Raw genomic sequence first — 112,323 nt, 5'->3', positions numbered from 1 at the left:
AGCCATTGCTGGGGCTGGCGCTCGCACCCGCGCCGGCTCCGGCGCCCACGCTGCCGTAATCGCCCGCCGCGGCAGTGGCGCCCACGTTCTGGCTGCCCACCGAGGACGTGCCGCTTTCCTGACCGCACGCCGTCGTCAGCGCCAGTACGGCCGCAGCGCTTGCCACGAGTGAGGCGCTCCGCCAGGAGGTCTTCATCGTCAACTCCCCATAATCGCAAAGGTGTTGCAGCGCCCTACTGCGTCGCCGCACGAGCATGGGTACGAATGGGACCCACGGTTGTGTTCAACCGCCTCACAAATTTCTTTTCGGAACCTGTGGCACCGGTGCGGCAGATCGCACGTGCGTGCGCTTCCTTGTGCGCCGCGGTGCACGGCGATCAAACCGCCGTACGGGGCTCGTCCCCCGTTCGAGCCAATCGGGGCGCGATACGGCGTGCCCCCGGCGCACCAGGGCTCATGATCTTCGGCGTGTATGGACCCGAACCGACCCAAAATTCCTTCGCTGCAAGGGCGTTGGCGCTTCACGCTCCGCGGGGTGTGGAGCGATTGGGCATCCTTCGTCTGCGGCGCCGTCGTGGCTGGTCGCGCAGTTCCCCGCGCCCCTTTGGGGCGCGTCTGGCCTGGGTGGTGTCGCTGACCTGGATCCTGGTGGGGGCGCCGGCCGGCGTCGCGGCTGCCGATGCCTGTGCGTATGCCTCGGTCGGGCCGGACGGCACTCGGGCGGTGGCGGTTGCCGGAGACCTCGCCTGGCCGACTCCGCCGATCTGCCCCCAGCCCACGCCGACACCCACGCCGACGCCGACTCCGACTCCGACGCCCAGGCCCGCGCCGCCCGAGCCGAAGCCGCCGCCTCCGGCGCCCGCCCCCACACCGAAGCCGACGCCGAAGCCGGAACCGCCGTTGCCTGCCCCGCCCGCTCCGAAGCCCGCGGCACCGCGCCCGCACGTCACTCCCCCGGCCGCGCCGCCCCCTGCCCCCGCCCCGAAGCCGTCGGCCAAGCCCACCCGCCGTCCGTTCGTGGCCCCGGTGGCCTATCCGCGCTACCGGGCGCCGGCGCCCAAGCGGTCGCCGCGCGGCGGTCCTTCACCCGTCACCTTTGTCCTGCTCATCACGGTCCCGGCCCTGATCGCCGTCGCCGCGCTGCGGCCGCGCTGATTCCTGGAGGCATCTCTTGTCGGAATGGCTTGTTCTCACCCTCGCGATGCTGGCCGCCTGCGCCGTGGTGGTCATCGTCACCTTCGTACGGCACCGGGCCGCACCCGTGGACGAGGACCCCAGCGAGACCCCGGACGTCATCGAGTACATGACGATGTGGATCGGCGTGGTGTACGCCATCGTCCTGGGCCTGGCCATCGCCGGGGTGTGGGAGGGCCGCAGTGCCGCCCAGGACCATGTGCAGTCGGAGGCCGTCGCGCTGCACGAGATCTCCGAGCGGGTGCGGGTCTATCCGGCCGACATCCGTGACCGTATTCGGGACGATGTCAACGCCTATGTCGGACACGTCGTGAACACGGAGTGGAAGACGATGGCCGACGACGGGCATGTCACCGCGCGCGGCGACGAACTCTTCGGCAGCATCCGCCAGGACGTCACCGACTACCAGCCGAAGTCCGACTTCGAGGCCCAGGCCTACCAGCCGCTGCTGGACCAGGTCACCGCGGCGGACCAGGCCCGCAGCGCCCGGGCCGACGCCATGGGGGCGACCATGCCGGGCGTGGTGTGGTTCGGGCTGCTCGCCGGGGCCGTGGTGACCATCGGCATGGTCTTCGCTCTGCAGATCCGACGCACCATGCGCGAACTGGTCCTCGCCGGGCTGTTCTCCGCCCTGATCGCGTTCCTGCTCTTCCTCATCTGGGACTTCGACGCGCCCTACACCCGGGGCATCACAGCGTCGGCGGCACCCTTCCTCAACCTCTTCCCGCACATCCGGGCCTGACCGGCAGGCCGTCACACGACGGGCCACCCGGGGAAGCGCGCCACGCCGATGCCGTCCCCTGGGTGGCCCATACGTTTGCCCCATTCGCTCTACAGCGATCGCGCGATCGGACACCCGTTCCTAGCGTTTCGGTTATCGAGGTGCATTCAGCGCCACCGCGGAACGGGTCCGCAGCTGCTCCTCGGGGACCGGAGGAACCACCATGCGCGCGATACGCATTGCTTCGGCCGCTCTGCTGGGCGTCAGCGCCCTCGCCCTGTCCGCACCCGTCGCCGTCGCACGGGACGACGGCCACAACATGACGCCGTTCGGCTTCAGTGTGCTGCCGTCGACCGTCGCGGCGGGCAGCGAGGTCAAGCTGCATGTGAACCGGGACGGCGACTGCAAGGGGCCTGCGAGGGTCACATCGGTGGTGTTCGACACGGTCGTCATTCCGCCGGGACGGTCCTGGGCGACGGCGGTGGTGGACCGGGACGCGAAGCCGGGTGCGGTGTATCAGGTGACATTCTCCTGCGACGGCGCGAGCGGATCCACGGATCTGACCATCGTGGGCGGCCGCCCGCACCACCCGAGACCGGTGCCGGTCGACCCCGTCCCGATCCCGGACCACCCCCACCGGGGTGTGCACGCCGGCGTGGGCGGCAGCATCGCCGGGTTCGACCTCAGGGAGATCGGCATGGGCCTCGCCCTCATCACGGGCTCGGTCGGCGCCGCGTACCACCTCTCGCGCCGCCGCAGCGGCGAGGAAGGTGCCTGACAAAGGGCCATCGCCCCGACTCCTCTTGGGGAATCGGGGCGAAGGCCCTTCAACGTGCGATCTGCTGAACGGACTTGATGTGCGATCCGCTCTGGGAATTCGTTGTGCGGTCTGCTCTCCGAAGGCGGAAGGGTCAGATCCGCTTCTCGGACCTCCGGCGCAGCCAGAACGCTCCGCCGGCGATGACGGCCGCGGCCACGAGCCCGCCGCCGATGGCCACGTCGGTCGGCGTCGCCCCGGTGGAGCTGCCGCCGCCGAACCCGCCCTGGACACCGCCGATGACGGTGAAGGCGGCGGGGTTGGTCAGGGACTTGCCGCCACAGGTGACGGTGATGGGGTGCGAACCGTTTCTCGCGTCCCTGTTCACCGTCGCGGTGCCCCTCGCCGTGTTGCTGCCTGCGACCGTCATCAGTTGGGTGCTCGGGAACGCGTCCGAGGTCGCAGTGGCTCCGCCCGGGCAGCCGTCGACGGTGATGGTCAACTGCCCGCCACGGGCGATGACACTGGGCAGCGCGACGATGTTGCTCGGGTTGAAGTTCATGCCGTCCCGCGCGACGGCCGCCGGTGCGGCAAGGCCGAGGGCGGCGACCGCGGCGGCTGAGACCGCCAGGGCACGATGACTACTCATGTGATCCTCCGCGGAAGACGCCCCGGGTCCCGTCCCCGGCAATGTCGGCGAGAAAGCGCCTCCCAGAAAGACAGTCAGATGCAGTGGACGCGCCCGCATTTCGGCGATGGTCCGTCCTGGTGAGAGGACACGCCGAGCAATAAGCAGATAATCAGATATATCCGCAGGTCACGGACCGTCAGAAATTTCCTGTGCGCGGCAACTCGGATGGCGCACCGCCGTCGGGCAGGCCACCCGTTCGCATCCGCCCCGTCGCCGGTTTCACACAGGCCATCTAGCGTTGCGTCATGCGCGAATTGACGCGGCTACGGCCTCGTCGAGAGGGGAAACGAATGTCTGCGTCCGAACTGGCCGAACTGGCCGAAGAGGAGGAGCGACGGAAGAAGCGCGCCCCCTGGGGCGTCATAGCGCTTGTTCTGCTGACCGGCATCGCGCTCATTCGGAACGGTTCGGGGGAGTTCGACGTGGGCCCGCCGCAGCCGGCCAGTGCGGCAGCAGCGGACAGGCACGTCCCCGCCGCCGTGGGCGCCGCCGACGCCGTTCAGCCGCTGCCGTACTCCCCGCCCGACCGGGTCAGGATCCCCACGATCCGGGTCGACGCACCGGTGTTGCCGGTCGGCCTGGCCGCGGACGGCTGGGTCGGCGCACCGCCCCCCGAGGACCCGAACCTGGCCGGCTGGTTCACCGGTGCCGTCACCCCCGGCGAGAAGGGCACCGCGGTGGTGGTCGGCCACGTCGACAACAAACAGGGCCCCGCGGTGTTCTACAACCTCGGGGCGCTGAAGAAGGGAAATCGCGTCGAGATCGCCCGCAAGGACGGAAAGACGGCCGTGTTCGAGATCTACGGCATCGAGGTCTTCGAGAAGAACAACTTCCCGGGCGACCGCGTCTACGCCTCCAAGGGCGCCGCTGAATTGCGGGTCATCACCTGCGGCGGCGGTTTCTCCAAGAAGCGCGGTTACGACGGGAACGTCGTCGCCTTCGCCCGCCTGGTCGAGGTCCGCTGAGCGTGCCCCGGCCGGGCGGGCGGAGTCCGGCTATGCGTGCCGCCGTCTGGGCACGGTGATGTGGTAGCCGGAATCCAGCAGGTACGGCAGATAGTGGCGCAGGGCCCGGACACTCTGGGAGCGGTTGCCCCCGGCGTCGTGCGAGAGCACCACGACGCCGGGGGCTGCGCCGTCCTCGACCCGGTCGACGATGGTGCGAGTGCCCGGGGTGGACCAGTCGAGGGTGTCGACCGTCCAGGCGAGGGGCTCCATGCCCATCTCGGCGCCGAGTTGGAAGGCCGCACGGTTCCAGGCACCGTAGGGCGCGCGGAACCACAGGGGCCGCTCGCCGTAGGCGTCCTCGATGACGTCGCTGGTGCGCTTCATCTCGGAGCGGATCTCGGACCGCTTCAGGCGGGTCAGCAGGGGATGGGTCCAGGTGTGGTTGCCGACGATGTGGCCCTCGTCGGCCATCCGGGCCAACAGGTCCTGGTTGTCGACGGCCATCTCCCCGCACACGAAGAACATGGCGCGGACGTCGTGCTCGGCCAAGGTGTCCAGGATGTGCGGGGTGTAGCGGGGGTCGGGCCCGTCGTCGAAGGTCAGCACCATGGTGCGACCGCGGCCGTACACGCGCAGGAACGGGTGATGCCGCACGCGGGTCCTGCGGGGTGCCGGGCGCACCTGCCCGTATCCGGTCAGCGGCTGGAGGCGGTAGTCGGAGGGCTCGAGCGCAGAGCTCTCCTGGGGTGCGGGATCGGGGGCGGGGGCGGGAGCGGGAGCGACGGGCCGAGCCGTCTCGTCGCCCCCTCCCGACGCGAGCACCCCGGCGGCGCCGGCCGCGCCCAGAGCGGCGGCACCGGCGATCAACGCCCGGCGTCTCGTGAGCAACTGATCCTTCTTCATGACTCATCAGTCGCCCGAACCAGGTCCGACGGTCCCCCACGACACCGCAGCGGCGGCAGGAAAACACACGCCCGGCCCAAGCCGCCTGGCGTGTCTGCGACGGGCGGGGTAGCCCGCGGCCCACGCGCCGAATTCGCTTTCCTTCATACCGACGTTGCGGATACCGTCGGGTCCGTGCAGTGATCTCCCGCGCGGCGTCCCGGATGCCGCAGAAGCGAACCGGTCCGTCTTCGTATCCGCGGCCGTCGTCTTTCGGCCGTACACGTTTCCGCTCGGAGAGATCACCGACATGCCTGCGCTTCCTCCTGCTCCCGGCGACACCCCCGAGGCCACCTTGGCGGCCTTCGTCGCCCGGGCCGGCGCCGACCCCTCGGTCGCCGGACTGGTCCTCAGCGGCTCCCAGGTGCACGACGGGATGCCGACCGTCCATTCCGACCACGACCTGCACGTCGTGCTGCGCGACCGCGACGCCACGCCGCTCAGCGAGCTCGACCGGTTCCGCTCGGCCCATCTGGACCTGGTGGTCATCACGCTCGCCGAGTTCCGCCGGCGCGGACTGCCCGGCGACCCGGCGGCCTTCAGCCGGTACTCGTACGTGCACGCCCGCGTGCTCCTGGACCGGCTGGACGGAGAGATCGCCGCCGTCCTCGACCGCAAGCGGACCCTGCACCCCGACGAGGCGCGCACCGCCGCGGCCGGATACCTCGACGCCTACGTCAACCAGACCTACCGCTCCCTGAAGAGCTACCGCGACGGCCGCGACGCCATGGGCCACCTGGATGCCGCCGAGAGCGTGCCGTACGCGCTGGAGGTGCTCTTCGCGCTGCACCGGCGGGTACGGCCGTACAACAAGTACCTGCAGTGGGAGCTCGAGCGGCAGCCCCTCGGCGAGGACCGGTGGAGCGCCGGGCGGCTGCTGCCGGTGCTGCGCCGCCTGCTGGCCGACGGCGATCCGCACACCCAGCGCGCCTTGTTCGGCGACCTCGCACGGGCCGCGCGGGAGGCCGGGCACGGCGACGTCCTCGACTCCTGGGGAGACGATCTGCACCTGCTGCACTGAGTGGTCAGCGGCGGCGCACCAGCGGGAACGGCAGCGTCTCACGGATCGTCAGGCCGGTGAGGAACATGACCAGCCGGTCGACGCCGATGCCCAGACCCCCGGTGGGCGGCATGGCGTATTCGAGGGCGTCGAGGAAATCCTCGTCCAGTTCCATCGCCTCGGGGTCTCCACCGGCGGCCAGCAGGGACTGGGCGGTGAGGCGGCGGCGCTGCTCGACCGGGTCGGTCAACTCGGAGTAGGCGGTGCCGAGTTCGGTGCCGAAGGCGACCAGGTCCCAGCGCTCGGCCAGCCGTGGGTCGGTGCGGTGCTGGCGGGTCAGCGGGGAGACGTCGGTCGGGAAGTCCTTGTAGAAGGTGGGGAGCCGGGTCTTCTCCTCCACCAGGCGTTCGTACATTTCGAGTACGACGTCGCCGCGGCCGTCGTCCGGCGTGTACGGCACGCCGGCGCGGTCGCACAGCCGGTGCAGCGCCGGCAGCTCCGTGTCCGCGTCGACCTCCTCCCCCAGCGCCTCCGAGATCGCGCCGTGCACCGTCTTGACCGGCCATGCGCCCGAGATGTCGTACTCCTGGCCGTCCTTGCGGGCGACCGGCGCGCCGAAGGCAGCACTCGCCGCGCCCTGGATCAGTTCGCGGGTGAGGTCGAGCATCACGTCGTAGTCGGCGAAGGCCTGGTAGGCCTCCAGCATCGTGAACTCGGGGTTGTGCTTGTAGGAGACGCCCTCGTTGCGGAAGGTGCGGCCCATCTCGAAGACCTTCTCCAGGCCGCCGACGCACAGCCGTTTCAGGTACAGCTCGGGCGCGATGCGCAGGTAGAGGTCGAGGTCGTAGGCGTTGATGTGGGTGGTGAAGGGGCGCGCGTTGGCGCCGCCGTGGATCTGCTGCAGCATCGGGGTCTCGACCTCGAGGTAGCCGCGGCTCAACAGGCCCTGGCGCAGGGCCTGTACGGCGGTGGAGCGGGCCCGGATCACCTGGCGGGCGTCGGAACTGGAGACCAGGTCGAGGTAGCGCATGCGGACCTTGGCCTCGGGGTCGGCCAGGCCGCGGCGCTTGTCGGGCAGCGGGCGCAGGCACTTGCCGATCAACTGCCAGGAGGTGACGAAGACGGTCGGTTCGCCCTTGTCGCTCACACCGGCCCGGCCGGTGGCACTGATGTGGTCGCCGATGTCCGAGTCGGCGGTGAAGCGGTCGAGGGCGGGGCCCAAGTCCTCGCGGGTGAAGGCGAGTTGGTGGTCACCCGACCAGTCGCGCAGTGTCACGAAGACGATGCCGCCGAAGTCGCGCACCAGCATGACGCGGCCCGCGACGGTGACCTGCTGGCCCTCGCGTACGTCGGCGAGGGCGTGGGTGCGCTGCGGGATGCCGACGGGGTAGGGGTCGGTGCCGTCGGCGCGCAGCCGGTCGAGGGTGCGGTGCCGGATGCGGACCTGTTCGGGCAGGCCGGCATGGGGATCGCCGGGCCCGGCCTCGCCCCCTCCGTCGAGGCCGAGCGCCGACAGCGACGGCAGGCCCTCGGTGGTCGCGGGCCGCGGCGCGCCCTTCGGGTGCCCCTTTCCCCAGAGTTTGCGCAAGGACGGTACCGAAACGAAACCTTCGGCGATGCCGGACGCCAGACCGATGCGGGCGAGGGAGCCGGCGTCGCCGTAGCAGATGAAGCGCGGGTACCACTCCGGCTGGTACTTGGCGTTGGAGCGGTACAGCGCCTCAAGCTGCCACCATCTGGAGAAGAACAGCAGCAGGCGCCGCCACAGGCGCAGCACCGGTCCGGCGCCGATGCGGGCGCCCTCCTCGAAGGCCGAGCGGAAGACCGCGAAGTTCAGCGAGATCCTGCGGATCCCCAGCTTCGGTGCCGTCGCGCACAGTTCGGCGACCATGAACTCCATGACGCCGTTGGGGGCGCTGCGGTCACGGCGCATCAGGTCGAGGGAGACGCCGTCGCGGCCCCAGGGCACGAAAGAGAGCAGGGCAAGGAGGCGGCCGTCCTCGCTGAGGGCCTCCACGAGGAGGCAGTCGCCGTCGGCCGGGTCGCCGAGGCGGTCCAGGGCCATGGAGAAGCCGCGTTCGGTCTCGGTGTCGCGCCAGGCGTCCGCCTTGTCGATCACCTCCTCCATCTCCTCGTCGGTGAGGGTGGCGTGGCGGCGGACGCGGCAGTGGGCACCGGTGCGGCGCACCCGGTGCACGGCCTGCCGGGTGACCCGCATGTCGCGGCCGTCGAGGTCGAAGTCGGACACGTGCAGGATCGCCTCGTCGCCGAGTTGGAGCGCGCCGAGGCCCGCGCGGGCGAAGGCCTTGGCGCCGTCCTCGGAGGCGCCCATGGCGGCGGGCGCCCAGGCGTGCCGGCGGGCCACATCCAGCCAGGCGGCGATGGCGTGCGGCCAGGCCTCGCGGTCGCCGACGGGGTCGCCGCTGGCGAGGCAGACGCCGGCCTCGACGCGGTAGGTGACGGCGGCCTTGCCGCTGGGCGAGAAGACGACGGCCTTGTCGCGGCGGGTGGCGAAGTAGCCGAGGGAGTCCTGCTCGCCGTAGGCCTTCAACAGGGCGCGGATACGGGGTTCCTCGTCGCCGTGCAGGGCGCCTTCCAGGCGTTGCGAACGGAACAGGGTGGCGGCGGCGTTGAGCAGGGCGAGCGCGCCGAACAGGCCGAGCAGGAAGAACAGGGCGCGGGGCGGGCGGCCGTCGAAGGAACGGCCCGACACCAGGCCGCCGCAGACCCGGTTGGCGGCCCACAGCAGGTGCTGGCTCTCGGGCAGGGTGCCGGGGAAGAGGGCCACCAGGCCCCAGCCGACGAGGATGCCGACGGCGATCCCGGCCAGCAGCACCACCAGCGCCCGGCGCACGGCGGCACGGCGGGAGGCGGCGTAGAACTCCTTGCGGGCGACGATCAGCAGGGTCAGTGCGAGACCGCAGAGGACGAGGGACGGGATCGACTCGACATACAGGCCCAGCGCCACGCCGAGGATGTCGTCCAGGACCAGCAGGCCGAGGTAGACGACCACCAGCCACCAGGCGATCTTCTTGCGGGCGGCGGTCGCGGCGGCGAGCAGGAAGAGGAAGACGGCGTAGGCGAGGTTGGCGCTGACCGGGACGATGAGGACGTCGAGGAAGCGGACCACCGGGCGCAGCAGGATGCGCACCGGAGGGATGAGGGCCAGCAGGCCGCAGAGCAGGCCGAGGGCGCCGAAGAAGGCCGCGAAGACCTCGGGCACCTTGCTCATCGGACCGCTTCCGGGCGGCCGTATCGGGCCCGTGGTGTCCCTGGGCGGGGAGGCCTCCGCTGTGGCACTCATGGTTCCGACTGTAGGAAGGGCTCGGCCGCCTCGCCCGTCGAGGCCCCGCACGGCGGCGGGACCTGCGGCTTCCGATAGCCTCACAGCCGTGACGGAACAGCACTCGCACCAGTTCGAGCGGGGCACGGACGGGCCCAAGGTCATCGTGGTCGGGGTGGACGGCTCGGACACCTCGATGCGCGCCGCGGCATATGCCGCCGGCCTGGCCAGGCGCCAGCACGCGCTGCTCGCCGTGGTCTATGTGCAGCCGGTGATGGCCGCGGGCGCGGCGATGGGCGCGCCGGTCGCCGAGACGACGGACGAGATCGCCGAGGACCTCAAGACCTACATCCGGGACGCCACCGAGCGGCTCAGGGGGATATTCGAGGTCCGCTGGGAGTTCCACACCTTCCGCGGCGACCCCTACAGCGGCCTGGTCAAGGCGGCGGACGAGCTGAAGGCGGACGCGGTCGTGGTGGGCGCCTCCGAGCAGGCCGGGCACCGGATCGTGGGGTCGGTGGCCGTGCGGCTGGTGAAGGCGGGGCGGTGGCCGGTGACCGTCGTTCCGTAGCCGAAGGCCGGCGGGAGCGGGGCCCGTCGGGCCGGTACCTGCCGGAACCGTGCTCACACCGTTTCTGACGTCCTGCGTACCGGGCCGACGCGGAATCTCGCCCGGTATTCACTCGGCGTCGTGGCGAGGCGGCGGCGGAACGCACGGATCAGGGTGTCGACGGTGCCGAACCCGCAGACGGAGGCGACGCGTTCCAGGGTGTCGTCGGTGGTCTCCAGCAGGTTGCGGGCCATCTCGACCCGGGCCGACTCGATGTAGGCGTGCGGCGTCGTGCCGAGTTCGGTCTTGAAGATCCGGGTGAGCTGGCGGTCGCTGACATGCGCGTACGCGGCCAGGTCCGGGACGGTGAGGCGCTGGTCGAGGTTGCTGAGGATGTGATGCCGGAGGTCCTCGATGCGACGCGTCGTGGACACCTGCTCCAACGGCACGCTGAACTGGGACTGTCCGCCGGGCCGTTTCAGGTACATCACGAGCTCACGGGCGACGCGCAGCGCGACCGGCTCACCGAAGTCCTCCGCGACCAGCGCGAGGGACAGGTCCAGGCAGGCGCTGATCCCCGCGCCGGTCCAGACCTCGCCCTCCTCGCGAATGAAGATCGGATCCGGGTCGACCCGCACCGCGGGATGGTCGGCGGCGAGCCGCTGCGCGGTCGACCAGTGGGTCGTGGCGCGCTTGCCGTCGAGGAGCCCCGCGGCGGCGAGGATGTGCGCACCGACGCACACCGAGGCCACGCGCCGGGTGCGATGGGCCAACGCCTTCACCCAGGCCACCGTGCCGGGCTCGACGACGGGCTGGACGAGCTGCTCGCCGTCGACCTCGACGGACTCCACGGAGCCGGGCACCAGCAGGGTGTCGATCGCCCGTGCGCCGACCTCGTCGAAGGTGGCGTCGGGCAGGATCCGCACGCCGGCCGCCGTGGTCACCGGTTCCAGGGTCTCGGCAGCCAGGACCACCTCGTAGCCGGCTCCGTCCGTGGTCTCGTGCCGGACGAGGGAGAACACCTCCGGCGGGCCGGTGACGTCGAGGAGGTCGACGCCTTCGAAGAGCACGATCACGATCAGCCGATTCACGGTCCCCATCCTGCAACCCCGCTTTCGCACCCGGCCGCGGGCGTCGTTTTCTGCAAGTAGCGCGTCATTGCCGACACCACGGTTCGCGCCATAGCGTCGCACAGTGTTCAACAGGTCGTTGAACAACCCGCTCAAGTCCCCGGAAGAACCCAGGAGAAGACCTGTGGCAAGCAAGACGCTGCGCGAACTCGACAACGCCGATCAGACCCCCGCCGCCCTCGCGTCCTCGACGCTCATCCTCGTCGACTACCAGAACACCTACACCCGCGGGGTGATGGAGCTCGACGGCTGGAAGGCCGCCCTGGACGCCGCCTCGGACCTGCTCGCCCGTGCCCGCAGGGCCGGAGCCGGCATCATCCACGTCCAGCACGACGACGGCGAGGGCTCGCCCTACGACATCCGCACGGAGATCGGCCGCATCCACCCCAGTGTGGCGCCGGTCGAAGGGGAGCCCGTGGTCGTCAAGCACGCTCCCGACGCCTTCCACGGAACCGACCTCGGCACGCTCGTGGACGAGGCCGGGAACGAGAGCGTCGTCGTCGCCGGTTTCATGACCCACATGTGCGTCGCGTACACGACTGCGTCCGCGGCCCTGCGCGGCAACAAGCCCACCGTGCCGGCGGACACGTGCGCCACCCGGTCGATCGTGGACGTGTCCGCGGACGAGCTGCACCGCAGCGCGCTGGCGGCCATCGCCGACGCGTACGGCGTCGTCGTCGCCTCCGGAAAACAGCTGGCCTGACGACTGCGGCCGAGTTCCACAACCGGGCGGAGGATGGAACAAGGACCTAGGTCTCGGGTCGGTGTACACGCCGCTTCAAGGGCCCGATGATACTGCCGTGACTTCTCGCCCCTTCGACGTGGACTCCTTCCTGCGCCAACCGCTGACCGCGCGGATCGCGACCAACGGGCCCACGGTGCGGCCGGTCTGGTTCCTGTGGGAGGACGGCGCCTTCTGGGGGGCCATGGACGCGGCTGTTCGACCGGGTCACGGCCGACCCGCAGGTGGCGCTCGTGGTCGACGAATGCGACGTGACGAAAGGGCTCGTCCGGCAGGTGATCGCCCGCGGGAAGGCCGAGTTGGTGCCGTTCGACGTTGCGCGGGGCCGCCGCAAGCTCGTCCGCTACCTCGGGTCGGACGAAACCCGGTGGGACGAGCGCTTCGTGGGCTATCTGTACGACGATCCGGCGCGCCGCGGGACGGTGTGGCTGCGGCTGCGGCCGCAGTCCGTGACGGCGCAGGACCTGAGTTACGCCGCCGCTCCGTGACGGTTCAGGCGGTGTGCAGTGCCTCTTCGCGGAGCCGGTCGAGGACCTTCAGGCGGCCCTCCGCGTCCATCCTGCGGGTCGTGACGCGGTCGGCGTAGCACCTCCGGAACATCGAGGTGAAGTGGGTGCCGTAGTGGATGTACTCGCCGGAGTCCGGGGCGGCTGTCGGCCGGGCCACGGCGTTGAAGTTCGGCTCGTGGAAATAGGCGAGGGTTTGACTTGCTCCTTGGGCTGAAGTCCGAGGATTCTGGCCTTCTCGATCGTTGCTGTGCCGCTACGCGGCACGGGGTTGGGTCGGGAATCCGTGGCTTCCTGTTTCTTCGCGCTGTGCCGGGATCGCTCCCGGTCTTACCGGCGCTCCGCAGGCCGATACCGCCAGTCCGGCGGCCGTCTTCACGTTGATCGCGGCATTGGTGTCCCGGTCGTGGACGGTGCCGCAGGCGGTACACGTCCATTCCCGGACGTTCAGGGGTTTGGGTCCATCCTTGACGCCACATGTGGAGCAGGTCTGGGAGGTCGGCTCGTATCGGCCGATCTTGACCAGGGTGCGGCCGTACCGTTCTGCTTTGTACTCCAGCATGCTGAGGAACGATGACCATCCGGCGTCGTGCACGGACTTGGCCAGCTTCGTGCGGGCCAGTCCCGCCACCGACAGGTCCTCCACGGCGATCCCTTGGTTCTCGGAGATCAGCTTCGTGGAGAATTGGTGGTGGAACTCGCGGCGTGCGTCGGCGACTTCGGCGTGGGCGCGGGCGACCTTGAGGCGGGCCTTGGTCCGGTTCTTTGATCCCTTCTGCTTGCGGGACAGTTCCTTTTGAGCCTTCTTCAGTTTCTTCTCCGCACGCCGCAAAAAGCGCGGGGAGTCGATCTTCGTGCCGTCGGAGAGGACCGCGAAGTGGGTGAGGCCGAGATCGATGCCGATGGTGCGGTCGGTCTCCGGCATCCGCATCGCGTCGGCGGCGGGGTCTGCGTCGAGGACGAAGGAGGCGAAATACCTGCCGGCTGCGTCCTTGATGACGGTGACGGAAGTGGAGGTGGCGGGCAGGGTCCGGGACCACTTCACCTTCACCGCGCCGATCTTCGGCAGGTTCAGCCGGCCGCTGCCGGTGATGGACCAGCGGGCGTTGGCGGTGAACCGGATCGACTGCCGCGTGTCCTTACGGGACTTCAACCGCGGTGCTCCCACCTTCGGTCCCTTGCGCTCGCCCTTGAGGCAGGCGAAGAAGTTGCGGTACGCCTTCTCGGCATCGCGCAGGGACTGCTGCAGGACGACGGCGGACACCTCGCCCAGCCAGGACCGGTCCTTCGTCTGCTTGGCCTCGGTGATCAGCTTCCGGGACAGCTGACCGGCCGTCGGGAACGGCTGCTCGGCCTTTCGGGCGTCTTCACGGGTGCGGACCGCGTCGTTGAACACGACACGGGCGCACCCGAACGCCTTCGCCAACGCCGTCTGCTGACCAGTGTCCGGGTACAGGCTGAAGCTGTACCTGAGCTGCATGACCACCACCGTAGATCTTGGACTGTGGGTGAGATGCAGGAGATCAGAACTGGTCGGCGCTGCACTTTCGTGATGCACGTGCACTGGTCTTCGTGACCAAGTTCCGGCACAAGGTGTTCACCGATGCCCACTTGAGGCGGATGGGGGAGATCATGCCGTCGATGAGTACGGTTTCGACTGCGACCTGGTGGAGTTCAACGGCGAGGGCAACAGGACTGTTCGATGACGCGCGGGTCGTCGGCGGGGATGTCGGGGCAGACGGTGAAGATCTCCGAGCCGTCCCGCTCACCCGCGGTCTCCTCCTCGCCCGAGGCGACATAGCCGCTGTAGGTGAGGTCGGAGACGTGCGCGGCCTTCTCGCGCAGCGGGCGGGCGCAGAAGGCGCGGGAGGCGGCCAACGCCCGTTCGGTGACGGCCTGCTGGGCCGGGGTGGCGCGGATCTGGAAGATGCCGTCCGCCTGCCAGGCTGCGATCATCGCCCGGCCGAGCGTCCGGTCGGTGTCCGAGCTGTCGACGACGGGCGGTGGCCCGAAGGTCCGAAGAGGCGTCAGGGGCTGTTTGTCGCTGCTCATTCGAGGTACTCCGCGAGCGATGCGAGTGGTTGCGCGCCAAACTACTGCGGCCCCTCCTTCCTGAACAGCCGTTCAGTTCAGTTGGTACGGCCAGGTAGCTGCGCGGTGTCTTCCCTCCCGGGCGCCGCTGGGCCATCATGATCGGCCGTCAGCCGTTGCCGAACGTGAAGAGGTGAGGCGCATGGCCCGGCTCCGGATGGGCGAGGGGATTCTCCGCCGCAAACCGATCGAGCACATCGAGGAGACGGAAGTCGGCGAAGGCACCCGTCTGGACCGGTCGTTGGGGCTGTGGCAGCTGACCGCGATCGGCGTAGGCGGCATCATCGGCGCGGGCATCTTCACTCTGGCCGGCACGGTGGCCAACGGTACGGCGGGGCCCGCAGTCCTCGTCTCCTTCCTGATCGCCGGCGTCGCGAGCGCCGCGGCCGCGCTGTCGTACGCGGAGTTCGCGGGGCTGATCCCGAAGGCCGGTTCTGCCTACACGTACGGCTATGCGGTGCTCGGCGAGTTCGCGGGCTGGTTCATCGGCTGGGATCTGCTGCTCGAGTACACGGCGATCGTGGCGGTGGTCGCGATCGGTATCTCCGGCTACTTCAGCTTCCTGGTCGAGGACATGGGTGCCGAGCTGCCGAAGTGGATGCTGGGCGCACCGAGCACTGGCGGCGGGCACAAGGTCGACCTGTTCGCGGCCGTGCTGTGCCTGCTGATCGCGTATCTGCTGAACCTGGGCATCAGGAACGCGGCCCGCTTCGAGACCGCCGTGGTGGTGCTCAAGGTCCTGGTCGTGCTGCTGGTGATCGCCGTCGGTTTCTTCCACATCGACACCGGCAACTACCACCCCTTCTTCCCGTACGGGATCGGCGGGGCGTTCACCGGTGCGGCGACGGTGTTCTTCGCGGTGTTCGGCTACGACGCGATGTCGACGGCGGCCGAGGAGTCGAAGGACGCGCAGCGGCACATGCCGAAGGCGATCGTCTACTCCCTGGTCATCTCGATGATCCTGTACGTGGCCGCCTGTCTGGTGCTGACCGGCATGCAGGACTACAAGGACATCGACAAGGAGAGCGGCTTCTCCACGGCGTTCAAGTCGGTGGGACTGAGCGGGCTTGCGGATGTGATCGCGGTGGGCGCGATCATCGGCATCCTCACCGTGATGTTCACCTTCATGCTGGGCGTGACCCGCGTGTGGTTCTCCATGTCCCGGGACGGGCTGCTGCCCAAGTGGTTCGCCAAGACCCACCCGACGCGGCACGTGCCGACGCGCGTGACCTGGATCGTCGGGGTGGCCTCGGCGATCATCGCCGGGTTCCTGCCGATCGCCGAGGCGGCCGAACTGACCAACATCGGCATCCTGTTGGCGTTCGTGGTGGTGTGCACGGCGGTGATCGTGCTGCGCTACCGGCGTCCGGAACTGCCGCGCACCTTCCGGACGCCGTGGATGCCGTTCGTGCCGGCGTTGGGTGTCGTCGCCTCGATCTGGCTGATCACGTATCTGCAGTGGCAGACCTGGGTGCGGTTCGCGGTGTGGTTCGTGATCGGGACCGGGATCTACTTCGGGTACTCGTACCGGCGGTCGGAGCTGGCCGGTCGCTAGGGCAGTGGGGCCAGTGCAGCAGGTGGCACCGCGTCGGCCGCGGCCGAGCCCAGCAGCAGTTCGGCCAGGTCGTGTGGGTGCGCCTGCTCACCGGTGGGAGCTGCACTTGCGATCCGGTCCAGCCGGAAGCCGCGGCCGGCCCGCCGGGTGCGGCACCAGGCGATGAGGTACCAGCGGCCTGCGGCGGTGAGCAGTCCGGCCGGTTCCACGTCGCGCTCGCTCTCGCGTCCGGCCGCGTCGACGTAGGACAGGCGCAGCACCGAGGTGTCGGCGAGGGCCTGTTCGACTGCGGCGCGGACCGCGGGGTCGGTCCGCGCCGGCAGCGCGACGATCCGTGCGGCGAGCTCCCGGGCCGCCGCCGAGCCGGGACCGGTCATCGAGGCCACGATCTTCTGGTACGCCGTGCGGGCCGCCCCGGCATAGGGGGCGCAGGAGTCGGCCGCGGCCAGCGCGGCGGCCAACGCCGCTGCCTCGTCGGTGGTGAAGTGCATCGGAGGCAGCGTCGTCGCCGGGTCGATCGTCCAGCCCCCGCCGCGCCCAGGTGTGGTACGCACCGGGACACCGGACTCCATCAGCGTCTGCAGATCACGCTGGACGGTGCGGGTGCTGACCTCGAACCGTGCGGCGAGTGCGGCGATCCTCAGCGGCCGTGGTGCCGCCGCGCGCAGCTCTTCCACCAGCGCATAGAGCCGGGCAGTGCGGTTCATGGCGCTGACGCTACCTTCCCTCAGCGGTCAGGAACTCCCGCTCACGTGCCTGTTCCCGCTCGGTGATGGTCAGCGGGAACAGGGTGAAGCCGTGCATCGCGCCGGCGACGACGCCGAGTTGCACGGGTGCACCCGCCGCCTGCCACCGCTGGGCCAGAAACAGTGAGTCGTCCAGCAGCGGATCCTCGGTACCTACGACCATCCGGGCGGGCGGCAGTCCGGTCAGGTCGGCGAAGAGCGGCGAGACCTCCGGGTCGCGGCGCTGCTCCGCCCGCATCCCCGGTGTGAACAGTTCATAACTGCCGTGCAGCGAGTCGGTGTTGCTGAGCAGCCGCCTGGGGCCGAACGACCGCTGGCTCGGTGTCATCGACAGGTCGTACGGGCCGAAGAGCAGCTGGGCCGCCCGGAACGCGCCGGTGATGTGGTGCCGGTCGCGCAGGCGCAGCAGGGTCAGGGCGCTCAGGTGGGCACCGGCAGATTCGCCGCCGATCAGCAGCCGCCCGGTGCCGAACTCGGCTGCGGCGTGGTCCACCAGCCATCTCGCGGCCGCCTCGCAGTCGTCGGGCCCGGCGGGGAACGGGTGCTCCGGCGCCAGGCGGTATTCCACGCTCACCACGGCCAGCCGCGCCTGGACGGCAAGCCGCCACAGCCTCTCGTCCTGCCCGCCCGCGGAGCCGAATGCCCAGCCGCCCCCGTGCAGGTGCAGATATACGCCGTCGACCTCGTCCGGCAGGAACATCCGGACTCCGACCCCGCCCGCAACGACCCGGTCCTGGCCCTGCGGCAGGCGCACCGGTGGTGTGTGGCCGCCCAGCCGGTTGCGCCGCAGCAACGCCAGCATGGTTGCGTCCGGCGCCCGCCCGCGGGCCGGGCGGTTTGCGGCAGTGGCCTCGAACTGCTCGTTGAATGCCATGGTCTCGGCGAGGCAGTCCTCGTCTGTGATCGTCATGACGTCGACGGTCGCAGCTGTCCGCGACAACGTCCTGTCACCCTTTTCCGGTGAACTGCGTCACGGCACTAGAGTTCTGCGTCGGCCCGGGCAACACCGGTGCGACACGGGGGGATTGAGAACCGATGGGATCAGCTGGAAGACGTGACAGGCGCGGGGTGTTCGTGGCCGCCGCGCTCGGTGTGGTGGCCGTGCTGCTGCTCGGCGGGTGCGGGACGCAGGTGGCCGGCCGGCAAGCGTCGCCGTCGGCGACCGGGCCGATTCCGTGGACGATTTTCGAGCCCTCGGAGGTCACCGGGGCCCGTCTCGCCGACGGCGGCCGTACGCTGCTGCTCGAAGCGCAGGTGCCCAGCGGTGCGCGCGCGTGTGTGCGGGATTTCAAGGCGTTGCTCACCGACCCCGTGCAGAAGGACCTCGTGCGGGTCCAGCTCACCTTCTCCTCCCCGTCGGGGGACCGGAGCTCCGGCTGCACCAAGGAGCGGTCGGCCACGGCGCGGGTCCGGCTGCCCGTCCCCCTGGGCAGCCGGAAGGTGGTCGTCGACCACTATGTGCAGTTCACCGCCGAGGGGGCCGAGCCGCCCGCGTTGCGGCTGTGCGGGAAGCTGGGCTGCACCCCGCCGGCGACCGGCTGTACGGACGCCTCCTACGACCAGGCGCTGATGGCGGTCGACGCGCCCGAGCACACCTACCGGGACTCTCAGGAGTGCGACGGCAAGTGGCTGGTGATGGACTTCTCCTGGCGGACCGGACCGGCCTGCGGCGACGACTCGGCGCCCGGCTGCTCGTCCCGGCTCGGTGACCGCTGGTTCTTCCGGGCCGAGAAGTCCGGGTGGGTGCCGATCGTCGAGGGGGCGGCGGGAGGCTGCCGGGTCGTGCAGCGCAGGGCGCCGGCCTTTCCGGCCTCGCTGTGCAGGGACCTGGCTCCCCTTTCTTCCTCCCTGCACCCGAGTTATCCGCCCGCGTCTGCCTCTCCGAGCCCGTCCCCCTCGCCGAGCCGCCCCTCCTAGAGAGCGCGGAGGAACTCCAGCAGGATCTTGCTGAAGACCTCCGGCTTCTCCAGGTTCAGGTAGTGGGCGGTGTCTTCGACGGTCCGCGCACGCCCGTCGGGGACGGTACGTGCCAGGCGCTCGGCCGCGTCCAGCAACTCGGGGGGCTCCAGAGTGCCGTTGACGGTGAGCACGGGGACGTCGATCTTCGGCAGGCGGGACCAGGAGTCGGTCACACGCACGAGCCAGTCCTTCTCGCCGGGCGTGTGCTTGGAGATCGAGTTGAAGGCCATCTCCCGCAACCGGCGTGAGATGTCCGGGTCGACGTCGTCGGCGCTGCGGTACGGGCCGGGCACGACACGCACGAACACATCGAGCCAGCCCTCGATGTCGCCGGCGCCCAGGGTGCGGGCGTACTCGGCCTGGATCTGACGGGTCCAGTCGTCCGTGTACTGGAAGTCGCCGGTCGCCGCACCGCAGGTGACCACCGCGCGCACCAGCTCGGGGTACTCCAGCACGGTGTCGGTGGCGATCACGCCGCCCATCGACACGCCGACGAGGACCGCGGGGCCCGCGTCGAGGTGGCGGAGCAGGGCGGCGAGGTCGTCGGCCCAGCGGAAGGGCTTGGTGGCGTTGGCGGAGGAGCCGTGGCCGCGTACGTCCGGGGCGATCACGCGGTACTCGGCGGCCAGGGCGGGGATCTGGTCGTTCCACACGCGGTGGTCGACGTATCCGGAGTGGAGCAGGACCACGAGGTCGCCCTGTCCGGTGTCGCGGTAGGCGAGATCGCCGTCGGTGGACGTGAAGCAGCTCAGTTCCGAAGCAACTGTCATGACAACCAAGGTGTCATCTTCGGGCGACTTTGGCAACCAAGGTGTCATGATGGCCGGGTGAACGACATCGACGCACCGCTGCCACCCGACGACCTCGGCCATCGCATCAGCGAGGTGTTCGACCTGATCGGCGCGCTCTACCGGCGCGGCCTGCGCAAGCTCGAGCAGGGCGAAGAGGTCGAGGGGGTGTCCGTCGGCGTGCGCTCCGTCCTGGCGCTGCTGCACAGGTACGGGCCCATGACGGTGCCTCAGATGGGCCGGGTCATGACGCTGACCCGGCAGTTCGTGCAGCGCATGGTCAACGACGCGACGGACCGCGGCTGGGCGGAGGCCATACCCAACCCCGCGCACCAGCGGTCCTCGCTGATCCGGATCACGGACGAGGGCGTGGCCGTCATCACCGCGATCCTCGCACGTGAGCACGCGCTGAACCGGCAGGTCGGGGGCGATCTGACCGACGCCGAGCTCCGGGCGTGCGTTCGTGTGCTGAAGGAGATGCTGCGCACCTTCGACCACGTGGACGTGGACTGACCTACTGCCCCATGGTCAGCCCGTCCTTGGCCGCGCCCCGGCTGAGCACCACGTTGCGGATCGCGTCGCGCACCGCCTTCACCTCGGCGCCCTGGGCGATGGCCTGGTTGAGGTTCACCGCGCGCCCGGCGTCGACGTCGAACATCAGCGGAACGAATTCCGCCTTGGTGACCTCCCAGCGGCCACCCTCCCGAGCGGGCCGGGTGAAGGTGAAGCGGCCGAGCGTGGACTGGTTGCCGCGCGGGTCCTGGGCGCCCGACCTGTTGGACATCTCGCCGGCGATCTGGTCGCCCAGGCCGTAGACGACCCAGGTGCCATTGACCTTCTCGTACGCCTGCGGGACATGGGCGCGGGTGCCCAGGACGAGGTCGACGTCGGGGCGGCCGCCGGTGCGGGAGGCCGTGAGCTGCTGGGCCAGGGCGAGTTGCTGCTGGTCGGGCGCGTCCTGCCATTCGGTGCCACAGTGCACGGAGACGACGACCACGTCGGCGCCCGCCCGCCGGGCCGCCCGGGCGTCCTCGGTGATCCGGTTCTCGTTCAGGAGGCTGACGGCCCACGGCGCGCCCTGGGGCAGCGGGACGCCGTTGGTGTCGAAGGTGTAGGCGAGGTGGGCGACCTTGGCGGGGCCCGCGCGCAGGATCGTGACGGTGTGCGCCTCGGCCTCGGTGCGGGCCGAACCGGCATGCCGTACGCCCGCGCCGTCCAGGGCGTCGAGGGTGCGGCGGACGCCGTCGGCACCGTCGTCGAGGCTGTGGTCGGAGGCGGTGGAACAGCCGTCGTAACCGGTGGCGGCCAGGCCCTGGGCGATCTCGGGCGGGGACTTGAACAGGGAGCGGCCCGTGTAGTGGCCGTTCGCCCCGTAGACGGTGTCCATGTGACACAGCGCCAGATCGGCACGTGAGACGACGGGCTTGATGCCGGAGAACATCGGCCGGAAGTCGTAGCCGGCGCCACCGCCGTCGAAACGGGCACGGTCGATGATCGAGCTGTGCGGGATGATGTCGCCGGAGGCGACCAGCGTGAAGGCGCGATCCGCGGACGCAGCCGGGGCCCCCGGCTCTCCGACCCGAGTGGACGCCTGCCGATGCTGGGCCTGGCAGGCCGCGCCCGCGGTCAGAACGGCCATCAGGGCCAGGGCAACCTGTCGTCTCCGTGCAATCATCAGCTCACCCCACTGTTGTCACATTTACGCATAAATAGGTACGAACCTGGACGCGCGGCCAAACAACCGCGCCACCCCGATTAGCCCGTCCGGTGCCCGCGAACAGACCCTCCGGACCGCTCGCGGGGCGCACGCGGGACCGTTCGTCGTACCGTTCGTCGACGCGATCGACCGTCCGCCGCAGATCCCGGTACGGACCCTGTCCCGAGGCGGCACCCTGCGATGCCATACGGCCATGACGGCCGGAACCACCCTCACGAACGCGACGACCGCCGAGCACGAGCTCGCCGCGCTGCAGCGCGAGCACGGCCGCCCCCTCTTTGCGCTCCTGCTGCGGCTCTGCGACGGCGACCGGCAGCGCGCCGAGGACCTGGTGCAGGAGACGCTGGTGCGCGCCTGGCAGCATCCCGAGGCGCTGCGCGCCGACGACTTCGACTCCGTACGGCCGTGGCTCATGACCGTGGGACGGCGGCTCGCCATCGACGCGCGGCGGGCCCGGCAGGCGCGGCCGCCCGAGGTCGGGGACGCGGTCCTGGAGAACGCGCGGGTGATCGGCGACCACGCCGAGCGGGCCGCCGCCGCCCTCGACGTCCGCGAGGCTGTGAAGACACTCACTCCGGAGCACCGTGAAGTCCTGGTGCTCGTGTATTTCCAGGGGGCGAGTGTGGCGGAAGCCGCCGAAACCCTGGGAATTCCGCCCGGTACGGTGAAGTCCCGCGCGTACTACGCGCTGCGCGCCCTGCGCCGGGTGCTTCCGGGTTACGCAGCCGACCTGCGGTGAAACCGACGGCTGAGTCAAACCTCCGTAAAGCGCCTTGCTGAGGACCCCGGTTGAGCAATCAGCTGTCCTCATCCGTGTTCCGGACTGGGGGCTCGGGGCCCCGCGACCGGGGCCCGGAGTCGGGCGACGCGCACGCACCGGAGGAAGGCAGGAAGGGATGCTGCACAGAGGTCAAGAGAGCACGGACGGCACCGGCGGCGGTGAACTGGTCGTCCCGATGGCCTGGCTGTACGCCGAGTACATCGCCGACGAGCTGCTGCGGACGGGCGACCTGATGCCACCGACGTCCTTCGAGTTCCGCGCCGGGCGGGACGCCCTGGCGCTGACCGTCTTCCTCTCGGACACGGACGGCGAACTCCCGGGGATCCGGGTCGTCTCCCAGCTGGAGACCTGGCTGTCGCTGACGGCGTACGACCAGCCGTGGCAGGACTGGGTGCGCGAACGGATGGCGAAGCTGGTCGCCCAGGCGGCCGAATCCGGCGGCCCCGCACCCGATGTGGAACTGGCCCGGGCGGCCTGGCGCTGGCTGGAGGAGACCGAGCTGCTCGCACCCGATCTGAACGCGGTGCCGGGCGGCGCTGCGGTGGTCGGCGAGGACGAGGGTCCGAAGGTGTGGACGAAGGCGTGGCAACTGGGCCTGCCCCTGGGCCACCTCGCCATCCACCTTTTTTAGACTCGTTTTGATTTGGACCAATCCGCGGGCCTGGCCGCTCCGAATCCCTTGGTTGCGATTCTGTGGGCGCCTTGAGTGATTCGACTGTCTGGTGCGTACCGGTGGGAGCAAGGAGTAACCCCACCCGCACCCAACGGCACGAGGATTCGGCATGAGGTCCCAGGAGAGGCATCGCGACGTCGCCGCGTACGCGCTCGGCGTGCTGGACGAGGCGGACGCCTTCCGCTTCGAGGACCACCTCATGGAGTGCGCGCGCTGCGCCGCTCACGTGACCGAATTCGGGCCCATCACCCGGCAGATGATGCTGTACCGCCGGGCGACGCCACGGTTCGTGAGCCCCATGACCAGTCCCGGCCCGCAGCTGCTCGACCGGCTGCTCGGCGCGGTGGCGGCCCGGCACCGGGCCGGCCGGCGGCGCTTCCTGTACGCCGTGGCCGCGTCCCTGGCGATCGGGGTGGCCGGGCCGGGAATCGCGATGACGATGGCCGGCGGCGGCACCGCCGACACGGTGCGGATCGCGGCGACCGACGCGAAGTCGGGCGTGTGGGCGCAGGTGACCACCCAGGACGAGTATTCGGGCAGCCAGGTCAAGCTCGAGGTGAAGGACGGTGCGGGCCCGCGCGCCTGTCGTCTGATCGCCGTCGGCCGCGACGGCTCCGAGCAGATCCTGACCAGCTGGACCGTCCCCAGCCACGACGCCCGCCCGATCACGATGCAGGGCAGTTCCTCCATGCACACCGGCGAGATCGCCCGCTACGAGCTCCGCGCCTCGGACGGGGAGCATCTCGTCACGCTCCAGTCCCGCTAGCACCACCGCCGCAGTGCCTCACCGCCCGGTGTGACACCCCCGTCCGACGCTGCGCTGTAGACAGTGGCGATGTCGGAATTCGGGATGGGTGTGCACGTGCTGCTGGCGGACCGCTATCAGCTGGAGGAACTGCTGGGAAGCGGCGCGATGGGCGAGGTGTGGCGCGCGGCCGACCAGGTCCTGGGCCGTCCGGTGGCGATCAAGCTGCTGAAGGCGGAGGACACCACCGACATCGAGCGGTTCCGCATGGAGGCGCAGACCACGGCCCGCCTCAACCATCCGCATGTGGTGGGCGTGTACGACTTCGGCTCCGATCACGGCCGGCTCCATCTGGTGATGGAACTCGTGGAGGGCTGGACCCTGGCCCGGGAGAGGTCCCGGCGCGGAACCCTGGCAGCACAGGAAGCGGCCGCCATCGCCGCGCAGGTGGCGCAGGGGCTGTCCGCCGCGCACCGCCAGGGTGTGATCCACCGGGACATCAAGCCCGCCAACGTCATGCTGACCACCGGCCGCACCGTGAAGATCACTGACTTCGGCATCGCCCGCTTCACCGACGACAGCGCCGGCACCGCGACCGCCACCGGAAAGATCCTCGGCACCGCCGACTATCTTGCTCCCGAGCGGGCCCTGGGGCGGTCCGCGCAGCCCGCCTCCGACGTCTACTCGCTCGGCTGCGTGCTGTACGAACTGCTCACCGGCCGCCCGCCGTTCACAGGCACGACCTCGCTCGCCGTGGTGCAGCAGCACGTCGACGCCGCCCCGCCGCCGCCCCACCGGTTGAGCGCGGGCATACCCCGGCAGCTCTCCGACTACGTGCTGCGCCTGCTGGCCAAGGACCCCGCGCAGCGGCCGACCGCGGAGGAGGCGGCCGAGTGGCTGGGCGCGCAGGATTGGGAAGCGAACCCGACAGAACCGACGGAGCCGCTGGACCCGGTGATCCCCGCGGAACCGGACAGCAGGACTCTCAGCCCCACGCCGTCGGCCGCCACGTCTGCACCGCCGCCCCGAACCGGCTCACCCGCAACGCATTCCCGCCGCCGCAACCGGCGAAGGCAGGCGTCCAAGGCCCTGCTGGGTGGCGCGGCCGTCGCCCTGTTCGCCGCGGCCACGGCCCTCGGGGCCGCGCTGAACTCCGGCGGCGACAACCCAGCCTCGACCGTCTCGCCCGGTCCGGCGCCGACTCGGACACCGTCCTCGACACCTACGGCCGTCACCTCGCGACCCGCGAACGGAACCGCCACCGCCCCCGCCACGCCGCCCTCTGCCGTCCCGTCCACGAGGCCCACTCCTCCGAAGCCGAAGGACCACAAGGACGAGCAGCACGGCGGGAAGGACAAGCACGGCAAGGACAGGACGAAGGGCCGGAAGGGGCCGGGCGGCTGAGCCGGGCGGCTACTTCAGCAGCCGCGACATCCTCCGGTCCGCGAGCGGTTTGCCGCCCGTCTGGCAGGTCGGGCAGTACTGGAGCGAGGAGTCGCTGAAGGAGACCTCGCGGATCGTGTCGCCGCACACCGGGCAAGCCTCGCCGGTGCGGCCGTGGACGCGCAGGCCGCTCTTCTTCTCCGCCTTCAGACGGCCGGCCGCCACCCCCCGGGAGCGCTCGACCGCCTCGGTGAGCGTGCTGCGCAAAGCCTCGTAGAGGCGGGCGGTGTCCTCGGGGGTGAGGGTCGCGGCCAGTTTGAACGGGGACATCTTCGCGGCGTGCAGGATCTCGTCGCTGTAGGCGTTGCCCACGCCGGCGATCAGGCTCTGGTCCCGCAGTGCGCCCTTGAGCTGGCGGCGCTCGGGGCTGAGAAGTGCGGCGAGCCGGCTTTCGTCGAAGTCGTCCGCCAGCGGGTCGGGGCCGAGGCGGGCGACGCCCGGGATCTCCTGGGGATCGTGGACGAAATAGACGGCGAGTCGTTTCTGGGTGCCCGCCTCGGTGAGGTCGAAGCCCTCGCCCGTCTCCAGGGCCACGCGCAGGGCGAGGGGGCCCTTGCCGGGGCGGGGCGGGCCGTCCGGGAGCCGGTCCTTCCAGTGCAGCCAGCCCGCACGGGCCAGATGGGTGACGAAGTGCGGGCCGCCGTCCGTCTCCAGGTCGAGGAACTTGCCGTGCCGGTGCACGGCGGTGACCTCGCGGCCCTCGACGGCAGTCAGCGGGGGGTCGTACGTCTTGAGGACGCTGATCGCGACGGGCAGCACCCGCACGATCTCGTGACCGACCAGGTGCTCGGTGAGGAAGTCCTTGAGCGCTTCGACCTCGGGGAGTTCCGGCATACGTCCAGAGTGCCACCCGGCACCGACAGTGGCGGGCGGGACCGGTGGCAGCGGATTCAGTCGCCTTCGGGGACCACGAACTCGCACCACACGCACTTGCCGCCGCCGCGCGCCTCCACGCCCCACACGTCCGTCAGCAGGTCGACCAGGAGCAGGCCCCGCCCGGACACCCCCGACTCCCCCGCCTCGCGGCGGCGCGGCAGGGCGCTGGAGGAGTCCTCCACCTCGACGCGCAGCCGCCGCTCGCTGCCGGCGAGGACCCGGAGGGTGACGATGGCGGATCCCTCGGTGTGCATCAGCGCATTGGTGATCATTTCATCGGCGACCAGCTCGATCTCGTCGGCGCGCTCCTTGGCGCCCCAGGCGCGCACAGCGGCCCGGATCATGTGCCGGGCCTCGGTGAGGGCCTCGGGGTCGCCGGGGGCCACGTGCTGCTGGAGCCGGCCGCCGGACCGCTGGGCGTCCAGTCCGCGGCGGCGCAGCAGGAGCAGGGCCACGTCGTCGTCGCCGCCGCGTTCCTCGGCCACGGAGATGAGACAGTCCGCGAGATCCCTTACGTCGTCCGGGCCACCGGTGATGAGGGCGGTGAGGGCGCGCATGCCGTCGTCGAGGTCGGCGCCGGGCTGCTCGACCAGGCCGTCGGTGCACAGCAGGAGGGTGTGGCCGGGGTCGAGTTCGAGAGTGCCGACCGGGTACTCCAGGCGCCCGAACTCGGCGGACAGACCCAGCGGCAGTCCGCCCGGCAGGGAGATACGGCGGCAGCTGCCGTCGGCATCCCGGATCAGCGGGTCGATGTGGCCGGCCCGGACCACCTGGACCACTCCGGTGGCCAGGTCGGCCTCCGCGTACAGGCAGGTCGCGAAGCGGTCGGTGTCGAGCTCGTGGAGGAAGACGGAGGCACGGGCCATCACGGTGGCGGGCGTGTGGCCCTCGGCGGCGTAGGCGCGCAGCACGATGCGCAGCTGGCCCATGACGGCGGCCGCGTGGGTGTCGTGGCCCTGGACGTCGCCGATGACGGCGCCGACCCGGCCGCCGGGCAGCGGGATCAGGTCGTACCAGTCACCTCCGATGTCCCGGCCCAGGGAGCCCGCTGCGGAACCGGAGCGGTAGCGGACGGCGACGTCGGCGCCGCGGACGCTGGGGATGGTGCGCGGCAGCATCGCCTGCTGGAGGCCGGTGGCGAGGTCCTTCTCCTGCTCGTAGAACATGGCGCGCTGCATGCTCTGCGCGATGCTGCTGCCGAGGGCGAGCAGGACGTTGCGCTCCTCGGGCGAGAAGCCGCGCCGGTCGCTGTAGAGCAGGCCCATGGCGCCGATCGGCCGGGCCTGGACGATCAGCGGCAGATAGGCGGCCGCCGTGATGTTCAGGCCGGTGAGGTGCGGCCACAGCAGGGGGTAGCTCTTGGCGAACTCCTCCGGCGACTCGATGAAGCGGGGCGTGAGGGTCCGTACCACCTCGCTCATCGGGTACGGCTCGTCGATGCGGGTGACGTCGGTGCCGGGGACGAAGCTGCCCGCGGGGCCCTCGGCTATCAGCCGGATGCGGCCGGCCTCGACCCGGCCCATGACCAGGCTGGTGGCGCCGAGGTGGGTGAGGCCGTGGGTGTCCTTGAGGACGTCGATGACGTCCTGGACGGTGCGGGCGTGCGCGAGGGCGGCCGTGGTGAGCTGGACGACGTTGGTCTGCTCGCGCCGCGCCGCGTCCTCGGCGGCCTCCTCGCGGCGGTCCTGGCTCTCGCTCAGCTCCTGGGTCGCGTCCCGGACGATGCCGATGATCCGGCGCGGGCGGCCCGTCTCGTCGCGCCGGATGTAGCCCTGGGTGTGGGTCCAGCGCAGGGTGCCGTCGCGGCGGCGGATGCGGAAGTAGGCGCCGTAGTTCTCGCTGCCGTCCTTCAGGGCCTGGGCGACCAGGCCGTCGAGCCGGTAGGCCTCGGGTCTGGGGACCCGGACGGCGAGTGTCTCGGGGTGGTCGTCGTATTCGTCGGGGCGCAGGTCGAAGACCTCGTGGGCCTGGGCGTCCATGTGGAACAGACCGGTGTCCAGGTCCCAGTCGAAGCTGCCCATGCGGTTGAGCGCCAGGATCGGATCCGGGTGGGCGGGCCAGTCGTCCGGGAGAGACAGGGCGCTCACGCCCCGATCAACCATGGGCCCACCTTGCCAGGGTTCACGCGATTCTTCGACCGGGATGCGACGAGGAATTCCCGCCTGCGTCTGGGTCGCGCAGCCGTTGGCCGACTCGTACGGGGAGGACGTCTTGTCGCCCCCCGACCTCCGTCATCACTTGGAGTAATTCCTCCCCATTGTCTGCGTTACAGCCGTTTGGCCTGGGACTCGAGGGAGAGGCGTCATGATGGAAGCAAGGAATACCGCAGCCATCCCTTGCGGAACGACGACGGCGAGCAGCCCCGTCCGCGAGAGCGGCGGCGGTTCAGCCGCAAAGAGGGGCGCGCACGGCCGTGGAGTGGTTCATCGCACCCGAGTACTGGTGGAGCCGGCTGGTCTTCCAGCGGGCTCTGGCCGGGCTGTACCTCGTGGCGTTCCTGACGGCAGCCCTGCAGTTCCGTGCGCTGATCGGCGAGCGGGGCATGCTGCCGGTCCCCCGCTTCGTCGGCCGGGTGCGCTTCAGGCAGGCACCCAGCCTGTTCCAACTCCACTACTCGGACCGCTTCTTCGCAGCCTGCGCCTGGACGGGCTGTGCGGTCTCGGCGGCACTGATCGCCGGACTGGACTCCCAACTCCCGCTCTGGGCAGGGATGTTGCTGTGGCTCATCCCTTGGGTGCTGTACCTGTCGATCGTCAACGTCGGCCAGACCTGGTACGCCTTCGGCTGGGAGTCGCTGCTGCTGGAGGTGGGCTTCCTTGCGGTCTTCCTCGGCAACGACGAGGTAGCCCCGCCGATCATGGTCCTCTTCCTGCTGCGCTGGATCCTGTTCCGGGTGGAGTTCGGCGCGGGCCTGATCAAGATGCGCGGCGACGCGTGCTGGCGGAAGCTGACCTGCCTGTACTACCACCATGAGACACAGCCGATGCCGGGCCCACTGAGCTGGTTCTTCCACCATCTTCCCCGGCCCCTGCACCGCATCGAGGTGGCCGCCAACCACGTCACCCAACTCATCGTCCCCGTGCTGTTGTTCACCCCTCAGCCGGTCGCCACGGCCGCCGCCTCACTGATGATCGTCACCCAGTTGTGGCTGGTCCTGTCGGGCAACTTCGCCTGGCTGAACTGGATCACCATCGTGCTCGCCGTCTCCGCGCTCGAGCTCCCGGCCGGCGCGCCTTCCCCCGTGCCCGGCGCCCCGCTCTGGTACGAGGTCGTGGTCCTCGCAGTCGCCGCGCTGCTCCTCGGGCTCAGCTACCACCCGGTCACGAACATGATCTCCCGCCGTCAGATCATGAACCGCTCCTTCGACCCCCTTCATCTGGTCAACACCTACGGCGCGTTCGGCAGCGTCAGCCGGATCCGCTACGAGGTGGTCGTCGAGGGCACGGACGACGCCGTACCGCACGAGGACTCGGACTGGCGGGAGTACGAGTTCAAGGGCAAGCCGGGCGATCCACGACGCTGGCCCCGCCAGTTCGCGCCCTACCATCTGCGCCTCGACTGGCTGATGTGGTTCGCCGCGCTCTCGCCCTCGTATGCCGGCGCATGGTTCGGCGCCCTGGTGGAACGGCTGCTGGAGAACGACCGCGACACGCTGCGCCTGTTGCGCCGCTCCCCGTTCCCGCCCGACGCCCCGCCGCGCTACGTCCGGGCCCGCCTCTTCCGCTACGAGTACACGAGCTGGCGGGAGCTGCGGGAGACGGGAGCGTGCTGGGAGCGGACGTATGTGCGGGAGTATCTGCCGCCCACGCGGCTGGCGGGGGTGGCTCAGAGGTCCTGAGCGGGGGGATTGCGCCGCCCGGGTTCACCCGGATGGCCTGCGCGGGCTGCCGCCGCCGACAGCTCCTCCTGGCGTCGGGGCGGGGTCGTCCGGAGACCGCCGAGGAGCACTGCCATGAGCCACCACCTCAAGAACGAGTTCAAGTTCGTCGTCACCGGGGTCGAGCTCACGGAGGACCAGCAGCAGCTTGTCGGCCGGGCGATCGCCCAGGCCGCTGCGCCGGCACTCGGCGAGCTCGCTCCCCGCGCCGCCCTCCCGGTGGCCGTGAACCCGAAGGTCTGGTGGTACGGCGACCCCGCGAAGGAGGTGCTTGCCCCGGTGCAGGACTACGCCGCAGGTCAGGTGGGCATGCGGTGACCCATCCCGAAGGTTCCTCGACGTCGCCGGGCAGGCCTTCGGGGCATCGGCCACCGGCCTGTCCCAGCCCCTCTTGCGCGGAGGGCACTTCGCTGCCGGGTGTGGCGACGGCGTCTGGCCGCCTGGCCTATCTGCCCGATCCGGTGGTCGTCGACCGCGCTCTCGCCGATCGTCTGAAGGCATCCGGGCGGCCCGAGAGCCGCTACCGGTTCACCGGGCCGTGCACGGAGGAGGGATGCGCACAGTGGACCGGCAGGCGGTGCGGTGTCGTCGGCCACGTCCTTGACGATCCACCGGACCCGGGCCGCGGTCCGCGGCACCCGGAGAACCCGGCCGGCGGGCCCCTGCCCGTCTGCGGAATCCGGGCGGACTGCCGCTGGTTCGCGCAGCGTGGCGCGGCCGCATGCCGGGTCTGTCCCACGGTCGTCGCCGATGTCGGCGGCAGCGCCACCTACCGTTCCGCCCGTCCTGATCAGAGTCCGTAGACGCGGGTGGCCGTTCCCTCGAGGATCGCGACGCGATCCTTCTCGGCAAGGTGGGCGGTCAACTCGCCTGCGGCGGACAGGACTTCGCCGTAGGTCGCCTTTTCCGTGCAGACCGGCCAGTCCGAGCCGAACATCAGGCGGGCGGGGCCGAAGGCCTCCAGGGCGGTGTCGGTGTACGGACGGAGGTCGTCGACGGTCCATGCGTCGGGGGCGGCCTCGGTGACCAGGCCGGAGAGTTTGGCGACCGTGTTGGGCAGGGCGGCGAGGGCGTGGAGGTCGGCCGCCCAGGGTTTCAGGGCGCCGGAGGCGATGGGCGGCTTGCCCAAGTGGTCGAGCACGAAGGTGAGTTGGGGGAGGGCGGCGGCCGCCTTGGTGCAGGCCGGCAGTTGGTGCGGGAGGACGACGAGGTCGTAGACCAGGCCCGCTTCGGCCACGGCCGCCAAGCCCCTGCGTACCTCCGGGCGCAGCAGCCACTCGGGGTCGGGTTCGCCCTGGACCTGGTGGCGGATGCCCTTGAGGTAGTGGCCGCCGGGGAGTTCGCGCAGGCGGGAGAGTTCGTCGGTGATGTCCGGGCGGGTGAGGTCGGTCCAGCCGACGACCGCGGCGATCAGGTCGTGGGCTGCGGCGAGTTGCAGGAACTCCGGGGTCTCCTCCGGCACGGTGATCGTCTGTACCAGCACGGTGCGGTCGACTCCGGCCGCGTGCGCCTCGGGGGTGAGGTCGTCGAGGGTGAAGTTGCGGCGGAGCGGACTGTGTTCGGGGATCCAGTCCTGGTCCCGGACGGAGAGGTCCCACACGTGGTGGTGGGCGTCCACCGTCATGGCAGCTCCCAGACCGCGGGCAGGCCCGCGGCCGCGCCCTCGTCGGAGTAGTCGTGCACGACGTCCAGCAGTTCGGCCATACGGGCCTGCCAGGCGATGTTGACCGGGAGTTTCTCCAGTTCGGCGAGGAGTCGGGCGTAGTCCTCGCACTCCAGGACGTGGAAGAGGTCGGTGCCGCTGCGCCAGATCGTCCAGGAGGTGGCTCCGGCTGCGCGGATCGCGTCCGTGAGTTCCCCGGGGACCTCGCGGTGGGCGGCCTCGTACTCGGCGATGCGGTCCGCGCGGACCTTGGTGTGCAGGGCGACTCTCATGACGGTTCCTCGGCGGGTACGGGAGCTTCGGTCGGCAGGAGCCCTTCCGCGCGCAGCTGCTGCCAGAAGGCGGCGGGAGGGGGTGCCGCGAACTGCTCGGCGCAGTCGCGTACTTCCGCAGCGGAGCGAGCTCCTACGAGGACGCTTGCGACTGCCGGATGGGCGGCGCAGAAGGCGAGGGCGGCGGCGCGCAGCGTGGTGCCGTGCCGGTCCGCGACCGCCTTCAGATGCAGGGCGCGGTCCAGCAACTCCGCCGGAGCGGCCGCGTAGTTGTACGTCGCGCCGGGCTTGGGGTCGGCGAGCAGACCGGAGTTGAAGGCGCCGCCGATGACCACCGATGCGCCGCGTTCCTGTGCCGCGGGCAGGAGTTCGGTGAGCGCCGGCTGATCGAGGAGCGTGTAGCGGCCGGCGCACAGGACGACGTCGACGTCGGTGTCGCGGACGAAACGGGTGAGCATCTCGGCCTGGTTCATGCCCGCGCCGATGGCGCCCACGACGCCTTCCGAGCGCAGCTTCTCCAGCGCCGGGTAGCCCTCGTGGAAGGCCTGTTCGGCGTGGTCGTCGGGGTCGTGGAGATAGACGACGTCGACGCGGTCGAGGCCGAGCCGCTCCAGGCTGGCTTCGATGCTGCGGCGTACGCCGTCGGCGCTGAAGTCCCACACGCGGCGGTGGGTGGCAGGCACGGCGAAGCCGTTCGAGAGGTCGTCGCCGCCCTCGCCGGAGGGCTCCAGGACGCGGCCGACCTTGGTGGAGATCGTGTAGGCGGTACGGGGGTGTTCGCGCAGGGCGGCGCCGAGGCGGCGTTCGGACAGGCCGAGGCCGTAGTGCGGGGCGGTGTCGAAGTAGCGGATGCCCTGCTGCCAGGCGGTGGCCACGGCCTCGTGCGCCTGTTCCTCGCTCACCTCGGTGTAGAGGTTGCCGATGACCGCGCCCCCGAAGGCCAGGGCGCTGACCTCGACGCCGCTGCTGCCGAGCCGGTTCACTGGCCCACCGGCCTCAGGCGCAGGCCCTGCATGCCGCCGTCCACGGCGAGCGAGGTGCCGGTGGTGGCGCCGGACAGGGGGCTGGCCAAGTAGGCGATGGCGCCCGCGACTTCGGCCGCGCTGACGAGCCGGCCGGTGGGCTGGCGGGCCTCCAGCGCGGCACGCTCGGCGGCGGGGTCGTCGGCCGCGTCCAGCAGGCGGCCGATCCACGGGGTGTCCGCCGTACCCGGGTTGACGCAGTTGACGCGGATGCCCTCGCGGACGTGGTCGGCGGCCATGGCAAGGGTCAGCGAATACACCGCGCCCTTGCTCGCGCAGTACAGGGCTCGCTGCGGCAGACCCGCGGTGGCGCCGATGGAGCAGGTGTTGACGATCGCCGCGTGCTGCGACCGGCGCAGGTGGGGCAGGGCGGCGCGGGCGACCCGGACCATGCCGACGACGTTGACGTCGAGGACGCGGTGCCACTCGGCGTCGTCGTTGTCCTCGATGGTGCCCTGTGCGCCGACGCCCGCGTTGTTGATCACGATGTCGAGGCCGCCGAGCTCGGCGACCGCGGCGGCCACCGCCTCCCGAACGGACGTGTCGTCGGTGACGTCGGCCCGGTGGGCCAGCAGCGGTTTGCCGACCGAGACGGGGTCGCGGTCGAGGACGGCGACCTGGGCGCCGCGAGCGGCGAGGAGTTCGGCCGTGGCCCGTCCGATACCGGAGGCTCCGCCTGTGACAAGGGCCCTCAGACCCTCGAAGTCGGTCATGCCGCCCGTCCTTTCTTCTCTTCGAGGTCGGCGACCCAGAAGTCGCCGTCGGGGAAGGTGTACCGCGCGATCGACTCCGGACGCATGGCGGCCGAGAAACCGGGCGCGATCGGTGCCGTGTAGTGACCCTCGCGGATCACCACCGGATCGAGGAAGTGGTCGTGCAGGTGATCGACGTACTCGATCACCCGGTCCTCGGTGGTACCGGAGACTGCCACATAGTCGAACATCGACAGGTGCTGGACGAGTTCGCACAGGCCGACGCCGCCCGCGTGGGGGCACACCGGCACCCCGAACTTGGCTGCGAGCAGCAGGATCGCGAGGTTCTCGTTGACGCCGCCGACGCGAGCCGCGTCGATCTGGAGGACGTCGAGCGCACCCGCCTGCAGAAGCTGTTTGAAGACGATCCGGTTCTGGACGTGCTCGCCGGTCGCCACCTTCACCGGAGCCACCGCCGTGCGGATGGCCGCGTGGCCGAGGACGTCGTCGGGGCTGGTGGGCTCCTCGATCCAGTACGGGTCGAACTCGGCGAGGGCCTTGGTCCAGCGGATCGCCTCGTCGACGTTCCAGCGCTGGTTGGCGTCGATGGCCATGCGGATGCCGGGGCCGACGACCGCGCGGGCGACCCGGCAGCGCCGGACGTCGTCGTCGAGGTCCGCACCCACCTTGAGCTTGATCAGAGTGAACCCGTCGGCGACCGCCTGGGCGGCCAGCCGGGTGAGCTTCTCGTCGCTGTAGCCGAGCCACCCGGCGGAGGTGGTGTAGCCGGGATAGCCGCGCTCCAGCAGCCGTGCCGTGCGCTCTTCGGAGCCGGCGCGGCCCCGGCGCAGGATCTCCAGCGCCTCCTCGGGGGTGAGCGCGTCCGTGAGGTACCGGAAGTCGATCTGCCCGACCAGCCACTCGGGTTCGGCCTCGGCAAGCAGCCGCCACAGCGGCTTGTCGGCACGCTTGGCCGCCAGGTCCCACACGGCGTTGACGACCGCGCCGATCGCCATGTGCATCACGCCCTTCTCGGGCCCCAGCCAGCGCAGCTGGCTGTCCCCGATCAGGTCGCGGTAGACGACTCCCGGGTCGGCACACACCTCGTCGACGGACCGTCCCACCACGTGGTGACGCAGCGCGTGGATCGCGGCGACCTGGACATCGTTGCCACGCCCGATGGTGAAGGTGAATCCGTGCCCCTCCTGCCCGTCCTCGCCGTCGGTGCGCAGCACGACGTACGCGGCCGAGTAGTCGGGGTCCGGGTTCATCGCGTCGGAGCCGTCGAGCTCGCGCGAGGTCGGGAACCGGATGTCGTAGGTGTCGACCGCGGTGATGCGGCAGAAGGAGCCGGGCGTCGAGGACACGGAGGGCCTTTCGGTCGGGGGCAGGGGGCGGGGGTCAGTCCTGGGCGCGGCCCGTGGTCAGGCGGGCGAGGATGAGCGCGAGCAGGATGATTCCGCCGTAGATGGCGTCGATCCAGAACGACGGCACCTGGGCCATGGTGAGCATGGTCTTGACCACACCCAGCAGGAGTACGCCGGTCAGGGCGCCGAACATGGTGCCCTTGCCGCCGTCGAGGCTGATCCCTCCGATCACGGCGGCGGCGAACACCGTGAAGATCATGTTCTGGCCCTGATTGGCACCGATGGCGCCGACGTAACCGGTGTACATCAGGCCGCCGATCGAGGCGAGGACGCCGGCGACGACATAGACGCCCAGCCGGACGCGGTCGACACGGATACCAGCGGCGCGGGCCGCCTCGAGGTTGCCGCCGATCGCGTACAACGAACGCCCCACACGGTGGTACTTGAGCACCAGCCCGGCGATCGCGAAGGCCGCGGCGGCCACCCACACGGAGATCGGTATGCGCAGGAACGTGGTGGTGGCCAGCGAGAAGAACGCGTCGGGCATGCCGAACAACGTCTTGCCCTTCGTGGCACCGACCAGCAGCCCGCGCAGGATGATCAGCATCGCGAGGGTGACGATGAACGCGTTGAGCTTCACCTTCACGACGAGGATGCCGTTGAAGGCACCGATGGCCGCACCCACCAGGGGGATGGCCAGAAGGGCGAGCCCGGCGGGGAGTTCCGTGCCCCAGCCGGCCTGGGCGGCCGGCAGCACCAGGAGCGCCGCCACCGCCGGCGCGATGCCGACCACCGACTCGAGTGACAGGTCGAACTTGCCGGTGATGAGGACCAGCGACTCGGCCAGCACCACCATCGCCAGCGACGTCGACGAGGCCAGGATGGAGATCAGGGTGGCCTCGGTGAAGAAGGAGTCGTTCAGGACCGCGCCGAGCAGAAGCAGCAGCAACAGCGCGGGTACGAGTGCGAGTTCGCGGGCGCGGCGCAGCAGGACCGCCCTCGCCGCCCGGGCGTCGGGCATGCTCACCGCCTTCACCGGCGGAGCCTTGGTGTCAGCCATGGTGGTCCACTCCTTCGATGGAGGCGATCAGCTCGTGGTCGCGCCAGCCCGCCGGGTGCTCGGCGACGACGCGGCCGTGGAAGAGGACGAGGACGCGGTCGCAGCGCCGCAGGTCGTCGAGTTCGTCGGAGACGACCAGGACCGCGGTGCCGTCCTCACGGGCGCTGTCCACGCGGGCCAGTAGTGACTCCTTGGATTTCACGTCGACACCCGCGGTGGGGTTGATCAGGACGAGCAGCCGCGGGTCGGAGGCGAGGGCGCGGGCCATGACGACCTTCTGCGCATTGCCGCCGGACAGGTCGGAGACGGGCTGCTCGGGGCCCTCGGTGTGGATGTCGAGGCGGTCGATCAGCTCGGTGGCGAAGCCGCGTCTGCGGTCGGTGCCGATGAATCCGAAGCGGCCCAGCCGGTCCAGGACGCTCATGGTGGCGTTGTCGCCGATGGTCATCCCGGCGACCAGGCCCTGGTCGTGCCGGTCGCGCGGGACGCAGCCGATGCCGGCCTTCAGGGCGGCCTGCACCGACCCGAACTGCAGCCGCTCACCGTCCAGTTGAGCGGTTCCGCGGGTGGGTGTGCGCAGGCCGGCGATGGCCTCCGCCAGCTCGGTCTTGCCGCTGGCGCTGGATCCGGCGAGGCCGACGACCTCACCCCGCCGCACAGTCAGGTCGACGTCCTCGTACGCGTCCGAGGTGAGCCCGCGGGCGTCGAGCAGAACGGGCGCATGATCGTCGACGAGCCTTTCCTGTACGGCCTGTTCCGCGATCACCTCGATGGACTCCCCCGCCATGGCCTCCACCAGTGCCGCCCTCGGCAGGTCGGCGACGGGGGCGGTGGTGATCCACCGGGCGTCGCGCAGCACGGTGACGGCCTGGCAGACCTCGTACACCTCCTGGAGGTGGTGGGAGATGAACAGGAAGGTGACACCGGAGTCCTGGAGCGCGCGCATACGGCTGAAGAGCCGCTCGATCTCCCGCTTGTCCAGCTGGGCGGTCGGCTCGTCGAGGACGATGAAGCGGGCGCCGAAGCTGAGCGCCCGGGCGATCTCCACCATCTGGCGGTCCTCGACCTTGAGGTCGGCCGTGCGCGCCTCCGGGTCGACGTGCACGTCCCAGGTGTCGAGGAGCCGGGCCGCCTCCGCCTTGAGGCGGCGCCAGCTGATGAAGCCGCGTTGCAGGGGCTGCCGGTTGATGAAGAGGTTCTCGGCGACCGTCAACTCGGGTACGACCGTGGGGTGTTGATAGACACAGGCGACCTTGCGGCGCCAGGCGTCGCGGTCGGCGAGCGGGGGCGCGGGTTCGCCGTCGAAGCGGACCGTGCCCTCGTCCGGCGCCTGGAGTCCGGTGAGGACGTTGACCAGGGTCGACTTGCCGGCGCCGTTGCGGCCGACGAGGGCATGGGACTCGCCGGCCAGCACGGTGAGCCGGCCGTCCGCGAGGGCGGTGGTGGGGCCGTAGCGCTTGACGATGCCCCGCGCCTCGACGAGGGGCACGGGCGGGCTGTCCTGGACGCTCACTTGACCGTGTTCCCCCACAGCTTGGGGTCGTCCACGTTGTCCTTCGTCACCAGCGGGGCGGGCAGCTGGTCCTCGAGGATGCCGCTGGGCAGCTTGACGATGGTCGAGTCGTGGTCGGTCGGGCCCGGCTTGAAGGTCTTCCCTTCCATCGCCGCCTTGATGTAGTACATGCCGTACTTGGCGTAGGCGTCGGCGGGCTGGGAGACGGTCGCGTCGATCTCGCCCTTGCGGATGGCGTCGAACTCCTGCGGGATGCCGTCGTTGGAGACGATGGCGATGTGGCCCGCGGCGCCGGCCTTCTTCAGCATGCCCTTGGACTTGAGGGTCTGCAGGGTCGGCGCGAGGTAGACGCCGCCGGCCTGCATGTAGATGCCCTTGATGTCGGGGTTGGCGTTGAGGAGGGTGTCGAGCTTGGAGGCCGCGGCGTCGGATTCCCACTTGGCGGGGATCTCCAGCACCTTCAGCTTGGGGTACTTCTGCTTCACACAGGAGCGGAAGGCCTCGGAGCGGTCGCGGCCGTTGACCGAGGCGAGGTCGCCCATGATCTGCACGACCTTGCCGCTGGTGATGTGCGCTCCGAGGTAGTCGCAGGCCTTGGTGCCGTAGGCGACGTTGTCGGCGCGTACGACCATGGCGACCTTGCCCTTGTCGGGCGCCACGTCGACCGCGACGACCGGCACGCCCTTGCGGTCGGCCTGGTCGAGGCCGGCCTCGATGGCGGCGCTGTCCAGAGGGGCGACGACCAGTCCCTTCACGCCTTGGTTGAGCTGGTTGTTGATGTCGGTGATCTGCTGGGAGGGATCGCTGTTGGAGTTGACCGTCTTGAGCGCGTCGACGCCTTCGGACTTCGCCATCTTCGGCACGTAGTCGTTGTACGACTGCCAGAACGGCGAGGTCAGCAGGGGCAGGATCACCCCGACCTTGCCGGTGCCGCCGCCTCCGGCGCTGCCGGAGCCGCCGGTGTCCTTGGTGCTGCCGCACGCGGCGAGCGCGAGCGAGGCGCTCGCGGCCACGGCCAGCACACCGACCATTCGAAAACTGTTCCGCTTCCCCACTGTCCTGCCGGGCATCTGGCGGCTCCTCGTTGAGCGTGTTCGAGCAGATGCCCGCATATTTATCAGACCACTTCCCCGGAACAACACCCTCCGACGGCAGATTTTCGCCGTTCCTGACAGTATTGGTAGGACCACCCCCGCGGTTAGACTGCGGCGCACCGGGTGACAGGAGGAACGGCGTGGACGAGACCGCCCCGCAGAAGGGCACGGTGACGCAGCGCGCCATCGAACGGATCAAGGCGATGATCGCGGAGGGCCGTCTGGAGCCCGGCCAGCGGCTGCCCACCGAACGCGACCTCGCCGCCCAGCTGGGCATCTCCCGCAGCTCCATGCGCGAGGCGATCCGCGCGCTCACGGTGCTCGGTGTCGTGGAGGCCCGGCACGGCTCCGGCATCTACGTCACCCAACTGGAGGCCGGGGACCTGCTGGAGACGTTCGGCGTGGTCGCCGACCTGTCCCGGGGCCCGCGTCTGGTGGAGCTCCTGGAGGTGCGGCGCATCCTGGAGTCGACGGCGACCGCACTGGCGGCGGCCCGCATCACACCCGACCAGCTCGCCGAGGTCGAGAAACACCTCACGGCGATGAACGCCACCGACGACCCGGAGGAGATCCTCGCCCACGACCTCGCCTTCCACCGCGAGATCGCGGTGGCCGCCGGCAACGACACCATGGCCGCCATCCTGGAAGGCCTGTCCTCCCGCACCTTCCGCGCCCGCGTGTGGCGCGGCTACCAGGAGGAGGGCGCCTTCGCCCGCACCCGCCGCGAGCATGCGGCGATCCACCGGGCCCTGGTGGCCCACGACCCGGAGGCGGCACGGGCGGCGGCGGCCGCACATGTGGGCGAGGTGGAGGAGTGGTTGCGGGCGCAGCTCGGAAGGTGACCGCTGTTCGGCCAGTCGCCGGCGTCAGCCCCGGGCTGACGCCGGCGACCGTCGTCCAACGGAATCAGGGAGACAGTCGGCACTTTGGTACAGCGCAGGTCGCAAGGTGTACCAACGCCGGCGCGGCCCGAGGCACTGAGCACCACGACACACCGTGTGCGGCAGCAGTACGCAGCCGAGTCACCGAATGACGTCACTGAAGGACGCGCTCGCCCGGCGTACCGCCAGGAGCGCGACGCGGATGTCCGCCGCCGCCCGTGGATCGGACAGCGAGCGGGCCGTGAGCTCCTCGACACGTCGCAGCCGGTAGCGGACGGTGTTGGGGTGGACGAACAGGCTGCGCGCCGCGTCGGTGGCGGAGCCTGCGGCGGCGTACCAGTGCTCCATGGTCTCCAGGAGGCGGGCACGTTCCGCGGCCGGGAGGTCGAGCAGGGGCTGGAGGACCACCTCCACTAGGTGCGCCGCCTCGGCCGGGGCCGCGGCGACGATCATGGCCAGCGGGTCGTCGTCGAACCGCGCGACGCCGGGGCCGGTGCCCGGGAGGCCGGCCAGAGCAAGACGGGCGAAGCGCAGGGCCCGTGGGGTGTCCCGCAGCGAGTGGAAGCACGGGCTGATGCCTACGCGGGCACCCGCCCGGCGCAGAATGCGCAGACAGGTGCTCTCCGCGGTCGCCGTGGGCACGGCGGCCAGGCCGATCTGCTGGTCCGGCAGCAACCGCCAGGCGAAGTGGATCTGGGCCTGACGCAGCGCCGCTTCCGCCCCGGCCAGCGGCTCCTCGCCGGGAGCGTCGGCTGCGGCAGCGGCGACGACGTAGGGGCCCCGGTCGGGCAGGCCCAGCTCACGGGCGGCCTCCCACAGCGTGTGGTCGGCGATGACGCCGGTGAACAGCGCCTCCACCAGTGCCGAGCGGCGCGCCTGACGCCGAGAGGTCAGCTCTGCGGTCGTCTCCCGGTAGGCCGCCGCCACCGCCTCCGCGTAGCGGCCGAACAGCGCCCAGATCTCGGCCGACTGGGACACCAGTTGGGCGTCGGCGACCTCGGGACGGCTGCGTGCCTCGGCGAGGATCTCCGTCCACAGGAGTTCGAATCCGACCCGGTACGCGTGCAGGGTGTCCGCCAGTGGCACGCCCTGCTCTGCGCGGAGGCGGCCGGTCTCCCGTGCCGGGCTCGGGTCCTGCTCGCCCGCGCGGCCGAGCTGCTTCAGGAGCAGGTCCGCGTTGGCGGTGCACGAGCGGCGCAGCGAGTCGAAAGGGATCAGCGACTCGTCCTTGTAGGCATCGACGCCCGAGCGGATGCGCTGCGCCATCCGCTCGCCCAGTTCAGGCAGCCTCGCCTGAAGCGCGGAAACCACCCCTGAGAGGTTCATTCCCGCAGCGTAACGCGCCTGTTTTGTCCCCGGAAACAATCCAGGAGGCCGGACGCTGTCGCAGCCCATATAGGTCGCCGCCACGGACATCTGCACGATGTCGTGAGCGTGAACAACGGATTTCGACGGCGACATTCGTGGAGGCGGCCATGGCCAATCTGGCGGAATTCCTGGTGGAGACGGCACGGCGACAGCCGGAACGCCCCGCGCTACGGCTGGGGTGCCAGGTCATCAGCTATGCGGAGCTCGACGAGCGCAGCGCCCGCGCCGCCGCACTGTTGCGGGCCGAGGGGCTACGACCGGGAGACCGGGTCGCTCTGATGCTGCCCAACGTTCCCGAGTTCGTCGTCCTGTACTACGGCTTGCTGCGCGCGGGAGCGGTCGTCGTCCCGATGAACCCGCTGCTCAAGACCCGGGAAACCGAGTACCACCTGCGCGACTCGGGCGCGGAGATGGTCTTCGAGTGGCACCAGGCGCCGGGCGAGGGCGCGCAGGGCGCGGCCGCCGCCGGAGTACGGCACATGGCCGTCGAGCCCCTCACCTTCGCGGACCTGCTGGCCGGTCACGAGCCGCTGCCGGAGGTGAGCGAGCCGGACGGTGAGGACGTGGCCGTGCTGCTGTACACCTCGGGCACCACCGGCCGTCCCAAGGGCGCCACGCTCACCCACGCCGGGCTGCGGCACAACACCGAGGTCAACGCGGTCCATGTGCAGCGGATGACGGCCGACGACGTGGTCGTGGGCTGCCTGCCGCTGTTCCACATCTTCGGCCAGATCTGCACGATGAGCGTGACCATCCGCGCCGGCGCCTCTCTCACCCTGATCCCCCGCTTCGACCCGCAGACCGTGCTGGACGCCATCGCCCGCGACCGGGCGACGATCTTCGAGGGCGTACCGACCATGTACGCCGCACTGCTCCAGCACCCGTCGCAGGCAGACGTGTCCACGCTGCGGATGTGCGTCTCCGGCGGAGCCTCGCTGCCGGTGGAGATCCTGCACGGCTTCGAGCGGCGCTTCGGGTGCATGGTGCTGGAGGGCTTCGGCATGTCCGAGACCAGTCCGGTCGTCACCTTCAACCACCCCGACCGGCCGCGCAAGGCCGGATCCATCGGCACCCCGATCAAGGACGTTCAGGTGCGGCTCCTCGACGACAAGGGCCAGGACGTGGCTCCCGGCGAGATCGGCGAACTGGCCGTCCGCGGGCCGAACGTGATGAAGGGTTACTGGAACCGCCCCGAGGAGACGGCGGCCACCATCCCCGATGGCTGGCTGCGCAGCGGAGACCTCGCACGCCAGGACGACGACGGCTACCTCTACATCGTCGACCGCAAGAAGGACATGATCATCCGCGGCGGCTACAACGTCTACCCGCGCGAGATCGAGGAAGTGCTCCACGAACACCCGGCCGTCGCGCTGGCCGCCGTGGTGGGCGTGGCCGACGCGCATCTGGGCGAGGAGATCGCGGCCGCGGTTGTGCTGCGTCCGAAGGCCCAGGTCACGCCCGCCGAGCTCCAGGAGTTCGTCAAGGAGCGGGTGGCGGCGTACAAGTACCCACGCCAGGTGTGGCTCGTGGACACGCTGCCGACCGGCCCCAGCGGCAAGATCCTCAAAAGGGAGATCACCGCGCCTACGCACCGGACGGGCTCCGTCACGTTGACCGACCCCGTGGGATGATCTCCTGGTTGATCGAGGTGGGAAGGCGCCGCGCCTCTGACGACCGCCGAGTCAGCCCTTGTCGGCGCCGAGCGTCAGGCCGCTGACGAACTACCGCTGGAGCACGAAGTAGACGATCAGCGTGGGGATCGCGGGCACCCAGCCCCCGCGACAGCGCGCGGCGGTCGGGGCCGGAGAGGAAAGACCGGAGGAAGAAAGTTGCATGACGACTCCTGGGGCCGAGCTCCGCGGGCCGGGAGTGATGGGCACGCCCCCATGGCGCACATCCGCCCCGCCGACACTCCCAGTCCCAGTCCCAGTCCCAGTCCCAGTCCCAGTCGCAGTCGCAGTCGCAGTCGCAGTCGCAGGGCAGTCGAGCGACAGAGCCTCACGGGCGTGACTCCCGTACGCAGCTCCGAGAGCTTGGAAGAGACTTCCTCCAATCCCTTGCAGAAGCCCTGTGGAATCTCCTAAGTTTCCGGGCTCAGCTCCGTTGGGGCCGTCTCATGTCGGGCCGCAAGCGCGGCAGCCGAACATCAGGCAGGGGCGTCAGCGTCAGCATGTCGGCGACCGAGAAGCGGGAACGTCAATCGCTCCTCACACCACGGGCAACAACCTCAACAAGCGCCACGCTCAGCCGTGTCGACCAAGGAGGCGTCCGACCGACATAGCGCACGACCCGAGTTGATGCCGTGGACCGGCCGCGCCGGAACGTTGCCGATCCACGGAAGAAGACGCGGGCAGCAAATGGACACCCTCCGAGCCGATCCGGGCAGGATTCTCGCCTCCGCTTCGGCCGGACATCCCCTCTGCCTGCTCAAATGCGTAAGTCGATACGGGCTTAACCGGCTCCGAACGCACGACGCTCGCGCCTAGTCGTGCGACCGAGAATCCCTGTAGAAAAATCTACATAAAACGAACCCAGCGAGCCATTGTCACCGCGCGCCGCGGTCTTCACCCCTCCGCTCTGCAACCTCGTGAGGGATCCCACAAGCGGGGCGACAAGTGGCGCACGGACGTCGCGGGAGCTATCGTCGAATAGTAGAACGACCGGTCTTCCTACCTCTGGCGAGGCGGTCGATCGGGCTTCCTGACTGGGCTGCCTCCAGGCGGAGACATGGCAGGAGGTCGCCGGTGCACGTCGAAGAGAGATCAAAGTTCCGTGAAACCAATCCGCGCCCCGGCCCGGTCGGGGCCCTGCACAGGGTCGCCGCTCGATGGTGCCCCGACGGGGTCAGCCTTCCGACCGGATCAGCCGGACGGCGTCCAGCAGGGTCTTGTGGGCGGCGGTCTGGTCGTCGAGGTAGCCGGCGGCCATCGCGCCGTCGTACAGCATCAGCAGCGCACCGGCGGCCGACTCCGGGTCGGCGTGGCCGAGCCGGGTCAGCTGCTCCCGGAAGAGGCCGCGGATCCAGTCCCGGTGGGAGGTCACCAGGGCGCGGACAGGGTGGTCGGCGTCCGGGTACTCGGCGGCCGCGTTCATGAACGGCGATCCGCGAAAGCCGCGCTCGCGGGCGTGCTCGGCGATCGCCTCGAAGATCAGGTCGATCGCCTCGGCGGGCGGATGCGCGGCGGCCAGCGGTTCGGCCACCCCCTTGTAGTAGGCGTCCTTGGTCAGCAGATAGGCCACGACCAGGTCGTCCTTGGCGGCGAAGTGCCGGTAGAACGTCGCCTTCGTCACCCCGGCCTCGGCGATCAGCCGCTCCACGCCGATCGCGCGCACACCCTCGTAGTAGAACAGCCGCGACGCCGCTCGTACCAGACGTTCACGAGGAGGCAGGTTCGCCTCGCTCGTGCTGTCCTGACGCTTGGCGTTGCTTGCCTTCCGCCCAGTAGTGCTCACTTCCTCATTCTGCCCGTGGCCCGGCTCTGAGTGGCCTCCAGCCCCATACGGCCGCACCAGCGCTGTCACTGCCCATCCCTACGGCATCCCCTACGGCCCGCAACGGTGTGGCCGTTCATCGAAAGGTCTGATCCATGACTCGTCGTCTCGAAGGAACCGCCGCCCTGGTCACCGGGGCCTCCAGCGGCATCGGCCACGCCACCGCCCTGCAACTCGCCGACGAGGGTGCCTCCGTGGCCCTGATCGGCCGGCGCGCGGACCGGCTCACCGACCTCGCCGCGCAGATCACGGACGCCGGCGGGAAGGCCCTGGTCGTGCCCGCCGACATCACCACCGCCGAGGCCGCCGCGGAGGCGGTCGAGCGGACCGTCGACGGTTTGGGCCGCCTGGACATCCTGGTCAACAACGCCGGCCTCATGCTGCTCGGCCCCACCCCCGGCGCGGACCTGAACGACTGGCGGCGCATGATCGACATCAACCTCATGGGCCTGATGTACACCGCCCACGCGGCCGTCCCCCACCTGGTCAAGGCCGCCGCCGACGAGCCTCGCCAGGTCGCCGACATCGTCAACATCAGCTCGCTCAACGGCCGCACCGCCTACCCCATGATGGCCGTGTACAGCGCCAGCAAGTTCGGCGTCAACGCCTTCAGCGAGTCGCTGCGCCAGGAACTCGCACGCCAGCACGTCCGCGTGTCCGTCGTCGAGCCGGGCAGCGTCGACACCGAACTGCGCACGCACAACCCGGAACCGGTCCTGAAGGCACTCGCCGCCGGTCTGGGTGACATCGAGCGCCTCCAGAGCCAGGACATCGCCGACGCCGTGGGCTACATCGTGACCCGCCCCCGTCATGTGGCCGTCGGCGAACTGCTCGTGCGCCCCACCGAGCAGGCCTGACCACCCGTCCCGAGGCCAACTCCCGCATACACAGGGAGTCGTGATGGCGGCCCGCGTTCCTGTCACAGCAGCCGACACCGTCGTCCGCGTCTGCCTGCTGCTCGCCACCGCCATGGCGCTCGGAGACGGCCTGCAACTGCCGGCGCAGGGAGGCCCCGCGGACGCGGACAGCGTGCACCGCTTCATGGCAGGCGTCCACGTCGGCTGGGCTCCCCTGTTCTTCTGGACGGCGGCAACGATCCACCGGCAGGGAGTGCTCGTCCACTTCCTGGCAGTTCCGATCTTCCTCGGAGGCGTGGGCCGGCTGGTCTCATTCGCCCAGAACGGCACCGAGCGCCGCCTCGCCGTCGAGACCTCCTCGGGCGGCCTCAACTTCGGCCTGCCGATGCGCCACCTCGCCGCCACGCTCCCCTCAGGCGGAGTCGGCGAGAGCGGCATGGGCCACTACCACGGCCGCTACTCCATCGAGACGTTCAGCCACCGCGAGGCCGTCCTCGACGGCCCACTGAGCTGAACCATCCCGGCAGAAGGCACCCCCATGCGGTACGCCGCCCACGTGGCCCACGACCCAGAACACAAGAGCAAGGAGCACGAACGCATCATGGACGACACGCTGGAGCAGCTCGGCGCCGGCAAGTACATGCTCGTCACCAGCTACCGCAAGAACGGCACCCCGGTCGCCACCCCGGTGTGGGTGGTGCGCGACGGCGACACGCTGGGCGTGCGGACGCCCGCCGACTCCTGGAAGGTCAAGCGGATCCGGGCCCGCGGCGACATCCTCGTCGGCCCCTGCGACCTGCGCGGCAACCCGACCGGCGAGCAGGTCCCGGCCACCGCCGAGATCACCGACGAGGCAACCGGCGCCCGCTACCGCAAACTCATCGCCCGCAAGTACGGCATCCTCGGCCGACTCATGATCCTCCAGAGTCGGCTCCAGGGAAGGGACAGCACCCTGGGCATCCGCGTGCGGCTCACCGCGTAACAGGGGGAAGGGTTGGTTGCACGTCGTGGCGTCGACGTGCTGCCTGCGATCGAGGTCGCGACGCTCGCGCCGGCCTCGATCGCCAGTCGCGTCACCTCGTGCGTGGCTTCGGTGTGTCCGATCGCGGCCGCTGCGCCGCGGTGGACCACGGCGTGCACCGCGTCCAGTCCGTTCGCCGGTTCGGCGTCGAGCGTGATCATGCGGACCATGCCGCGGCCGCCGCGCAACAGCCGTTCTACGTCGGGTTGCGCGGGCGGGCGCAGCAGGGCCGGGTCGTGCACGTTTCATCCGCGCTCTTGAACAGCGGGGCCGCCGAGGCTCCGCGTCACGGTGTTACGGCCTGAGCTGGGCGAGGTCCACGGCGTTGGCCATCGCCTGGTAGCCGGCGCCGTTGGGGTGCAGGTGGTCGCCGCTGTCGTAGGCGGGGTTGAGCTGCTGAGGGTCGTTGGGGTCCGCCATTGTCGTGGCGAAGTCGAAGACGCCGTCCACGCTGATATTGCTGCGGATCCAATGGTTGACGTCCAGGCGGATCTGCTCGCCGGTAGGGTTCTTGACCTTGGTGGTGTTCCAGTAACTCGACTTCCACTTACCACCATCCGCGGCTGCGTCTGGGGTCTTGAAGGGCAAGATCGTGCCGACGAAGATCTTGACACCGACGGCGTGGGCTTGGTCGATCACGCTTTGGATGCCGTCCTCAAGGTTCTTGGCGGTCAGAGGCTGTCCGTCCTGGTTGATGTAGCTGCCGATGTCGTTGATGCCCTCCAGCAGGATCACGCTCTTGACGTTGGGCTGGCCGAGCACGTCCCGGCCGAATCGGCTCCTGAGGCTTGGGTTGGTCCACCAGGCGTCTGTCAGTATCCGGTTGGAGCCGATGCCGGCGTTCACGACGCCGAGGGTGGGGCCGCCGGGGGCGGAGTTCATGCGCCGGGCTAGGTGGTCGGGCCAGCGACGGTTGGTACCCCCAGGGGAACCGACGCCGTCGGTGATGGAGTCCCCGACGCACACCAGGGTTCCGGTGGCGGTCGAGGAGATGACGTCCAGGCCCTCGAGGAAGTACCAGGACCACTTGTTCGTCGGGTAGTTGCCGAGGCCGTCGTCGTCGACGTGGTTGCCGGAGGCGACCCAGGCGGTCTGCTGTGCCTCTTGGTGCCAGGTGGCGGCGGGGGACGTGCCCGACACGTGGAGGCTCACGAGCTGGTTCGTGTCCGCGGCCACGGCCATCGGGATCGGGTCGCTGGCGATGTCCTGCCCGGCGGGGAGGGTGACGGAGGCGCTCTTGTTGAAGAGGACGGTGCGATGGGTGCCGCGGACGGCGGTGCCGGGGGTGCTGCCTTCCCTGGCAAGGTCGACGGCGTCGATGGTCAGCGGTCCGGTGCCGTAGCGGTTGCTGAGTCGGACGCGGAGCTGGGACCCTGCGACGGTGGTGTGTGCGACCATGCGGATGCTCTTGTCGGTGAACGATTCACCGTTTTTCATCAGGCCGGCGGTGTAGGTGCCGACCCGTGTGAGCGGGGCGGAGACCGGGGTGAGGGTCCAGCGCTGGTTGTCGCCGCCGTTGGACGGCCACTGGATGATCTCGTTTTCGTCTTTGTCCGACGACTGCTTGTTGTCGACGACCAGGCCGTTGGCGGCGTTGACAAGGTTGTAGGCGTCGCCCGCGGGCTGGAGCTTCCATTGCTGGTCGCCGGCGCCGTCGCAGGTGTTCTGGACGAGCTGCGTCGTTTCGCTCTGCGGGGCAGGGGTGTCCAGACACAGGCCGCTGTTGGCGCTCCTGACGGTGTAGGCGCCGGAGCTGGTCCGGGTCAGCAACCATTGCTGGTTGGCCCCGTTGTTCGACGTGTATTGGATGACGGGTGCGCCGGGGGCGGTCGAGGCGAGTTTGACGTCCATCAGCTTTTTGCTCGCGACGTTCGTCAGGGTGTAGACGGTGCCGGAGACGGGGGCTGCCGAGGCCGCGTGGGCCGTAGCGCCGGTCCCGGTCAGGGCGCATGCCGCGAGGCTCAGGCCGACCGGGACCGCGAGATGTCTTGTTGTTCGCATGAGAACCTCTTTCTTGGGTCTTTGCGTGGTGGGGGCCCGGCGCGGGGCATCCGAAGGTCCGGCAGTCCACCTCGTGCACCGGGACCACGGAGCTCGAAAGAGGGGTTCAGTGGGCAGGGCCGGTGATGGCGAACCAAACGGATGTGCCGTCGGCGGGGGTTGAGTAGACGCGGGTGGGGTGGACTGCGTAACGGCCCCCTGGAGAGCCGCGCAATGATGTCGAGTTGGTCGCCGGTGTCTGCGATTTCGATCACCGGCGGAAGCCCGGCGATGGCCACGCGGACAGAGGAGCGGCAGGGGGATGCCGCTGTTGAGGTGTCGAGGTGGGGCGGAGATCTCCTGGATGACAGGGGATCTCCGCCAGCTTCCTAGACGGGGAGCTTCCACTTCTGGTTGTTACCGCCGTTGCAGGTGTAGATCTCAACCTCGACAGGGCTGGTGGCGAACTCCGGGACGTCCAGGCATCGGCCGGACTGGGTGCCGCGGAGGCTGCCGTCGGCCAGCTGCGTCCACTTCTGGTTGTATCCACCGTTGTAGGTGTAGATCTCGGCCTTGGTGCCGTTCGTCGTGGCCTTCCTGGGGACATCCAGGCAGAAGGTGCCGCCGATCCTGATCGTGTCGTCGGCCGGGTTGTAGGTCCAGGTCTGCGCGAAAGTGTTGTTGCACCGGTAGGTCTTCACCCGAGCTGCATTCTCGAGCTTGCCTTCGGGGAGATCCAGGCACATGTCGGGGATGCCCGAAGGGACGGCGCCGACGCGCTTGGGGGTCGGATCAGTCCCGGGCACGACCGAGAAGGCATCGAACTGCTGCGTCTCGTATCCGCTCAGCGCCGTCGCGTCGTGGCACTCGTACGGCTCGCGGTGTTGAGTCCGGATTTGCCCCAGTCCAGGAGGTCAAGCGGTGAGCCGCTTGAACTGCTGGTTGGTGCCGGTTCCGCACTTGTACTGGATGAGGCGGACATCCTCGGCGGAGCCCTCCGGGACGTCCAAGCAGAGTCCGCTGTGCCGGGCTACCAGGCGGTAGTAGCCGTAGCCCTGGTCCTCGAACTTCCATTGCTGGTTCTGGCCGCTGCCGCACTTGTACTGGTTGACGAAGGCCTTTGCGGTGGAAGCACCCTCGACATCCAGGCACTTGCCGCTGTGCTGGGCGAGGACGCGGTAGTAGCCGCCGCCCGCGTCCTCCAGACGCCACTGCTGGTTGAGGCCGCCGTTGCAGGCGAAGTGGATGACGTGGCCGTTGTCGGCGGCGGAGTTGTCCTGGACGTCGACGCACTTGTCACTGTGCCGGGCCACGAGGTTGTAGTAGGGGCCGCCGCCCACGCCCTTGACCGTCCCCGCCGCCGCGTCGATTTCGACCTTGGGGTACCACGGCAGGTTCATGGTGGTCCTGGTGGGGAAGGTCAACGGCAGCCAGACGTACGTGGAGTCGTTGACCGGGCCGTTCCTGCCCTGCTTGTCGGCGCCGGCCCACCGGTCGCCCATGTACAGGAACGAGGTGTTGCCCGACGTGCCTTGGATGGGCTGCACGAACGTGGTCTGGGAGTCGTAGGCGATGCCGTCACCGACATCCTTCATCTCCGTCCAGGGGCCGGCGATGCCGGCGGCGGTGGCGTACCTCTGCTGGTTGGGATTCCAGCCGCTGAGGCCGGAGGTCAACATGAAGTAGACACCGTCACGCTTGAACAGCGCCGGGGCCTCCCGCTTCTGGCCCGGCCAGGGGTTGGCGACCAATGGGTTGTCGGCGTACCCGGTGAAGTCGGCGTTGAGCTTGTAGATGCGCAGGTCTGCGTTGTCCTTGGCGGCCGTTACCTGGTAGGCGGTCTCACTTCCGTCCGCGTTCTTGTCCACGTACAGCGTCATGTCCCGGGACTCAGTGGTCTGGGCGGTGTCGTTGCCACTCGGCGGCTGGAAGCTGCCCAGATAGTCATAGGGGCCCTCGATCTCGTCGGAGACGGCGACGGCGGCCCTCGACTCGACGTAGTCCGTGGCGTTCTCCTTGTGCATCCACATGACGAACTTCTTGGTGGTGCTGTTGTAGATCACCTTGGGACGCTCGATCTTGGCGGACTTCAGCTCGGGATCGCTCGCCTGGTTGAGGGCATCGCCTACCCACTCCCACTTCTTCAGGTCGGCCGACTTGTAGACGGAGACGGCCTTGAAGGTGTTGTTCGGGTGGCGGTTCTCTCCGAACCAGTAGTAGTAGCCATCGGTGTGCTTGATCATCCCGCCGCCGTGTGCGTCGACCGGGGCGCCATTGGTCCCGATGAAATCGTTGGGGTTGTCCAGGGTGACCGGGGCGGCCTGGGCGGGCGGCGCAACCACCAGTAGTGCGAGCACGCTGGCGCAGGCAGCCAGCAACGGCGTGAGAACACGTCTGAGCATCATTGCTCCTTCGTGAACGGGAGGGCGGCTTCGGGAAGGAGAGTCGAACCCGCCCTCGGGCGGCTCTTGGGCCCATTCGTCGATCTGTGATCGGGAATGAGGGCTGACCCCACCCCGGTCAGCGGCTGACACGATGTGCGGGGTGGGACCAAGATCGAGGGTTGGGAAGTGGGGTGCGTCCGCTGTCGGCCTTCGGCCGAGTCCCGTTCAGCGGACTTCCCCGAGGTGTTCGACGGCAGCCCGGCAGGGGTCTGGCGAGGCCGTCGTCATCGCAGTCGGCGCCACCGTCATCGCCCCCGCCCGCCGGCGGCTGGTAGGGGACGAATGCGGCTCGTCAGCTGCGAGAGGGGCTCAGGTGAAACGGGGAACGCAGTCCGGGCAGACGGAGAGCGTCCGGTCGGGGGCGCTCGACCGCTGGATGAGGCCCACGGAAATAGGGGCGTCCGTCCAGCGGCTGCACCTGCAGCAGAGGTCGGCATTGATCTGTCCGGAGTCACCTGCTCTTGATCGGGATGGGTGTCGTGAGGCGTGGGCGCTCGTGCTGGGGAGGGACAGCTGCCGCTGCGTGCTCACTACCGGCTCCAGGATGTCGGGGGTGGGAAGGGCGGAACGGGGGCAGCGCGGGCCGACGATCAGCCCTTGTTGGCGCCGAGGGCGAGGCCGCTGACGAACTGGCGCTGCAGTACGAAGTACACGATCAGGGTGGGGATCGCGGTGAGCAGGGCGCCGGCGGCGATCGGGTTGGGGTCGGTGAAGTACTGCCCGGAGAGGTTGTTCAGTGCCGAGGTGATCCGCAAGTTCTCCCCTGTCGAGATCAGGACGATGGCCCAGAACAAGTCGTTGTAGATCCAGATGGACAGCAGCGTCGCCAGGGCCGCCATCGCCGGGCGGCACAGCGGCAGAGTGATCTGCCAGTACTGCCGCCACACCGAGGCGCCGTCCACCAGCGCCGCCTCGGTCAGCTCGTGCGGCAGGGAGCGCATGTAGTTGCTGAGCACGAAGGCGCAGAAGCCGGACTGGAAGGCCACATGGATCAGCACCAGGCCGAGCGCGGAGTCGTACAGCTTGCCGCTCATCGTGATGCCGGGCAGGTCGACCAGCAGATACAGCCGGAACAGCGGGGTGATGATGACCTGCTGCGGCAGCAGATTGCCGGCCGTGAAGTCCAGCAGCAGCGCGAGGTTGAGGCGGAAGTCGAAGCGGCTGACGTGGAACGCGACCATCGAGGACAGGAACAGCGTCAGCAGCACCGCCGGCACGGTCTCCTGGCCGTACCCCGGGTCGATCTCCGGGAAGGCGAAGAAGTCCAGGTCGGCCGGGTTGGTGAACTGCTGGGCCACGAAGGTTCCCAGCAGGTACATGCCCGCCTTCTTCGAGGCCAGGGTCTGGGCGGCGCCCTGCCAGGTGCGGCCGACGGCACCGTCCTGGTGGTAGGGGAGGATCTCGGTCCACCGGTCGAAGGTCTTGCGCACCTTGGCGTCGGTCCAGGAGGCCTTGCCGGCCATCAGCTCGACGTGGAAGTCGTAGCCGTTGACACGGAAGTTGATCTGGTCGAAAGTGCCCATCGCGGGCCAGGCGTCCTTGTCGCCGAAGGCGATCGGGACGAGCCCGTCCTTCTTCATCTGCTTGCACAGAGCTACGAAGTCGTCCCAGGTGGTGGGGACTTCGTATCCGTACTGCTTGAAGACGCTCTTCCGGTAGAAGATCGCCCAGGGGTAGGTGTACAGCGGCACGAAGTAGTACTTGCCGTCCTCACCCTGGCTGAGCACCTTCATCGCGACGGGGAAGTTGCCGCCGACGGTCTTCCACACGTCGTCGATCGGGGTGACCAGGCCCTTGGCCGCGAAGAACTGCATGCGGTATCCGGCGAACCAGTGGAACACGTCGTCCGGCGTGCCCTGCAGATACGAGTTGATCTGTTCCTGGAACGTGTTGTGGTCCTTGGTGTTCACGTCGACCGTGATGCCGGACTTCTTCTTGTAGGCCGCGTAGATGTAGGCGAACGCCTTCTTCGGCACCGCGTCCGAGGCGTTGGAGCCGACCGTGACGGTCTTCCGGTCACTGGCCGTGCCGCTGCCGCCGCAGGCGCTCAGCAGCGGGATGCCGGCGCCTAACGCAACTGCCCCACCCGCCCCCCGCAGCAGCGTGCGGCGAGCGGGGCCGGGAGAGGAGAGACCAGAGGAAGAAAGTTGCATGAGGACTCCTGGGGCAGGGCAGCGGTCATCGGAATCCAGACCACATGACACACGATCGACCAGAAGCGAACGAGATCGAACAATGAGCCCATGAGAGCGGTTCGGCCCACCGAACGTCAAGAGGTGCGCATCCCTTTTTGTAACCCCTACGAAAACCGATGACCTGGGGAAATCGCTTTCCCTGGGCGCCAGTTGCAGGATTTCCGCAGGCCGACGCGATGGGTGCGCTTCCATGGCGCGAATGCGCCTGCCCCGCACATCGAGATGGGCGAGAGCGAGCAGGTACGTCACCGACCTGTCCCAGGAGTCCATGCGGGACGGCATGGCGAGGCTGACGGACGGCCGGGGCGTGGACGTCGTACTCGACGGGATCGGCTGCTCGCTGACCGGCGCGGCCCTGGGATCCCTGGCGGGCAACGGGACGCTGGTCAGCGTCGGTTACTCGGAAGGAACGCAGGCCTCCGTTGACGTCACCCACCTGATCTGGAAGACCCTGCACGTCCAGGGGTTCAGGTTCACCCTGTTCAGCCCGGCAGTCATCGGGGCTGGGACGACCACGCCGCTCGAGTGGCTCGAAGCCGGGACCATCAATCCGACGATCGATGAGGTCTTTCCGCTCGAACTGGCCGCCCAGGCCCAGCGGCACCTCATGGAGGACCGGCCGTTCGGCCGCGTCCTGCTCAGCTTCGGAGCCAAGGTCCCCGTGCCCCGTGGGAGCCGGACCCCTCAGGCGCTCGGCGGAGCCGCGCCCTGGGCTCGGGCCTGGCCCTGTGTCTGCCCTTGGGTGTCCGACCACTCTCGCAGTTCGTTGTTGCCCACCTCCTCGACGGTCGCCTGCAGCGCGGCCCGCGCGGCCGCGTCGCGGTCCGCGGGCGGCAGCAGCCGGTAGCGGTCGACGGCCCGCCGCAGCGTCTCGTGGGACTGGCCGGTCACGACCCATCGCGCGGCGGGGCTGAACAGCTGGCGTACGCCCGTGAAGAAGACGGCACCGCCCGCGATCAGGGCGGTCAGCCAGGCCGGGGCGTGCAGCCCTGCCGCCACCACCGTCGAGGAGGTGGCGGCGAGGGCGCCCAGTTCCGTCACGTAGTGCATCCGTCGCGACCGGTCCCGTGTGCGGGCGTAGAACGCCAAGTCCTGCTGCGCGAGCGCCAGTACGGGATCCGGTGCGGCGGACCAGTCCCGGTCGGTGACCGTTCTTCTTCTCATCGGCACATCATGCCTGCGCCGGGCCGCCTCAGGCCCGCCGGAACCGCAAGGTCACCAACTGGAAGGGGCGCAGCCGCACACCGACCCGGTCTCCCTCCCGTCGCTCGATCGCCGGCTCGGGCACCGGGCGTTCCAGCAGATCCGTCTCCGTCACGCCCGCCACCCCGAATCCGGCCGTGAGCGTGGCCCGGGCGCGTCCGCCGTGGGCCTCGTGGAAACGGATCACCACGTGGCCGCTGCCGTCGTCGGCCAGCTTGACCGCGGCGACCACGACCGCCTCGCGATCGACGGTCACCAACGGGGCGACCTGCGCTGCCCCGTTGATCCGCCCCTCCCGCACATTGATCCGCCACCCTTCGCGCACCGCGTCCCCGATCCCCACCCCCGGCACCAGTGCCTGCCGGAAACGGTGGACTCCCTGGTCGGTCTCCGGGTCCGGGAACCGCGGGGCCCGCAGCAGCGACACCCGGACCGTGGTCGTCGTACCGCGGTCGCCGTCGGTGCTGACCGTGCGGGTCACGTCGTGGCCGTACGTCGAGTCGTTGACGACGGCGACACCCCAGCCGGGTTCCTCGAAGTGGACGAAGCGGTGATTGCAGGCCTCGAACTTGGCCGCCTCCCAGGAGGTGTTGGTGTGCGTGGGCCGGTGGAAGTGCCCGAACTGGGTCTCCGACGCATACCGTTCGGCGTGCACGTCCAGCGGGAAGGCGAGCTTGAGGAACTTCTCCGTCTCGTGCCAGTCCACCTCGGTGTCCAGCACCAGTCGCCTCTCCCCGGCGGCAGCGACAGCACCTGCGTGACGCGCGACGCGCCGAAGGGCCGCACGATCCGCACCGACGCGCTGTCCTCGCCGGGACCACCACCGACTACTCGGACACGGCGGGCGCGGCCGTCACCCGGCGGGTCCTCGGGCGGCCCGCTCCCCCGACCGCCCCGATCTATGACAACGACGTGATGGCCGTCGCCGGCGTGGCCACCGCGACCGAACTCGGCTTCTCCGTACCGGCCGACGTCTCGGTGGTGGCCTGGGAGGACTCGGCCCTGTGCCGCATGGTCAAGCCCTGGCTGTCCGCCCTGTCCCGCGACAGCGTGGAGTTCGGGCGCACGGCGGCCAGGGAGCTGACCGCGCTGGTGGACGGCGGACCCGCGCGGACGGTACGGGTGCCGGTGCCCCGGGTGATCGTGCGGGACAGCACGGGGGTGGCGCGCGGGGCCGCCGGGATCGACGGGGAAGGCCCCTGAGCCCGCGCCCGCGGCGGTGCTGCAAGAGGAGCGGTGTCTCTCCCTTGCGGTACCCGCATTCCGGCGTATTCCCGACCCCCTGGTTCTCTGCTTAGCTGCCTCTCGACAGCCGCTGAGCACCGGGGGTTGCCGCTGTCGCTCAACTACGGGGGTACGGCTGTGAAAGCCTCTCAGAGAATGTGATCCCGCCCAGGCGGAAGTCGGCAAGCAGCGCCGTCCGTACCGCCCTTCAGTAGTTGCCACCGCTTCCAGCGTTTTCCGCCGTGCGGCGACGTGTGCCCGCACGGCGTGACGGACGCGCCCCGCCCCGTCCGGGCCCGGTCGCGCTCCGCCCTGCCCTGCCCTGCCCGCCGTGCGGCGGACGGCAGGGGCACCGACACGCCCCGAGCACGAAGGAGGGTTCCTCATGCCTGTCAACGACCCGCTGGACCTCGACCACCTCAGGTCGGTACTCGACCAGGCGGGTAATCCGTGGCACATGACCACGACCAGCATGACGGCGCTCACCGAGGAGCAGCGCGTGGTGCGCCTCGGTGTCCCCGTCGAGTCCGGCGACCGCTCCGCGATCGAGAGCGCGAAGCAGAGCAACATCGCGGCCGCCGTGGCGGCCACCGCCGACTCGGTGGGCGCGCCCGCCGCGTTCGACCTGCGCAACGTCGGCGGCGTCAACTACACGACGCCGGTCAAGAACCAGGGCTCGTGCGGTTCCTGCGTGGCCTTCGGCACCGTGGGCATGATGGAGCACGTCACGCGCTTCAGCTACGGCGCGCCGTATCTGCCGGTGGACCTGTCCGAGGCGCAGGCGTTCTACTACTACGGCCGCCAGGCCGGCCGCACCTGCTCCACCGGCTGGTTCCCGGAGCCCCTCGCCGACCAGGCGCGCGACAACGGCATCACCATCGAGGAGTACTTCCCGTACGCGGCGGGCGACCAGGACGCCTCCAAGCTCAACGCGGACTGGCCCAACCGTCTGGTGAAGATCCGCTCCTGGCAGTCCGTCACCAACAACCCGGCGGCGATGAAGGAGAACATCGCCCGCTACGGCTCCATCACCGCCTGTTTCCTGGTCTACCAGGACTTCTTCAGCTACTCCGGCGGCGTCTACCGGCACAGGACCGGTGACCTCGCGGGCGGCCACTGCGTGACGCTCGTCGGCTACGACGACACGCAGCAGTGCTGGATCGGCAAGAACAGCTGGGGTCCGGGCTGGGGCGACCAGGGCTTCTTCCGCATCGGTTACGGCGAGTGCGGCATCGAGACCTGGCACAACGTGGCGGCGCTCGGCACGCTCATCCACAACTGGCTGCCCGACCAGCGCATCCTCGCGCTGTGGAGCAACGAGGCCGACGCCAATGTCTGGGCGTACGGCGAGCTGCGCGGCTGGCTGAACCTCAACGGCTCCGTCGGCGCGACCGACGCGGCGATGCTCGCCGAACTCGCCGCGTCCAAGGCGAACGGCGCCAAGGTCGGCCTGTACGAGGACAACGGCAGCGTCCAGCAGATCTACGCCTGGTGAGACCGGGCAACCAGGGAGAGGAGAGGACGACATGAGCCCGCAGAACAGCGGCCCCAAGCAGCCCAAGCAGCAGCCGCCCACAACGCAGGCGGTCCGCTCCGCGGCCGAGCAGGACGAGGCCGGCCGGCCCGTACTGCTGCCGCCGGGCGTGGACGTCGGCCTGAACGGCAGCGCGCTCACCGCGCCGGGCAAGCCGGCCAGTGATGTGATGGTCGCGCGGTTCGAGCAGACGGCGTCCGGCGAGGCCCGGCCGACGATCACGCCCGAACTCCGCGGAGACCTGCAGGCGTTCGCGGCGGCGCAGGCCGCCACGGCGATCACGGGCACGTGGACGCAGAACGCGATCGTCGACGCTATGTGGTCCATCAACCAGACCCGCAACGCCTTCCTGCACGTCAAGGGCGGCGCCTGGAAGAAGATCTTCAACGGCAGCGACTGGGCGTTCACCGCGCTGACGACGCTGGCCTCCCAGGCCCGCCAGACGGGCCGGCCGATCTCCTTCCGTGAGGAGGCCGACGGCCTGGTCCACGAGATCTACCTGCTGTAGCCCTGCCCGGCGAGGGGCCGCGTCCGGCCGTGCCGGGCGCGGCCCCTCGCGCGTCACTCGACGGTGACGCGCAGCGCATACCGGTCGGCCACGTCGTCGCCCCAGGGCTGCCTGAGCACGAGCTCCAGCCGCCCCTCCCCGGCCTTGGTCGGCCGCAGCCGCAGCACCCGGGTGCCGCCGGCGCCCGGGGCGAGCTCTCCCGGCGGCGCATAGTCGCTGGCCGCCACCTCCAGGCCGCCCTCGACGACTTCGACGTGCCACCGGTAACCGGTGGTGGCGTTCTCAGCCAGCCGCACCACGAGGTCGTCGCCGAGCCCCACCCGCACCTCGCCGTCCTGCGCCGACACCTGCACCTCACCCACGGGACCGCACCTCCTCGGCTCTGGTCCTCTCGGTGTACTCCGCCTGCCGGTGCCTGGCCAGCCGAAGTGATGGACGCACCCCATCGCCGATCCGGCCTGCCGCCCGGCCGGAACGCCCCGCGGCTGCCGACCGGACCGCACCAACAGACCGACACCGCGGCCCACTTCGACGGGCTGAAGGTCGTTGCGCCCGGGATCGTCTCCACCTCGCGGTGGCGCACCGAGCCCGTCGACGCGGGCCACCGACCCCGCCGAAGCCCTCGCGCTCTACGGTGGCGGCCGCAGGCCTGAGGGAATGCCCGGGGAACGCCCTACCGCGATGTCAGAGTCGGAACAGGGCCCACACGAGCTTTCCGCCGCCGGCCCGCGGGTTCCATCCCCATGCGTCGCTCAGCACCGAGACGACCTGCAGTCCCCGTCCCGACTCCGCGAGTTCATCGGCCTGCACGGCGACGGGGATCAGGTCGCTCTCGTCGGTGACCGCGCACACGGCGCAGGACCAGCGGTCCCAGTACGCGAGCCACAGCGCCGGCTGCAACTCCGCCTCGCCGTCCGCTGCTCGGCCGTAGCGCAGGGCGTTGCTCAGCAGCTCCGACACGGTGACCGCCACGTCCTCGACGCGTTCGTCCGTGGTCCGGTCGACGAGCGTCGTTCGCGTGAAGTCTCGGGCCATGTGGGCGGATTGGGCGATCGGCGGTACGGCGAGCACCGAGCAGTGGGCGGGGCCGGGGCCGTCCGCGGAGCTTGGGACGAGGGGAAAGCTCAGTCCGGGCCCGGGCCGGCCGATGTGGTCCACGGCCTGGCACAGCCACTGCCAAGTCGCCTCGATACGCAGGGGGTTGACCGGTTCTGCGACTTGCTCTGCGGACATCGCGACCCCTGGTACCCCTGCGGAGAGAACAACCGAGCGCTACACCTGTGCGAAGTATCGTGCTACGTCCGGCAGTCCGTACGCAAGTGCATCGGCAATTACCCCTGCAATTGCAGATGATCTTGCGGGCAGCGGGCGCCGAACGCTATCGTCCCGCACACCACCCGTGGATGCAATTGAGGATGCAATTGCAGCGCCGACCACGAGTCCACTCAACGCGACTTCATCTCAAAGAGGTTCAGATGCAGCACGTGAGCAACGGCATGCCTGCCACCGAGCTGGCGGGGGCGGTCTGGCGCAAGAGCCACCACAGCAACCCGGAGGGCAACTGCGTCGAGCTCGCCGCCCTCCCGGACGGCAGCGTCGCCGTCCGCAATTCCCGCCACCCCCAGGGTCCGGCGCTCGTCTACACCAGCGCCGAGATCTCCGCCTTCGTCCGCGGTGTGAAGGACGGCGACTTCGACGGCCTACTCCCCGCCGGCTGAGGTCGGGCACACCCGCGGACAGCCGGAGGGCGCCGGCCACCGGTCGGCACCCTCCGGCCACTTCACGCACCGCAGCCGAACGACGCCTCGGTGCTACCCTCCTTGGTTGAGTCCCGAATACATGCACACGCAGCCGGTGCGGCGGCCGAGGGGATGACCATGACGGCAGTTCAGCGAGAACCCATTCCCTCCGGCGTCGACGTCCTGAGCCAGCGCCGCGGCGGGCCGACCGTGCAGCGCATCATGCTGGGCACCCGCCTGCGCCGCCTGCGCGAATCCCTCGGCATCAGCCGGGACACGGCCGCTGCGGCCATACGCGCCTCGGACGCCAAGCTCTGCCGCATGGAGCTGGGCCGCGTCGGCTTCAAACAGCGCGACATCGCCGACCTGCTCACGCTGTACGGCGTCCAGGACCCCGCCGCACGCCAGGAGTTCCTGGACTCGGTGCGGCGGGCCAACGAACCCGGCTGGTGGCGGGCGTACGGAGACGCCTTCCCGAGCTGGTTCGAGCAGCACCTGGGCCTGGAGGAGGCCGCCTCCCTCATCCGTACCTACGAAGTCCAGTTCATCCCCGGCCTGTTGCAGACGCCGGCGTACGCCGAGGCCGTCATCCGGCTCGGCCACCCCATCACCTCCCCGGACGCGATCTCGCGCCGGGTCGAGCTGCGCATGACCCGGCAGGAACTGCTCTCCCGGCCGGACGCGCCGAAGCTGTGGGTCGTGGTGGACGAGGCGGCGCTGCGCCGCCCACTCGGCGGGGCCGAGGTGATGCGTGCCCAGCTGCAGCACCTGATCGAGGCGGCCGCATGGCCGAACGTGACGCTCCAGGTGCTGCCCTTCCACGTCGGCGGTCACGCCGCGGCCGGCGGGCCGATCACCGTGCTGCGCTTCCCCGTACCGGACCTGCCGGACGTCGTCTACCTCGAGCAGCTCTCCAGCGCCCTGTACCTGGACAAGCCCGAGGAGGTCGACCACTATCTCGCGGTCATGGACCGCCTGAGCCTGGTGGCCTCGCCGGCCGTGGACTCGGTGCCCTTCCTGGAACAGGTCCTCAAGGAGATCTGAGCCCGCCGCGCCGCGAGATCGGCTCACCCGGCGGCTATCGTGCCGCCAATGACAGCACCGACCACCACACTGAGCGATGCGGACTTCGCCGTACCCATCGAGGACCGCTATTTCGAGGACTACGTGCCGGGCGCGGTCTACGTCTACGGCAGTATCACCATGACCGAGGAGGACATCCTCCGCTTCGCCCGGGAGTTCGATCCGCAGGGCATCCACATCGACCCGCAGGCCGCACTGCAGGGCCCGTACCAGGGGCTGATCGCCAGCGGCTGGCACACCTGCGCCGTCATGATGCGGCTGTACGCCGACCACTACATCAGCAAGGTGGCCAGCCTGGCCTCCCCGGGCGTCGACGAACTGCGCTGGGTACGGCCGGTGCGGCCCGGCGACAGCCTCTCCCTGCGCACGACCGTGCGGGAGAGCCGCCCATCCCGCTCCAAGACGGACCGCGGACTGGTCCACACCGGAATCGAAGTCCTCAACCAGCACGGCGAGCCGGTCCTGACCATGACCGCCGTGAACTTCCTGCTGCGCCGGACGGCCGCGGGATAGGTCTGGGCCATGCCGCTTCTGCCGGGTACTCGTAACCGGCAGAGAAGGGGGGCGGCAGATGCACGCTCTCGTCGACTGGCTCGCCGACCTGTCCGCGCCCGTGGTCTACGTCGTGGTCACGGCCCTGGTGTTCGCCGAGGACGCACTGTTCTTCGGGTTCGTCCTGCCGGGCGAGACCGCGGCGATCGTCGGCGGGGTGCTGGCCCGGCAGGGCAACGTCGACCTGGCCTGGATGACCCTTGCAGTCGTCCTCGCGGCGATCGCCGGGGACAGCGTCGGCTACAAGGTCGGCCGGCGCCTCGGACCGCCGCTGCTCTCCAGCCGCCCTCTGCGCCGACGGGCCGAGGGGGTGGACAAAGCGCGCGACCTGATCCGCCGTCGCGGCCCGGCGGCGGTCTTCGTCGGCCGGTTCGTCGCCTTCCTCCGGTCCTTCGTGCCGGCGATGGCGGGTGCGTCGGACATGCCGTACCGCCGCTTCCTGCTCTACAACGCCCCGGGCGGCCTGGTCTGGGGTGTCGGCAACGTCCTCCTCGGCTATGCCGCGGGCGCCGCCTACGAACGCGTCGAGAGTGTGGTCGGCCGGAGCGTCGCCCTGGCCTTTGCCGCAATCGTCGTCGTGGCCGTTGTCGTCTGGCGAATCCGCCGGCACCGCCGCACCCCCTCCTGAAACGGTTCGGCGAATAACTGCCGAGTTGCCGGGCGCCGAGTTGCGTGAAAGCATAAAAAAAGGAATCCGTATGCCCGGATCGGAGGTTTCCGATGCGCCTCGGACCATTCACCGGCATTGTCGCCGTCATTCTGATTGTGGTCGCTTTCGCCGTAGGCGGGTCGACACCGGACGTCGGAGATCCCGGTCCGCAGATCAAGCTCTTCTACCACCAGCACGACACACGACAGGCAGTCGCTCTGTATCTGCTGGCCCTGGCCGCGGCGGTCCTGGTGTTCTTCGCCGGGAACCTGCGCCACCACCTCGCCGAGGCCGACCGGCACGGCTGGCTGCCCCAAGTCGCCTTCGCCGGCGGCATTCTGTCGGCGGCGGGCTTCTGGACCGCGTCGAGCATCACCCTCGCCATGGTCGACGCCAGTGACAAACGGCGGGTCGGCGGCCAGGCATTTCAGTCGATGAATGCCATCAGCACCGATTTCTTCATTCCCTTTGTCGCCGGAATCGCCATCATGATGCTCGCGGCCGGTCTCGACACGGCCCGCAGTGGAACGCCATTGCCGCGCTGGCTCGGCTGGGCCGGAATCGTTCTGGGCGTGGCCACCTTCATTCCGTGGGTGGGATTCTTCGCCTTCCTCGCGTCCGGTCTGTGGATCATCGCCGCGAGCGTGTTCCTCGCCCGCCCGCCGAAGGTCAAAGCGCCTGCAGAGCCTCCCGTCGCGGCGCCTGCGGAATGACGACACGCCCGCCGGGCAGCGGGGCGGTCACCAGTGCGCCGACACCCTGATGACCGCCCCTGCTCAAGTGCCCCCCTCAGACCCGTGACCGGTACAGCTCGAACCGCGCGATCCTTACGACGTCCCGCGCCCCCGTCACCCGCAGCCGCCACCGCCGGGCCCGTACCGGCGCCGGCAGGAGCAGGATGCGGCTCGCGCCGATCGTTCCGGCCCGGGTCACCTCCGCCCAGGCCCCGTCGCGGTACGCCTCCACCACGAAGCTCTCCACCTGCTGGCCGTGGCGGATGTCCTCCGCCAGCCGGATGCGGTCCACTTCCTGATCGGTGCCGAGATCGACGGCCCGCATCCGGGACGAGCCGGTGACGCGTGCCCCGCGTGCCAGGTCCTCGGGCAGTTCGCGCTCGATCCGCTCACGGAACTCGCGCAGCCGGACGACGTCGGTGTCGTGCAGCCGGCCGTCCGTGTCCGGGGGGACATTGAGCAGCAGGACGGAGTTGCGGCCCACCGAGCCGAAGTAGATCCCGGTCAGGTCGTCGACGGACTTGGGCTGCTGGTCGGCGTGGTAGAACCAGCCGTCGCGGATGGACACGTCGCACTCCGCGGGCCACCACTGGAGGTAGTCCGTCGTCGGCTGAGCGGCGACGAGCGCGGCGCGGCTGCCCTCGTCGGGGGTGTCGTAGGACAGGGCCCAGTCGGTGCGGCCGTACTGGTTCTCCTTGACCGGGATGACGCTCCACTCGTCCTCGCGCGCCAGCCCGCTCTCGTTGCCGACCCAGCGCAGATCGGGGCCGGTGACGGCGATCGCCGCGTCCGGGGCGAGCGCGCGGACCAGGGTGTACCAGCTGTCCCAGTCGTAGTCCTCCAGCTTGCCGGGCGGGATGCGGCCCTGGGCGCCGTCGAACCACACCTCGTCGACGGGTCCGTACTCGGTGAGCACCTCATAGAGCGTGTTGAGCATGTGGGCGCCGTAGTCGGTGGCGGGCAGGGTGAAGAAGCGGTCCGGGCTGCGGTCGTCGCCCGGTAGCGGGGTGGGGATGGTGCGCTCGGTGCGGGCGCTGCCGTTGGCGTACGCGCCGTGCAGGTACTGGTTCTCGTCGGCGGGCGAGAGGTAGACGCCGGCCTTGAGGCCGTGGCTGCGCATGGAGTCGGCGAAGGAGCGCAGGACGTCGCCGTGGCCGCCCTGCCAACTGCTCGATGCCACGGTGTGGTTGGTGTAGCGGGAGGGGTAGAGCACAAACCCGTCGTGGTGTTTGACGGTCAGGATGGCGAGCTTGAAGCCGCCGTCGCGCAGGGCACGGGCCCACTGGTCGGTGTCGAGGCCGACGGGCTGGAAGACGTTCGGGTCCTCGTCGCCGGTGCCCCACTCCAGGCCGGTGAAGGTGTTCACGCCGAAGTGCAGGAACGCGGTCTGCTCCAGGGCCTGCCAGGCGATCTGCCGTGCGGTGGGCCGGACTTGGGAGGCCTTGCGGACCAGCTCGTCCGGGGTGTCGTCGGGGCTGACGGGGATGCGATAGCGGAGGTCGGCCGGGACGGGCGGCCCGGCCGCGGCGGCCGCGGGATGCCCGGAGGTGGCGAGCACGGCGGCCGAGGTGATGGCGGAGGAGAGGAAGAGGCGTCTGGAGAGAGCCATGGCGGACTCCTCGGTTCAGTGAGCGGTCAGGTGCCAGACGGCGGGTGTGTGCTGGTCGGGTGGGTACTGCGCGAGGTGCCCGTCGTCGGTCACGCTCAGCGTCATCCGCGTGATGGCGTTGAGGAGCCGGTAGCCACCCGTGGCCGGTTCCAGCTCCCAGCGCTGGAGGGTGTTCGCGGGATCGCAGGTCTGAGCCGTTGCCTGCACTCCGGGCTGGAGGGGCACGTTGAGCGTGAGCCTGCCTCCGCGGACTTCGAGGCAGCCGTCCCCGGTGCGCACGGTGGCATAGCCGTCCGCCGTGCGCCGGACCTGGGCGTCGAAGGACGTGCCCGCCGTCCGGAAGGTGTACGTCCCGTCCGCGACCGGCAGCCGCGTCAGGTCCCGCCGGCCGGGCGCGTGGCCCACGGCGGTGCCGCGTGCCGTGAACTCGGCGTAGGTGGCGTCGGGGTGCGGGGCGCCCCAGGTGGCCTGGGCGATGTGCCGTAGCGCGGGCCGGAGTTCGACGGCGACCTCGTTCTCGGTCTCGCCGCGGCCGTTGTCGGGCCAGAGGCTGATCTTCGCGCCGGTGATGCCCTTGTTGGAGGTCAGCTTCTCGCCCTCGAAGCTGCGCGGGTCCCAGCTCTGGTCGTACAACGCCCTGGTGTCGCTGTGGAAGCCGCCTCGGACGAGGTAGAGCGAGTAGGCGGCGTTCATCAACGGGTAGCCCTGGGCGATGAGTCGGCTGGGTTTGGTGGTCACGTTCAGCCAGTGCTCGACCGTCGTGCCCGCCGCCACCGGGACGGTGTTCGCGCCGGTGAGGCCGTCGTTCCAGATGCGCAGCTGTTTGCCCTTGCTCGCGGCGTAGGCCTGGACGCGGTTGATGAAGTCGATGTAGGCGTCCTGCGGGGTGGCGTTCGCACCGTACTTGGCCTGGGCGTACTTGAGCATCTGCGGGTACTTGGAGTAGTCGGAGCCGAGCATGTACTCGTCGGCGCCCATGTGCCAGGACCTGGCGGTGAAGACCTGCGCGTACTCGTCCATCAGGCTCGTGTAGTAGTCGAAGGCGGCCTGCTGGGTGACGTCGAGCCTGGCGGGCTGTTTGGTGCCGTCGGAGTCGGTCAGCTGCAGGTCCGGGCGGTTCTCGATCCACGGGTCCATGTGCCCCGGGGAGTTGATCTCCGGGATGATCTCGACATGGTACTTCGCGCCGAGGGCGACAAGGCTGCGGATCTCGTCCTTGGTGTAGTAACCCCAGGTATCGGCCTCGGGGTGGGCATCGCTCCTCACCTTCAGTTCGAGGAGCAGCTGGTTGAGCTTGTGGTACGCCATCTCGCGGACCAGGTTCTCCAGCCAGGGCAGCGAGATGTGGATGTAGCAGGCGCAGACTCCGACGCCGCGTTCCTTGTAGCGCGGTACGTCGACCGTGCGTCCGGCGAGGATCAGGTCGCCCTGCGCGAGCAGTTGGAGGACGGTGCGGGTGCCGTGGAAAGCGCCGGCCTCGGTGGCGCCGGTCACGGTCAGCCGTCGGCCGGCGTGGAGTTCGTAGCCCTCGGCGCCCAGTGAGGTCGTCGCGGGCCGTACGTCGATCACGATGTCGCCGGGGCGGGCGCCGCCGCTGACGACCGGGACGGTGCCGTGGCCCGCCGCGCGCAGGTCGTCGGCGAGGGTGTCCGCGACCCGGCGCTCGGCGGGGCTGCCGGCCACCAGTCGCGTGCTCTTGCCGTACTGGTACCTTCCGCTCTCGGCCGCCCAGTTGGCCAGCGCGGGGACTGTGACCGGCGTCTTTTCCTGGTCCTGCGCGACCGCCGACGTCGGCGCCACGAGCAGCGTCAGCGCCGCCGCGACGCCGAGCAGCCGCAGCAGTCTCCTTCTGAACTCACCCATGCCACTCCACCTTGAACACCCACACGTGCTGTCCCGTCCTCCGGGCTGTCTCGGGTACGTCGATCACCAGTGCTCCGTTGCTGACGGTCCAGGTCAGTGGCCGGTCGTGGCCGAGCATCGTCACCTTGTCGCCGGGCCGGATCGGCACCGGTGCCTCGACGGTGAGCTTGGCGCCCGGGCGGGTCAGCGAATGGATGTAGAAGGCCTGGTCGGGGCGGACCGTGAAGCGCAGGTCGTCGCCGAGCTGGGCCATCCGCGACCAGTACGTCGTGTCGTAGATCGCCTCGCCGTTGACCTTGAGCCAGGCGCCCGTCTCGCGCAGCCGGGTCTGCATGATCTGGGGGATGGTGCCGTCGGCGCGCGGGCCGATGTCGAGCAGGAAGTTGCCGTTCTTGGAGACGATGTCGACGAGACTGTGCACGACCTCCTCGGCGGTCATGTAGGCGTCGTCGGGGGTCGCGCTGTTGTAGCCGTAGCTGAAGGGGTCCAGGCCGCGGCTGGACTCCCACTTGGCGACGACCGTGTTCTCGTACGTCGTGTACTCGGGGGTCGTGAAGTCGTGGAAGGCGATGCCCGAGCGGTTGTTGACCGTGACGTCGATCGGACGGGCCCGGTTCTTGGCGTGGTTGAAGTACTCGGCGAGGACGTGGAGGCTGTCGTTCACGCCGCCGATGTCGCACCAGATGAGCTCCGGGTCGTAGCCGTGGATCAGTTCGAGCATCTGCGGGGCCTGGTAGTCCTTCACGTAGTCCTTGCCCGCGGTGTATCCGGTGTAGGGGACCGGTTCGAGGGTGTACGGATTGCGCGGGGCGTGGCCCATCCAGGGGTTGTCGGGGTTGAACCACTCGGGCATCGAGAAGTAGAGGCCGCGGTGGAGTTTGGGGGCGTAGCGCCGGCTCGCCTCGAACAGCTCCTCGACCAGGTCCCGCTTCGGGCCCATCTTCACCGCGTTGCGGTCGGAGACCTTGGTGTCCCACAGGGCGAAGCCCTCATGGTGTTTGCTGGTCAGCACGTGGTACTGGGCGCCCGCGTCCCGGAACAGCTCCACCCACGCTCGCGGGTCGAACTTCTCGGCGGTGAACCGCGGGATGAAGTCGTCGTAGGCGAAGTCCTCACCGTAGGTGGCCCGGTGGTAGGCGTGGGTGGGGTTGTTCGGGTCCTGCATCTGGTCCCAGTACCACTCGGCGTACTGCTTGCCGACCGGCGCCCAGGCGGGCACCGCGTAGACGCCCCAGTGGATGAAGATGCCGAACTTGGCGCCCTGGAACCAGTACGGGGCCTGGTGGCCGGAGAGGGAGGCTTCGCTGGGCTGATAGTCGGCCGTGCCGAGCGTCAACTTGTCTTTCTGTACGGCGACTTGAGTGCCCCGCCCGGCGACGGTCACCGAGCCGTCCTGCTGCGTTCCGGGTGCGGTGCCCGTGCGGTTGCGGATGCCGATGCGGACGCGGGCCTGTTCGCCGGGGTCGAGGCGACGGATGCGGGCGGGGTCGACGGTGCGGGCGCCGGGGACGTCGACGCGTACGGAGACCTCGTCGGCGGCCAGGACCGCGACGGTACCCGCGTTGACGACGGTGGCCTCGACGCTCTGGGCGCCGGTGGAGGGCAGCAGGGAGTGGGTGGAGTGGGCGTCGCGCAGGGCCAATGCCCGCCCCTGGGCGACGGGTTGGAGGGAGAGCGCGAAGACGTGCAGGGCGGGCTTGTTCGCCTCTGCCGGGTTGGTGACCGGCAGGGTGACGGCTACGGCCTCGCGCCGCGGGTCCGTCCACACCTCCGAGGTGCCGATGCCGACGCTGTGCCCGTCCTTGGTGCCGTCCGGCTTGTAGCGGTAGGGCGCGGACAGGGCGCCGCCCGCCGCGTACCAGTCGGCGCCGCCGAGGCCGGCGGTGCTGGTCGAGCCGTCCGCGTAGTGGACGGTGGCCTTGCCGGAGGCATTGCCGTAGCTGCCGGCGGTGAGGAAGACCGCCGACAGATAACGGCCCTTGGGCAGGTCGATGCGCTGGCCGAGGGCCACGACGTTGTTCTTGGCGCCCGCGGTCGCGGCCGGGAACAGGAAGGGGATGCCGTCGACCTCGACGCGGCCTGCGGGGAGCTCCTCGCCCGGGAACGTGTAGCCGGAGCCGTCGAAGTCGCCGCCGGGGGCGGAGGCGGTGTCGATGCCGTCGTTGTCGTAGAGGCCGTCGAGCGGGACGGGGACCGGGTCGGGGACGGGGACCCAGTGGGAGGATCCGGCCGGGTCGTCGGCCGGTTCGGCGGCATGCGCCTCGGGTGCGGTGGTGAGGGGCAGGGCGGCCGCTGCGGCGACTCCGGCGGCGGCCGTCAGGACCTGGCGTCTTGGACAGGGACTCATACTCATGAGCGGCTCCCGATTCATCCGATGTCTGATGATTGGGTGGGCCCAGGGGCCTGTCAATGGGGCGTGATCGCACGGGAGTTGACCCATTGATCGGATGACCTGCGAGTGAAGCCGCCCTGGCCGACCGGCGCCCCGCAAAAAGTCCAAGAAGAGCCGCCCGAATGTCCAAGAGCGAGTGCTCTCGACGCGGAGCCCGCGGCGGGGCAGAGTGCTCTGCGTACTCATGAGTAGTGCCACGTCACGCACCCCGAGGAGCGCCCGTGACCAGCTGGGTCGGCCGGACCGCCGCCGAGATCGCCGCCGCCGTACGCGACAAGCGGGCCACGCCCCGCGAGGTGGTGGCCGAGCACCTCGACCGGATCGAGCGGCTGGACGGCCGGGTCGGGGCGTTCCGGGTCGTGCGGGCCGAGGCGGCGCTCGCGGAGGCCGACGAGCTGGCCTCCCGTGACGATCTGGCCGAACTGCCGCTGGCCGGGGTGCCAGTGGCGGTCAAGGACAATCTCGCGGTCCGCGGTGAGTCCAACCGCGTGGGCTCCGCCGCGACACCGGACACGCCCGCCACCGACGATCACGTCACGGTGGCACGGCTGCGGGCGGCGGGCGCGGTGGTCGTGGGCCTGACGAACGTGCCCGAGCTGTGCATCTTCGGCACCACCGAAGGCGTCCACGGCACCGCCCGCAACCCCTGGGACCCGACCCGCACGGCGGGCGGCTCCTCGGGCGGCAGTGCGGCAGCGGTCGCCGCCGGTCTGGTGCCGATCGCCCTCGGCAACGACGGCATGGGCTCGCTGCGCATCCCGGCCGCCAACTGCGGCCTGGTCACCATCAAGCCGGGCCACGGGGTCGTCCCGGCGGGTATCAGCGACGGCGACTGGTTCGGCATGTCCGAGAACGGTCCGCTCGCCACGACGGTCGAGGACGCGCGCCTGATGCTGTCGGTGCTGGCGGACACCGAGACGGCGCCGCAGTCCGAACCCGCCATGCGCAAGATCGCCGTCTCGCTGCGCAGCCCCCTGGCCGGCGTCACCATCAGCGCGCCGTACACGACCGCGGCCCGCGACGCGGGCGGCGTTCTGATCAAGGCCGGCCACCAGGTCCGCCGCGCCGACCCGCCCTACCCGCTCTCCCTGAGCACGATGTCCCTGGCCCACTGGACCGCGGGCACGGCGGTGGACGCCCAGGGCCTGGACTCGCGCCTGCTCACCCGGCGCACCCGGGTGCACGCCACCATCGGCCGCCGCTTCCTGAGCAGGGTCCGCAACGGCGACAGCCGGGACCGGCTGCGCCGCCGGATGGAGCCGTTCTTCGCCGAGTACGACGTCCTGCTCACCCCCGCACTCGCCCGCCGCTCCCCCAGGTCGGTGGCCTGGCACGAGCGGGGCTGGCTGGCCAACATCCTCGTCAACACCAACTACTCGCCCCTGACCCCACCGTGGAACCTGACCGGCTGGCCCGCCATGTCCGTCCCCTTCGGCACCCTGCCCTCCGGCGCCCCCTGCGCCGTCCAGCTGGTGGGCCGCCCGGGCTCGGAGGCGATGCTCCTGGAGGTGGCACAGCAACTGGAGAAGCTGCATCCGTGGCAGCGGACGGCACCGCTGGACTAACGGTTATTGTTCCCCCGACCTTCAATCACGATCTTTCAACGGGGGATTGATCCGCATGGGCACCATTGTGTTCAACCTGACGACCGCGGCACTGATGGTGCTGATGTTCAAGAGCGGGCTGGCACTCGTCGGTGAGGACACCCTGCGCCGACGCCCGGTCCCGTGGGCGGCCGTCGCCCTCGCGGCGGTGGCGGTCGGCGGGGTGGTGCTCCAGCACAGCTGGTCCGGGGCGATGGACGCGCTCGACAGCGACCCGCGGAAAAGCGGCTGGTGGCGCGTGGTGACGGCGGTCTTCATGCAGAACGGCGGCTTCTTCGGCGCCGCGTGGAACATCGTCACCCTCGCGGCGCTGGCCGCGCTGGCCCAGTGGTTCTGGCGCGGCCCCCTCATGGTGGCCCTCTTCGCCGCGGGCATCCTGCTGCCCGAGCGGATCGACGCGCTGTTCGGCGAGAGCTCCCGCAGCACCGACCCGCGCAACTTCGCGGGCAGCTCCGGTGCGACGTACTTCCTCGCCGCCACCCTCGCCGCGGCCCTCCTGCTGACCACCACCGACACCAGGCAGCGCCTGCTCGCGCTGAGCGTGCCCGCGGCCGGCCTGGCGATGTGGCTGGCCCAGGACAACGGCCACGGCCTGGTCAGCGTCTACGGCTTCCTCCTCGGCGCGGCAGCCCTCCCCCTGGCCGGGTTCCTGCGCCGGCGCGCCGCACGGCCCGCGTCCGTGTCCGCGGCGCAGGCGGAGGCGTAGATCCGGGACGGTGGGCGCCGGGAAAATGGGGCTGAAGAGCGGCCCCCGCCCGTGCTTGCATGGATCGCATGATGTCCACCGACCGTCTGCTCGCCTTCGCGGCGCTGTCCTTCCTGCTGATCGTGATACCCGGGCCCAGTGTGCTGTTCGTGATCGGACGGGCGCTCGCGCAGGGGCGCCGGGCCGCGCTGACCACCGTGGTGGGCAACACGCTCGGCGCCTATCTGCTGGTGGTGGCGGTGGCGTTCGGCATCGGCTCCGTCGTGGAACGCTCGGTGCTCGTCTTCACCGTGCTCAAGCTGGCCGGCGCGGTCTACCTGGTGTACCTCGGTGTGAAGGCGTGGCGTGAACGCGGGTCGCTGCGGGCTGCGTTCGCGGGCGGCGAGGTGCCCGCGCACAGCGGACTGCGCACCTTCTGGGAGGGGTTCGCGGTCGGTATCACGAACCCGAAGACCATCGTGTTCTTCGCGGCCGTACTGCCGCAGTTCGTGGACCGCGACAGCGGACACGTCACGGTGCAGATGCTGCTGCTCGGGCTGGTCTTCAACGTGATCGCGCTGGCTTCCGACAGCGTGTGGGGCCTGATCGCCTCCACCGCCCGCGGCTGGTTCGCGCGCTCCCCGCGCCGGCTCTCCATGGTCGGCGGGGTCGGCGGCCTCACCATGATCGGCCTCGGGGTGACCGTGGCCGTGACGGGGCGCAAGGACTAGGGCCTACAGCGCCCGGTACATCACATGCAGCCCCACCCGCCCGTAGCGCGGATGCTCGTACGCCTCAGGGACCGTGCCCAGGATCTCGAAGCCCAGGGACGACCACAGCTGCACGGCCGGGTTCGTCTCGACGACGGCGTTGAAGACCATCGCCCGGTAGCCGTCGGACTTGGCGGCGGCCAGGACGTGTTCGGCGAGGACGCGGCCGATGCCGCGGCCTGCCCGGTCGGGGTCGACCATGAAGCCGGCGTTGGCGATGTCGGCCGCGGGGCCGCCGTAGTTGGGCGTGACGTATGCCGAGCCGACGACGGAGCCGTCCTCGTCCTCGACGACGTAGACATGCTTGGCCGGGTTCATCCACAGGGCCCGGGCCGCCTCCTCGGAGGTGGCCGGGTCCCAGGTGTAGGTCTCTCCTGCGGCGACGATCCGGTGCCAGAAAGGCCAGATCCGCGGCCAGTCCTCGGCCGCGGCTTCTCTGATCTGCATGGGCGTGAGTGTCGCACGCCCATGCAGCCGGCGATCGCGAAGGTCCTGCCGGGGTTCAGTCCACGCTGGGCAGGATGTGGGGCTCGGCGAGGTCGTCCTCGTAGCCTGCCAGGCGGATGGGGGCCGCGTGGGCCCAGACTTCCAGGCTGCCGAGTTCGTCCGACCGTCGGCCGGGGCGCTCCGTGCGTTCCTTGGGGCGCTGTTCGCGATTCGTCTTCTCCGGTGTCACCGCGCACTCCTTATGTGTCGGGTCACCCTCGGGGCGTGCCGGTGACTTTACGGTCCGGCGCCTGACGCCCGCTCGGGTGTGAGTCGAAAGCAGTTCGGACGCGGTGGCGCCGGTAACTCGTGTGAGAACAGGCCGTTGTCTGCCGGCTTGCCCCGGGACGGACGTGGGTGTGGGTTGGACCCGTTGGTGCTGTCCGTCCACTCCAGATTAACCAAATGAGCGGGCGTCCGCTCTATGGGGCTGAAAACTTGGGGTTACTGTCATAAGTCGTCCTGTTTCAGACCCCTCTCCTGTCACTCGTTCGGTCTACAGGCGTGCCGAAGGGGCAACACCCGTTCCATGCTGGGTGCGAGGACCTGTCCGGGAGGGGGATGTCATGGCGTCTGTCACCTTCGACCAGGCCACCCGGTGCTTCGCGTCGATGGAGCGGCCGGCCGTGGAATCGCTCGACCTCGAGATCGGGGACGGTGAGTTCATGGTCCTGCTCGGTCCTTCCGGTTGTGGAAAGTCGACCTGCCTGCGCATGCTCGCCGGACTTGAGGACGTCGACTCGGGTTCGATCCTCATCGGCGTCCGGGACGTGACCCATCTTCCGCCCAGGGACCGCGACATCGCGATGGTGTTCCAGGACTACGCCCTCTACCCGCATTTGTCGGCTGCCGACAACATCGGCTTCGCTCTGAGGATCGCCCGCATGTCCCGGGTGCGCGCCCGGCAGCGTGTCGAGTACGCCGCTTCCGTCCTCGACCTCGAGCAGTTCCTGGGCCGTCGGCCCAGGTCGCTGGCGGGCGGCGAGCAGCAGCGTGTCGCGACGGGGCGGGTGCTCGTGCGGGACCCGCGGGTTTATCTGATGGACGAGCCGTTGTCCAATCTCGACGCCCGGCTGCGGGCGCAGACCCGCATGCAGATCGTCCGGCTGCAGCACCATCTCGGCATCACCACGGTGTACGTCACCCACGACCAGGCCGAGGCGATGGCCGTGGGCGATCGCCTCGCCGTGCTCAAGGACGGTGTGCTGCAGCAGGTGGGCGCGCCGAAGGAGGTCTACGCGCACCCGGCCAGTACGTTCGTGGCCGGTTTCATCGGCTCGCCCGCGATGAACCTCTTCCGGCTGCCGCTGTCCTCGGCCGGGGCCCGGTTCGGCGCCCTCGACGTGCCGCTGCCCCGTGGCACGTTGCGCGCGGCCGCAGCCGGGGGCACCGACGAGATCGTGCTCGGCGTCCGGCCTGAGAGCTTCGCGTTCCTCTCGCCGGAGGACCGGGAGACGCCGGGACTGGACCTCGTGGTGGAGAGGGTCGAGGACACCGGCGCCGTCGTCCACCTCCATACGACGGCGTGGTCCGGCGAGGGGCTCGCCCGCATCGTCGTCCGGCTCCCGGGACGCCCCACGTACGGTGCGGGGGCCACTCTTCGGGTGGCGGTCCGCGCGGACGGCGTGCACTGCTTCTCGGCCGTGACGGGGCTGCGGCTTCCCGAGGACGCGGATGCCTCACCGGCGACGTGAGGTCACGGAGCGCGGTGAACTGGCCACGCAGTTCAAGTCCCGTTGGCCGAATCGCAAGGCGGCCATGATCTGCTGACGGGACGGCAACGGCTTGTCCGGCGGAAGGACTGGCGCATGGAGCTGCGCAGTGTCGAGGAGCTGATGGATCTGCTGTACGCCTGCCGGGGCTCGTGGGACGCCCCGGGACTGCGAAGTCGCCGGGTCGATCTGCACCAGCACGCGCTGCAGACCGCCGCACTGCTGCGGCGCCGCCGCCCCGCCGACAAGGAGCTCCAGGTCGCGGGCCTGGTCCACGCCATCGGTCCGCTGCTGCGGCCGGGCGACGAGAGCGCCCACCCGGACTGCGCGGCCGACGCGGTGCGGGGCCTGCTCGGCGAGCGGGTCGCCCGGCTGGTGCGCGAGCACCATCGCGGCGAGCTGCCCGCCGACGATGATCTGCTGCGCCTGCGCCAGGCGGACGAGGAGGGCACAAGCGCCGGCTTCGACGCGGGGGTGCTGGAGGACTGGCGCACGGTGCTGGAGCTGGTCGCCGCACGCAACTCCCGTCTCGGGGCTGTCGACTGACGGTCCGTCATGAGACCGTACGGTGATGACGTCGTCGTACGCACCAAAGGGGCACGGAGTCGACGGGTACGGACTCGAGGGCAGGGCTGCCGTCGTCACCGGGGCGACCCGCGGGATCGGACGTGCCGTCGCCGGGCGGCTGGCCGCGGCGGGGGCGCTGGTGTGCGTGACCGCGCGGGACGTGGACGAGGTGCGCTCCACTGCCGACGAGCTGGGCGGCATCGGGGTGAGCGGCAGCGTCGCGGATCCGGATCATCTGCGGGAGGTCACGGATCGGGCCCTGAGCGCGTTCGGCCGGATCGACGTCGTGGTCAACAACGCGGCGACGAACCAGCCGTACGGACCGCTCATGGAGGCCGATCCCGATGCCTGGCGGGAGGCGTTCGCCGTGAACGTCGAGGCGCCGCTCAGGCTGGTGCAGTGGGCGTGGCGGGCCTGGATGCGCGAGCACGGGGGCTCGGTCGTCAACGTCTGCACGGAGGGTGCCGGGCATGTCGGGCCGAACGTGGGCGCCTACGGCACGAGCAAGGCGGCCCTGCTGCATCTGACGCAGCAGCTCGCCGGGGAGCTGGCGCCGAAGGTGCGGGTCAACTCCGTCTCCCCCGGGCTGGTGCGCACCGAGATGGCGCGGTTCGTGTGGGAGCCGGGCGGGCAGGAGCTGGCCGCCGGCCTGCCGCTGGGGCGCATCGGTGAGCCGGAGGACATCGCACGGGCCGTGGTGTGGCTGGCCTCGGACGCGGCGCAGTGGATCACCGGCGCGGATCTGCTGGTGGACGGGGGCACACGCGTCAGGACGGCGCACTCCGCGCGGGAGTACGCCGTCCACGACTTGCTTCGCTCATACGCACCACCTCGCTCGTGACGGTGGCTGTGGCTCCCTCACGGGAACAGTGCGATCCCCATGAGGATCAGCAGGATGATTCCGGCGACGAGTGCGACCGTGGCCCACGTGCCGCGGTGCTTCACCGGACTCGTGCCCCCGCCGCCGCGTGGCCGGTCCTCCGGCAGTACGGCGTGGTCGGGGCGGTCGCTGCCGTAGAACTGTTCGTCGGTCGGATAGCGGTTGCGCGGGTCGTGCTGCGCTCGCGGATCAATGCCGTGTGGACTGCCCATGGTCACTCCCTGGCGCGGTTGTCACCAGGGTCCGGGTTCCCCACGGGCTCCGGGCCACACATCACGGCCGGTGGTTCACCACTTGCCGGGCGCGTAGTCCTTCAGGAAGACGCCGTACAGGTCCTCGCCCTGCTCGCCGCGCACAATCGGATCGTAAACCCGTGCGGCCCCGTCGACCAGGTCGAGCGGCGCATGGAAGCCCTCCTCCGCCAGACGCAGCTTGTCGTAGTGGGGGCGCTCGTCGGTGATCCAGCCGGTGTCGACGGAGGTCATCAGGATGCCGTCGGTCTGGAACATCTCCTGGCCACTGGTCCGAGTCACCATGTTCATGGCGGCCTTGGCGGCGTTGGTGTTGGGGTGGCCCGCGCCCTTGTAGCCGCGGCCGAAGACGCCCTCCATCGCGGAGACGTTCACGACGTACGCGCGTCCGCTGGTCGCCTTCCTGGCGGCGTCCGCCATGACCGGGCGGAGCTTGCTGATCAGGATGAACGGCGCCGTGTAGTTGCACAGCTGGGTCTCGAGGAGCTCGACCGGGGAGATCTGCTCGATGGTCTGCACCCAGGTGTTGGTGTCGACGACGTCGGGGACCAGGCCGCCCGCGTCGATGGCGGTGCCGTCGAGGTGCCGGGCGACGCTGGCGTTGCCCGCGACCAGGGCGAGGTCGGCGACCTGCTGGGCGTCGAGTCCGCTGATGCCGGCGGGCAGCGCGGCCAGGCCGTCGACCGCACCGGAGCCGAAGGCGCCGATGACGTGGTGGACGGGCAGCTCCCCGGCGGGCAGCGGGGCGCTCTCGCCGTCGACCAGGGCGGCGTAGGCGGAGGGCAGGCGGCGCACGGTCTGCGTCGCGTTGTTGACGAGGATGTCGAGCGGGCCCGCCTCGGCGACCTGGTCGGCGAGGGCCACGGCCTGGGCCGGGTCGCGTAGGTCGATGCCGACGACCTCCAGGCGGTGCATCCAGTCCGCGGAGTCGTCCATGGCCTTGAAGCGGCGGATGGCGTCCTTGGGGAAGCGCGTGGTGATGGTGGTGTGCGCGCCGTCGCGCAGCAGCCTGAGCGCGATGTACATGCCGATCTTGGCGCGGCCGCCGGTGAGCAGGGCGCGCTTGCCGGTGAGGTCGGCGCGGGCGTCGCGCTTGTCGCGGTTCAGGCCGGCGCAGTCGGGACAGAGCTGGTGGTAGAAGTAGTCGACTTCCACGTACCGGGTCTTGCAGGTGTAGCAGGAGCGGGGGCGCTGGAGTATCCCCGCGATCTTGCCCTGCTCCGTCGCCGACGACGGCAGGATGCCCTCGGTCTCGTCGTCGATGCGCTGGGCTGAGCCGGTCGCCGTGGCCTCCGTGACCGCCTTGTCGTGGGCGGTCTTGGCGGCCCGGCGCTCCTGGCGGCGGCGCTGCTTGACCGTGCGGTAGATGCCCGCGGTGGCCCGGCGCACGGCGATCGCGTCGGGGTGGTCGACCTCCAGCTTGTCGAGTTCCTCCAGCACGCTGAGGCAGACGGCGAGCCGCTCCGGATCGATGCCGGGGCCGTACACGACCTCGTCACCGGGCTCGTACACGACCTCGTCCGTGATCGCCGAGCCTTCGTCTGTCACCGTCATCGCGCTGCCGTTTCCCTGATCACCCGCGCGGCGCTCCGACCGCGTCCGCTTTCGAACGGGGAATTGTACGGAGCGCCGGGCCGGTCCTCCAAAATCCGGGCGAGAGAGCCCGACAAGGAGGTCAGGAGCCGCAGGCGGTGATGAGCGTCTCGACCTCCTCGGCGAGGGCGGCGGCCAGCCGGTCCAGGTCGGGTACGGCCTTGGCGTCGGCGACGAGGCCGTAGTGGACGTGTCCGCGGTAGGTCGAGACGGCCACCGCCAGGGACTGGCCGCGGGCCAGCGGCGCGAACGGGAAGACCTGCGTGACCGGGTTGCCGCCGAGCTTCAGGCCGAGGCTGGGCAGCGGCACGCTGGTGACCAGGATGTCGAACCACAACCGGGCGGCCTGGCTGACCAGCGGTCCGCCCAGCCGGTGGCCGAGCGCAGGCACATGGTCGGCGAGCAGGGCGACGGCGCCCGCGCCCCGGTTGGGGCCGGCGTCCTTGTTGCGGTCCATGGCGGAGCGGACCGTGTCGAGGCGGCCGAGCGGGTCGGGGTCGTCGACGGGAAGCCGTATCACGTAGCCGGAGAGCCGGTTGCCCTGTGGGCTGGCGCTCCGCGGGCGGCGCTTGGAGACGGGGATCAGGGCGCGCGGCCGCACGCCGTCGCTGCCGTCGCCGCGCTCGTCGAGCCAGCGGCGCAGGGCGCCCGCCACCACGGCGATCAGGACGTCGTTGACGGTGCCGCCCTGGGCCTTGCGCACGCGGTGCACGTCGTCGAGGTCGAGGACCACGCCGGCGGTGCGGCGGGTGCCGGTGGCCTCTGCGGTGAACGCGGTCGAGGAGCGCACCCCCAGGCTGGACACGGCCAGCGAGGCGCCGATGTCGAGGGCGCGCCCCACGTCGGACAGGGTGCCCCTGACCAGCCCGGGCAGCTTGCGCACGTCGGGCAGCAGCCCGGGCCTGGGCTCCTCGGGGCGGGGCTTGCGCTCCGGCATGTCCATCGGGTCCAGGATGGCGGCGGCCAGGGTCAGCGCGCGCAGACCGTCGGCCAGGGCGTGGTGGAACTTGAACAGCACGGCGAAGGACAAGCCGTCCTCCCCCGGCAGCACATGCGCCTCCCACGGCGGCCGGCCACGCTCCAGCGACCGCTCCATGAGCCGGCCGGCCTCGGCGTGGAAGTCCGCGGTCGGGGCGTGCAGCCGCACATGGTGGAGCGGGTCGAAGCCGGGGTCGGGCTCACGGGTGGCACTGCCGAAGGACAGCGGCCGCAGCGCGGACGGCTGCCATATGTCCCGGATACGCATCCGCAGTCCGGGTACGGCCGCGGCCCGCGCGGCGAGCAGGTCGGCGGCGTGGGCGCCCGCGGTGGGCGAGTGCGCCGAGAAGATCCCCAGCGCGCCGAGGTGCATGGGGTGTTCGGCGGACTCGATGTTCCAGAACGCCAGGTCGAGAGGAGCGAGCAGGTCAGAAGTCAATTGCTTGCCTCGCGTCGACGAAGGGTGAGCCAGCAGTCAACCCCCCCTTGGCGATTACGGTCAAGTACGATCAAGCTACGCACAGTTAACAGCAGATTAAGTCCCGCCTCTCCGTGAGAGGCGGGACTCAAGAGACACCTGAGGTCACTTCAGTGCAGGTGGCGCCGCCTGGGCCGATGTTCCCCACTCAGACGGGCGCGGGCCGACCGTGAAGTCGAGCGAGCGCAGGGAGCGCAGCGAACCGGTCGTCAGGTATGTCCGGTCGTAGGCCACCCCGTCCGTCCGGGCCGACTGGATGTACCGCTCGGCGGTCGAGGTGCCCCGCGCGGTGATCGTCAGGGCACCCCGCGGGAAGTAGCGGCGGTCCAGCGTCAGGTCGACGCGGTCGAACACCGGCGTGGACAGCCCCCAGGTGTCGTAGCCGGGCTGCACCGGGAAGATCCCGATCGACGACAGCACGTTCCAGGCGGACATCGTGCCGAGGTCGTCGTTGCCGGTCATGCCGGTCGGCGCGTCCGTGAACAGGGTCAGCGCCGCGTGCACCACGTCGGTCGTCTTCCACGGCTCGCCGGTCGACAGATAGGTGTACGGGGCGATGAGGTCGGGCTCGTTCTGCGGGTTGTACTTGTCGGCGTTGTAGTAGTCGTACGGGCCGTTGACCCACACCTCGCGGGCCGTCTTCGCCGGGTCGGCCAGCAGCCGGTCGTAGGCGAAGAAGGAGTCGAGCCGGTCGTTCGCGGCCTGCTCGCCGCCGATCAGGGAGACCATGCCCGGCAGGTCCTGCGGCACCAGCCACTGGTACTGCCAGGACGTGCCCTCGTGGAAGCCCTCGCTCTGCGCCGGGTCGACCGGCCCGGTGAAGGCACCGGAGGCGTCGCGGGCGCGGAAGAAGCCGGTCGAGGGGTCGAAGAGGTGGCGGTAGCTCTGCGCGCGGGCGGCATACCGGTCGGCGTCCGCCGTATGCCCGAGCTGGCGGGCCATCTGGGCGAGCATCGCATCCGACAGGGCGTACTCCAGGGTCGCCGAGGCGCCGTGGTCGTAGTCCGAGTCGCCCGGCTTCGCATGCGGGCGGCCCTTGATGTACGGCGCGAAGCCCGCCGCGATGTACTCCTTGTCGGCCTCGCGGCCCACCGCCGGCGAGTCCGCGGGCGGCGTCCCGTCGGCGTTCTCCCTCAGAGCCCGGTAGGCCCGCTCCTCGTAGCCCGTGAGCAGGCCCTGCTGGTAGGCGTTGGTGAGGAACGGGGTGACCGGGTCGCCGGTCATGATGTTCGTCTCGACGGTGCCGTAGCCCCACTTCGGCAGCCAGCCGCTCTCCTCGGAGATCTTGATCACCGAGATCGCCATGTCGCGGGCCTCGCGGGGCGCGAGCAGGGACAGCAGCTGGGACTGGGTGCGGTAGGTGTCCCACAGGGACCAGTTCTGGTAGTAGGTGAAGCCGTCGGTGCGGTGGATCTTCTGGTCCCAGCCGGTGTAGCGGCCGTCGGCGTCGCTGCCTATGTTCGGCGCCAGGAACGAGCGGTACAGCGACGAGTAGAAGGTCCGCCGCAGGCCGTCGTCACCGCCCTTGGCGCGCACGTCGTCGAGGCGGTCCTCCCACGCCTGCTGCGCCTGGTGACGTACGGCGTCGAAGGAACGCCCGCCCTCCGCACGGAGGTTGACCGCAGCGCCGTGCGCGTCGACGTAGGACAGCGCGGTGGTCGCCTCGACGGTGCGGTCCTTGGTGGTGTCGAAGCGGACGTACGCGCCGTCGCGCCCGCTCTTCGAACCGGAGGTCACCGTGGAACCGTCCCAGGTGCCGTAGGCGGTGAAGGGCCGGTCGAAGCGAGTGATCGTGTAGACGGTGTAGGGCTTGGTGTCCTGGCAGAAGCCGCGGCCGGTGACGGCGGTGCGCACGGTGCGGCTGTCGAGGACCTCGACCCTGGTGGAGACCGTGGAGTGCAGGGACTGGGCCGCGTTCAGCAGGACGTTGGCCTTGTCGGTGGCCGGGAAGGTGTAGCGCTGCACGCCGGTGCGCGCGGTGGCGGAGAGCTCGGCCTCGATGCCGGTCTTCAGGCCGACCCGGTAGTAGCCGGGGCTCGCGGCCTCGTCGTCGTGGCTGAACTCGGCTGCGTACTTGGCGTAGTCCGTCTGTGTGACGTCGCCGGTGGTGGGCAGCACGGGCAGATCTCCGCCGAGCCCGCAGCCCACGCCCGACAGATGGACCAGGGAGAAGCCGCGGATGTGGTTCTGGGAGTAGTCGTAGCCGGTGTTGTGGCCGGTGTCCGGGGAGAGCTGCACCATGCCGAAGGGCACGGCGGCGCCGGGATAGGTGTTGCCCTCGTTCTCGGTTCCGATGAACGGGTTGACGAGATCGGTGAGTCGACCGTCGTTCGGCTCGGTGGCCCGGGCAGTGGCAGGTGCGGCGAACAGCGCGGACGCTGCCAGCGCACCTGCCGTGCACAGGCGCAGGCGCCGGGTCCATCTCATGTCGGAAGTCCTCCGGGGTTCAGGGGGTCGGGCAGCCTGCGGGAGTCGCCTGGGAAGCGTCGCGGATCAGGGCCTTCTGGGATGTGCGCACACGCTGGACGTCCGGCTTGAGCACCTTGCGGTCGTACGTCAGCAGGCCGTTCAACTCGCCCTCGACGTCCGAGATCTGGGTGTAGACCGCGCCGTTGCTCCCTTTGCAGGCCAGGGCGCGTACTTCGGCGAGCCTGGCCAGGTAGTCGTCGGTGTAGGCCGCCGGGTCGACGTCCACGTACGACTGCTGCACGGACCAGGCGTGTCCCGGCACCGCGAGGCCGAGGCCGCCGTACTCGCCGCTGACCAGGGCGCGCCGGCCGTCCGGATGCGGGGGTAGGGCGGGGCTGGGGTAGCCGTGCTCGTCCATGACGTCGCCGGTGCCGCCGTCGGCCCCGAGGTTGAGCCCGGACATGGAGTTGACCAGCCGGGTCGGGTCCCAGGCCCCCGCCTGGTCGGCGATGCGGGCCTCGTCGTACTGGCCCCAGCCCTCGTTGAAGGTGACCCACATGACGACCGACGGGCTGCTGATGTGCTCGTCGATCATCTGCTTCATCTCCCGCTCGTACTCGGCTCGGGCCTCGGCGCTCGGATTCACCCCGGCGGTCATCGCCGGCATGTCCTGCCACACCAGGAGGCCCAGGCGGTCGGCCCAGTAGAACCAGCGGTCGGGCTCGACCTTGATGTGCTTGCGCACGGCGTTGAAGCCCAGCTGCTTGTGGACCTTCAGGTCGTACGCGAGGGCCTCGTCGGTCGGTGCGGTGTACAGGCCGTCGGGCCAGAAGCCCTGGTCGAGGGTGGCCATCATGAAGACCGGTTTGCCGTTGAGGAGGGTGCGCGGGACGCCGTTCACCTTCTCGACGGCGATCGAGCGCATGCCGAAGTAGCTGCCGACGCGGTCGGCGCCGACAGTGACCTTCAGGTCGTAGAGGAACGGGTCGTCGGGCGACCACAGGTGCGGGTCGTGGATGGTCAGGGTGAGGGGACCGCCGGTTCGGCCGCGGGCCGTGGCGACCTTGCGGTGTCCCTCGTATGCGGTCGCCGTGATCGGTACGCCGTCGCGAACTCCCTTTGCAGCGACGGTGAGTTGGTTCTTGGTGACGTCGGGGGTCAGCTTGAGGGAGTCGACATGCTCGCTCGCCACCGGCTCCATCCACACCGTCTGCCAGATGCCCGAGGTCGGCGTGTACCAGATGCCGCTCGGGTCCAGGCGCTGCTTGCCGAGCGGCGGATTCTCGCCGGTGGTCGCATCGGTGGGGTCGTAGACGCCGACGATCAGTTCCTGGGTGCGGCCGGGTCTGAGGGCGTCGGTGATGTCGGCGCCGAACTTGTCGTATCCGCCCTGGTGTTGGGCCACCTTGGTGCCGTTGACGTACACCTCGGCCCGCCAGTCGAGGGCACCGAAGTTGAGCCGCAGCCGTTTGCCGGAGCCGATGTTCCAGTCGGCGGGGACGGTGAAGGTGCGGCGGTACCACATGCGGTCCTCGTGCCGCTCCAGGCCGGAGAGCTGGGACTCCACGGGGTACGGGACGAGGATGCGCTCGGCGAGTGTCCTGCCGACGGGCGGCCGCTCCCCGGCCGTGGCGGCGGCGAACTGCCAGCGGCCGTTGAGGTTGCGCCAGGCGGGGCGGGTCAGCTGCGGGCGCGGGTATTCGGGAAGGGCGTTGTCCGGGCCCACCTGGTCGGCCCATTGCGTGCGCAGCTCGTACGTGGAGTGGTTGGGGCCGCTGCTCCAGAACGCTTTGACAACGTTGCCGTCGGCGGTGGTGAGGCCGCCGTTTCCGTCGTAGCGGACGTCGGCGGTGCCGCGTGCGGTGCCGGTCTTGTTGCCTACGACGGGTTCCTTCAGGGCGACGAGCAGCGCCCTCGGGTCGGCGGGGTCCGGCTGGGCGGCTGCCAGGGGCCACTTGGCGCCGCCGATCACCGCTTCGAGGTGGTCGGCCAGGCCGGCCGGGGGCGCGGCGAGGCGCTGGGGGAAGTCGAGCTTGAGGGTGCGGCCGGCGCCGGTGACCGTCGCGGCGGTGGCGCCCTCGTAGGCCCATCCGTCGGGGAGGCGGAACGCGGACTGCGGGACGGCCTCCTTGCTGCCGCCGGGCTCGGTCCAGCGCAGGTGGAGGTTGGAGCCGCCGTAGTGCTCGAAGTACTCGACCTTGATGTCGTAGGCCCTGCCGGCGGTCAACTCGACGGGGTCACCGGTCTGTTCGCGGTCCCAGTCGTCCACCCAGTGGTCGACGACGATCTTTCCGTCGATCCACAGCCGGAAGCCGTTGTCGCCCGTGATCGAGAAGGTGTGGGGGCCGCTCCTCTCCGGGACGATCTTTCCGGTCCAGCGGACGCTGACGTCGTCCGACTGCCCGGTGGTGAAGGCGAGGCGTGGCTCGAGGTTGCCGAAGTCGAGGTTCGGGTCGAATCCGGTGGCCTTGAGCCGGTCGAAGTCGAAGGCGCCGGGGGCGGACTGGGTGTAGTACTCCCCCTTCAGGCCATGGATCTCCACGGGGTCGTCGGCCGCGGCGGTCACGGTGGGGGTGGCGGCGAGTGCGGTGGCGCCGAGCAGCACGGCGAGCAGTAAGGCAAGTCTGTCTCTGAGGCGGCGGAAGTGCACGGAACCTCCCATAACAACGTTGTCATGGACAGCAGTTGGCATGACAACACGGATTCCGGATTCCGTCCAGGGACATGACAAGCCACGGCACCGGATGCCGTTCGCCTTGCGACCGCGGAGGATGGAAGCAGGAGCCCGACTCGGCAGAGAGAAGGCGACGAGGATGCCGAAGGTTTCCAGGGACACGGCCACCCAGGGCGGCGACTTCGGTCCGGTCGTCGACCGCGGCGAGGAGTTGGACGACTACAGGATCGACTTCCTGACGTTCCGCGCGGACGTCGACCACGGGCCGCTGCTCAAGGGACTGCCCGACGACCGGTGCCAGTGCCCGCACTGGGGCTATGTCTTCAAGGGCGAGCTCACCTTCCACTACGCGGATCACGACGAGGTGTACCGCCCGGGCGACGCGTTCTACGCCCCGCCCGGCCATGTGCCCGTTCACACGGAGCCCGGCAGTGAGTATCTGCAGATCAGCCCCAAGGACGAGCTTCGCCCGACCAGCGAGGCGATCATGAAGAACTTCCAGTCGATGCGGCCGCCTGGCTGAACCTGCCGGCACCTACGTGACCAGCTGTCCCTTCCCGAGCGCGATCACTCCGCCCTTGGAGACGGTGTACAGCTCCGCGTCCCGCTCCGGGTTGACGCCGATCGTCGCGCCCGGCGGTACCTCGACGTTCTTGTCCAGCACCGCCCCGCGCACGACCGCGCCCCGCCCAATGTGGACGTTGTCGTGCAGCACCGAGCCCTGGACCACCGCCCCCGGGTCGACCCTGACTCCCGGCGACAGGATCGAGCGGGTGACCTGGCCCCGGATGAGACAGCCGGCGCTGATGATGGACTCGCTGGCCATGCCGCCCGCGTTGAAACGGGCCGGGGAGAGCTGGTACGAGTGCGTGTAGATGGGCCACTGGCGGTTGTACAGGTTGAAGGCGGGGCGCTCGGCGATCAGGTCCATGTGGGCGTCGTAGTACGCGTCCAGTGTGCCGACGTCGCGCCAGTAGCCGCGGTCGCGGTTGGTCTCGCCGGGCACGTGGTTGGCACTGAAGTCGTACAGCTGGGCCTCGCCGCGGTCGGTGAGCTGAGGCAGGATCGAGCCGCCCATGTCGTGCACGGAGTTCTCGTCGTCGGCGTCCCGCTGCAGCGCCTCGATCAGCGCCTTGGTGGTGAAGATGTAGTTGCCCATGGAGGCGAAGATCGTCTCCGGATCGTCCGCCAGGCCGGGCGGGTCGACGGGCTTCTCCAGGAAGCGCTCGACCGTCAGGCCGTCCGAGCCCGGGGTGATCACACCGAACTGCGAGGACTCGGCACGCGGGACCCGGATGCCCGCGACCGTGACGCCCGCGCCGCTCTCGATGTGCTGGGCGAGCATCTGCCGCGGGTCCATGCGGTAGACGTGGTCGGCACCGAACACCACGACGTACTCGGGGCTTTCGTCGTGCACGAGGTTCAGCGACTGCAGCAGCGCGTCGGCGCTGCCCAGGTACCAGCGCGGGCCGAGCCGCTGCTGGGCGGGGACCGGGGTGACGTAGTTGCCGAGCAGGCTCGACATCCGCCAGGTGGTGGTGATGTGCCGGTCCAGCGAGTGCGACTTGTACTGCGTCAGCACACAGATGCGCAGGATGTCGCCGTTGACGAGGTTGGACAGGACGAAGTCGACTAGGCGGTACGTACCGCCGAAGGTGACCGCTGGTTTCGCGCGGTCCGTGGTCAGGGGCATGAGGCGTTTGCCTTCTCCGCCCGCCAGTACGATCCCGAGCACCGAAGGTCCGCCACGACGCATGGCCGCTCCCCTCACCGTGGTTGATCCATCCCTGCCCCTGCCCAGGGCGGAGTAAGCCTGTTCGAGGAAGTCCCCTCCGTTCTATTCCTGCTTGAGGATCTCCTCGTAAAGCCGGACCGTACGGCGGGCGACGGCATCCCAGCCGAACTCCCCCACCGCGCGCTCACGCCCCGCCTCGCCCATCCGCCGCGCCGCCTCCAGGTCTCCGATCACCTGGTCCAGCGCCCGCGCGAGGCCCGTCTCGAAGTCGTCGTCCACGTCGACGAGCAGGCCGGTCTTGCCGTCGTCCACCACCTCGGGGATGCCGCCGACCCGGGAGGCCACGACGGGTGTCCCGCAGGCCATCGCCTCGAGGTTGACGATACCGAGGGGTTCGTACACCGACGGGCAGACGAACGCGGCAGCGTGAGTGAGGAGTTGGATCACCTCGGGGCGCGGCAGCATCTGCGGGATCCAGTGCACGTGCTCGCGGACGCGGCTGAGGTCCTGGTAGAGGTCGCGGAACTCCCGGTCGATCTCCGGGGTGTCGGGCGCCCCGGCACACAGCACGACCTGCACGCCCGGGTCGATGTCCCGCACCGCGCGCAGCAGATGGGGCACCCCCTTCTGGCGGGTGATACGGCCGACGAACAGGATGTAGGGGCGGCCGGTGTCCAGGCCGATGCGGTCGAGGACGTCGGTGCCGTGGTCGGGCCGGTAGAGCACGGTGTCGATGCCGTTGTGCACGACCTGCACCTTGGCCGCATCGAGCATCGGGTAGCAGGTCAGGATGTCCTCGCGCATCGCGCCGGAGACGGCGATCACGGCGTCGGCGTTCTCGATCGCGGTGCGCTCGGCCCAGCTCGAGAGGGCGTATCCGCCGCCGAGTTGCTCTGCCTTCCAGGGGCGCAGCGGCTCCAGCGAGTGCGCGGTCATCACATGCGGCATGCCGTACAGCAGCTTGCCGAAGTGGCCGGCGAGGTTGGCGTACCAGGTGTGGGAGTGGACCAGTTCGCGGCCTTCGAGGCCGGCGGCCATCGCGAGGTCCACGGAGAAGGTGCGCAGCGCATCGTTGGCGGTGTCCAGGGCGGCCCAGGAGCGGTGGCGCACCACACCCACCCCACGACCCTCGCCCCAGCAGTGCACCTCGAGGTCGACCAGGGAGCCCAACTCCCGGGCGAGGAACTCGACATGGACGCCTGCGCCGCCGTACACGTCCGGGGGGTATTCCCGGGTCAGCAGTCCGACTCGCACCCGCAACCCCCAGCTCTCGGCGACCGGTTCCCTCATGGTCACCCAGATGCGCCGCGCGCGGAAGAGCACGGCGGTCGTGTGAAGCAACAGTCACCGCACACGCCCCCGCCGGGCACACGGTAGTAGAGGCAGCAGCTGCGGCGCCGGAAGGCGGTGCCGGTGAGGGTGCCGGTGTCCGACAGGAGGGGGTGGGCGAACAGTTCTGCGGTGAGGTCACGGATGCGGGCAGCGGCCTCGGTACGGCCGTGCAGGGCGGCCCATTGGTCCAGTTGCCGGGCGGCTCCCGCCAGCGCGGAGGCCGCGTTGCCCCACAGCAGACCGGGGGCGATCCGGTGGTGCGTCCGCAGGGCCGTCACCAGCGGGGCGAGGTGGCCGTGCAGGACGACGTCCACCAGGGTCGCGGAGTCCGCGGGCAGCGGGCGGACCTCCGTCAGCCACAGGTCGTCGGGGGCGGAGGCGTCGGGGTCCCAGTGCAGCAGCCCGGGATCCAGGTCGGGCACACGGCCGTACAGTGCGGCACAGCCGAGCGCCACCGACCACAGCCGTGCCGCCAGCCCCTGCTGGGCCACGGAGGCCGCGATCCGCGACTCGGGGGCGCGGAGAACATGCGCCACCTTTTCGACCCGGAAAGTAATAGCATTTCCGTACACATCGGAAGACCGGTTCTCGTACGCGTGGGCGAGCGTCGGCAGTGGCGTGCGTGGCGCTCCGCCCGTCCGCAGTACGAAAAAGCCGCCGAGCGGTCCGAGGGCGGCGAGATCCTGATCGAGGTCCACGAAGAGCAGTAGTACCAAGGGCCCTAGGGGTTCCCACTGGGGGGTGTCCACCCCGTGTCGCCCACCCTGGGGAGGACGGCGCCCGATTCGTACTCCATCGGCAGTAGGACCCATTGCCTGCTCTGGGACGACGACGGGAACAGATCGACAAGGCATCGTGTTGCCCATGAAGGCCGACCGTTCGTCGCGCAGGGCTCAGCGCCCCCGCCACACGCAGAGGAGCAACTCATGAGTGCCCTCGCGTTGTCCGTTCTCCTCTCACTCGTCTCCGCCGTCGCCTACGCCGGCGGGGCGATCGTGCAGGAGTACGTGGCGGTGTCCTCGCCCGTTCAGGAGTACGCGCCGCTGCGCCGGCCGACGTGGTGGGCCGCGGTGGCACTCAACGGCCTCGGCGGACTGCTGCACGTCGTGGCGCTGGCCTACGGCCCGCTGAGCCTGGTGCAGCCGCTGGGCGCACTGACCATCGTGTTCGCGCTGCCCATGGCGGCGCTGTTCGTGGGCCGCAAGGCCGGCGCGACCGCCTGGCGGGGCGCGATCATGGCGACCGTGGGCCTGGCCGGTCTGCTGGCCCTGGTCGGCACCTCCGACGCGCAGTCCCTGGACACGGCGCAGCGGATCGCCGTCGCCGTGGTGTCCGGCAGCGTCGTCGTGGCCCTGATGATCGCGGGCCGGGCCGCCCACCGGCACCCGGCGGTGCGCAGCATGCTGCTCGCCACCGCGTCCGGCATCGCCTTCGGCATGTCCTCGGTGTTCACGAAGACCGTCGCGGTCGACTGGACCGCCGGGGTCTCAGCGGCCGACGTCCCCTCCCTGGCCGTGATCGGCGTCTTCGCCACGGCCGGCATGCTGGTCTCCCAGGCCTCCTACCGGGGCGCCGGGCTCGCGGCCCCGCTGGCCACCCTGACCGTCGTGAACCCGGTGGTGGCGGCCGCGGTCGGCATCACGATGTTCGGCGAAACCTTCCGCTACGGCAGCACGGGCACCGCGCTCGCCCTGAGCTGCGGCGTGGTCGCGGCCGGCGGCCTGATCCTGCTGACCACGGAGCGCATCGCCGGCACCACCGCCGCCGAGACCGCGCCGGAGCCGGCCGAGACCGTCACCGAGCCGATCCCCCTCACGGAATCCGTCGAGGAACTGCTGCTCGCCGCGATCCCCGAGCAGCCGGTGGCGGCACCCCGCGAGGAGATCCTCGTCCCCGCCCAGGTCGGCCCCACCGTCCTGGCGGTCGCCTACGACGAGGACGACGAGCTGCCCCCGGACCCGGCCCGCTACCGCTTCTACGGCCCCTTCTACGGCGGCTCGTACATCCCGTCGCCGGACGTCGACCGGCACCGGGTACGCGTCAAATCCTGACGCCACCGGCCCTGAGATACGCGACAGGGTCGATGTCGGAACCGAAACCGGGCCCTGTCCGCACCTCGAAGTGCAGATGCGGGCCCGTTGCGTTGCCCGTCGCCCCGGAGCGGCCGATGCGCTGCCCGCCCCCCACGCCCTGCCCGGCCTTCACGGAGATCGCCGAGAGGTGGCCGTACTGGCTGTAGCGGCCGTCGGCGTGCCGGATCACCACCTGGTAGCCGTAGGAGCCGCCCCAGCCGGCGGAGACGACGCGGCCCGCGGCGACCGCCTTCACGGTCGTGCCGGTGGGCACGGGGAAGTCGACGCCGGTGTGGTAGCCCTTCGACCAGGAGGAGCCGGCCACGCGGTACGGGGTGCCGATCGGGCCGCTCACCGGAGCGACGAGGGAGTGGCCGGTCGTGGCCTTCTCCTCGGTGGCCGAAGAGGCCTGCTCCGTCGAGGGCCTGGAGCCGGCGTGGTGCGTGGCGGGGGCCTTCGCCCGCAGGTTCAGCCGCTGCCCCGGGAGGATCAGGTCGGGGTCGGCACCGATGGTCTTCCGGTTCGCGGAGTACAGCCGGTGCCAGCCGCCCCGGACGTGCTCGGTCTCGGCGATCCGGGAGAGGGAGTCACCGCGGACCACGGTGTACATCTCGGCCGTACCGGCCCGGGACTGGGGCGTGGAGTGCGGCTTCACGTCCTCGACTGAGGTCTTCGCGGGGGTCTTCTTGGCGGCGGAGGCCGGGTGGACGTCCGGGGTGGCGCCGTCCCGCCTCAGCCCCGCCTTCTGCGAACACACCGGCCAGGCACGCGGCCCCTGCCCCTGAAGGACCTTCTCCGCAACGGCGATCTGCTGGTCCTTGGTGGCCAGATCGGCGCGCCGCGCGTACTTCGCGCCGCCGTAGGACTCCCAGGTGGACTGGGTGAACTGCAGCCCGCCGTAGAAGCCGTTACCGGTGTTGATGTTCCAGTTGTTCGTCGACTCGCAGGCGGCGACCTTGTTCCAGGTGGACACGTCGGCCGCGTGGGCGGTGCCGGTGCCGATCAGGGGGATCGCCATGCCGGCGCCGCCGACCGTGACGGTGAGTGAGGCCCGGTTGATCCTGTTCGGCTGATACCGGCGGTGCCGGCCCCGTACGGCCATGAAGATCCCCCTCGACATATGCCAGAAGGGCCAAAAGTAAGCGCCCCGAACAGGCCATGACAAGACAGCAATCGGCCGCCCTGACCCGTAAGCAGCCAGGAATACACGGCAGTTGCAGAACGGCTGAGGCAGGTGGGGCTCGTCGTGCGTATCTGCCTGCGGAACGTCGGGCACCCCGGACATGCGCTCGGCGTACCGGCAAGTCAGGATGGTCGGTGGGGCGATACTGGCGTGCACGACCGGCACCACCGATACCGGATCCTCTAGGAGCCAACCGAATGAGCAACTCAGCCCAGATCGGCGTCACGGGACTCGCGGTCATGGGCCGCAATCTCGCCCGTAACTTCGCGCGCAACGGCTACACGGTCGCCTTGCACAACCGCACAGTGGCGCGTACGAACGCCCTGGTCGAGGAGTTCGGGCACGAAGGCGACTTCATCGCGGCGGAGACCGCCAAGGAGTTCGTGGCGGCGCTGGAGCGACCGCGGCGGCTGGTCATCATGGTCAAGGCCGGTGACCCGACCGATGCGGTGATCCAGGAGTTCGCCCCGCTCCTGGAGCCCGGCGACATGATCATCGACGGCGGCAACGCGCACTTCGCGGACACCCGCCGCCGGGAGCGCGAACTGCGCGAACAGGGCATCCACTTCGTCGGCATGGGCGTCTCCGGCGGCGAGGAGGGCGCGCTCAACGGGCCTAGCATCATGCCGGGCGGCCCGAAGGAGTCGTACGACTCGCTCGGCCCGATGCTGGAGAAGATCTCCGCGAAGGCGAAGGACGGCGCGCCCTGCGTCACGCACGTGGGTCCCGACGGCGCCGGGCACTTCGTGAAGATGGTCCACAACGGCATCGAGTACGCCGACATGCAGCTCATCGGCGAGGCGTACCAGCTGCTGCGCGATGTGGCCGGATACTCCCCCGCGCAGATCGCGGAGATCTTCCGCACCTGGAACACGGGCCGCCTGGACTCCTACCTGATCGAGATCACCGCCGAGGTGCTGTCCCACGTGGACACGGCGACCGGCAAGCCGTTCGTGGACGTGGTGGTCGACCAGGCCGAGCAGAAGGGCACCGGCCGCTGGACCGTCCAGATCGCCCTCGACCTGGGTGTTCCGGTCTCCGGCATCGCGGAGGCGGTCTTCGCCCGCTCACTGTCGGGTCACGCGGCGCTGCGCGAGGCCTCGCGCGGGCTGGCCGGACCGAAGGCCTCCCCGCTGTCCGAGTCGGAGGCGGGGGCGTTCGCGGACCGCGTGGAGCAGGCCCTCTACGCCTCGAAGATCGTGTCGTACACGCAGGGCTTCCACGAGATCGCGGCAGCCCGAGAGGAGTACGACTGGGACATCGACCTGGGCGCGGTCTCCGCGATCTGGCGCGGCGGCTGCATCATCCGCGCGGCCTTCCTGGACCGCATCCGCTCCGCGTACGACACCCGGGCCGACCTGCCGAGCCTGCTGTCCGACGAGACGTTCGCCCAGGAGATCGCGGACGCCCAGGACGACTGGCGCGAGGTCATCATCGCCGCCACCCGCCAGGGCGTCCCGACCCCCGGCTTCGCCGCGGCGCTCGCCTACTACGACGCCCTGCGCGCGGAGCGGCTGCCGGCCGCGCTGACGCAGGGGCAGCGTGACTTCTTCGGCGCGCACACGTACCGGCGCACGGACCGGGACGGCTCGTTCCACACGCTGTGGGGCGGGGACCGGTCGGAGGTCGACGCGTAGCAGGCAGGTTGTACGAGGCGGCGGGCGGCCCGAGCGGCCGTCCGCCGTCTTTGTCCGCCCCGCCCGCAGCTGTGGTCCGGGACGCTGCCGACGGAGGTGTACGAGGCGGTGATGCCGCTTCAGCCGTACGGCCGTCGAGCGGTTCAGGTCAGCGGTGGCCCCGGCTCCGGGTTCGGCACCGGTTCCGGCCCCGGCGGGATCGGCGACGGGGACGGCGTCGGGTCCGGGGGTGCGGGCGGTGTGGGTTCCGGGCCCGGAGGTGCGGGCGGGGTGGGTTCCGGTCCGGGTGGTGCCGGTGGTGTGGGTTCCGGGCCCGGCGGTGGCTGGGGGTTGGGAACCGGCGACGGGTACGGGTCCGGGGGCTGGGGGCCCGGGCCAGGCGTGGGACCCGGTGGTACGGGGTCGGGGTGCGGATCGGTCATGGTGTCCTCCGGCCAGTCGGTCGACGTCGGCTCTGGACTACTGCCCCGCGTACCCGGCGGCCGCCTTCGCACTCACCCGCCCGCAGGACGGCACGCCGCCCAGGTGGGCCTACCCGGCACGCACCGCCTCCGCGGCCGCCGCGAGACCCGGGCGCGGGCTGGACAGCACCGGGACCGCCGTGGTCGTCAGCTGCTGGGCCGGGGCCATGGAGCCCTGGGCGAGGACGATCGCATCGGCGCCGGTGACCGCGTCGGCCGCGGCCGCCACGAGACGGACGCAGCCCTCGCCGTCACCCGCCGCGAAGCGGTCCCAGGCTCCCTCGACGAGCCGGGTGCGCACCTCGACGGGGCGTCCGGCGCGACGCGCCTCCTCCTCGATCAGGGCCACCGTCGGCCCGAACGTGCTCTCCACGCTGGCGAGCACGACGATCCGCGAACCGGCGGCCACCGCGGCGGCCGCCATCGGACGGTCACTGCGCAACACCGGCACCCCGGAGGTGGCCGCCTCCGCGACGGCACCGATGGTCGAGCAGGTGCACAGGACGGCCTGCGCGCCGTCCCCGACCGCCTTGTCCAGCGCGGCCCGCACCTCGTCCGCCACGGCCTCCGGCCCCTCACGGCGGGCCCGGGCCAGCAGCTCCTCGTCGACGAAGTGCCGCAGTTCCAGGCCCTGGTGGTGCTCGTCGCGCAGAGCCTCGAAGACGGGGATGTGCGCGGGTGAGGTGTGCAGGAGGGCGAGCATGCGAGTGGCAGGCCTTTGTCAGAAGGGCTACGGCGGGCTCAGAAGCGACCGGGGTGCGCCACCAGCCACTCCTTCGCCGCCCGCAGCAGCTCCGGGTCGGCGGCCGGCGCCTCCTCGGGGTGGCGTTCGGCCCACTTGGTGACGTACGGGCACAGCGGGGCGACGACGACGCCCTCGCGCTCGGCGATGGTGTACAGCTCGCGCGCCAGCGAGCCCGCGATGCCCTTCCCCTCGTGGGCCGGTTCCACGATCGTGTGGACGGGGACCAGGGCGCGCGCGGGCGTTTCGAGGACGAAGTACTCGATGTGGCCGACGACTTCGCCGTCCGCACCGTCGCCGAGGGCCTCCAGGCGGCCCGCCGCCCGGTCGTCGCGGATCTCGATGTCGCTCATGGGCACGCTCCTGGTCCGAAGGTCGGCGAGGTCGGCGAAGTCGGGGAGGACGGTGATCAGGCCGGTACGGCCTGCGGGCTGCGCTCCTGGTCCGAGCCCGGTACCGGCTCGGACGGGTCGGCGCCCAGGGCCACGATGCGGTTGTCGCGGTCCACGTGCACGACGCGGGGTTCCAGCGCACGCGCCTCGGCGTCGGTCACCTGAGCGTAGCTGATGATGATCACCAGGTCGCCGGGGTGGACGAGATGGGCAGCGGCCCCGTTGATCCCGATCACGCCGGAGCCGCGCTCACCCTCGATGACGTACGTCTCCAGGCGGGCGCCGTTGGTGATGTCGACGATGTGCACGAGCTCGCCGGGCAGCAGGTCGGCGGCGTCGAGGAGATCGGCGTCGATGGTCACCGATCCCACGTAGTGCAGGTCGGCCTGGGTGACGGTGGCGCGGTGGATCTTGGATTTGAACATGGTGCGCAGCATTCGGAACTCCCTGAACTCGGCTCCCTGCCCGCTTCCGCAGGTCAAGGGCTGTTCTTCAGCCTACAGCGGCTCTCCCGCGGATCATCCGCGACGGCGAGCGTGACCAGCGTAGGGACTGGGGCGTCGGCCTGCAGCGAGATCCCGGTCACGTCGGATGGCGCCGCAGAGAGCTTCCCTCAGCATCCGCGGGGGCGGCGGGAGATCACCTGGGGGAGCTTCCCCGCCTTCCAGTAGCCGTCGAGGATCTTGAGCAGGCGCTCGGGGTCGTCGAAGACCTCGCCGATCCGGTCACCGTAATCCGCGAGGAGCGGGTCGCTCTCGACCATCTTGCGGCCGGCGCCCGTGAAGGACGAGGAGTAGGCGTGGCAGTTGCCGCACCACAGATAGTTGATCCATGACGGTTCGCTTCGGCCGTATGTCGTGTGGTGGTAGAGGCGCATGGTCGTGTGGCCGCAGAGCGGGCAGGTCCGTTCGGCCAAGGGCAGGTGCAGTTGGGCACCGAGGGACTCCCGGTGCAGATGGTCGTAGGGGCGGGTCATGAAGTTGGGGACCTCTCTGAAAGGCGGCGGTGGCCGGCTGGAGTCCGTCACTTGTCCTCCGGCCAGCGCCTTCGGACTTCGGACCGGACGGCATCGATGAACTCGGCGGGCGGTCCGTAGAGGTGGTCGACGATGTAGTGGATGATCAGGTTCGGGGCGACGTAGAGCACACCGTCGTCCGAGACCGCACGGATCTCCGCATGACCGAGCCGGTAGGTGATCCCCGCCCGCTTTGAGGTCGCCGTGTGCTCGGTGTACTCCCCGCAGAGCGTGCACGAGTGCCAGCCCCGGCTCCGGTGCTGCCGCAGCGAACCGAGATCGATGATGTTCGCGAGGTCCTCCTCGGAGACCTCGTCGACGGGATAGTCGTAGCCGTCCTCGAGCCAGCCGATGGTGAGGCCCTCGGGCTTTTCGTACTCGATGAGGTCGTACAGCGAGAAATCCGCGTAGTAGGTCATGTCGCTTCTCGGGTTGAGCCGGGCGCTGCGGCAAAGCTGCGCGGCAGCGTTCGCCGCGGCGCCCGGCCAGTCAGGTCAGGTCAGGTCACCTCAGTGCCAATTCACGGCACATCGTCACGTCAGTCCTCGTCATCGACGATGGACCAGCCCCTAGCCGTCATACGGCGTCGCAAGTCCTCGATCCTTCGCCGGGAAGGCTTGTTGCCTGTGCAGGCATCGGCGGCTTCGTTTCGAGCAACGTGTGGATCCAGGCCGAAGACCCCGTGCACGGCCGCTCCCAGATTCCTCTCCGACAGCACATCGGCAAGGATCACCAGAAGGGGGTAGTAGTCATCGTCGTCGACACCGCCGGGAAAGATCTCGACGAGTTCTCGCACGACATCCGCCAACTCTGGGTTGTCCTCAACATCTTTTCCCCAAGGCTGTGTTCTTCGTGAAGTCGAAGCCCTCCGGTGTGGGCGGTGCGACGCCATCAGCGTCCGCGGGGGCGGCGGGAGATCACCTGGGGGAGCTTCCCCGCCTTCCAGTAGCCGTCGAGGATCTTGAGCAGGCGTTCGTGGTCGCGGAAGACCTCGGCGATCCGGTCGCCGAATTCCTCAAGGAGTGGATCGCTCTCGACCATCTTGCGGCCTGCGCCCGTGAAGGACGACGAGTAGGCGTGACAGTTGCCGCACCACAGGTAATTGATCCATGCCGGTTCGGTCCGGCCGTATTTCGTGTGGTGGTAGAGGCGCATGGTCAAGTGGCCGCAGAGTGGGCAGGTCCGTTCGGCCAAGGGCAGGTGCAGTTGGGCGCCGAGCGCCGTCAGGTGGTGCTGGTCGTAGGGGCGGGTCACTTCTCCTCCGGCCAGCGCCTTCGGACTTCGGACCGGACGGCGTCGATGAACTCGGCGGGCGGTCCGTAGAGGTGGTCGACGATGTAGTGGATGATCAGGTTCGGGGCGACGTAGAGCACACCGTCGTCCGAGACCGCACGGATCTCCGCATGACCGAGCCGGTAGGTGATCCCCGCCCGCTTTGAGGTCGCCGTGTGCTCGGTGTACTCCCCGCAGAGCGTGCACGAGTGCCAGCCCCGGCTCCGGTGCTGCCGCAGCGAACCGAGATCGATGATGTTCGCGAGGTCCTCCTCGGAAACCTCGTCGACGGGATAGTCGTAGCCGTCCTCGAGCCAGCCGATGGTGAGGCCCTCGGGCTTTTCGTGGAAGTCGTAGTCGTAGAGCGAGAAATCCGCGTAATAGGTCATGTGTCGATTCTCGGGTGAGGCCGGACGCCGCGGAGAAGGTGCGTTGCGGAGGTCTCCGCGGCGCCCGGTCGGTCGGTCAAGTCACACCATGTATGGGTCGAACTCACGGCACATGGCCATGTGTACCTCGCCCATGCCCTGTGTGATCAGTGCGCTGATCCCCGTCGGACGAGTCACGGTTCTGCTTCCACTCATGATGTTCAGGTCGGTCGGGGGCCCGATGACGTAGTCGGGGAGGATGTCCCCTGGGCCGAAGCTCTCGACCGCGCCGGGTGCGTCAACCCCGCGCTCCACGGCCAGTCCTGCCGAGTCGCCGAGCTTCCGGCCGTGTGGGACGTAGAAGTGAAGCCTAGTCCCCTGGGGCACCATGAAGTTGCCCGTGTTCCTGCCATAGGTGCCGTGCCCCGAGTACACCTTTGCCCCGTCCGCACGGCGACCGGTCGTCACACTCTCGGGGCCCTTCTTTTCGACTCCGACGTTCTTCTGGTCACGTCCCTTGACCTCCAGCGGCTGGTCGTTGGCGTCCTTTCTGCCGGTGCGCCGGGACGACGCTCCGCTCGCGCGGTCGTCGGCGGCCTTCCCGCTGCCGCCCGGTTCCTTGCCGCCCTTGCCGGTGCCCGCCTTCGGCGTCGACGGAGCGTCTCCGTTCTTGGGCGTCGTGGGTGCGGGATCGGCCGGGGTGGCGGTGGGCAGGTCCCCGGAGAGCAGTCTTTTCACCGCTCCGACGAAGTCCTCGCCCTCCGACATGGCGAGCTTGACCGCCTTGACGGCCTTGATTCCGCCGCTGACCGCCTTGTAGGCGCCGTAGCCGTCGACGGCGAAAGTGCCGACCACGCCGGTCCATTGGCCGGCCACGTAGGAGGTCGAGCCGGTGTCGACGCCGAAGAGGTTGCCCAGCGGGTGGTCGTCGACGTAGCCGGTGTGGCCGAGTTGGAACGGGGTCTCGTTCGAGTAGCCCGTCCAGCCGTTGAACCACTGGTTGTCGCCGTTGACGATGGAGGCGAAGCCGTTCCAGCCGTCGGAGAGCTTGTTGACGCTCCACTGCCACGGGTCGCCGACGAAGCTGTCGCCCACGCCGCAGAAGAAGCTGCCGACCGCGCCGCCCCAGTCCGAGTACCAGGCCAGGCCGTTGGGGTCGCTTCCGGAGACGGGGTTGCCGGCCGCGTAGCCGTACCCGCCCATCTGGTTCGGGTCGTCGCTCTCGAAGACCGGGTCGACCGACAGGAAGCGGCCGGTGACGGGGTCGTAGTTCCGTGCTCCGAGGAGGTTCAGACCGGAGGTGGCGTCGGCGGGCTTGCCCAGGTAGCCGTGGTTGTCGGCCCACCCGGTAGGGGCGGGGCCTCGCGGGTTGCCGTAGGGATCGAAGGCACGTCGCGTGATGGCCAGTGAGCTGCCGTCCACCTGGAGTTGGGCGGTGCCCTGTGGGGTGGTCGGCTGGTAGCTGATGCCGCCCTTGCTGGAGCGGACCGTCACCGTGCCGTCGGGGGCGCAGTAGTAGCGCAGTCCGGTGACGGCCTTGGTGGCGGTGTCGAGGCTGAGCTGCTCGTTGCCGCCGAAGAGGTAGAGCGTGTTGTTGCCCGGCCCGCGCTGGATCAGCAACTGGCCGTCGGCGTCGTAGAGGTAGCCGGTCTTCTTGCCGTCGGTGGTGGTGGCGGAGGTCAGGCCCTCCTCGTTGTACTCGATCCCCTGACTGCCCGGGCGGGCTCCGGTGGTGGTCCGGGTCTTGGTGTTGCCCGCGTCGTCGTACTCCGGGGTCAGCACGGAGGTGCCGGTGGTTGGGTTGCGGGTGGTGACGGTGGACACCGCGTTGGGCCGTTTGGCGGGGGCCGTGCCGGCGCCCGGGTAGGCGAACGTCTGGGTGGTGTCCTTGGCCGCGTTGCCGGTCACGTCGTGCGCGACCTGCTGGGTGCGGTCACCGAGCTGGTTGAACTGCCAGTCCGTCCAGTACGGGGCCGGTCCGCCGACGGTCGCCGGGCTGGGCCGTGAGGTGGTGCACCGGGCGAGCTGGCCCGCGGTGGCGGTGGTGAGTCCCTTGGTGTCCGTCCAGGCGGTGGTCAGCCGGTCCTGCGCGTCGTAGGCGAAGCACTGGGTGTCGGCAGTACGGTCCGTGCCGCCGCTGGAGCGGACGTCGGAGACCGCGGTGATGTTGCCGGCCTGGTCGTAGCCGTAGGTGGTGTCCGAAATGGGGTTGTTGGTGTTGGTCTGCAGGGTGACGCGGTTGGTGGCCAGCCGGCCCGTGGCCTGGTCGTAGGTCTGCGCCGTGCGCAGCTGCTTCGACGGGGTGCCGACGGTGGTCTGCAGAACCTGCCCGAGCGGGCTGTAGTTGACGGTGGCGACGTAGGGCCGGGCGGGCGTGCCCATGCTGACCAGGCCGCCCTGGAGGTTGTAGCCGTAGCCCACGGTCTCGGTCGGCAGACCGCCGTCGGCGCCGTACGTGGTCGCCGCCAGCAGGCCGACGTTTTCGGTGTAGGAGGCCTTGGCGGTGTAAGTGCCCGCCAGGGCGCCCTCGGTGTCCGGGATCACCGTGGAGGTGCTGGTCGGCCGACCCATCGCGTTGTACGAGTCGATCTTCTGGACGTAGGCGCTGCCGCTCTTGCCCCCGACGTAGCGGGTGGACGCGACGGGCAGTCCCTTGCCGAGCTCGTCGTAGGTCCACTCCGCGAGCAGCTTGGACGGGTCCGTCGTGCCGTCGCCCGCGTACTCGGCCTTGCGGCGGCCCAGCAGGTCGTAGGTGAAGGACAGCGTCTGCTTGCGGGCGTCGGTGGTGCGGTCCAGCCGCCCCATGTCGTCGTAGTGGGCCGTGGAGGAGCCGGCGTCGGGGTCGGACTGGGAGACCACGCGACCCTGGAGGTCGTAGTGGTAGGACCAGGTGTTGCCCACCGAGTCCTTGACCGTGTCGATCTGTCCGCCGGGCGTGTAGGTGAAGTGCGTGGTGATGTCGGCCGTCGCCGCCTTGCCCGTCGTCCCGGTCGACCAGAGCACGGTGTCGGACGCGTCGTACACGGCGACGTTGTCGTCGGACTGCACCTTGAGGTAGCCACCGGTGTGGCCGGAGGTGCCGCTGGACCACAGAGTGGTCTTCCCGGTCGCGTCCAGGACCACGAAGTTGCCGTCGGCCTGCATGACCGCAAAGGCGCCCGGCTTGCCGGACGTCTTGGACGACCACAGCACCTTGTCGCCGGTCAGCGAGGTCAGCACCAGGTTGCCGTCGGCCTGCATGGCCAGCCGGACGCCGGCGGAGACCAGCGAGGTGCCCGAGGCCAGCTTGCCGCCACCGGCGAGCTTTCGGTCCGGAGTGGTGTCGCGCACCACCGTGGACGTGGTGCGGCCGAGGGCGTCGGTGTAGGTCGTGGTGGCCTTGCCGCCCTTCGGCGGAGTGCTGTCGACCCGGTCGACGCCCCGGTAGTCCGTCGAGGACGTGAAGAGGGTGTCGGCGAACGACGCGGTGGAGGTGGCGACCGGCCGGCCCTGTCCGTCGTACGACGTGCGCGTGACCGAAGGTCCGGTGCGGTTGGTCTCCGCCCACATGGTGCTGCCGGGGGCGTGATCCGCGTCGGAGTACGCGCCGATGCTGGACACGGTCCAGCCGTGCGAGTCGTAGTACGTCGAGGAGATGAGCCGTCCGGCCGAGTTGTCCGCCGGGGTCGACTGCGTCTGGCGGGGCTGAAGTGTGCCGTCGTAGATGGTGACGGAGGTGCTGTAGGAGCCGTCCTCGCGCAGGCTTTTGGACGTGACCGAGGACGGGGTGGGGTTGTCGCCCGCGCCGTGGACGTCGTAGCTGTAGACCCGGTTCGGGCTCTGGTCGCTCTTGTCGCGCCCAGGGCCCCACACCTTCTCCCGCCGCCCGAGCGCGTCGTACGTCGCGTCGGTGACCTGCTTGTTGGCGTCCTCCGCGTGGGTGACCGAGCCGCGGCCCGGTGAGACCGTGCTGGTGGCCTTCCACTTCAGGGGGTTCGTCGTGGACAGGGTGGTGGGCAGGATGCCCGAAGTGGGCTCGTAGGACGAGGTCGTGGTGTTGCCCGCCGCGTCCGTGTTCGCGACGATCCGGCCGTACTTGTCGTACGACATGCCGCCGAGCGTCTGGAACTTCGGGTCGCCGTCCGCGTCGTAGGAGGTGACCGACTGGGTGGCGGTCACCAGGCCGAGCGAGTCGCCGTTCTGGCCGAGCCTGCCCAGGGTGCCGATCTTGTCGACCGAGCCGTCACCGTCGTAGAAGATCCGCTTGTCGGAGAGGGTGGTGTCCTTGCCGGGGGCGGTGCCGCAGGGCCCGGCGACGCTGATGGTCTCCTTGGGGTAGACCAACATCATCGGGTTGTCGGTGGGCGCGTCTGCGTAGGTCGTGGTGGTGCAGGTCTCCTGCTTGGGCTTGGAGACGTCGCCCTCGTCGTCGACCTTCCAGGTACGGCCCTTGTCGTCGAAGGTGGTGCTGGAGCGAGTGGTGCGCCAGGTGCCGTCGGAGAGCAGCCCCATCGTGCGGGACGAGGTTCCCGTGATCTGGCGTGCCGTCATGTCCGGCAGGGTGGAGAGCTTGTCGGGCTTGGGGTCCTCGGACGTCCACGCCGTGCGGTCCCGGGAGGCGGTGACCTTGCTGGTGGGCGGGTCGGTGAGGGTGCGGCCCACGACGGTCCCGCCGGCCTTGGTGTAGCTCAGGGCCTGGTAGGGGGTGCCGGCCAGCCAAGGGCTGTCGGTGATCTCCTCGTTCAGGGCGTTCTTGACCTTGATGCTGCGTTTGGAGCCGTCGGACTTGTAGTCGCCGTCCATGCCCTGGAGGTAGGAGACGGTGTTCTGGGTGACCGGGTCCGGCGCCGCGCCGGTGGTGGTGGTGACGGTGCGGAAGCCCCGGAAGTCGTTCCACGTGCGGTGCTTGTCGTCGGTCAGGTCGGAGTCGTCACGGTGCCAGGCCGCGCCGTCGCTGTAGGTGTAGTTGGTGACCTTGGCGGGCGAACCGGCCTTGGTGCGGTCGCTGTCGGTGACCTGGGAGACGAGGGTCTTGTGGAACCAGTCCTCGATGGGCTCCACGCCGCCGGGGGTGGTCCAGAACACCGGGAAACAGGCCATGGTGTTGCTGTCGGCCGAGTCCGGCATTTTCTTCTTCTCCCGCGAGCACTCCGGCGCGCGGTAGGTGACCGCGACCGACTCACCGGTCTCGGTCTGCACGCTGGAGATCCGCGGGTGGAACAGCGGCGGGGCGGCCGGGGTCAGACCGTCGACGCGGTTGTCCATCTCGATCCCGGCGAAGGTCACCGGGTCGAGGGTGATCGGCTTGTCGCCGCCGGCCGAGGTGTCCTCGCCGGTGTGGACGATCGAGGACAGCCACATCACCGACTGCAGTGAGCCGGTGCTCTTGGGGTCCTGGGTGTTGCCGGTGACCGGGTCGTAGGTGCCGCCCGCGTCGGAGAAGACCTGCTTGAGCTCGTAGCTGTCGACGTCCTGCCAGCCGGAGGCCGTCCGCACCGAGGTGTCGACGCCCTTGAGCCGGTACGTCGTCCAGAACGTCGGACCGCTGGTCAGGCAGACGCCGTCGGTGTCGTCGTCCTTGGCCTTGTTCTTCCAGTCGGACTCGCAGTGCAGGTCGTAGGGGGTGTCCGGCCAGTCCTTCGCGGTCTTGGAGGAGAGGTTGTCCGCCTTGCAGACCGTGTCGGAGGTGGTGCAGCGCTGTGCCGTGCGGAAGACGACCTTGGCGGCCGGCTCGCGGCCCGCCCTCGCGTCGGCCAGCTGGTAGCCGTAGGAGATCCGGGTGAGGTGGCCGCCGCGGACGTACTTGGTGATCTTGCCGCCCTTGTCGTCCTTGGCGACCTGGCCGTAGCCCATGTTGTAGTAGTTGGACTCGGTCGCCCAGTCGTAGCGCTGGACGTTGCCGTGCGGGTCGACGACGAAATCGAGGTTGAAGCGGTAGCCGACCGGCTTGTCGCACTGGGAGTCGTCACCCTTGTCCTTGTCGTGGCAGGGGTCGCCGGACTTGGGGTGGTAGACCGGCACGCCCCAGGCGCTGTCGGTGGCGTCGTCTTCGGTGGTGCCAGGGGCGTGGTTCAGGCCCAGGTAGTAGGCGGTGCCGTCGGTCGTGGTGACCTTGAAGTACTCGCCGTCCCACAGGCCGTTGGACGCTCCGGTGAGCCGCTGGATCCTGGTGCCGTCGTCGGCCTGGAGGTGGTACTCGCCGTCGGAGTCGCGCACCAACTGGCCGTTGTGGGTGCCGAGTTGGATGGTGGCGTTCCAGCCGCCCCAGCACTCGTCGCCGGAGTCCTCGATGCCCTGGTCCTTGCAGCTCTTGTAGGAGCGCTCGATGAACCCGGGGCTGTAGGACCAGCCGTCGCCGACCCAGGAGGACTGGGAGTTGCGCGCCGAGGTCTCGCCGTCGACGGACTGGGAGTCGTAGGACAGGCCGACGTTGGGCGCCTCACCGCCGAGGGACGGGGGCACCGTGATCGGGTAGTTGTACGTGAAGGCGCCCGAGGCCGAGGAGGACCAGGCGCCCGAGGCGGACAGCGAGGTGGCGCCGAAGTCACCCTGCGAGCCCTTGCTGCCGGCCACCGCAGCGACCGCCATACCCGAGGAGGCCAGGGCGGTACGGCCGCCGGAGGGGGCGGCAAGCCCGCGGGGCAGCTTGGTGGTTGCGGCCGGCACGGCGACGGTGGCGGTGACCTTGCCGGCCTGTGGGTCGTTGACCGATTCAAGCGGAGTGCGGGTGCGGCAGGCCGCGAGCTGAGGTGTCGTCAGGGCGCAGGCGGGCATGGCCACCAGGTGCAGCCGGGAGGCCCAGCCGCCGCCGTAGGCCTGCTGGACGGCGGCGTAGTCCACCGAGACGGAGACGCCGCCGGCGCCGGTGCGGTGGTCGGCGCGGGTGAGGCCGACCAGGAGACCGTCGACGCCGGCCCGCTTCGCCTTCGCGCGGTCGGCTAGTCGTACCTGCAACGACCGGGCGGCCTCGACCGGCGTGCCGTGGCCGACGAGCGCGCGGGCGCCCGGGCCGATCGCCGACGGTGCGGCGGGCGACAGTGAGACGGGCAGCGAGGCGGCCTTCACCTTGCCGGGCGCCGCGGCCGCTGCCCGGCCGCGCACCTGCCGCGCCGTGCCGAGGTCGACGGTGGCGGTGCCGCCCGCGGGCCACTTCGGTGCCTTCACCTGGTGCCGGGCGAGCTCGTGGGCGCCGGGCGGCGGGGTGGGCTCCTTGGCGCCGGGGCCGTCCGCGGGGTGCCCCGGGACCTTCGGCTGCTCGGGCAGCGGATCGGCCGCCCAGACCTCGTCCTTGTACTGGTAGCCGCCGACCACGACGTCTGCGACGGCCGACTGAACGGCCAGCGAGAAAGCGGCGGTCGTCGCGGCCCAGACGGTCACCCGCCGCAACCACGCCCGTTTCCGGGCACCTTGAATTCCGCGCGGTCCTGCGCGCATGCGTGATCCCCCATGTAAAGAAAAATCCAGGAGCCGAATTGATCAGTGGTCAGCTGACGGCTCGTCTGGTCAGACCGGAACCGTATTGCCATGTCATGTGCGCAGCAATACCCTTCCTCAGCGGTCACACTGCTCACAGCCTTCACATGGGTCCATCACAGGCCCTTCACAGCAGGGCATGGCGCGACCAAGTGCCGCAATTCCGACATGCGGCGGCCCTCGGGGGGACGCGCTCTGTGAGAAGGACCACAGCAGCGCGCCGGGGGGCGCCGCCCACGCTCCCGAAAGGGCGATTCATGGGGGAACCCAGCCGCGTCCGGAGTCATCCGGCGCGCACTCTGACACGCCGTCTGGCGCTGTCGGCGGCCGTCACCGGCCTGCTGCTCGGCGCCGTCGGCCCGGTATCGGCGGCAGGCCCGCCCGCGTCGGCGGCCGCCGACAGCGCGGACGGCTCGCCGCTCGCGACCGCCCGTGCCGAGGCGGCCAGGACCGGACAGCCGGTCACCGTGGATCAGCTGACCACTGAGACCTCGGAGACCGTCGCCAACGCGGACGGCACCTTCACCCAGACCACGCATCTCCAGCCGGCCCGCGTCCGCAAGGGCGGAGAGTGGGCGGACGTCGACGGCAGCCTGGCCCAGAACCCCGACGGAACCTTCTCCACCAAGGCCACCCCGTCAGCCCTCACCCTCTCCGGCGGCGGCGACGGTCCGCTGGCCACCCTCGTCGACGAGGCCGGGCACCGCCTTTCGTACACCCTCCCGTTCCGCCTGCCGTCCCCGGTCGTCAGCGGTGACAGTGCCCAGTACCGCGAGGTGCTGCCAGGAGTTGACCTCAAGGTGACCGCCACCGACCAGGGTGGCTTCCACGAGGTTCTGATCGTCCGCGACGCCAAGGCCGCCGCCGACCCCGCCCTCGCCTCGCTCCGGCTGACCACCGCGACGAGCGACGGCATGGCTGTGAACGCCGACCGGGACGGCCAGGTGACCGCCACCGCGGCCGACGGCACCGCCCTGTTCAGCTCACCCACCCCGATGATGTGGGACTCCTCCGGCGCGCAGGTGACCGCCCCGGCGCAGAAGTCCGCGGTCCGCCGCTCCGTCCGCGCCGCGGACAGCCTGGCGGCCGGGGACGTCACCGGCGACACGGCCTCCACCGCGGAACAGCCGGGCAGCGGCGCGCAGGTGAAGCCCATCGGCGTGAGCAGCCAACCGGGCGCACTCACCCTCACCCCGGACGCGGGCCTGCTCGGCGGCAAGGGCACGGTCTGGCCGCTCTACATCGACCCGTACACCAGCCCGATCACGAGCAAGAAGAGCCACTTCATCACCGTCAAGGAGGGCTGCCCCTCGCAGAGCCCGTACGACGACGCGCAGGACAACGGCGAGGGAGTCGGCTACGAGCACTGGCGCAACTGCTTCGGCCTCAACCGCGCGTACTACGAGCTCAACATCGGCAACCTCACCAAGTCGATGGAGATCTCCAAGTCCGTCGTGCACCTGACCTCGACCTACGGCGCTTCCTTCGACTGCGACAACGAGACGGGCGTGCGCCTCGCGACGGTGTCGGGCATCAGCAAGAACACCGACTGGGACCACCAGCCGAAGCTCGCCGGCGACGGCTACATCGGCGGCACGCAGAAGGTGAAGAGCTCCAACCTGAGCCAGCACTGCGGCGACCACGACGTCAACTTCAACGTCACGGGCCAGATCAAGAAGCTGGCCGGCAAGGACGACAGCTGGACCTTCGGCCTGTGGGGCAACGAGTCCAAGTCCTCCACCAACTACGACTTCGTGCGGTTCGCGACCAACCCGTACCTGACCACGGTGTTCGACATCCCGCCCGCGGAGCCGGACCGTCTGGGCACCACACCGGCCACCATCAACCCCTCGAGCAACGGGTGCGATGGCGCGGCCGACGGCTGGATCGGTGAGTCCGGGCTCGCCGGCGACACCTCCGACATCACGCTGAACGCGCACCTGAACACCGACATGAGCGGCGTCAACCTGCGCGCCCGGTACGAGGTGTGGGACACCAAGGCCGCGGACGACGACGGCAGTTCCACCAGCAAGAGCAGGCCGGTGAGCGGCTGGGTCAGCGACGGCGGCACGACCCGGGTCAACATCGGCTTCAAGGTGGTGGACGGTCACCAGTACGGCTGGCACGTCAGGGCCGACGACGACACGCTGATGAGCGGCTGGTCGCCGAACTGCTACTTCAAGATCGACCTCAGCGCGCCGAGCATCCCGTCCTTCACCGACTCGGCCGTCTTCCCGCCGCTCGGTGCCGACCAGGAGACCACCGGCCACGCCGGTGACCAGGGCGTCAAGGTCAAGGTGACGGCGAACGACCCGACGCCCACCGGCTGCACCCGCGGCAGCTGCGTCAGCAGCGGCATCGACCGGTTCGAGTACTCCCTGGACGCCAACATCCCCGGCAGCGGCGCAGCCAAGGTGGACGCTGTCGCCGGTTCCGGCGGCACCGCCACCGCGGAGGTCCCTATCGTGCTGAGCGCCGCCCAGTGGGGCGCGCACACGCTCTTCGTCCGGGCGGTCGACAACGCGGGCAACACCCAGGGCACCGTGGGGCAGTACAGCTTCTTCGCCCCCTGGAACCCGAAGACCAAGGTCACCGCCGGTGACCTCGACGGCGACGCGGTCCCCGACCTCGCCGCTCCCACCCGCGACGGTGACCTCGTCCTGGTCCGCGGCAACGCCGATCCGGCCGCAGCGCCCACCACGATGTCGACCAAGGCGCAGAGCCCGGACGGCAGCGGCTGGGACGACTACCTTGTCGCCCACCGCGGTACGGCCACGGGCAGCAACGTCGACGACCTGTTCGCCTTCAACAAGACGACCCACGAGCTGTACCTCTACCCCAACGACGCCGTCACCCCCGGCGGTCGGGCCGGGCATTTCACCCTGACCCAGAACGTCGTTCCGATCCGCACCTCGGACTCCTGCCCCGCCAAGGGCTCGGACGGCACCTGGGACAACGTCACGCAGATCCTGGCGCCCGGCAAGCTGGCCCAGTACGCGGACGTTCCCGACCTGATCACCGTCGACAAGGGCGAACTCTGGTACTACCCGGGGACGTTCCAGGCCGGCTGCAACCTCGGCCAGGGCGTGAAGATCGGTACCGGTGACTGGTCCGACACCACCCTGCTCGCCCCCGGCACCGTGGGCGGCGTCCCGACCCTGTGGGCCCGCGACAACGCCTCCGGCGCGGTCAGCAGCTACCCGCTGACCTTCTCCGCGGGGGTCCCGACCGGCAAGCTCGCCGCCCCGCGGCACGCGCCGCTGGTCTCTGGCGTGCTCGACACCGACAACAAGAACCTCTGCCTGGACATCGCCAAGTCCGCGACCGCCAACGGCACCCCGGCGCAGATGTACACCTGCAACGGCACCGACGCCCAGAACTTCGCCCTGGGTACCGACCACACCGTGCACGTGCTGGGCAGGTGCCTGGACGTCACCAAGGGCGACACCGACAACGGCACCCTGGTGCAGCTCTACCAGTGCAACAACACCGGCTCCCAGGAGTGGGTCCCCGGCCCGTACCCGGGCACGCTCAAGAACCCGCAGTCGGGCCGCTGCCTCGCCGACCCGGCGGGCAACCGCAACCCGCGCACCCGGGTGGTCATCTGGGACTGCAAGAACATCGCCGACCAGAAGTGGGCCGCCACCAGCGGCAACGCGCTGCCCGCCGCCCAGCCGGTGCTCCCGGTCGGCGTCGGTGAGCAGGACTACCCCACCGCCGCCTCCCCGGGCGATGTGCAGGGCACCGGCTTCCCGGCGCTGTACGCCGCCTCCCGGTCCGGCCGGATGATCGAGTACCCGGGCGCCGCGGCCGACGGCGGCCTGGCACAGTTCACCGCCCCGGTGAGCATCGGTCACGTCCACCGGCCGACCGACTGGTGGAAGCTGGACGGCACCGCGGACCGCATCCGCCCGGCGAACGGCCTCACCCTGAACGGTGGTGCCACCGTGACCGCCGACGCCGCCCGGGGCAGCGCACTCGCCCTCAACGGCAGCACCGGCTACGCGTCCACCTCGGGCCCCGTGCTCGACACCAGCCGCAGCTACACCGTCTCGGCCTGGGCCAACCTCAGCAGCCTGACCGCGAACTCCACCTTCGTCTCGCAGTCCGGCACCAGTGCCAACGGCCTCCAGCTGTACTACTCCAGCGGCGCGCACGCCTTCGCCTTCGGCCACGCCCACGCGGACGACACCGACGGCAAGTTCACCAGCGCCTACGGACCCAGCACGGGAGCACAGAGCCCCAAGACCAACACGTGGTTCCACCTGGTGGGCGTCTTCGACGCAGACACGCAGCAACTCCGTCTCTACGTCAACGACGACCTGGCCGACACCGCCTCCTACGACGGCACGCTCTGGAACGCGACCGGGCCGCTGCAGATCGGGCGCCGCATCTACCAGGGGGCCTACGGGGAGTACGCCGCCGGCAAGTTGGCTGACGTGCAGCTCTTCACGGAGGCTCTCACCCCGGGCGGGGTGGCCTCACTCGGCCGCAACCGCCCGGTTCCCACCCAGCTCTCCTGAGCCCGGCTTTTCACACGCAGGGGCTCGCCACTCCCGGAAGGGGGCGGCGGGCCGCTGCGCTCAGGCCGTAGCAGTCTCGGGCTCGAGGGGATGGAAGCGATGACCGGCTCTCAGGCGTTCTCGTCATGGATCCGCGCACCCAGATCCTCCGCCCACTCCAGCGCCCACGCCTTGAGTTCTTCGATCTGCCGACAGGTGAGCCTCACAGGGGCATTCCAGTCGGGCCAACGCCTTCGGACTTCGGCCCTGGACAGCATCGAAGAACTCGGCGGGCGGACCATAGAGGTGGTCGACGATGTAGTGGGTGATCGGATTCTGGGCGACGTAGAGCACTCCGTCCTCCGAGACGGCCGGATCTCGGCGTGCAGAGCCGGTACGTGAACCCCGCGCGATAAGTCACGCCTTGAATGAGCTGACCAGGCATCGAACCGACTGCAGCGGCGATTTCTACTGCAGTCGGCCGGTGAACCGGTCCATCGATTGATCTACGGGCGCTGCGGGAGATGCTCCTGCAGTGGCCGACCCTACGTCGTCGAAACCGGAGGACGCCGCCTCACCCGCAACGCACGAAATCGGGTACGCCCTCAAGAGCGTCGGCGGCACCGAACCAGCGGGTTTCGGCTCCTTCATGCGCCCGGACACGGGACACCGAAATGCCACGCAGGCAGACGCTGCACCACATCAGCAGGTACCCGATGCGGGTCTCACGATCCACGATGTAGCGAGCGTGCAGATCAGCGTGACAGCAACGTGGGCAGGACGGTTGCCCCTGCCGTTCGCCGGTCATGGCGGGCAGCAGTGCCAGCCACGCCGCTCGGGCGGCCATCAGCCCAGCCTCCCGTTGTAGTGGTTCCAGAACTGATCTTCTATAGCGTATGCGGCTCGTTCCCAGGCATGCTCTTGCTCCAGCGGGGAGTGACACACCCTTGTCGCCTCGCTCGGCAAGAACCGGCCCGTTCCCACCCAGGTCTCCTGAACCCGGGTTCCACATACGCCGGTCCGGGGCTCGGCAGACGCCTCGCCCCCGGACCGGCCCACCACGACCTCTCGGGGACAAGATGGGCCTTCGATCTGGAGGAGGCCTGGAATGGGTTATGACCTGCACGCAGTGATCGCCGAGGAGGAGGTGCTGCGCAGCGCGGCACAGGGCCTGCCTGCCGCCCGGTTGGCGTCGATTGGGCAGGGCCTGTCGCTGATGCCGATGGCAGGCGCCCTGTTCGATTTCCTCGCAGATGGCAGCGGTACAGGCGCGTTGGGGTTCTGGCGGTTGTCAGGAGGCTTCGACAAGGTCCTCGCTGAGTCGTCAGTCCGTGGCCCTGTGGCCTATGTGGAAGCTGAGTACTTCGGCGGAGTGGGTGAGCAGCGGGCTGCCGTATGGGACGGCGGGATCATCGTGCTGGGACCGCTCCATGTTGGGGAGGGCCGGCCCTTTCCGCCCGCCGGCAGCCCGATCTCTCAAGCGCTGCGGCGGTTGGGCGTGGCGGCGAGTGCCGAGGAAGACGAGTTCTCAGCCGTTGGGTTGCACCGGCATCGACACAGCGAGGCATGGATTGCCTGACACGGTCTCTTTCAAGCCCGTGGGATCAGCGGGTGCGGATCCAGACCGTCTTTTCGCGGGTCCACTGGTCGAAGGCGTTGGTCGATTTCTCCACGCCGCCGAACCCGGACTGTTTCCAGCCGCCGAAGGGCGTGGTGATGTCGCCCTCGCTGTAGGCGTTGACCGAGACCACGCCGGCCTGGACGCCGCGTGCCAGCCGCAGGGCGGTGTCGAGGTCGCTGGTCCATACCGAGGCGGCGAGGCCGTACTCGGTGGCGTTCGCCAGGTACAGCGCCTCGTCCTCGGAGGTGAAGGTCTGGACGGTGACGACGGGGCCGAACAGCTCCTTGGTGAGTACGTTGCTGCCTTCGGGGGCGTGGGTGATCACGGTGGGTGGGTAGTAGGCACCGCGCTGGGGCAGGCCGTGCGGCAGGCCTCCGGTGTGGACACGGGCTCCGTCGGCCCGGGCGGCTTCCACCGCCGTCGCGACCCGGTCGAAGGCCGCCCGGTTGATCAGCGGGCCCAGTTGTGTGCGAGGATCCGCCGGGTCGCCGATGACCAGGCGTTTTGCGGCGGTTGTGAACCGCTCCAGTATCTCGTCGGCGATGGTGTGGTGGACCAGGACGCGGGAGCCGGCCGTGCAGTTCTGTCCCATCGTCAGGAACGCGGCCTCGATCATGTGGTCGATGAGTTCGTCGCCGTAGGCGAGCGCGTCGGCCATCAGTATCTGGGGGCTCTTGCCGCCCATCTCCAGTGAGACTCGCTTGAAGTTGGTGTCGGCCGCGTCCTTGAGGATGCGGCGTCCGGTGTCGGTGGAGCCGGTGAAGGAGAGGGCTCCCACGACGGGGTTGCGGGCCAGGGCGGTACCGGTGACAGAGCCGTGGCCGGTCAGGACCGTGAGGACCCCCTCGGGCAGGCCCGCCTCGGCGGCCAGTTCAGCCAGGTGCAGCGCCGAACGCGGAGTCGCCTCTGCGGGCTTGACCAGCAGACTGTTGCCCGCCGCCAGCGCCGGGCCGACCTTCCAGGCGGTCATGGCCAGCGGGTAGTTCCAGGGCAGGATCGCCGCGGCCACCCCGACCGGTTCCCGGGCCATGAGGCCGAGGCCGCCCGGCCCGCCGGGGGCGATTCTGCCGAACACCTTGTCGGCCGCTTCGGCGAACCAGCGGATCGACTCGACGGCACCGGGTATGTCGCCCGTGAGGCACTCGGTGATCGGCTTTCCTGCGTCCTCGCTGTCCAGCCGGGCCAGGATCCCCGTGTCACGTTCCATCAGGTCGGCCAGTCGCAGCAGCACCGCGCTGCGCTCCCGGACCGCCAGCCCCGACCACACGCCGGATGCGAAGACCTGCTCGGCCCGCTCGGCGGCCTCGGTGACGTCTTCGGCGCTGGTGGCGGGCACCGTGGTGATCAGTTCTCCGGTGGCCGGGTTGACGACCTTCAGCATGGTGGCACTCTCGACTGCGGTCATTTCTCCTCCACCAGTTCCCAGCGTCCGTCGGTCTGCCGGGCAAGTCCGCGGCGGCGCAGCTCCTCCAGATAACGGGCCATGCCGCGCTCCCCTCTCTGCCGGAACAGCGGGAACACCTTCGGCAGCAGGTTCGGCGCCAGCATCGCGAAGCGGACGAGACGGGATTCGCCGGTCCGGGGGTAGGCCTCCAGGCGAGGCTTGTCGAGCAGGCTCACCACGGCCGCGACGACGTCGGCGGGCTGCTGCGGCGGATCCTGGAACTGCATGGAGTTCCCGCCGTCCACGGCCTCCTGGCGCAGCATCCGGGTGTCGGTCGCCGACGGCAGCACCGACCCGGCCAGGATGCCCTTGCTCCTCAGGTCGAGCCCGAGGGCGAGCATCGCCCCGCGCAGCCCGAACTTGGAGGCCGTGTAGATCGGGGTCTCCCCCAGCGGGAAGATCCCGCCCAGGGAGACGGTGGTCACCACGCGGGCGTCCCGGGAGGCCTGCAGCAGCGGGATCGCGATCCGGGTGGCGACCAGCGGCGAGGTCAGGTTGAGGGTGATCTCCTGCTCGATGCTCTCGACGCTGCGCACGTCGAAGCGTTCGGCGCTGGTCATGCCCACGTTGTTGACGAGGACGTCGAGGCGTCCGTACGCGTCGGCGACCAGGTCGAAGAGGTGCTCCACCTGGCCGCGGTCGATGAGGTCGCAGCCGAGAGCGGTGTGGCCGGCGCCGGCAAGCTCGGCGGCGACCCGCTTGGCGCGGGCCTCGTCGATGTCGACGACCACGCAGCGGGCACCCCCGGCGGCGAAGCGGCGGCACATCGCGCTGCCGATCCCTCCGGCGCCGCCGGTCACCAGCATGACCTTGTCACGGAAGTCGAAGCCGCTCACGACACCGCCTCCACGCCCCGCAGGGACCGCACCCGCGGCGGCCGGCCCTCGGTGCGCCAGCCCATCTCGGCGGCGACCCTGGCGAGGTGCTTCACGAAGGCCCCGCTGTCGACGTACCCGGTGTGCCGGGGCGAGTCGACGAACTTGAGGCCGCCGGACAGGTCCGGGCGGTCGTTACGGATCACGCCCGCGAATCGCTGCGCGTTCGGCAGCCCCTGCGCCACGTCGTCGATATGCCCGGCGATCATCTGCGCCTGGGTGTCGAAGAGCCGGTATGCGCCGGAGTTGGTCTCGACGAAGCCGACTCCGAACAGACCCTGGTGCTCGCGGGAGAACGACGACAGATACAGGTCGGGATGTTGCTCGTCGCCGAAGTACTTCTGCGCGACCGGGACTTGGTGGACGTAACCGGTGGCCAGGAGGATCAGGTCGAAGTCGTCGCGGGTCCCGTCCGTGAAGTGGACCGTGCTGCCCTCGGTGCGGGCGATGCCCGGCCTGGCGGTGATGTCGCCGTGCTGGAGGTGGTGGATGAGCATCGAGTTGATCGTGGGGTGGGTCTCGAACAGCTTGTGGTCCGGCTTCTGCAGGCCCAGGCGCGTCGGGTCGCCGTTGATGATCCGCAGGAGGGTGCCGAAGACCCGCTGGGCCAGCCACATCGGCAGGTGCGGCCCGTCGTTGGCGATGATGTCCACGGGCCGGCCGAAGAGGTGCTTGGGGATGAACCAGTAGCCTCGGCGCATGCTGATCACCGCGTGGTCCGCGCTGCGGGCCGCGTCGCAGGCGATGTCGCAGCCGGAGTTCCCGGCGCCCACGACCAGGACCCGCTTGCCGCGCAGTTCCTCCGCGCTGCGGTAGCCGACCGTGTGGCGGACCTCGCCGGTGAAGTTGCCGGGCAGTTCAGGGACGTTGGGGTGCCACTGGGACCCCGTACACACCACGACCTGGCTGTGCACGGTTTGCCGTCCGTCGGTCCGGGTGACCGTCCAGGTGCCGTCGGCGTTCTTCTCCACGCTTTCGACCTCGACGCCGAACTGGATGCGCTCCGTCAGTTCGTAGGCGTCGGCGAAGGACGTCAGGTACGAGAGGATCTGCCGGTGCGGCGGATAGTCGGCGAATTCGTCGGGCATCGGAAAGCCTCCGAAACCCGAGAGGGTTTTGCTGGAAATGAAATGGGCTGACTCGTACATCGGGCTGCCGGGGTTGTCGATGTCCCAGATACCGCCCGGCCCGGTGTGCCGCTCAAGATGCGTGTACGGCAGATTCCGCTCCGTCAGGGCTCTGGCGACCGCGAGCCCGGCAGGTCCCGCTCCGATCACGCAGGTGTCGTACTGGATTTTTCCCATGAGGCGGATCCCCTTTTCTATCGGTCCGCAGGCCCGTTCCTGAAGGGCTGAAAAAACTGGAGGGCTGAAGCGCTGAAAGGAACTTATTCATCTGCAGTTCAGCG

The 112,323-nt window shown here is 70.0% G+C and carries 99 protein-coding genes and 5 pseudogenes (1 of these 104 only partly in view); 44 read left to right on the top strand and 60 right to left on the bottom strand.

Features of this window, described 5'->3' with window-relative positions; all coding sequences use genetic code 11:
* On the bottom strand, positions 1-196 hold the beginning of the coding sequence (locus tag EDD92_RS42140; RefSeq protein ID WP_123969153.1) for an SCO0930 family lipoprotein. It extends 770 nt beyond the left edge of the window; 196 of the gene's 966 nt are visible here — the first part of the coding sequence; its start codon is at positions 194-196; its stop codon lies off the left edge, out of view.
* Positions 197-521: 325 nt separating this feature from the next.
* Positions 522-1,004, bottom strand: a complete 483-nt coding sequence (locus EDD92_RS50585) for a hypothetical protein (RefSeq protein ID WP_221268195.1) — start codon at positions 1,002-1,004, stop codon at positions 522-524.
* 13 nt (positions 1,005-1,017) lie between these two features.
* Between EDD92_RS50585 and EDD92_RS50580 the strand changes: the two genes are divergently transcribed.
* The 3 genes from EDD92_RS50580 (at position 1,018) to EDD92_RS42125 (ending at position 2,693) form a co-directional block, all read left to right on the top strand.
* Positions 1,018-1,155 carry a hypothetical protein gene (locus tag EDD92_RS50580; RefSeq protein WP_221268194.1) on the top strand — a complete coding sequence of 46 codons (138 nt, stop codon included), beginning with the start codon at positions 1,018-1,020 and terminating at the stop codon, positions 1,153-1,155.
* Positions 1,156-1,171: 16 nt separating this feature from the next.
* Complete coding sequence (locus EDD92_RS42130; RefSeq protein ID WP_123969152.1) at positions 1,172-1,936, top strand: DUF4239 domain-containing protein; 765 nt, start codon at positions 1,172-1,174, stop codon at positions 1,934-1,936.
* Between the two features lie 202 nt (positions 1,937-2,138).
* Positions 2,139-2,693: a hypothetical protein gene (locus EDD92_RS42125; protein ID WP_123969151.1), complete on the top strand. Its 555-nt coding sequence runs from the start codon at positions 2,139-2,141 to the stop codon at positions 2,691-2,693.
* Between the two features lie 133 nt (positions 2,694-2,826).
* On the opposite strand, the gene EDD92_RS42120 is transcribed toward EDD92_RS42125, so the two are convergent.
* Positions 2,827-3,321, bottom strand: coding sequence for a hypothetical protein (locus tag EDD92_RS42120; protein WP_030935128.1), 495 nt, complete (start codon positions 3,319-3,321; stop codon positions 2,827-2,829).
* Positions 3,322-3,653: 332 nt separating this feature from the next.
* Between EDD92_RS42120 and EDD92_RS42115 the strand changes: the two genes are divergently transcribed.
* Positions 3,654-4,328, top strand: coding sequence for a class F sortase (locus EDD92_RS42115; RefSeq protein WP_123969150.1), 675 nt, complete (start codon positions 3,654-3,656; stop codon positions 4,326-4,328).
* Positions 4,329-4,358: 30 nt separating this feature from the next.
* On the opposite strand, the gene EDD92_RS42110 is transcribed toward EDD92_RS42115, so the two are convergent.
* A complete protein-coding gene (locus tag EDD92_RS42110) occupies positions 4,359-5,213 on the bottom strand; it encodes a polysaccharide deacetylase family protein (RefSeq protein WP_123969149.1) in 855 nt (284 codons plus the stop codon).
* Positions 5,214-5,502: 289 nt separating this feature from the next.
* Here EDD92_RS42110 and EDD92_RS42105 point away from each other — a divergent pair, with 289 nt between their 5' ends.
* Entirely contained in the window at positions 5,503-6,273 is a 771-nt protein-coding gene (locus EDD92_RS42105) for a hypothetical protein (protein ID WP_123969148.1), read from the top strand.
* 4 nt (positions 6,274-6,277) lie between these two features.
* Here the strand turns inward: EDD92_RS42105 and lysX are convergent, their stop codons facing one another.
* Positions 6,278-9,556, bottom strand: coding sequence for a bifunctional lysylphosphatidylglycerol synthetase/lysine--tRNA ligase LysX (gene lysX / locus EDD92_RS42100; protein WP_123969147.1), 3,279 nt, complete (start codon positions 9,554-9,556; stop codon positions 6,278-6,280).
* Positions 9,557-9,644: 88 nt separating this feature from the next.
* Here lysX and EDD92_RS42095 point away from each other — a divergent pair, with 88 nt between their 5' ends.
* Positions 9,645-10,106: a universal stress protein gene (locus tag EDD92_RS42095; RefSeq protein WP_099933044.1), complete on the top strand. Its 462-nt coding sequence runs from the start codon at positions 9,645-9,647 to the stop codon at positions 10,104-10,106.
* Positions 10,107-10,159: 53 nt separating this feature from the next.
* On the opposite strand, the gene EDD92_RS42090 is transcribed toward EDD92_RS42095, so the two are convergent.
* Entirely contained in the window at positions 10,160-11,185 is a 1,026-nt protein-coding gene (locus EDD92_RS42090) for a GlxA family transcriptional regulator (protein ID WP_123969146.1), read from the bottom strand.
* Positions 11,186-11,339: 154 nt separating this feature from the next.
* Between EDD92_RS42090 and EDD92_RS42085 the strand changes: the two genes are divergently transcribed.
* Both EDD92_RS42085 and EDD92_RS42080 read left to right on the top strand, forming a co-directional pair.
* Positions 11,340-11,918 carry a cysteine hydrolase family protein gene (locus EDD92_RS42085; protein ID WP_123969145.1) on the top strand — a complete coding sequence of 193 codons (579 nt, stop codon included), beginning with the start codon at positions 11,340-11,342 and terminating at the stop codon, positions 11,916-11,918.
* Between the two features lie 118 nt (positions 11,919-12,036).
* A pseudogene (locus EDD92_RS42080) lies at positions 12,037-12,445 on the top strand (pyridoxamine 5'-phosphate oxidase family protein).
* A gap of 4 nt (positions 12,446-12,449) precedes the next feature.
* On the opposite strand, the gene EDD92_RS42075 reads toward EDD92_RS42080, so the two are convergent.
* From EDD92_RS42075 to EDD92_RS42060, 3 genes are all read right to left on the bottom strand, one after another.
* Complete coding sequence (locus tag EDD92_RS42075) at positions 12,450-12,623, bottom strand: hypothetical protein (RefSeq protein WP_260327152.1); 174 nt, start codon at positions 12,621-12,623, stop codon at positions 12,450-12,452.
* A gap of 96 nt (positions 12,624-12,719) precedes the next feature.
* Complete coding sequence (locus EDD92_RS42070) at positions 12,720-13,943, bottom strand: RNA-guided endonuclease TnpB family protein (protein ID WP_123969144.1); 1,224 nt, start codon at positions 13,941-13,943, stop codon at positions 12,720-12,722.
* A gap of 194 nt (positions 13,944-14,137) precedes the next feature.
* Positions 14,138-14,515 (bottom strand): 2-oxoglutarate and iron-dependent oxygenase domain-containing protein, encoded by a 378-nt coding sequence (locus tag EDD92_RS42060; protein ID WP_123969143.1) that lies wholly within the window; start codon positions 14,513-14,515, stop codon positions 14,138-14,140.
* Between the two features lie 181 nt (positions 14,516-14,696).
* Here EDD92_RS42060 and EDD92_RS42055 point away from each other — a divergent pair, with 181 nt between their 5' ends.
* Positions 14,697-16,109 (top strand): amino acid permease, encoded by a 1,413-nt coding sequence (locus EDD92_RS42055; RefSeq protein WP_123969142.1) that lies wholly within the window; start codon positions 14,697-14,699, stop codon positions 16,107-16,109.
* Here the strand turns inward: EDD92_RS42055 and EDD92_RS42050 are convergent.
* Complete coding sequence (locus tag EDD92_RS42050) at positions 16,106-16,816, bottom strand: YafY family protein (RefSeq protein WP_123969141.1); 711 nt, start codon at positions 16,814-16,816, stop codon at positions 16,106-16,108. The genes EDD92_RS42055 and EDD92_RS42050 overlap by 4 nt on opposite strands.
* A 10-nt stretch (positions 16,817-16,826) precedes the next feature.
* Positions 16,827-17,765 carry an alpha/beta hydrolase gene (locus tag EDD92_RS42045; RefSeq protein WP_123969140.1) on the bottom strand — a complete coding sequence of 313 codons (939 nt, stop codon included), beginning with the start codon at positions 17,763-17,765 and terminating at the stop codon, positions 16,827-16,829.
* Between the two features lie 125 nt (positions 17,766-17,890).
* Between EDD92_RS42045 and EDD92_RS42040 the strand changes: the two genes are divergently transcribed.
* Entirely contained in the window at positions 17,891-18,772 is an 882-nt protein-coding gene (locus EDD92_RS42040; RefSeq protein ID WP_185124307.1) for a hypothetical protein, read from the top strand.
* On the opposite strand, the gene EDD92_RS42035 is transcribed toward EDD92_RS42040, so the two are convergent.
* A complete protein-coding gene (locus EDD92_RS42035; protein WP_123969139.1) occupies positions 18,769-19,584 on the bottom strand; it encodes an alpha/beta fold hydrolase in 816 nt (271 codons plus the stop codon). The genes EDD92_RS42040 and EDD92_RS42035 overlap by 4 nt on opposite strands.
* Positions 19,585-19,641: 57 nt before the next feature.
* On the opposite strand from EDD92_RS42035, the gene EDD92_RS42030 reads away from it, so the two are divergent.
* Positions 19,642-20,115: a MarR family winged helix-turn-helix transcriptional regulator gene (locus EDD92_RS42030; RefSeq protein WP_123969138.1), complete on the top strand. Its 474-nt coding sequence runs from the start codon at positions 19,642-19,644 to the stop codon at positions 20,113-20,115.
* A 1-nt stretch (position 20,116) separates the two neighbouring features.
* Here the strand turns inward: EDD92_RS42030 and EDD92_RS42025 are convergent, their stop codons facing one another.
* Complete coding sequence (locus tag EDD92_RS42025; protein WP_123969137.1) at positions 20,117-21,277, bottom strand: CapA family protein; 1,161 nt, start codon at positions 21,275-21,277, stop codon at positions 20,117-20,119.
* A gap of 235 nt (positions 21,278-21,512) precedes the next feature.
* Between EDD92_RS42025 and EDD92_RS42020 the strand changes: the two genes are divergently transcribed.
* From EDD92_RS42020 to EDD92_RS42005, 4 genes are all read left to right on the top strand, one after another.
* The gene (locus EDD92_RS42020; protein WP_123969136.1) at positions 21,513-22,058 is read left to right on the top strand and encodes a sigma-70 family RNA polymerase sigma factor; all 546 of its coding nucleotides are present in this window, start codon (positions 21,513-21,515) and stop codon (positions 22,056-22,058) included.
* 157 nt (positions 22,059-22,215) lie between these two features.
* Complete coding sequence (locus EDD92_RS42015; protein ID WP_123969135.1) at positions 22,216-22,731, top strand: hypothetical protein; 516 nt, start codon at positions 22,216-22,218, stop codon at positions 22,729-22,731.
* A gap of 151 nt (positions 22,732-22,882) precedes the next feature.
* A complete protein-coding gene (locus EDD92_RS42010; RefSeq protein WP_123969134.1) occupies positions 22,883-23,539 on the top strand; it encodes a zf-HC2 domain-containing protein in 657 nt (218 codons plus the stop codon).
* A 69-nt stretch (positions 23,540-23,608) separates the two neighbouring features.
* Complete coding sequence (locus EDD92_RS42005) at positions 23,609-24,922, top strand: serine/threonine-protein kinase (protein WP_260327151.1); 1,314 nt, start codon at positions 23,609-23,611, stop codon at positions 24,920-24,922.
* A gap of 9 nt (positions 24,923-24,931) precedes the next feature.
* Here the strand turns inward: EDD92_RS42005 and EDD92_RS42000 are convergent, their stop codons facing one another.
* A complete protein-coding gene (locus EDD92_RS42000) occupies positions 24,932-25,795 on the bottom strand; it encodes an Fpg/Nei family DNA glycosylase (RefSeq protein WP_123969133.1) in 864 nt (287 codons plus the stop codon).
* A gap of 56 nt (positions 25,796-25,851) precedes the next feature.
* Positions 25,852-27,939: a SpoIIE family protein phosphatase gene (locus EDD92_RS41995; protein ID WP_123969132.1), complete on the bottom strand. Its 2,088-nt coding sequence runs from the start codon at positions 27,937-27,939 to the stop codon at positions 25,852-25,854.
* 311 nt (positions 27,940-28,250) lie between these two features.
* Here EDD92_RS41995 and EDD92_RS41990 point away from each other — a divergent pair, with 311 nt between their 5' ends.
* From EDD92_RS41990 to EDD92_RS41980, 3 genes are all read left to right on the top strand, one after another.
* Positions 28,251-29,675: a lipase maturation factor family protein gene (locus EDD92_RS41990; protein WP_123969131.1), complete on the top strand. Its 1,425-nt coding sequence runs from the start codon at positions 28,251-28,253 to the stop codon at positions 29,673-29,675.
* Between the two features lie 114 nt (positions 29,676-29,789).
* Positions 29,790-30,032: a hypothetical protein gene (locus EDD92_RS41985; protein WP_123969130.1), complete on the top strand. Its 243-nt coding sequence runs from the start codon at positions 29,790-29,792 to the stop codon at positions 30,030-30,032.
* Positions 30,033-30,133: 101 nt separating this feature from the next.
* Complete coding sequence (locus EDD92_RS41980) at positions 30,134-30,517, top strand: hypothetical protein (protein WP_123969129.1); 384 nt, start codon at positions 30,134-30,136, stop codon at positions 30,515-30,517.
* Here the strand turns inward: EDD92_RS41980 and EDD92_RS41975 are convergent.
* From EDD92_RS41975 to EDD92_RS41940, 8 genes are read right to left on the bottom strand one after another with little or no spacing between them, the layout of a single operon-like run.
* The gene (locus tag EDD92_RS41975) at positions 30,505-31,338 is read right to left on the bottom strand and encodes an amidohydrolase (protein ID WP_123969128.1); all 834 of its coding nucleotides are present in this window, start codon (positions 31,336-31,338) and stop codon (positions 30,505-30,507) included. The genes EDD92_RS41980 and EDD92_RS41975 overlap by 13 nt on opposite strands.
* On the bottom strand, positions 31,335-31,649 hold the full coding sequence (locus tag EDD92_RS41970; RefSeq protein ID WP_123969127.1) for an L-rhamnose mutarotase: 315 nt from the start codon (positions 31,647-31,649) through the stop codon (positions 31,335-31,337). The genes EDD92_RS41975 and EDD92_RS41970 overlap by 4 nt, the downstream gene beginning before the upstream one ends.
* Positions 31,646-32,632: an aldo/keto reductase gene (locus tag EDD92_RS41965; RefSeq protein ID WP_123969126.1), complete on the bottom strand. Its 987-nt coding sequence runs from the start codon at positions 32,630-32,632 to the stop codon at positions 31,646-31,648. Before EDD92_RS41965 ends, EDD92_RS41970 begins: the two co-directional genes overlap by 4 nt.
* Entirely contained in the window at positions 32,629-33,384 is a 756-nt protein-coding gene (locus EDD92_RS41960) for an SDR family NAD(P)-dependent oxidoreductase (RefSeq protein WP_123969125.1), read from the bottom strand. The genes EDD92_RS41965 and EDD92_RS41960 overlap by 4 nt, the downstream gene beginning before the upstream one ends.
* On the bottom strand, positions 33,381-34,730 hold the full coding sequence (locus EDD92_RS41955; protein WP_123969124.1) for an L-fuconate dehydratase: 1,350 nt from the start codon (positions 34,728-34,730) through the stop codon (positions 33,381-33,383). The genes EDD92_RS41960 and EDD92_RS41955 overlap by 4 nt, the downstream gene beginning before the upstream one ends.
* A 34-nt stretch (positions 34,731-34,764) precedes the next feature.
* A complete protein-coding gene (locus EDD92_RS41950) occupies positions 34,765-35,790 on the bottom strand; it encodes an ABC transporter permease (RefSeq protein WP_123969123.1) in 1,026 nt (341 codons plus the stop codon).
* On the bottom strand, positions 35,783-37,303 hold the full coding sequence (locus EDD92_RS41945) for a sugar ABC transporter ATP-binding protein (RefSeq protein WP_123969122.1): 1,521 nt from the start codon (positions 37,301-37,303) through the stop codon (positions 35,783-35,785). Before EDD92_RS41945 ends, EDD92_RS41950 begins: the two co-directional genes overlap by 8 nt.
* Complete coding sequence (locus tag EDD92_RS41940) at positions 37,300-38,373, bottom strand: sugar ABC transporter substrate-binding protein (RefSeq protein ID WP_123969121.1); 1,074 nt, start codon at positions 38,371-38,373, stop codon at positions 37,300-37,302. Before EDD92_RS41940 ends, EDD92_RS41945 begins: the two co-directional genes overlap by 4 nt.
* A 164-nt stretch (positions 38,374-38,537) precedes the next feature.
* On the opposite strand from EDD92_RS41940, the gene EDD92_RS41935 reads away from it, so the two are divergent.
* Positions 38,538-39,239 carry a FadR/GntR family transcriptional regulator gene (locus EDD92_RS41935; RefSeq protein ID WP_123969120.1) on the top strand — a complete coding sequence of 234 codons (702 nt, stop codon included), beginning with the start codon at positions 38,538-38,540 and terminating at the stop codon, positions 39,237-39,239.
* 180 nt (positions 39,240-39,419) lie between these two features.
* On the opposite strand, the gene EDD92_RS41930 is transcribed toward EDD92_RS41935, so the two are convergent.
* Positions 39,420-40,604 (bottom strand): CdaR family transcriptional regulator, encoded by a 1,185-nt coding sequence (locus tag EDD92_RS41930; RefSeq protein ID WP_399185096.1) that lies wholly within the window; start codon positions 40,602-40,604, stop codon positions 39,420-39,422.
* A 149-nt stretch (positions 40,605-40,753) separates the two neighbouring features.
* Between EDD92_RS41930 and EDD92_RS41925 the strand changes: the two genes are divergently transcribed.
* Positions 40,754-42,277, top strand: coding sequence for a long-chain fatty acid--CoA ligase (locus tag EDD92_RS41925; protein ID WP_123969119.1), 1,524 nt, complete (start codon positions 40,754-40,756; stop codon positions 42,275-42,277).
* Between the two features lie 1,213 nt (positions 42,278-43,490).
* Here the strand turns inward: EDD92_RS41925 and EDD92_RS41920 are convergent.
* On the bottom strand, positions 43,491-44,099 hold the full coding sequence (locus tag EDD92_RS41920) for a TetR/AcrR family transcriptional regulator (protein ID WP_260327150.1): 609 nt from the start codon (positions 44,097-44,099) through the stop codon (positions 43,491-43,493).
* Between the two features lie 134 nt (positions 44,100-44,233).
* Between EDD92_RS41920 and EDD92_RS41915 the strand changes: the two genes are divergently transcribed.
* From EDD92_RS41915 to EDD92_RS41905, 4 genes and pseudogenes are all read left to right on the top strand, one after another.
* Positions 44,234-44,995: an SDR family NAD(P)-dependent oxidoreductase gene (locus tag EDD92_RS41915; protein WP_123969118.1), complete on the top strand. Its 762-nt coding sequence runs from the start codon at positions 44,234-44,236 to the stop codon at positions 44,993-44,995.
* A pseudogene (locus EDD92_RS52570) lies at positions 44,949-45,269 on the top strand (hypothetical protein); the annotation flags it as partial. The gene EDD92_RS41915 and the pseudogene EDD92_RS52570, both read left to right, overlap by 47 nt.
* Positions 45,270-45,299: 30 nt before the next feature.
* A pseudogene (locus EDD92_RS52565) lies at positions 45,300-45,509 on the top strand (aldehyde dehydrogenase family protein); the annotation flags it as partial.
* Positions 45,510-45,596: 87 nt separating this feature from the next.
* The gene (locus EDD92_RS41905) at positions 45,597-45,977 is read left to right on the top strand and encodes a PPOX class F420-dependent oxidoreductase (RefSeq protein ID WP_123970788.1); all 381 of its coding nucleotides are present in this window, start codon (positions 45,597-45,599) and stop codon (positions 45,975-45,977) included.
* Between the two features lie 333 nt (positions 45,978-46,310).
* On the opposite strand, the gene EDD92_RS41900 is transcribed toward EDD92_RS41905, so the two are convergent.
* From EDD92_RS41900 to EDD92_RS51695, 4 genes are all read right to left on the bottom strand, one after another.
* Entirely contained in the window at positions 46,311-48,017 is a 1,707-nt protein-coding gene (locus EDD92_RS41900) for an RICIN domain-containing protein (RefSeq protein ID WP_123969116.1), read from the bottom strand.
* Between the two features lie 368 nt (positions 48,018-48,385).
* Entirely contained in the window at positions 48,386-48,802 is a 417-nt protein-coding gene (locus EDD92_RS41895) for an RICIN domain-containing protein (protein ID WP_221268192.1), read from the bottom strand.
* Positions 48,803-48,910: 108 nt separating this feature from the next.
* Positions 48,911-50,398 carry an RICIN domain-containing protein gene (locus EDD92_RS41890; protein WP_123969115.1) on the bottom strand — a complete coding sequence of 496 codons (1,488 nt, stop codon included), beginning with the start codon at positions 50,396-50,398 and terminating at the stop codon, positions 48,911-48,913.
* Positions 50,399-51,030: 632 nt separating this feature from the next.
* On the bottom strand, positions 51,031-52,593 hold the full coding sequence (locus EDD92_RS51695; RefSeq protein WP_123969114.1) for an extracellular solute-binding protein: 1,563 nt from the start codon (positions 52,591-52,593) through the stop codon (positions 51,031-51,033).
* 232 nt (positions 52,594-52,825) lie between these two features.
* On the opposite strand from EDD92_RS51695, the pseudogene EDD92_RS52560 reads away from it, so the two are divergent.
* Positions 52,826-53,263, top strand: a pseudogene (locus EDD92_RS52560) (zinc-binding dehydrogenase); the annotation flags it as partial.
* Between the two features lie 56 nt (positions 53,264-53,319).
* Here EDD92_RS52560 and EDD92_RS50575 read toward each other — a convergent pair.
* Together EDD92_RS50575 and EDD92_RS41870 are read right to left on the bottom strand one after the other, a co-directional pair.
* Entirely contained in the window at positions 53,320-53,799 is a 480-nt protein-coding gene (locus EDD92_RS50575) for a DUF4231 domain-containing protein (protein WP_123969112.1), read from the bottom strand.
* Between the two features lie 28 nt (positions 53,800-53,827).
* Positions 53,828-54,654, bottom strand: a pseudogene (locus tag EDD92_RS41870) (glycoside hydrolase family 38 C-terminal domain-containing protein); the annotation flags it as partial.
* On the opposite strand from EDD92_RS41870, the gene EDD92_RS41865 reads away from it, so the two are divergent.
* The 3 genes from EDD92_RS41865 to EDD92_RS41855 all read left to right on the top strand — a co-directional run bounded on the left by EDD92_RS41865 (position 54,592) and on the right by EDD92_RS41855 (position 57,104).
* Positions 54,592-55,041 (top strand): substrate-binding domain-containing protein, encoded by a 450-nt coding sequence (locus EDD92_RS41865; RefSeq protein ID WP_260327374.1) that lies wholly within the window; start codon positions 54,592-54,594, stop codon positions 55,039-55,041. The pseudogene EDD92_RS41870 and the gene EDD92_RS41865 sit on opposite strands and share 63 nt — an antisense overlap.
* A gap of 406 nt (positions 55,042-55,447) precedes the next feature.
* Positions 55,448-56,557: a C1 family peptidase gene (locus EDD92_RS41860; RefSeq protein ID WP_123969111.1), complete on the top strand. Its 1,110-nt coding sequence runs from the start codon at positions 55,448-55,450 to the stop codon at positions 56,555-56,557.
* A gap of 31 nt (positions 56,558-56,588) precedes the next feature.
* Positions 56,589-57,104, top strand: coding sequence for a hypothetical protein (locus tag EDD92_RS41855; RefSeq protein WP_123969110.1), 516 nt, complete (start codon positions 56,589-56,591; stop codon positions 57,102-57,104).
* Positions 57,105-57,157: 53 nt separating this feature from the next.
* On the opposite strand, the gene EDD92_RS41850 is transcribed toward EDD92_RS41855, so the two are convergent.
* Both EDD92_RS41850 and EDD92_RS41845 read right to left on the bottom strand, forming a co-directional pair.
* Positions 57,158-57,466: a protease inhibitor I42 family protein gene (locus EDD92_RS41850; RefSeq protein WP_185124304.1), complete on the bottom strand. Its 309-nt coding sequence runs from the start codon at positions 57,464-57,466 to the stop codon at positions 57,158-57,160.
* Between the two features lie 322 nt (positions 57,467-57,788).
* Entirely contained in the window at positions 57,789-58,337 is a 549-nt protein-coding gene (locus tag EDD92_RS41845) for an ATP-binding protein (RefSeq protein WP_123969108.1), read from the bottom strand.
* A gap of 242 nt (positions 58,338-58,579) precedes the next feature.
* Between EDD92_RS41845 and EDD92_RS41840 the strand changes: the two genes are divergently transcribed.
* The 5 genes from EDD92_RS41840 (at position 58,580) to EDD92_RS41820 (ending at position 61,840) form a co-directional block, all read left to right on the top strand.
* Positions 58,580-58,822 carry a DUF397 domain-containing protein gene (locus EDD92_RS41840; RefSeq protein ID WP_123969107.1) on the top strand — a complete coding sequence of 81 codons (243 nt, stop codon included), beginning with the start codon at positions 58,580-58,582 and terminating at the stop codon, positions 58,820-58,822.
* A 159-nt stretch (positions 58,823-58,981) separates the two neighbouring features.
* The gene (locus EDD92_RS41835) at positions 58,982-59,887 is read left to right on the top strand and encodes a helix-turn-helix transcriptional regulator (protein WP_123969106.1); all 906 of its coding nucleotides are present in this window, start codon (positions 58,982-58,984) and stop codon (positions 59,885-59,887) included.
* Between the two features lie 48 nt (positions 59,888-59,935).
* The gene (locus EDD92_RS41830; protein WP_123969105.1) at positions 59,936-60,439 is read left to right on the top strand and encodes a MaoC family dehydratase; all 504 of its coding nucleotides are present in this window, start codon (positions 59,936-59,938) and stop codon (positions 60,437-60,439) included.
* 58 nt (positions 60,440-60,497) lie between these two features.
* On the top strand, positions 60,498-61,106 hold the full coding sequence (locus EDD92_RS41825) for a DedA family protein (RefSeq protein ID WP_123969104.1): 609 nt from the start codon (positions 60,498-60,500) through the stop codon (positions 61,104-61,106).
* Between the two features lie 92 nt (positions 61,107-61,198).
* Entirely contained in the window at positions 61,199-61,840 is a 642-nt protein-coding gene (locus tag EDD92_RS41820) for a hypothetical protein (RefSeq protein ID WP_123969103.1), read from the top strand.
* Between the two features lie 76 nt (positions 61,841-61,916).
* Here EDD92_RS41820 and EDD92_RS41815 read toward each other — a convergent pair whose 3' ends face one another.
* From EDD92_RS41815 to EDD92_RS41805, 3 genes are read right to left on the bottom strand one after another with little or no spacing between them, the layout of a single operon-like run.
* Entirely contained in the window at positions 61,917-63,470 is a 1,554-nt protein-coding gene (locus EDD92_RS41815; protein WP_123969102.1) for an alpha-L-fucosidase, read from the bottom strand.
* A gap of 15 nt (positions 63,471-63,485) precedes the next feature.
* Positions 63,486-65,333: a family 20 glycosylhydrolase gene (locus EDD92_RS41810; protein WP_123969101.1), complete on the bottom strand. Its 1,848-nt coding sequence runs from the start codon at positions 65,331-65,333 to the stop codon at positions 63,486-63,488.
* Positions 65,326-67,680, bottom strand: a complete 2,355-nt coding sequence (locus EDD92_RS41805) for an alpha-L-fucosidase (RefSeq protein ID WP_123970786.1) — start codon at positions 67,678-67,680, stop codon at positions 65,326-65,328. The genes EDD92_RS41810 and EDD92_RS41805 overlap by 8 nt, the downstream gene beginning before the upstream one ends.
* Positions 67,681-67,946: 266 nt before the next feature.
* Between EDD92_RS41805 and EDD92_RS41800 the strand changes: the two genes are divergently transcribed.
* The 3 genes from EDD92_RS41800 (at position 67,947) to EDD92_RS41790 (ending at position 70,745) form a co-directional block, all read left to right on the top strand.
* Positions 67,947-69,290 (top strand): amidase, encoded by a 1,344-nt coding sequence (locus tag EDD92_RS41800; protein WP_123969100.1) that lies wholly within the window; start codon positions 67,947-67,949, stop codon positions 69,288-69,290.
* Positions 69,291-69,345: 55 nt separating this feature from the next.
* Complete coding sequence (locus EDD92_RS41795) at positions 69,346-70,035, top strand: hypothetical protein (RefSeq protein ID WP_260327148.1); 690 nt, start codon at positions 69,346-69,348, stop codon at positions 70,033-70,035.
* Between the two features lie 68 nt (positions 70,036-70,103).
* Positions 70,104-70,745 carry a LysE family translocator gene (locus EDD92_RS41790; RefSeq protein ID WP_123970785.1) on the top strand — a complete coding sequence of 214 codons (642 nt, stop codon included), beginning with the start codon at positions 70,104-70,106 and terminating at the stop codon, positions 70,743-70,745.
* 3 nt (positions 70,746-70,748) lie between these two features.
* Here EDD92_RS41790 and EDD92_RS41785 read toward each other — a convergent pair whose 3' ends face one another.
* Both EDD92_RS41785 and EDD92_RS50190 read right to left on the bottom strand, forming a co-directional pair.
* Positions 70,749-71,231, bottom strand: coding sequence for a GNAT family N-acetyltransferase (locus EDD92_RS41785; protein WP_123969099.1), 483 nt, complete (start codon positions 71,229-71,231; stop codon positions 70,749-70,751).
* 55 nt (positions 71,232-71,286) lie between these two features.
* Entirely contained in the window at positions 71,287-71,460 is a 174-nt protein-coding gene (locus tag EDD92_RS50190) for a hypothetical protein (RefSeq protein ID WP_180292383.1), read from the bottom strand.
* A gap of 376 nt (positions 71,461-71,836) precedes the next feature.
* Between EDD92_RS50190 and EDD92_RS41780 the strand changes: the two genes are divergently transcribed.
* The 3 genes from EDD92_RS41780 to EDD92_RS41770 all read left to right on the top strand — a co-directional run bounded on the left by EDD92_RS41780 (position 71,837) and on the right by EDD92_RS41770 (position 74,390).
* Entirely contained in the window at positions 71,837-72,964 is a 1,128-nt protein-coding gene (locus EDD92_RS41780; protein ID WP_123969098.1) for an ABC transporter ATP-binding protein, read from the top strand.
* 114 nt (positions 72,965-73,078) lie between these two features.
* Positions 73,079-73,528: a hypothetical protein gene (locus tag EDD92_RS41775; RefSeq protein ID WP_123969097.1), complete on the top strand. Its 450-nt coding sequence runs from the start codon at positions 73,079-73,081 to the stop codon at positions 73,526-73,528.
* A gap of 25 nt (positions 73,529-73,553) precedes the next feature.
* The gene (locus tag EDD92_RS41770; protein WP_123969096.1) at positions 73,554-74,390 is read left to right on the top strand and encodes an SDR family oxidoreductase; all 837 of its coding nucleotides are present in this window, start codon (positions 73,554-73,556) and stop codon (positions 74,388-74,390) included.
* Positions 74,391-74,407: 17 nt separating this feature from the next.
* Here the strand turns inward: EDD92_RS41770 and EDD92_RS41765 are convergent, their stop codons facing one another.
* The 5 genes from EDD92_RS41765 to EDD92_RS41745 all read right to left on the bottom strand — a co-directional run bounded on the left by EDD92_RS41765 (position 74,408) and on the right by EDD92_RS41745 (position 82,788).
* Positions 74,408-74,641, bottom strand: coding sequence for a hypothetical protein (locus EDD92_RS41765; protein ID WP_123969095.1), 234 nt, complete (start codon positions 74,639-74,641; stop codon positions 74,408-74,410).
* Between the two features lie 75 nt (positions 74,642-74,716).
* A complete protein-coding gene (locus EDD92_RS41760; protein ID WP_123969094.1) occupies positions 74,717-76,234 on the bottom strand; it encodes an SDR family NAD(P)-dependent oxidoreductase in 1,518 nt (505 codons plus the stop codon).
* Between the two features lie 121 nt (positions 76,235-76,355).
* Positions 76,356-77,690, bottom strand: coding sequence for a wax ester/triacylglycerol synthase family O-acyltransferase (locus tag EDD92_RS41755; RefSeq protein WP_123969093.1), 1,335 nt, complete (start codon positions 77,688-77,690; stop codon positions 76,356-76,358).
* Positions 77,691-77,834: 144 nt separating this feature from the next.
* Positions 77,835-80,156: a GH92 family glycosyl hydrolase gene (locus EDD92_RS41750; RefSeq protein WP_123969092.1), complete on the bottom strand. Its 2,322-nt coding sequence runs from the start codon at positions 80,154-80,156 to the stop codon at positions 77,835-77,837.
* 19 nt (positions 80,157-80,175) lie between these two features.
* Entirely contained in the window at positions 80,176-82,788 is a 2,613-nt protein-coding gene (locus tag EDD92_RS41745) for a PA14 domain-containing protein (protein WP_123969091.1), read from the bottom strand.
* A gap of 163 nt (positions 82,789-82,951) precedes the next feature.
* On the opposite strand from EDD92_RS41745, the gene EDD92_RS41740 reads away from it, so the two are divergent.
* Positions 82,952-83,335 (top strand): hypothetical protein, encoded by a 384-nt coding sequence (locus EDD92_RS41740; RefSeq protein WP_123969090.1) that lies wholly within the window; start codon positions 82,952-82,954, stop codon positions 83,333-83,335.
* 12 nt (positions 83,336-83,347) lie between these two features.
* On the opposite strand, the gene glgC is transcribed toward EDD92_RS41740, so the two are convergent.
* The 3 genes from glgC to EDD92_RS41725 form a co-directional block, all read right to left on the bottom strand.
* Complete coding sequence (gene glgC / locus EDD92_RS41735) at positions 83,348-84,568, bottom strand: glucose-1-phosphate adenylyltransferase (RefSeq protein ID WP_123969089.1); 1,221 nt, start codon at positions 84,566-84,568, stop codon at positions 83,348-83,350.
* Positions 84,569-84,649: 81 nt separating this feature from the next.
* Positions 84,650-85,801, bottom strand: coding sequence for a glycogen synthase (gene glgA / locus EDD92_RS41730; protein WP_123970784.1), 1,152 nt, complete (start codon positions 85,799-85,801; stop codon positions 84,650-84,652).
* A 38-nt stretch (positions 85,802-85,839) separates the two neighbouring features.
* Positions 85,840-86,523, bottom strand: coding sequence for a (2Fe-2S)-binding protein (locus tag EDD92_RS41725; protein WP_260327373.1), 684 nt, complete (start codon positions 86,521-86,523; stop codon positions 85,840-85,842).
* 282 nt (positions 86,524-86,805) lie between these two features.
* Between EDD92_RS41725 and EDD92_RS41720 the strand changes: the two genes are divergently transcribed.
* Positions 86,806-87,930, top strand: coding sequence for a DMT family transporter (locus EDD92_RS41720; RefSeq protein ID WP_185124302.1), 1,125 nt, complete (start codon positions 86,806-86,808; stop codon positions 87,928-87,930).
* On the opposite strand, the gene EDD92_RS41715 is transcribed toward EDD92_RS41720, so the two are convergent.
* Entirely contained in the window at positions 87,920-89,053 is a 1,134-nt protein-coding gene (locus EDD92_RS41715; RefSeq protein WP_123969087.1) for a transglycosylase family protein, read from the bottom strand. The two genes, EDD92_RS41720 and EDD92_RS41715, sit on opposite strands and share 11 nt — an antisense overlap.
* Before the next feature lie 278 nt (positions 89,054-89,331).
* Between EDD92_RS41715 and gndA the strand changes: the two genes are divergently transcribed.
* Positions 89,332-90,771 carry an NADP-dependent phosphogluconate dehydrogenase gene (gndA, locus tag EDD92_RS41710; protein ID WP_123969086.1) on the top strand — a complete coding sequence of 480 codons (1,440 nt, stop codon included), beginning with the start codon at positions 89,332-89,334 and terminating at the stop codon, positions 90,769-90,771.
* A gap of 531 nt (positions 90,772-91,302) precedes the next feature.
* Here gndA and EDD92_RS41705 read toward each other — a convergent pair.
* The 9 genes from EDD92_RS41705 to EDD92_RS41665 all read right to left on the bottom strand — a co-directional run bounded on the left by EDD92_RS41705 (position 91,303) and on the right by EDD92_RS41665 (position 102,377).
* On the bottom strand, positions 91,303-91,935 hold the full coding sequence (locus tag EDD92_RS41705) for an aspartate/glutamate racemase family protein (RefSeq protein WP_123969085.1): 633 nt from the start codon (positions 91,933-91,935) through the stop codon (positions 91,303-91,305).
* 38 nt (positions 91,936-91,973) lie between these two features.
* Positions 91,974-92,327, bottom strand: a complete 354-nt coding sequence (locus EDD92_RS41700) for a GNAT family N-acetyltransferase (protein WP_123969084.1) — start codon at positions 92,325-92,327, stop codon at positions 91,974-91,976.
* A gap of 56 nt (positions 92,328-92,383) precedes the next feature.
* Positions 92,384-92,803: an aspartate 1-decarboxylase gene (gene panD, locus EDD92_RS41695; protein ID WP_115910693.1), complete on the bottom strand. Its 420-nt coding sequence runs from the start codon at positions 92,801-92,803 to the stop codon at positions 92,384-92,386.
* Between the two features lie 176 nt (positions 92,804-92,979).
* On the bottom strand, positions 92,980-93,342 hold the full coding sequence (locus tag EDD92_RS41690; protein ID WP_123969083.1) for a hypothetical protein: 363 nt from the start codon (positions 93,340-93,342) through the stop codon (positions 92,980-92,982).
* Positions 93,343-93,389: 47 nt separating this feature from the next.
* Positions 93,390-93,800: a hypothetical protein gene (locus EDD92_RS41685; RefSeq protein ID WP_123969082.1), complete on the bottom strand. Its 411-nt coding sequence runs from the start codon at positions 93,798-93,800 to the stop codon at positions 93,390-93,392.
* Positions 93,801-93,919: 119 nt separating this feature from the next.
* Complete coding sequence (locus tag EDD92_RS41680; protein ID WP_185124301.1) at positions 93,920-94,189, bottom strand: DUF3349 domain-containing protein; 270 nt, start codon at positions 94,187-94,189, stop codon at positions 93,920-93,922.
* 83 nt (positions 94,190-94,272) lie between these two features.
* A complete protein-coding gene (locus EDD92_RS41675; protein ID WP_123969080.1) occupies positions 94,273-94,635 on the bottom strand; it encodes a hypothetical protein in 363 nt (120 codons plus the stop codon).
* Positions 94,632-95,042, bottom strand: a complete 411-nt coding sequence (locus tag EDD92_RS41670) for a hypothetical protein (protein WP_123969079.1) — start codon at positions 95,040-95,042, stop codon at positions 94,632-94,634. Before EDD92_RS41670 ends, EDD92_RS41675 begins: the two co-directional genes overlap by 4 nt.
* 81 nt (positions 95,043-95,123) lie before the next feature.
* Positions 95,124-102,377 (bottom strand): RHS repeat domain-containing protein, encoded by a 7,254-nt coding sequence (locus EDD92_RS41665; RefSeq protein WP_123969078.1) that lies wholly within the window; start codon positions 102,375-102,377, stop codon positions 95,124-95,126.
* Between the two features lie 353 nt (positions 102,378-102,730).
* Between EDD92_RS41665 and EDD92_RS41660 the strand changes: the two genes are divergently transcribed.
* Complete coding sequence (locus EDD92_RS41660; RefSeq protein ID WP_185124300.1) at positions 102,731-106,996, top strand: ricin-type beta-trefoil lectin domain protein; 4,266 nt, start codon at positions 102,731-102,733, stop codon at positions 106,994-106,996.
* Positions 106,997-107,549: 553 nt separating this feature from the next.
* Here EDD92_RS41660 and EDD92_RS41655 read toward each other — a convergent pair.
* A complete protein-coding gene (locus tag EDD92_RS41655) occupies positions 107,550-107,822 on the bottom strand; it encodes a hypothetical protein (RefSeq protein WP_123969076.1) in 273 nt (90 codons plus the stop codon).
* 261 nt (positions 107,823-108,083) lie between these two features.
* Between EDD92_RS41655 and EDD92_RS41650 the strand changes: the two genes are divergently transcribed.
* A complete protein-coding gene (locus EDD92_RS41650; protein ID WP_123969075.1) occupies positions 108,084-108,554 on the top strand; it encodes a hypothetical protein in 471 nt (156 codons plus the stop codon).
* A 25-nt stretch (positions 108,555-108,579) separates the two neighbouring features.
* Here EDD92_RS41650 and EDD92_RS41645 read toward each other — a convergent pair whose 3' ends face one another.
* Genes EDD92_RS41645 through EDD92_RS41635 form a run of 3 tightly spaced genes read right to left on the bottom strand, consistent with a single transcriptional unit; the run spans position 108,580 to position 112,219 of the window.
* A complete protein-coding gene (locus EDD92_RS41645; protein ID WP_123969074.1) occupies positions 108,580-110,001 on the bottom strand; it encodes an aldehyde dehydrogenase family protein in 1,422 nt (473 codons plus the stop codon).
* Positions 109,998-110,876 carry an SDR family oxidoreductase gene (locus EDD92_RS41640; protein WP_123969073.1) on the bottom strand — a complete coding sequence of 293 codons (879 nt, stop codon included), beginning with the start codon at positions 110,874-110,876 and terminating at the stop codon, positions 109,998-110,000. The genes EDD92_RS41645 and EDD92_RS41640 overlap by 4 nt, the downstream gene beginning before the upstream one ends.
* Entirely contained in the window at positions 110,873-112,219 is a 1,347-nt protein-coding gene (locus EDD92_RS41635) for an NAD(P)/FAD-dependent oxidoreductase (protein WP_185124299.1), read from the bottom strand. Before EDD92_RS41635 ends, EDD92_RS41640 begins: the two co-directional genes overlap by 4 nt.
* Between the last annotated feature and the right edge of the window lie 104 nt (positions 112,220-112,323).

The organism is Streptomyces sp. TLI_185 (assembly GCF_003814765.1).
GTDB lineage: Bacteria > Actinomycetota > Actinomycetes > Streptomycetales > Streptomycetaceae > Streptomyces.
Note: the sequence above shows the minus strand (reverse complement) of the source record. Positions and strands in the feature narration are given on the sequence as shown.

What these genes read in the sequence shown, in the direction of transcription:
- EDD92_RS41995 (WP_123969132.1), bottom strand. Translation starts at nt 27,939, where the DNA reads ATGGTTGATCGGGGCGTGAGCGCCCTGTCTCTCCCGGACGACTGGCCC.
- EDD92_RS41655 (WP_123969076.1), bottom strand. Translation starts at nt 107,822, where the DNA reads ATGGCCGCCCGAGCGGCGTGGCTGGCACTGCTGCCCGCCATGACCGGC.
- EDD92_RS41650 (WP_123969075.1), top strand. Translation starts at nt 108,084, where the DNA reads ATGGGTTATGACCTGCACGCAGTGATCGCCGAGGAGGAGGTGCTGCGC.
- EDD92_RS41890 (WP_123969115.1), bottom strand. Translation starts at nt 50,398, where the DNA reads ATGCTCAGACGTGTTCTCACGCCGTTGCTGGCTGCCTGCGCCAGCGTG.
- EDD92_RS42070 (WP_123969144.1), bottom strand. Translation starts at nt 13,943, where the DNA reads ATGCAGCTCAGGTACAGCTTCAGCCTGTACCCGGACACTGGTCAGCAG.
- EDD92_RS50575 (WP_123969112.1), bottom strand. Translation starts at nt 53,799, where the DNA reads ATGAGAAGAAGAACGGTCACCGACCGGGACTGGTCCGCCGCACCGGAT.
- EDD92_RS42000 (WP_123969133.1), bottom strand. Translation starts at nt 25,795, where the DNA reads ATGCCGGAACTCCCCGAGGTCGAAGCGCTCAAGGACTTCCTCACCGAG.
- EDD92_RS41720 (WP_185124302.1), top strand. Translation starts at nt 86,806, where the DNA reads ATGAGTGCCCTCGCGTTGTCCGTTCTCCTCTCACTCGTCTCCGCCGTC.
- EDD92_RS41750 (WP_123969092.1), bottom strand. Translation starts at nt 80,156, where the DNA reads ATGAGATGGACCCGGCGCCTGCGCCTGTGCACGGCAGGTGCGCTGGCA.
- EDD92_RS41810 (WP_123969101.1), bottom strand. Translation starts at nt 65,333, where the DNA reads ATGGGTGAGTTCAGAAGGAGACTGCTGCGGCTGCTCGGCGTCGCGGCG.
- EDD92_RS41715 (WP_123969087.1), bottom strand. Translation starts at nt 89,053, where the DNA reads ATGGCCGTACGGGGCCGGCACCGCCGGTATCAGCCGAACAGGATCAAC.
- EDD92_RS41970 (WP_123969127.1), bottom strand. Translation starts at nt 31,649, where the DNA reads ATGAGAGTCGCCCTGCACACCAAGGTCCGCGCGGACCGCATCGCCGAG.
- EDD92_RS41805 (WP_123970786.1), bottom strand. Translation starts at nt 67,680, where the DNA reads ATGAGTCCCTGTCCAAGACGCCAGGTCCTGACGGCCGCCGCCGGAGTC.
- EDD92_RS41975 (WP_123969128.1), bottom strand. Translation starts at nt 31,338, where the DNA reads ATGACGGTGGACGCCCACCACCACGTGTGGGACCTCTCCGTCCGGGAC.
- EDD92_RS42020 (WP_123969136.1), top strand. Translation starts at nt 21,513, where the DNA reads ATGACGGCCGGAACCACCCTCACGAACGCGACGACCGCCGAGCACGAG.
- EDD92_RS41820 (WP_123969103.1), top strand. Translation starts at nt 61,199, where the DNA reads ATGCGCCTCGGACCATTCACCGGCATTGTCGCCGTCATTCTGATTGTG.
- EDD92_RS41760 (WP_123969094.1), bottom strand. Translation starts at nt 76,234, where the DNA reads ATGACGGTGACAGACGAAGGCTCGGCGATCACGGACGAGGTCGTGTAC.
- EDD92_RS42035 (WP_123969139.1), bottom strand. Translation starts at nt 19,584, where the DNA reads ATGACAGTTGCTTCGGAACTGAGCTGCTTCACGTCCACCGACGGCGAT.
- EDD92_RS41740 (WP_123969090.1), top strand. Translation starts at nt 82,952, where the DNA reads ATGCCGAAGGTTTCCAGGGACACGGCCACCCAGGGCGGCGACTTCGGT.
- EDD92_RS42005 (WP_260327151.1), top strand. Translation starts at nt 23,609, where the DNA reads ATGTCGGAATTCGGGATGGGTGTGCACGTGCTGCTGGCGGACCGCTAT.
- EDD92_RS41645 (WP_123969074.1), bottom strand. Translation starts at nt 110,001, where the DNA reads ATGACCGCAGTCGAGAGTGCCACCATGCTGAAGGTCGTCAACCCGGCC.
- EDD92_RS41765 (WP_123969095.1), bottom strand. Translation starts at nt 74,641, where the DNA reads ATGGGCAGTCCACACGGCATTGATCCGCGAGCGCAGCACGACCCGCGC.
- EDD92_RS42115 (WP_123969150.1), top strand. Translation starts at nt 3,654, where the DNA reads ATGTCTGCGTCCGAACTGGCCGAACTGGCCGAAGAGGAGGAGCGACGG.
- EDD92_RS42045 (WP_123969140.1), bottom strand. Translation starts at nt 17,765, where the DNA reads ATGACGATCACAGACGAGGACTGCCTCGCCGAGACCATGGCATTCAAC.
- EDD92_RS41815 (WP_123969102.1), bottom strand. Translation starts at nt 63,470, where the DNA reads ATGGCTCTCTCCAGACGCCTCTTCCTCTCCTCCGCCATCACCTCGGCC.
- EDD92_RS41780 (WP_123969098.1), top strand. Translation starts at nt 71,837, where the DNA reads ATGGCGTCTGTCACCTTCGACCAGGCCACCCGGTGCTTCGCGTCGATG.
- EDD92_RS41860 (WP_123969111.1), top strand. Translation starts at nt 55,448, where the DNA reads ATGCCTGTCAACGACCCGCTGGACCTCGACCACCTCAGGTCGGTACTC.
- EDD92_RS41985 (WP_123969130.1), top strand. Translation starts at nt 29,790, where the DNA reads ATGAGCCACCACCTCAAGAACGAGTTCAAGTTCGTCGTCACCGGGGTC.
- EDD92_RS41770 (WP_123969096.1), top strand. Translation starts at nt 73,554, where the DNA reads ATGACGTCGTCGTACGCACCAAAGGGGCACGGAGTCGACGGGTACGGA.
- EDD92_RS41825 (WP_123969104.1), top strand. Translation starts at nt 60,498, where the DNA reads ATGCACGCTCTCGTCGACTGGCTCGCCGACCTGTCCGCGCCCGTGGTC.
- EDD92_RS42015 (WP_123969135.1), top strand. Translation starts at nt 22,216, where the DNA reads ATGCTGCACAGAGGTCAAGAGAGCACGGACGGCACCGGCGGCGGTGAA.
- EDD92_RS42050 (WP_123969141.1), bottom strand. Translation starts at nt 16,816, where the DNA reads ATGAACCGCACTGCCCGGCTCTATGCGCTGGTGGAAGAGCTGCGCGCG.
- EDD92_RS42125 (WP_123969151.1), top strand. Translation starts at nt 2,139, where the DNA reads ATGCGCGCGATACGCATTGCTTCGGCCGCTCTGCTGGGCGTCAGCGCC.
- EDD92_RS42040 (WP_185124307.1), top strand. Translation starts at nt 17,891, where the DNA reads ATGGGATCAGCTGGAAGACGTGACAGGCGCGGGGTGTTCGTGGCCGCC.
- EDD92_RS41670 (WP_123969079.1), bottom strand. Translation starts at nt 95,042, where the DNA reads ATGACCTATTACGCGGATTTCTCGCTCTACGACTACGACTTCCACGAA.
- EDD92_RS41775 (WP_123969097.1), top strand. Translation starts at nt 73,079, where the DNA reads ATGGAGCTGCGCAGTGTCGAGGAGCTGATGGATCTGCTGTACGCCTGC.
- EDD92_RS42010 (WP_123969134.1), top strand. Translation starts at nt 22,883, where the DNA reads ATGAGGTCCCAGGAGAGGCATCGCGACGTCGCCGCGTACGCGCTCGGC.
- EDD92_RS41845 (WP_123969108.1), bottom strand. Translation starts at nt 58,337, where the DNA reads ATGTCCGCAGAGCAAGTCGCAGAACCGGTCAACCCCCTGCGTATCGAG.
- EDD92_RS42090 (WP_123969146.1), bottom strand. Translation starts at nt 11,185, where the DNA reads ATGGGGACCGTGAATCGGCTGATCGTGATCGTGCTCTTCGAAGGCGTC.
- EDD92_RS41690 (WP_123969083.1), bottom strand. Translation starts at nt 93,342, where the DNA reads ATGACCCGCCCCTACGACCATCTGCACCGGGAGTCCCTCGGTGCCCAA.
- EDD92_RS41840 (WP_123969107.1), top strand. Translation starts at nt 58,580, where the DNA reads ATGCAGCACGTGAGCAACGGCATGCCTGCCACCGAGCTGGCGGGGGCG.
- glgC (WP_123969089.1), bottom strand. Translation starts at nt 84,568, where the DNA reads ATGCGTCGTGGCGGACCTTCGGTGCTCGGGATCGTACTGGCGGGCGGA.
- EDD92_RS42025 (WP_123969137.1), bottom strand. Translation starts at nt 21,277, where the DNA reads ATGATTGCACGGAGACGACAGGTTGCCCTGGCCCTGATGGCCGTTCTG.
- EDD92_RS41960 (WP_123969125.1), bottom strand. Translation starts at nt 33,384, where the DNA reads ATGACCGACTTCGAGGGTCTGAGGGCCCTTGTCACAGGCGGAGCCTCC.
- EDD92_RS41855 (WP_123969110.1), top strand. Translation starts at nt 56,589, where the DNA reads ATGAGCCCGCAGAACAGCGGCCCCAAGCAGCCCAAGCAGCAGCCGCCC.
- EDD92_RS41830 (WP_123969105.1), top strand. Translation starts at nt 59,936, where the DNA reads ATGACAGCACCGACCACCACACTGAGCGATGCGGACTTCGCCGTACCC.
- EDD92_RS42120 (WP_030935128.1), bottom strand. Translation starts at nt 3,321, where the DNA reads ATGAGTAGTCATCGTGCCCTGGCGGTCTCAGCCGCCGCGGTCGCCGCC.
- EDD92_RS41705 (WP_123969085.1), bottom strand. Translation starts at nt 91,935, where the DNA reads ATGCTCGCCCTCCTGCACACCTCACCCGCGCACATCCCCGTCTTCGAG.
- EDD92_RS41940 (WP_123969121.1), bottom strand. Translation starts at nt 38,373, where the DNA reads ATGCCCGGCAGGACAGTGGGGAAGCGGAACAGTTTTCGAATGGTCGGT.
- lysX (WP_123969147.1), bottom strand. Translation starts at nt 9,556, where the DNA reads ATGAGTGCCACAGCGGAGGCCTCCCCGCCCAGGGACACCACGGGCCCG.
- EDD92_RS41950 (WP_123969123.1), bottom strand. Translation starts at nt 35,790, where the DNA reads ATGGCTGACACCAAGGCTCCGCCGGTGAAGGCGGTGAGCATGCCCGAC.
- EDD92_RS41925 (WP_123969119.1), top strand. Translation starts at nt 40,754, where the DNA reads ATGGCCAATCTGGCGGAATTCCTGGTGGAGACGGCACGGCGACAGCCG.
- EDD92_RS41700 (WP_123969084.1), bottom strand. Translation starts at nt 92,327, where the DNA reads ATGAGCGACATCGAGATCCGCGACGACCGGGCGGCGGGCCGCCTGGAG.
- panD (WP_115910693.1), bottom strand. Translation starts at nt 92,803, where the DNA reads ATGCTGCGCACCATGTTCAAATCCAAGATCCACCGCGCCACCGTCACC.
- EDD92_RS42055 (WP_123969142.1), top strand. Translation starts at nt 14,697, where the DNA reads ATGGCCCGGCTCCGGATGGGCGAGGGGATTCTCCGCCGCAAACCGATC.
- EDD92_RS42110 (WP_123969149.1), bottom strand. Translation starts at nt 5,213, where the DNA reads ATGAAGAAGGATCAGTTGCTCACGAGACGCCGGGCGTTGATCGCCGGT.
- EDD92_RS41785 (WP_123969099.1), bottom strand. Translation starts at nt 71,231, where the DNA reads ATGCAGATCAGAGAAGCCGCGGCCGAGGACTGGCCGCGGATCTGGCCT.
- EDD92_RS51695 (WP_123969114.1), bottom strand. Translation starts at nt 52,593, where the DNA reads ATGCAACTTTCTTCCTCTGGTCTCTCCTCTCCCGGCCCCGCTCGCCGC.
- EDD92_RS41905 (WP_123970788.1), top strand. Translation starts at nt 45,597, where the DNA reads ATGGACGACACGCTGGAGCAGCTCGGCGCCGGCAAGTACATGCTCGTC.
- EDD92_RS41635 (WP_185124299.1), bottom strand. Translation starts at nt 112,219, where the DNA reads ATGGGAAAAATCCAGTACGACACCTGCGTGATCGGAGCGGGACCTGCC.
- EDD92_RS41685 (WP_123969082.1), bottom strand. Translation starts at nt 93,800, where the DNA reads ATGACCTACTACGCGGATTTCTCGCTGTACGACCTCATCGAGTACGAA.
- EDD92_RS41660 (WP_185124300.1), top strand. Translation starts at nt 102,731, where the DNA reads ATGGGGGAACCCAGCCGCGTCCGGAGTCATCCGGCGCGCACTCTGACA.
- EDD92_RS41900 (WP_123969116.1), bottom strand. Translation starts at nt 48,017, where the DNA reads ATGCGAACAACAAGACATCTCGCGGTCCCGGTCGGCCTGAGCCTCGCG.
- EDD92_RS41930 (WP_399185096.1), bottom strand. Translation starts at nt 40,604, where the DNA reads ATGAACCTCTCAGGGGTGGTTTCCGCGCTTCAGGCGAGGCTGCCTGAA.
- EDD92_RS42105 (WP_123969148.1), top strand. Translation starts at nt 5,503, where the DNA reads ATGCCTGCGCTTCCTCCTGCTCCCGGCGACACCCCCGAGGCCACCTTG.
- EDD92_RS41835 (WP_123969106.1), top strand. Translation starts at nt 58,982, where the DNA reads ATGACGGCAGTTCAGCGAGAACCCATTCCCTCCGGCGTCGACGTCCTG.
- EDD92_RS41790 (WP_123970785.1), top strand. Translation starts at nt 70,104, where the DNA reads ATGATGTCCACCGACCGTCTGCTCGCCTTCGCGGCGCTGTCCTTCCTG.
- EDD92_RS41795 (WP_260327148.1), top strand. Translation starts at nt 69,346, where the DNA reads ATGGGCACCATTGTGTTCAACCTGACGACCGCGGCACTGATGGTGCTG.
- gndA (WP_123969086.1), top strand. Translation starts at nt 89,332, where the DNA reads ATGAGCAACTCAGCCCAGATCGGCGTCACGGGACTCGCGGTCATGGGC.
- EDD92_RS42060 (WP_123969143.1), bottom strand. Translation starts at nt 14,515, where the DNA reads ATGAGCAGCGACAAACAGCCCCTGACGCCTCTTCGGACCTTCGGGCCA.
- EDD92_RS41915 (WP_123969118.1), top strand. Translation starts at nt 44,234, where the DNA reads ATGACTCGTCGTCTCGAAGGAACCGCCGCCCTGGTCACCGGGGCCTCC.